96 protein-coding genes and 5 pseudogenes are annotated in these 115,343 nt (G+C 45.1%); 62 read left to right on the forward strand and 39 right to left on the reverse strand.

The window, feature by feature from the left end; all coding sequences use genetic code 11:
• Both QD47_RS00005 and QD47_RS00010 read left to right on the forward strand, forming a co-directional pair.
• The coding region (locus QD47_RS00005) for an S-layer homology domain-containing protein (RefSeq protein WP_044644180.1) at positions 1-1,442 on the forward strand (1,442 nt) is incomplete at its 5' end.
• 222 nt (positions 1,443-1,664) lie between these two features.
• Positions 1,665-2,687, forward strand: a complete 1,023-nt coding sequence (locus QD47_RS00010; protein WP_044644181.1) for an asparaginase — start codon at positions 1,665-1,667, stop codon at positions 2,685-2,687.
• Positions 2,688-2,749: 62 nt separating this feature from the next.
• On the opposite strand, the gene QD47_RS00015 is transcribed toward QD47_RS00010, so the two are convergent.
• Positions 2,750-3,697, reverse strand: a complete 948-nt coding sequence (locus QD47_RS00015; RefSeq protein WP_044644182.1) for a Gfo/Idh/MocA family protein — start codon at positions 3,695-3,697, stop codon at positions 2,750-2,752.
• A gap of 112 nt (positions 3,698-3,809) precedes the next feature.
• Here QD47_RS00015 and QD47_RS00020 point away from each other — a divergent pair, with 112 nt between their 5' ends.
• A complete protein-coding gene (locus QD47_RS00020) occupies positions 3,810-4,775 on the forward strand; it encodes a helix-turn-helix transcriptional regulator (RefSeq protein ID WP_082067079.1) in 966 nt (321 codons plus the stop codon).
• A 42-nt stretch (positions 4,776-4,817) separates the two neighbouring features.
• Here QD47_RS00020 and QD47_RS00025 read toward each other — a convergent pair whose 3' ends face one another.
• Positions 4,818-5,072, reverse strand: coding sequence for a DUF6953 family protein (locus QD47_RS00025; RefSeq protein WP_044644183.1), 255 nt, complete (start codon positions 5,070-5,072; stop codon positions 4,818-4,820).
• A gap of 402 nt (positions 5,073-5,474) precedes the next feature.
• On the opposite strand from QD47_RS00025, the gene QD47_RS00030 reads away from it, so the two are divergent.
• Positions 5,475-6,875, forward strand: coding sequence for a DNA-binding protein (locus QD47_RS00030; protein ID WP_044644184.1), 1,401 nt, complete (start codon positions 5,475-5,477; stop codon positions 6,873-6,875).
• Positions 6,876-7,081: 206 nt separating this feature from the next.
• Here QD47_RS00030 and QD47_RS00035 read toward each other — a convergent pair whose 3' ends face one another.
• On the reverse strand, positions 7,082-8,821 hold the full coding sequence (locus tag QD47_RS00035) for an ABC transporter substrate-binding protein (RefSeq protein ID WP_044644185.1): 1,740 nt from the start codon (positions 8,819-8,821) through the stop codon (positions 7,082-7,084).
• Positions 8,822-8,967: 146 nt separating this feature from the next.
• Between QD47_RS00035 and QD47_RS00040 the strand changes: the two genes are divergently transcribed.
• Genes QD47_RS00040 through QD47_RS00050 form a run of 3 tightly spaced genes read left to right on the forward strand, consistent with a single transcriptional unit; the run spans position 8,968 to position 11,323 of the window.
• Positions 8,968-10,554 (forward strand): DUF4153 domain-containing protein, encoded by a 1,587-nt coding sequence (locus QD47_RS00040; RefSeq protein ID WP_044644186.1) that lies wholly within the window; start codon positions 8,968-8,970, stop codon positions 10,552-10,554.
• A gap of 13 nt (positions 10,555-10,567) precedes the next feature.
• Complete coding sequence (locus tag QD47_RS00045) at positions 10,568-11,134, forward strand: hypothetical protein (protein ID WP_044644187.1); 567 nt, start codon at positions 10,568-10,570, stop codon at positions 11,132-11,134.
• Positions 11,135-11,143: 9 nt separating this feature from the next.
• On the forward strand, positions 11,144-11,323 hold the full coding sequence (locus QD47_RS00050) for a hypothetical protein (RefSeq protein WP_044644188.1): 180 nt from the start codon (positions 11,144-11,146) through the stop codon (positions 11,321-11,323).
• A gap of 16 nt (positions 11,324-11,339) precedes the next feature.
• Here QD47_RS00050 and QD47_RS00055 read toward each other — a convergent pair whose 3' ends face one another.
• Positions 11,340-12,284, reverse strand: coding sequence for a helix-turn-helix transcriptional regulator (locus tag QD47_RS00055; protein WP_044644189.1), 945 nt, complete (start codon positions 12,282-12,284; stop codon positions 11,340-11,342).
• 100 nt (positions 12,285-12,384) lie between these two features.
• Between QD47_RS00055 and QD47_RS00060 the strand changes: the two genes are divergently transcribed.
• Positions 12,385-12,813, forward strand: a complete 429-nt coding sequence (locus QD47_RS00060; RefSeq protein WP_044644190.1) for a pyridoxamine 5'-phosphate oxidase family protein — start codon at positions 12,385-12,387, stop codon at positions 12,811-12,813.
• 501 nt (positions 12,814-13,314) lie between these two features.
• On the opposite strand, the gene QD47_RS00070 is transcribed toward QD47_RS00060, so the two are convergent.
• Together QD47_RS00070 and QD47_RS00075 are read right to left on the reverse strand one after the other, a co-directional pair.
• A complete protein-coding gene (locus tag QD47_RS00070; RefSeq protein WP_044644191.1) occupies positions 13,315-13,494 on the reverse strand; it encodes an aspartyl-phosphate phosphatase Spo0E family protein in 180 nt (59 codons plus the stop codon).
• Between the two features lie 235 nt (positions 13,495-13,729).
• On the reverse strand, positions 13,730-15,109 hold the full coding sequence (locus QD47_RS00075) for a helix-turn-helix domain-containing protein (RefSeq protein WP_052646694.1): 1,380 nt from the start codon (positions 15,107-15,109) through the stop codon (positions 13,730-13,732).
• Between the two features lie 775 nt (positions 15,110-15,884).
• Between QD47_RS00075 and QD47_RS00080 the strand changes: the two genes are divergently transcribed.
• The 5 genes from QD47_RS00080 to QD47_RS00105 all read left to right on the forward strand — a co-directional run bounded on the left by QD47_RS00080 (position 15,885) and on the right by QD47_RS00105 (position 20,366).
• Positions 15,885-16,412 carry a matrixin family metalloprotease gene (locus QD47_RS00080; protein WP_044644192.1) on the forward strand — a complete coding sequence of 176 codons (528 nt, stop codon included), beginning with the start codon at positions 15,885-15,887 and terminating at the stop codon, positions 16,410-16,412.
• 17 nt (positions 16,413-16,429) lie between these two features.
• Complete coding sequence (locus QD47_RS00085) at positions 16,430-17,107, forward strand: hypothetical protein (RefSeq protein WP_052646695.1); 678 nt, start codon at positions 16,430-16,432, stop codon at positions 17,105-17,107.
• Between the two features lie 405 nt (positions 17,108-17,512).
• Positions 17,513-18,391, forward strand: coding sequence for a copper amine oxidase N-terminal domain-containing protein (locus QD47_RS00090; RefSeq protein ID WP_235332148.1), 879 nt, complete (start codon positions 17,513-17,515; stop codon positions 18,389-18,391).
• A 491-nt stretch (positions 18,392-18,882) separates the two neighbouring features.
• Positions 18,883-19,446 (forward strand): hypothetical protein, encoded by a 564-nt coding sequence (locus QD47_RS00100; RefSeq protein ID WP_152643749.1) that lies wholly within the window; start codon positions 18,883-18,885, stop codon positions 19,444-19,446.
• A 242-nt stretch (positions 19,447-19,688) separates the two neighbouring features.
• Positions 19,689-20,366 carry a hypothetical protein gene (locus QD47_RS00105; protein ID WP_052646696.1) on the forward strand — a complete coding sequence of 226 codons (678 nt, stop codon included), beginning with the start codon at positions 19,689-19,691 and terminating at the stop codon, positions 20,364-20,366.
• Positions 20,367-20,705: 339 nt separating this feature from the next.
• Here the strand turns inward: QD47_RS00105 and QD47_RS00110 are convergent, their stop codons facing one another.
• The 3 genes from QD47_RS00110 to QD47_RS00120 all read right to left on the reverse strand — a co-directional run bounded on the left by QD47_RS00110 (position 20,706) and on the right by QD47_RS00120 (position 24,790).
• On the reverse strand, positions 20,706-22,076 hold the full coding sequence (locus QD47_RS00110; protein ID WP_152643750.1) for a tetratricopeptide repeat protein: 1,371 nt from the start codon (positions 22,074-22,076) through the stop codon (positions 20,706-20,708).
• 277 nt (positions 22,077-22,353) lie between these two features.
• Entirely contained in the window at positions 22,354-23,325 is a 972-nt protein-coding gene (locus QD47_RS00115; RefSeq protein ID WP_044644195.1) for an alpha/beta hydrolase, read from the reverse strand.
• 502 nt (positions 23,326-23,827) lie between these two features.
• Positions 23,828-24,790, reverse strand: coding sequence for a tyrosine-type recombinase/integrase (locus QD47_RS00120; protein ID WP_044644196.1), 963 nt, complete (start codon positions 24,788-24,790; stop codon positions 23,828-23,830).
• 101 nt (positions 24,791-24,891) lie between these two features.
• On the opposite strand from QD47_RS00120, the gene QD47_RS00125 reads away from it, so the two are divergent.
• Positions 24,892-25,464 (forward strand): HD-GYP domain-containing protein, encoded by a 573-nt coding sequence (locus QD47_RS00125; protein WP_044644197.1) that lies wholly within the window; start codon positions 24,892-24,894, stop codon positions 25,462-25,464.
• Between the two features lie 20 nt (positions 25,465-25,484).
• Positions 25,485-26,033 (forward strand): PilZ domain-containing protein, encoded by a 549-nt coding sequence (locus QD47_RS00130; protein WP_044644198.1) that lies wholly within the window; start codon positions 25,485-25,487, stop codon positions 26,031-26,033.
• Positions 26,034-26,125: 92 nt separating this feature from the next.
• On the opposite strand, the gene QD47_RS00135 is transcribed toward QD47_RS00130, so the two are convergent.
• Positions 26,126-27,208, reverse strand: a complete 1,083-nt coding sequence (locus QD47_RS00135) for a hypothetical protein (protein ID WP_044644199.1) — start codon at positions 27,206-27,208, stop codon at positions 26,126-26,128.
• 497 nt (positions 27,209-27,705) lie between these two features.
• Here QD47_RS00135 and QD47_RS00140 point away from each other — a divergent pair, with 497 nt between their 5' ends.
• From QD47_RS00140 to gtfA, 4 genes are all read left to right on the forward strand, one after another.
• Positions 27,706-28,689 carry a LacI family DNA-binding transcriptional regulator gene (locus QD47_RS00140; protein WP_044644200.1) on the forward strand — a complete coding sequence of 328 codons (984 nt, stop codon included), beginning with the start codon at positions 27,706-27,708 and terminating at the stop codon, positions 28,687-28,689.
• A 174-nt stretch (positions 28,690-28,863) separates the two neighbouring features.
• Complete coding sequence (locus QD47_RS00145; RefSeq protein ID WP_044644201.1) at positions 28,864-30,207, forward strand: MFS transporter; 1,344 nt, start codon at positions 28,864-28,866, stop codon at positions 30,205-30,207.
• Positions 30,208-30,252: 45 nt separating this feature from the next.
• The gene (locus tag QD47_RS00150) at positions 30,253-31,035 is read left to right on the forward strand and encodes an alpha/beta hydrolase family protein (RefSeq protein WP_044644202.1); all 783 of its coding nucleotides are present in this window, start codon (positions 30,253-30,255) and stop codon (positions 31,033-31,035) included.
• A 59-nt stretch (positions 31,036-31,094) separates the two neighbouring features.
• Positions 31,095-32,528, forward strand: a complete 1,434-nt coding sequence (gene gtfA, locus QD47_RS00155) for a sucrose phosphorylase (RefSeq protein WP_459542280.1) — start codon at positions 31,095-31,097, stop codon at positions 32,526-32,528.
• Here gtfA and QD47_RS32340 read toward each other — a convergent pair.
• Complete coding sequence (locus QD47_RS32340) at positions 32,525-32,767, reverse strand: hypothetical protein (RefSeq protein ID WP_044644204.1); 243 nt, start codon at positions 32,765-32,767, stop codon at positions 32,525-32,527. The genes gtfA and QD47_RS32340 overlap by 4 nt on opposite strands.
• 56 nt (positions 32,768-32,823) lie before the next feature.
• Complete coding sequence (locus tag QD47_RS00165) at positions 32,824-33,507, reverse strand: hypothetical protein (protein WP_044644205.1); 684 nt, start codon at positions 33,505-33,507, stop codon at positions 32,824-32,826.
• Between the two features lie 343 nt (positions 33,508-33,850).
• On the opposite strand from QD47_RS00165, the gene QD47_RS00170 reads away from it, so the two are divergent.
• The 5 genes from QD47_RS00170 to QD47_RS00190 all read left to right on the forward strand — a co-directional run bounded on the left by QD47_RS00170 (position 33,851) and on the right by QD47_RS00190 (position 38,303).
• Complete coding sequence (locus QD47_RS00170) at positions 33,851-34,168, forward strand: PTS sugar transporter subunit IIB (RefSeq protein ID WP_044644206.1); 318 nt, start codon at positions 33,851-33,853, stop codon at positions 34,166-34,168.
• Positions 34,161-34,493, forward strand: a complete 333-nt coding sequence (locus QD47_RS00175) for a PTS lactose/cellobiose transporter subunit IIA (RefSeq protein WP_025684654.1) — start codon at positions 34,161-34,163, stop codon at positions 34,491-34,493. Before QD47_RS00170 ends, QD47_RS00175 begins: the two co-directional genes overlap by 8 nt.
• Before the next feature lie 85 nt (positions 34,494-34,578).
• Positions 34,579-35,907, forward strand: coding sequence for a PTS cellobiose transporter subunit IIC (gene celB / locus QD47_RS00180; RefSeq protein ID WP_044644207.1), 1,329 nt, complete (start codon positions 34,579-34,581; stop codon positions 35,905-35,907).
• A gap of 73 nt (positions 35,908-35,980) precedes the next feature.
• A complete protein-coding gene (locus tag QD47_RS00185) occupies positions 35,981-37,390 on the forward strand; it encodes a glycoside hydrolase family 1 protein (protein ID WP_044644418.1) in 1,410 nt (469 codons plus the stop codon).
• 202 nt (positions 37,391-37,592) lie between these two features.
• Complete coding sequence (locus QD47_RS00190) at positions 37,593-38,303, forward strand: GntR family transcriptional regulator (RefSeq protein WP_044644208.1); 711 nt, start codon at positions 37,593-37,595, stop codon at positions 38,301-38,303.
• Positions 38,304-38,402: 99 nt separating this feature from the next.
• On the opposite strand, the pseudogene QD47_RS00195 reads toward QD47_RS00190, so the two are convergent.
• Positions 38,403-38,672: pseudogene (locus QD47_RS00195) on the reverse strand (discoidin domain-containing protein); the annotation flags it as partial.
• Positions 38,673-39,004: 332 nt separating this feature from the next.
• Between QD47_RS00195 and QD47_RS00200 the strand changes: the two are divergent.
• Positions 39,005-39,694 carry a hypothetical protein gene (locus QD47_RS00200; RefSeq protein ID WP_044644210.1) on the forward strand — a complete coding sequence of 230 codons (690 nt, stop codon included), beginning with the start codon at positions 39,005-39,007 and terminating at the stop codon, positions 39,692-39,694.
• Between the two features lie 507 nt (positions 39,695-40,201).
• Positions 40,202-40,477: pseudogene (locus QD47_RS00210) on the forward strand (UTRA domain-containing protein); the annotation flags it as partial.
• 98 nt (positions 40,478-40,575) lie between these two features.
• Here QD47_RS00210 and QD47_RS00215 read toward each other — a convergent pair.
• Positions 40,576-41,112 (reverse strand): PadR family transcriptional regulator, encoded by a 537-nt coding sequence (locus QD47_RS00215; protein WP_044644212.1) that lies wholly within the window; start codon positions 41,110-41,112, stop codon positions 40,576-40,578.
• Between the two features lie 340 nt (positions 41,113-41,452).
• Between QD47_RS00215 and QD47_RS00220 the strand changes: the two genes are divergently transcribed.
• Positions 41,453-42,709, forward strand: a complete 1,257-nt coding sequence (locus tag QD47_RS00220; protein WP_044644213.1) for an L-lactate MFS transporter — start codon at positions 41,453-41,455, stop codon at positions 42,707-42,709.
• Between the two features lie 56 nt (positions 42,710-42,765).
• Entirely contained in the window at positions 42,766-44,715 is a 1,950-nt protein-coding gene (locus tag QD47_RS00225; RefSeq protein ID WP_044644214.1) for an oxidoreductase, read from the forward strand.
• Between the two features lie 171 nt (positions 44,716-44,886).
• On the opposite strand, the gene QD47_RS00230 is transcribed toward QD47_RS00225, so the two are convergent.
• Positions 44,887-46,425 carry a family 43 glycosylhydrolase gene (locus tag QD47_RS00230; protein ID WP_044644215.1) on the reverse strand — a complete coding sequence of 513 codons (1,539 nt, stop codon included), beginning with the start codon at positions 46,423-46,425 and terminating at the stop codon, positions 44,887-44,889.
• Positions 46,426-46,823: 398 nt separating this feature from the next.
• On the opposite strand from QD47_RS00230, the gene hmpA reads away from it, so the two are divergent.
• On the forward strand, positions 46,824-48,053 hold the full coding sequence (hmpA, locus tag QD47_RS00235) for an NO-inducible flavohemoprotein (protein WP_044644216.1): 1,230 nt from the start codon (positions 46,824-46,826) through the stop codon (positions 48,051-48,053).
• Between the two features lie 99 nt (positions 48,054-48,152).
• Here hmpA and serS read toward each other — a convergent pair whose 3' ends face one another.
• The 3 genes from serS to QD47_RS32345 form a co-directional block, all read right to left on the reverse strand.
• Complete coding sequence (gene serS / locus QD47_RS00240) at positions 48,153-49,454, reverse strand: serine--tRNA ligase (protein WP_044644217.1); 1,302 nt, start codon at positions 49,452-49,454, stop codon at positions 48,153-48,155.
• A 298-nt stretch (positions 49,455-49,752) separates the two neighbouring features.
• On the reverse strand, positions 49,753-50,199 hold the full coding sequence (locus tag QD47_RS00245) for an AbrB/MazE/SpoVT family DNA-binding domain-containing protein (protein ID WP_044644218.1): 447 nt from the start codon (positions 50,197-50,199) through the stop codon (positions 49,753-49,755).
• 35 nt (positions 50,200-50,234) lie between these two features.
• Positions 50,235-50,666 carry an AbrB/MazE/SpoVT family DNA-binding domain-containing protein gene (locus QD47_RS32345; protein ID WP_200893371.1) on the reverse strand — a complete coding sequence of 144 codons (432 nt, stop codon included), beginning with the start codon at positions 50,664-50,666 and terminating at the stop codon, positions 50,235-50,237.
• 179 nt (positions 50,667-50,845) lie between these two features.
• On the opposite strand from QD47_RS32345, the pseudogene QD47_RS00255 reads away from it, so the two are divergent.
• The 7 genes and pseudogenes from QD47_RS00255 to QD47_RS00290 all read left to right on the forward strand — a co-directional run bounded on the left by QD47_RS00255 (position 50,846) and on the right by QD47_RS00290 (position 58,123).
• A pseudogene (locus QD47_RS00255) lies at positions 50,846-52,240 on the forward strand (helix-turn-helix domain-containing protein).
• 229 nt (positions 52,241-52,469) lie between these two features.
• On the forward strand, positions 52,470-52,649 hold the full coding sequence (locus tag QD47_RS00260; protein ID WP_044644219.1) for an aspartyl-phosphate phosphatase Spo0E family protein: 180 nt from the start codon (positions 52,470-52,472) through the stop codon (positions 52,647-52,649).
• Between the two features lie 933 nt (positions 52,650-53,582).
• The gene (locus QD47_RS00265; RefSeq protein WP_044644220.1) at positions 53,583-54,731 is read left to right on the forward strand and encodes a YrpD family protein; all 1,149 of its coding nucleotides are present in this window, start codon (positions 53,583-53,585) and stop codon (positions 54,729-54,731) included.
• A 75-nt stretch (positions 54,732-54,806) separates the two neighbouring features.
• Entirely contained in the window at positions 54,807-55,265 is a 459-nt protein-coding gene (locus QD47_RS00270; protein WP_044644221.1) for a copper amine oxidase N-terminal domain-containing protein, read from the forward strand.
• 468 nt (positions 55,266-55,733) lie between these two features.
• Positions 55,734-56,243 (forward strand): hypothetical protein, encoded by a 510-nt coding sequence (locus QD47_RS30375; protein WP_044644223.1) that lies wholly within the window; start codon positions 55,734-55,736, stop codon positions 56,241-56,243.
• A gap of 143 nt (positions 56,244-56,386) precedes the next feature.
• Positions 56,387-56,899, forward strand: coding sequence for a hypothetical protein (locus QD47_RS00285; protein WP_044644224.1), 513 nt, complete (start codon positions 56,387-56,389; stop codon positions 56,897-56,899).
• Between the two features lie 492 nt (positions 56,900-57,391).
• On the forward strand, positions 57,392-58,123 hold the full coding sequence (locus tag QD47_RS00290; protein ID WP_044644225.1) for a hypothetical protein: 732 nt from the start codon (positions 57,392-57,394) through the stop codon (positions 58,121-58,123).
• A 31-nt stretch (positions 58,124-58,154) separates the two neighbouring features.
• Here the strand turns inward: QD47_RS00290 and QD47_RS00295 are convergent, their stop codons facing one another.
• Complete coding sequence (locus tag QD47_RS00295) at positions 58,155-58,373, reverse strand: hypothetical protein (RefSeq protein WP_044644226.1); 219 nt, start codon at positions 58,371-58,373, stop codon at positions 58,155-58,157.
• Positions 58,374-59,020: 647 nt separating this feature from the next.
• Between QD47_RS00295 and QD47_RS00300 the strand changes: the two genes are divergently transcribed.
• The 6 genes from QD47_RS00300 (at position 59,021) to QD47_RS00325 (ending at position 67,419) form a co-directional block, all read left to right on the forward strand.
• Positions 59,021-61,573, forward strand: a complete 2,553-nt coding sequence (locus QD47_RS00300) for a DUF2339 domain-containing protein (protein WP_044644227.1) — start codon at positions 59,021-59,023, stop codon at positions 61,571-61,573.
• Between the two features lie 162 nt (positions 61,574-61,735).
• Positions 61,736-63,085: a sodium-dependent transporter gene (locus QD47_RS00305; protein ID WP_044644228.1), complete on the forward strand. Its 1,350-nt coding sequence runs from the start codon at positions 61,736-61,738 to the stop codon at positions 63,083-63,085.
• A 272-nt stretch (positions 63,086-63,357) separates the two neighbouring features.
• Positions 63,358-65,313, forward strand: a complete 1,956-nt coding sequence (locus QD47_RS00310) for an acyltransferase family protein (protein WP_044644229.1) — start codon at positions 63,358-63,360, stop codon at positions 65,311-65,313.
• A gap of 353 nt (positions 65,314-65,666) precedes the next feature.
• Complete coding sequence (locus QD47_RS00315) at positions 65,667-66,623, forward strand: polysaccharide deacetylase family protein (protein ID WP_044644230.1); 957 nt, start codon at positions 65,667-65,669, stop codon at positions 66,621-66,623.
• A gap of 115 nt (positions 66,624-66,738) precedes the next feature.
• Positions 66,739-67,122 carry an AbrB/MazE/SpoVT family DNA-binding domain-containing protein gene (locus QD47_RS00320; RefSeq protein WP_044644231.1) on the forward strand — a complete coding sequence of 128 codons (384 nt, stop codon included), beginning with the start codon at positions 66,739-66,741 and terminating at the stop codon, positions 67,120-67,122.
• Entirely contained in the window at positions 67,123-67,419 is a 297-nt protein-coding gene (locus tag QD47_RS00325) for a type II toxin-antitoxin system RelE/ParE family toxin (RefSeq protein ID WP_044644232.1), read from the forward strand.
• Between the two features lie 99 nt (positions 67,420-67,518).
• On the opposite strand, the gene QD47_RS00330 is transcribed toward QD47_RS00325, so the two are convergent.
• From QD47_RS00330 to QD47_RS00340, 3 genes are all read right to left on the reverse strand, one after another.
• On the reverse strand, positions 67,519-68,646 hold the full coding sequence (locus QD47_RS00330; protein ID WP_044644233.1) for a glycoside hydrolase family 88/105 protein: 1,128 nt from the start codon (positions 68,644-68,646) through the stop codon (positions 67,519-67,521).
• Positions 68,647-68,696: 50 nt separating this feature from the next.
• Positions 68,697-70,229, reverse strand: coding sequence for an MFS transporter (locus QD47_RS00335; protein ID WP_044644234.1), 1,533 nt, complete (start codon positions 70,227-70,229; stop codon positions 68,697-68,699).
• A gap of 110 nt (positions 70,230-70,339) precedes the next feature.
• On the reverse strand, positions 70,340-71,689 hold the full coding sequence (locus QD47_RS00340; RefSeq protein ID WP_044644235.1) for a right-handed parallel beta-helix repeat-containing protein: 1,350 nt from the start codon (positions 71,687-71,689) through the stop codon (positions 70,340-70,342).
• A 329-nt stretch (positions 71,690-72,018) separates the two neighbouring features.
• On the opposite strand from QD47_RS00340, the gene lepB reads away from it, so the two are divergent.
• The gene (gene lepB / locus QD47_RS00345) at positions 72,019-72,642 is read left to right on the forward strand and encodes a signal peptidase I (RefSeq protein WP_044644236.1); all 624 of its coding nucleotides are present in this window, start codon (positions 72,019-72,021) and stop codon (positions 72,640-72,642) included.
• A 97-nt stretch (positions 72,643-72,739) separates the two neighbouring features.
• Here lepB and QD47_RS00350 read toward each other — a convergent pair whose 3' ends face one another.
• Positions 72,740-73,906 carry a GTP-binding protein gene (locus tag QD47_RS00350; RefSeq protein ID WP_052646703.1) on the reverse strand — a complete coding sequence of 389 codons (1,167 nt, stop codon included), beginning with the start codon at positions 73,904-73,906 and terminating at the stop codon, positions 72,740-72,742.
• A gap of 361 nt (positions 73,907-74,267) precedes the next feature.
• On the opposite strand from QD47_RS00350, the gene QD47_RS00355 reads away from it, so the two are divergent.
• Positions 74,268-76,088, forward strand: coding sequence for a methyl-accepting chemotaxis protein (locus QD47_RS00355; RefSeq protein WP_044644237.1), 1,821 nt, complete (start codon positions 74,268-74,270; stop codon positions 76,086-76,088).
• 152 nt (positions 76,089-76,240) lie between these two features.
• Here the strand turns inward: QD47_RS00355 and QD47_RS00360 are convergent, their stop codons facing one another.
• Both QD47_RS00360 and QD47_RS00365 read right to left on the reverse strand, forming a co-directional pair.
• Positions 76,241-77,071: a carbohydrate ABC transporter permease gene (locus tag QD47_RS00360; protein ID WP_044644238.1), complete on the reverse strand. Its 831-nt coding sequence runs from the start codon at positions 77,069-77,071 to the stop codon at positions 76,241-76,243.
• Complete coding sequence (locus QD47_RS00365) at positions 77,071-77,967, reverse strand: carbohydrate ABC transporter permease (RefSeq protein WP_082067081.1); 897 nt, start codon at positions 77,965-77,967, stop codon at positions 77,071-77,073. Before QD47_RS00365 ends, QD47_RS00360 begins: the two co-directional genes overlap by 1 nt.
• 190 nt (positions 77,968-78,157) lie before the next feature.
• Here QD47_RS00365 and QD47_RS00370 point away from each other — a divergent pair, with 190 nt between their 5' ends.
• The 5 genes and pseudogenes from QD47_RS00370 to QD47_RS32835 all read left to right on the forward strand — a co-directional run bounded on the left by QD47_RS00370 (position 78,158) and on the right by QD47_RS32835 (position 85,343).
• A complete protein-coding gene (locus QD47_RS00370) occupies positions 78,158-79,951 on the forward strand; it encodes a sensor histidine kinase (protein WP_044644239.1) in 1,794 nt (597 codons plus the stop codon).
• Complete coding sequence (locus QD47_RS00375) at positions 79,944-81,605, forward strand: response regulator transcription factor (RefSeq protein ID WP_044644240.1); 1,662 nt, start codon at positions 79,944-79,946, stop codon at positions 81,603-81,605. The genes QD47_RS00370 and QD47_RS00375 overlap by 8 nt, the downstream gene beginning before the upstream one ends.
• A 106-nt stretch (positions 81,606-81,711) precedes the next feature.
• The gene (locus QD47_RS00380) at positions 81,712-83,016 is read left to right on the forward strand and encodes an ABC transporter substrate-binding protein (RefSeq protein WP_044644241.1); all 1,305 of its coding nucleotides are present in this window, start codon (positions 81,712-81,714) and stop codon (positions 83,014-83,016) included.
• Positions 83,017-83,333: 317 nt separating this feature from the next.
• Positions 83,334-84,362 carry an NADH:flavin oxidoreductase/NADH oxidase gene (locus QD47_RS00385; protein WP_152643751.1) on the forward strand — a complete coding sequence of 343 codons (1,029 nt, stop codon included), beginning with the start codon at positions 83,334-83,336 and terminating at the stop codon, positions 84,360-84,362.
• An 866-nt stretch (positions 84,363-85,228) separates the two neighbouring features.
• Positions 85,229-85,343, forward strand: a pseudogene (locus QD47_RS32835) (putative holin-like toxin).
• Between the two features lie 166 nt (positions 85,344-85,509).
• Here the strand turns inward: QD47_RS32835 and QD47_RS00395 are convergent.
• From QD47_RS00395 to QD47_RS00405, 3 genes are all read right to left on the reverse strand, one after another.
• Complete coding sequence (locus QD47_RS00395; protein ID WP_044644243.1) at positions 85,510-89,103, reverse strand: family 14 glycosylhydrolase; 3,594 nt, start codon at positions 89,101-89,103, stop codon at positions 85,510-85,512.
• Positions 89,104-89,451: 348 nt separating this feature from the next.
• Positions 89,452-91,665 (reverse strand): alpha-glucuronidase family glycosyl hydrolase, encoded by a 2,214-nt coding sequence (locus QD47_RS00400; protein ID WP_044644244.1) that lies wholly within the window; start codon positions 91,663-91,665, stop codon positions 89,452-89,454.
• A gap of 33 nt (positions 91,666-91,698) precedes the next feature.
• A complete protein-coding gene (locus QD47_RS00405; protein WP_044644245.1) occupies positions 91,699-93,894 on the reverse strand; it encodes a glycoside hydrolase family 52 protein in 2,196 nt (731 codons plus the stop codon).
• A gap of 181 nt (positions 93,895-94,075) precedes the next feature.
• On the opposite strand from QD47_RS00405, the gene QD47_RS00410 reads away from it, so the two are divergent.
• The 3 genes from QD47_RS00410 (at position 94,076) to QD47_RS00420 (ending at position 96,482) form a co-directional block, all read left to right on the forward strand.
• Entirely contained in the window at positions 94,076-95,017 is a 942-nt protein-coding gene (locus tag QD47_RS00410) for a helix-turn-helix domain-containing protein (RefSeq protein WP_044644246.1), read from the forward strand.
• A 59-nt stretch (positions 95,018-95,076) separates the two neighbouring features.
• The gene (locus QD47_RS00415) at positions 95,077-95,784 is read left to right on the forward strand and encodes an SDR family oxidoreductase (protein WP_044644247.1); all 708 of its coding nucleotides are present in this window, start codon (positions 95,077-95,079) and stop codon (positions 95,782-95,784) included.
• Between the two features lie 254 nt (positions 95,785-96,038).
• A complete protein-coding gene (locus tag QD47_RS00420; protein WP_044644248.1) occupies positions 96,039-96,482 on the forward strand; it encodes an Lrp/AsnC family transcriptional regulator in 444 nt (147 codons plus the stop codon).
• On the opposite strand, the gene QD47_RS00425 is transcribed toward QD47_RS00420, so the two are convergent.
• Both QD47_RS00425 and QD47_RS32840 read right to left on the reverse strand, forming a co-directional pair.
• Complete coding sequence (locus QD47_RS00425) at positions 96,468-97,649, reverse strand: serine hydrolase domain-containing protein (RefSeq protein WP_044644249.1); 1,182 nt, start codon at positions 97,647-97,649, stop codon at positions 96,468-96,470. The two genes, QD47_RS00420 and QD47_RS00425, sit on opposite strands and share 15 nt — an antisense overlap.
• Before the next feature lie 185 nt (positions 97,650-97,834).
• A pseudogene (locus QD47_RS32840) lies at positions 97,835-97,945 on the reverse strand (AbrB/MazE/SpoVT family DNA-binding domain-containing protein); the annotation flags it as partial.
• A 60-nt stretch (positions 97,946-98,005) separates the two neighbouring features.
• Here QD47_RS32840 and QD47_RS32845 point away from each other — a divergent pair.
• Positions 98,006-98,215, forward strand: a complete 210-nt coding sequence (locus QD47_RS32845) for a hypothetical protein (protein ID WP_152643752.1) — start codon at positions 98,006-98,008, stop codon at positions 98,213-98,215.
• Positions 98,216-98,720: 505 nt separating this feature from the next.
• Here the strand turns inward: QD47_RS32845 and QD47_RS00440 are convergent.
• Positions 98,721-99,464: a copper amine oxidase N-terminal domain-containing protein gene (locus QD47_RS00440; protein WP_235332150.1), complete on the reverse strand. Its 744-nt coding sequence runs from the start codon at positions 99,462-99,464 to the stop codon at positions 98,721-98,723.
• 267 nt (positions 99,465-99,731) lie between these two features.
• Between QD47_RS00440 and QD47_RS32355 the strand changes: the two genes are divergently transcribed.
• Entirely contained in the window at positions 99,732-99,908 is a 177-nt protein-coding gene (locus QD47_RS32355) for a hypothetical protein (RefSeq protein ID WP_200893372.1), read from the forward strand.
• On the forward strand, positions 99,901-100,506 hold the full coding sequence (locus QD47_RS00445; RefSeq protein ID WP_044644251.1) for a zeta toxin family protein: 606 nt from the start codon (positions 99,901-99,903) through the stop codon (positions 100,504-100,506). Before QD47_RS32355 ends, QD47_RS00445 begins: the two co-directional genes overlap by 8 nt.
• Before the next feature lie 191 nt (positions 100,507-100,697).
• Here QD47_RS00445 and QD47_RS00450 read toward each other — a convergent pair whose 3' ends face one another.
• The 4 genes from QD47_RS00450 to QD47_RS00465 all read right to left on the reverse strand — a co-directional run bounded on the left by QD47_RS00450 (position 100,698) and on the right by QD47_RS00465 (position 104,913).
• Complete coding sequence (locus QD47_RS00450) at positions 100,698-101,600, reverse strand: helix-turn-helix domain-containing protein (protein ID WP_044644252.1); 903 nt, start codon at positions 101,598-101,600, stop codon at positions 100,698-100,700.
• An 82-nt stretch (positions 101,601-101,682) separates the two neighbouring features.
• Positions 101,683-103,044: an amidohydrolase family protein gene (locus QD47_RS00455; protein WP_044644253.1), complete on the reverse strand. Its 1,362-nt coding sequence runs from the start codon at positions 103,042-103,044 to the stop codon at positions 101,683-101,685.
• 370 nt (positions 103,045-103,414) lie between these two features.
• Positions 103,415-104,176 (reverse strand): ABC transporter permease, encoded by a 762-nt coding sequence (locus tag QD47_RS00460; protein WP_044644254.1) that lies wholly within the window; start codon positions 104,174-104,176, stop codon positions 103,415-103,417.
• Positions 104,173-104,913 carry an ABC transporter ATP-binding protein gene (locus tag QD47_RS00465; protein ID WP_044644255.1) on the reverse strand — a complete coding sequence of 247 codons (741 nt, stop codon included), beginning with the start codon at positions 104,911-104,913 and terminating at the stop codon, positions 104,173-104,175. Before QD47_RS00465 ends, QD47_RS00460 begins: the two co-directional genes overlap by 4 nt.
• A 270-nt stretch (positions 104,914-105,183) precedes the next feature.
• On the opposite strand from QD47_RS00465, the gene QD47_RS00470 reads away from it, so the two are divergent.
• The 5 genes from QD47_RS00470 to QD47_RS00485 all read left to right on the forward strand — a co-directional run bounded on the left by QD47_RS00470 (position 105,184) and on the right by QD47_RS00485 (position 110,253).
• Positions 105,184-105,762, forward strand: a complete 579-nt coding sequence (locus QD47_RS00470; RefSeq protein ID WP_044644256.1) for a TetR/AcrR family transcriptional regulator — start codon at positions 105,184-105,186, stop codon at positions 105,760-105,762.
• Positions 105,763-105,935: 173 nt separating this feature from the next.
• Positions 105,936-107,342, forward strand: coding sequence for an alanine/glycine:cation symporter family protein (locus QD47_RS00475; protein ID WP_044644257.1), 1,407 nt, complete (start codon positions 105,936-105,938; stop codon positions 107,340-107,342).
• Positions 107,343-107,451: 109 nt separating this feature from the next.
• Positions 107,452-108,096 carry an SDR family oxidoreductase gene (locus tag QD47_RS00480; protein WP_044644258.1) on the forward strand — a complete coding sequence of 215 codons (645 nt, stop codon included), beginning with the start codon at positions 107,452-107,454 and terminating at the stop codon, positions 108,094-108,096.
• Between the two features lie 26 nt (positions 108,097-108,122).
• Positions 108,123-108,281, forward strand: coding sequence for a hypothetical protein (locus tag QD47_RS31395; protein WP_200893373.1), 159 nt, complete (start codon positions 108,123-108,125; stop codon positions 108,279-108,281).
• A gap of 274 nt (positions 108,282-108,555) precedes the next feature.
• Positions 108,556-110,253 carry a glycosyltransferase 87 family protein gene (locus QD47_RS00485; protein ID WP_044644259.1) on the forward strand — a complete coding sequence of 566 codons (1,698 nt, stop codon included), beginning with the start codon at positions 108,556-108,558 and terminating at the stop codon, positions 110,251-110,253.
• Positions 110,254-110,387: 134 nt separating this feature from the next.
• Here the strand turns inward: QD47_RS00485 and QD47_RS00490 are convergent, their stop codons facing one another.
• The 4 genes from QD47_RS00490 to QD47_RS00505 all read right to left on the reverse strand — a co-directional run bounded on the left by QD47_RS00490 (position 110,388) and on the right by QD47_RS00505 (position 113,792).
• On the reverse strand, positions 110,388-111,092 hold the full coding sequence (locus QD47_RS00490) for a Crp/Fnr family transcriptional regulator (RefSeq protein WP_044644423.1): 705 nt from the start codon (positions 111,090-111,092) through the stop codon (positions 110,388-110,390).
• Between the two features lie 61 nt (positions 111,093-111,153).
• Complete coding sequence (rd, locus tag QD47_RS00495) at positions 111,154-111,324, reverse strand: rubredoxin (protein ID WP_044644260.1); 171 nt, start codon at positions 111,322-111,324, stop codon at positions 111,154-111,156.
• A gap of 2 nt (positions 111,325-111,326) precedes the next feature.
• A complete protein-coding gene (locus QD47_RS00500; protein ID WP_044644261.1) occupies positions 111,327-112,520 on the reverse strand; it encodes an NAD(P)/FAD-dependent oxidoreductase in 1,194 nt (397 codons plus the stop codon).
• A 36-nt stretch (positions 112,521-112,556) separates the two neighbouring features.
• Positions 112,557-113,792, reverse strand: a complete 1,236-nt coding sequence (locus QD47_RS00505; protein WP_044644262.1) for an FprA family A-type flavoprotein — start codon at positions 113,790-113,792, stop codon at positions 112,557-112,559.
• A gap of 259 nt (positions 113,793-114,051) precedes the next feature.
• Here QD47_RS00505 and QD47_RS00510 point away from each other — a divergent pair, with 259 nt between their 5' ends.
• Positions 114,052-114,393 carry a cupin domain-containing protein gene (locus QD47_RS00510; RefSeq protein WP_044644263.1) on the forward strand — a complete coding sequence of 114 codons (342 nt, stop codon included), beginning with the start codon at positions 114,052-114,054 and terminating at the stop codon, positions 114,391-114,393.
• 117 nt (positions 114,394-114,510) lie between these two features.
• Positions 114,511-115,284 carry a class I SAM-dependent methyltransferase gene (locus tag QD47_RS00515; protein WP_044644264.1) on the forward strand — a complete coding sequence of 258 codons (774 nt, stop codon included), beginning with the start codon at positions 114,511-114,513 and terminating at the stop codon, positions 115,282-115,284.
• Positions 115,285-115,343: the final 59 nt, after the last annotated feature.

Raw genomic sequence — 115,343 nt, forward strand, 5'->3', positions numbered from 1 at the left:
TTAATGGGGCTCCAGTTAACAATCCGATTAATCTAAGTGTGGGTTCTAATGTCATTAGCTTTGTAGTGACTGCACAGGATGGAACGGCGAAAAGCTATACGGTAACTGTTACACGAGCTGGTTCAAATCATGCTGACTTAAGCTCGCTGAATTTAAGCGGCATTACGCTCGATCAAACGGTAAGTGAAAGTGTGTACGCCTACACCGCAACTGTGCCTAACGATATTTCTGTCACGACAGCTACGTATACAACTACTGATAGCCACGCGACGGCTGCTTTACAGCTCAATGGGACTCCAGTTAACAATCCGATTAATCTAAGTGTGGGGTCAAATATCATTAGCTTTGTAGTGACTGCACTGGATGGAACGACGAAAAGCTATACGGTCAATGTCACACGGGCTCCCCGGTTGGTTACTGCTATCACAGTGTCGGGCGCTAGTGGAACAATGTCCGTTGGAGACTCTCTTCAATTTAGCGCAAATGTAACTCCTGACAATGCAACGGATAAAACCTTTAGCTGGTCGGTAATTCCTGGTACAGGGGAAGCAACGATCAATGCTGATGGTGTACTCGTTGCAACTCAAGCTGGTACTATTACAATTCAGGCAGTTGCTCATGATGGATCGGGTGTTGTGGGAACGAAAGTCATTACGATCGACAAACGTTCTTCTAGCCGTGGTGGTAGTTCTACTACAACTGACACTAATCTGACTCCTGCACCTGTACCGACTCCTGTACCAGCTCCTGCACCTGTACCGGCTCCGACACCTGATCCTGCAAAGGATGTGTTCAAGTCAGATGTAGTGAAGGGCGATGTCAATGTTATTAAGAACATTGAGACTCGGATTCAGGAAGCTAAAAAAACTCCGGTTACAGTAACTCTTTCGGACACTAAAGGGCACTGGGCTGAAAAGACTATCGATACTTTCGTAAAGCTGCATGTGATTGAAGGTTACAACGATGGTAAGTTCAAGCCGGATGGTAAGATCACACGCGCTGAATTTGCAGTGATTCTGAGTAGCGTGTTCGATATTAAAGGTGGCAACAATACGAGTGTTGCATTGAAGGACGTTGGCAGCCACTGGGCAAAAGACGCAATCAAGAAACTTGTAGAGGCAGGGGTAATCAGTGGATATGAGGACGGTACGTTCAAGCCGGATAACACGATCACCCGGGAGGAAATGGTTGTCCTTTTATCCCGCATCATAAACCTTAACAACGTATCGAAGGACACCACCAAAGGCAATTTTGATGACGTGAAGGGTTCTTATGCAGCAAACGAGATCAAAGCTGAAGCACAGGCAGGTATCATCAGCGGCAGAGCAGATGGAAAGTTTGATGCCAAGAGCAACTCCACACGTGCAGAAGCTCTGCAGATCATCCTGAATGCGCTAAAGCTCAACCCGCAATTGAAGACGCTGTTGGATTCACTTAACTAATACCGTTTCTCCGAATAAAAGGGACAAGTGTATTTTGCACTTGGCTCTTTTGTTTTTTATCGAAAAAGATTAGTCAAAATATAGCCCTATAATCTATTTCCCCTTTTCGGATCAAAGTTAGTTCATTCATTCTTTTCCTTAGCAAAGTAGCTTCTCACACTTATTCATGATAAATTCTAAGAACAATAAAGTGAAGATGTAATCGGGAAGGAACAAGGGTACATGAAAAAGGTTTTATTCATTAATACCGGAGGGACGATCTCTTCCTCCTATCAGGAAAATGGTCTGACGCCAACCCAATCGGCTGAAAATATTTTGGCGGAAATTCCAGAGTTGAAGGAAATCTGTGAAATTGATGCCCATAATCTGATGAGCATTGATAGCACGAACACACAACCGGAGGATTGGGCCTCCATCGCCCGAATGGTACATCGTTCCCTTGATCAGTACGACGGCATCGTCATTGCCCATGGCACGGATACGATGGCTTATACGGCTTCGGCTTTGAGCTTCATGTTGGGAACCGTAGACAAGCCAGTCGTGGTGACGGGGTCGCAGGTGTCCATTCTGGCTGAGCACAGTGATTCCAAAAAAAATGTAATCGACTCGTTCCTGACCGCATGTGGCGAGGTTGCGGGAGTTTTTGTCGTATTTAATGGCAAAATCATCAACGGCAGCCGCAGCTCCAAAATCAGAACGCGCAGCTATAACGCTTTTGAGAGTATTAACTATCCGTATATCGGCCTCGTGGAAGACGGGAAGGTGATCTACACAGAGGGCGTATTTGCGAACCGCAGTACAGTTCGCCATCCGTACAATGACGGGTATGCTTCGGAGGTATTTCTGCTCAGACTGATTCCGGGTACGAATCCGGCGATTTTCGATGCCATTCAGGGTTTGGGCTATAAAGGGATCGTGATTGAGGGCTTTGGCATGGGTGGCGTGCCCTTCAAGGAAAGAAGCCTGATCAGCAAAATTGAGGAATTAATGAAGGATGGCATGAGTATCGTCGTGACCACCCAATGTCCTTATGAGGGCGGCGATCTGACGATTTACGAGGTGGGGCAGAAGGTACTGGAAAAGGGTGTTATTCCGGGTTATGACATGACGACGGAGGCACTTGTGACTAAAATGATGTGGGCGTTGGGTCAGACCACTGACCCTGCGGGAGTAGCAAAAATTATGGCCACGAACTATGCGGACGAGGTTTCCTTGCCTACGGATACAGCCACAGCCTCCCTGTAAGGAAGGGAGGCTGATTTCCGCAACAGGAACAGGCAATCAGAACAGGTAAAAGGGGCAACTGGCTAACGCTGAGTCTGCCCCAGTCTATTTTGAATCTGAATAGCCAGTTCCAACGATTGTACTGCTGACTCCAGTGGAATCTGGCATTCTGAATGTCCGCCAAAGCATTCAAGTGCATGTTCTAAACTTTTTTCGTATGGATTGACAGATTCGAGGTTGATTTTTTGCTGCCCTGACGCGGTATACTCATATAATGCAGTGGGTATAAGATCGTTTTCGTCGCTTTCATGAAATACCAGCTTGGCCTTTTCAAAATAAGCTTCATAGGCCACCGTGAACGGGTAACCTCCCGGCATATGGGAAGAAGCGATGACTTCTGTGAACGTATCCTGATGCTGAAAATAGGCCCGAACCTGCGCCTGCTCAGGATTGACCACCTCTGTACCCCAGACCGTACACAGGTCACTGGGTCCCAACAGCCATGTGAGTAAATCCAGCTCATGAATCATGAACTGAGTAGGGATGGAGCTTAGCCCAAGGTTCCCCCATAGGGGAGGCGTTTCTCTTTTCAAGGACAAGGAAATGAGCTTCCCGTATTTTTGTTGACGGTGAGCCTCATATAGAAAGGTATAGGCAGGATCAAACTTAATGAACTGGTTGACGAGAACCTTTTTGCCATATTGCTGCTCAGCCTGTTGTATAAGGAGAGCGTCTTCGAGATTAAGGCAAACCGGTGTTTCACAAAATACATGCTTTCCGTGCTTCAACGCATCAACGGCATGTGACCTGTGTGCATGAGAGGGCAGGCATATATCGACGATGTCTATGAATGGATCAAGCAGAATATCCTCTATATTTTGTGTAACCTCTACGTTTAGCTCCTTTTTCAGCTTGTGCAGTTTGGTTTCATTTCTTCCGTATACGACGATTCTGTTCACCTGGGCATGGTTGTTTAAAAGTGACGCATGATACGAACCGAATCCCGTCCCCAATATTCCAATATTCATCATCTATTACACCCCTTTACTTCTATGATACGCTCCTATTTTTGCCAACAGGGTGTCAACAATCTATGTACTATCTGTTCAATTCGGATTAACCATCTATGGTGGAGGTATAATTGTGAGACTGCATCGTTTGATCGCGATTTTATTATGTATCGAATCCAGAGGAAGAATGAAGGCCAAGGAATTGGCATCCGCACTGGAAACCTCTGTACGCTCTATCTACAGGGATATCGACCTTTTGGCTGAAGCCGGGGTTCCGATTGTTACTGCAACGGGCCCGAAGGGCGGAATTTACTTGATGGAGGGCTATACGGCGAACCTTAAACAATTAAATGGCGGTGATGTCATTCAGTTGTACTTAACGGGTATGGGCATTTATACAGGCGGGCCAACGGAATCGGGCTTGAAGCTAAAAAATGCACTGCTCAAGCTGGAACAGACAATGCCGGACTCTTATCAGTCAGATATTCGGAAGGCCAAAGCGCGGTTTTATTTTGATGATACACCCTGGTGGACGGAGCGCGTAGCGATTCCCTGCCTTGAGGTCGTGAGAGCTGCGGTATGGGGGTCTTATAAAATAACCATTCAGTACCGTAGAGCGGACGGAGTCTGTTCTTCACGGCATGTACATCCCTATGGACTTGTGGTGAAAAAGGGGGATTGGTATCTCATTGCCTTTTGTGAAGCTGGGCAGGAGATTCGGACCTTTAAGTGCGGGCGAATCATGGCGGTTAAGGTTAAGCCGTCTGCGGAATTCTTTGAGGTTCCTGTGGATTTTTCGCTGGAAAATCACTGGACGAAGCAAGAAACAACATTTAAGGAGTTGTGCAGAGAGAAAGAATACTACCCGGTTGTGATCCGGACGAATGAGGCGCAAGCTGGAATCGTAGCGAAAAGACTGGAAATTCTCCAGTCCGCACAGGAAGGAAGCCATTGGCTTCTGACCGTAAACATGTACAGTTATGAAGCGGCCTGTCGTGATGCAATGGATTGGATTGGCCGGGTTGAAATCGTAGAGCCTGCAACCCTTCGGCATTTTGTGAAGGGGCAAATCAGCCAACTCCAGAAAAAATATATATAAATTATCAAAAAAACACCTGCCTATGGCAGATGCTTTTGCTTGTTACGTCCAGGCCCAGAGGAATCCGTCACGATCCCAGGCGATTTTACCGCCATGAAGCTTGCGAAACGCTTTTTTGATTTCCTTTTCGAGAGATACATGACCGTGCTCACTTATAAACACATACTGCTCTCCATACTCAGAGCGTACATATGCAATCGCGTCCTCTTGTTTCAAGGTTCCCACTTCACGGATTTGTGCGACCATCCATGCTGCAATTTGCTGTTCTGTTGTAGGGGAATTGTCTGTTTTGTCCATTTGTCATATCCTTTCCTTAATTCCATAATACACCATATTATAGCTATATTGACCAATGGTAAGATAAGTGTTTTTCAATTCACTCTTTATATAGTATACGCAAACTAGGAAATTACCAAATCTGTCGGTAGTAGTCCCTATTGGGAATTGGTTTTGAGTAGTTTGTAAATACGAAACTTATTATTCATATTTATACATCTATGAAATAAATAATATGACTATATGTTTTTAGTTTGATTCATGTGAGTTCAAGAAACGGTTGACTCTGTCCAAATAAATTTTAAGTAAACGAATTTATACAGTTGGCGAAGTGGGTTTTGTTTTGTATAATAAAGGGAATATTCACGGGAATTTTCTTTTTTTGAATTGAAAACATACAAGTAATCCCTGGGGGTGCCTGATTTGAAGGAAACAACCACGATTCGCGCAGAGCTGGAGCAGTATATCAGACGTGAAGGAATCACGATTAGTAAGTTTGGGGAGAACACGGGTATTAATGCGGGCACGATCAGTGCCATTATCAACGGTAATCGGCCGATTGCGATGTTGCTATTGGATCGGATTGCGGCAGGCATGGGGCTTGAAGAGGGAAGTCTCTATGAGCTGTACATTGAAGAATTTATACGGAATTCAGCACCAAATTGGCGGCGGGTTCGCCCATTTTTGTACCGTTGTGCAGAGCTGAATAAGCTGGACTGTATTGAACAAGTCGTGGAATTTATGATGGACTATCTGATTTACGCTCCGGCCTTGTTTGAGACGGCAGAAGAATTGTTCAGAAAAGGCAAGTTTGCAGCAGCGGCTATCATCTATAAAAATGTCTCGGAAAGTGAGAAGTATCAGCATTCCGAGCGTCTGGCTCTCTGCCAGTATCGGTTATTTACAATCGCTGTCGGTGATGATCAGGACGAAAATTTATGGGCCGCCACACACTTTGAAAGCTTTGTAGGTCGATTGGGTGAAGTAGATCAACTGGATGCATTAAAAGATTTGGCTAATACTTATGTTTCGCTGCGGCGTTGGGATAAAGTAGAAGCATTAGCTGATAAAATGTGTCGCAGGGCTAAAGTGCAGTATGAACAAAAATATGGAAAAACCAGAAAAAAAGAGCGTGAAAAGCAAACAAAGGGTCCTTTGTTTATGTATATTGTATATTCTTACGTGCTGCGTGCCGGTATTTGTGACGAACGAGGGGATTACGAAAAGGCTTTGGAATATGTCTCCCTATACGCTGATCTAAGCTGGGTGCAGGAGGATACGGAAGAAGCACGCCGCTTGAAGGAACAGTGTAGCAACTGGGCTGAGGCTAACGGATATCTGTATCGGCTTATGTCCGGTAAACTGGACGTCATTCCACAGTATGTGGCCTATCTGGAAAGAAACGAAGGCGAGATTCTGATGGGATTGTTCAAAATCATGCTGGCCGCAAACCGTTATGAATTTAATGTGGACGATGTATTGCAACGTTTCGAGAAACAAATTGCCGCATTTGCGGATCACCATACCAAGGTAGGCACCTATACGGAGCAAGTGTCAGCGGATCTCTATGCACGATTCCTGGCAGAGCTGGCTTGCTACGATCTCGATAATAAGCGCTATGCGAAAGGTATGAAATTTCTGTTGGAAAGCCTGTCCTATTCCGTGGTGCTGAATGGTAATCCTGTAACGATTAAATGTGTAGGTTTATTTGAGAAATTCCGGCATACTGCCTCGCCTGAGGAGACGGAGGAATATAAAAATTTACTTAGAGAGGTAGATCACTTTAATGATAAAAAAGATCACTTTTTTTCTGCTCGCGTTTAATTTTTTTATCATACTGAATTCTTCACCCATTGCTCCCCCTGTAGAGGATCCTAGCGGAGCTCACAGTCACGGGATGGGTGGCTGGTCATTTTCATCCCGGGATACTTCTGATTAAATTAGGCTGGGTAGCACATGAAAGGTATTCTCTTGTAAAAGAGGATACCTTTTTTATTGTGGCGGAACACTCGCGAATGAAGTCTTTTCCATTAAGGCTTGGATATTTGCGGTTGAGCAGGCGGGAACCAGACATGACGCAGATCCACCCACCCCTGGCTGTTGAAGGAAACGCCGCGCACAGAAGGGAGGTATGCTGTCTGGACGGGCTTTTCATATAAAATATGGAGCTGGTGCTCATGAATAAGCCGGGTTTCGATATGCTCGAATTGACGCGCCCTGACCGTATGATCGGCTTCCCGTGTAATATCACGTAGCAGTCTTTCGATATCAACGCGGCTATGCGGCTCGACATGCCCGGATACATTGAGATACAGATCGAACAGGCGCAATTGCTCATCACGGTCACGAAACAAAGAAAAGATGATCAGGTCTGATTCCATACGGATGGAGGAGCTTTTGAATTCATTCATGGATGCAGCCACGATGTTACAGGTATACCCGCACGATTCCAGCTGGGCCGCGACCCGGTCCGCATCGGCTCTATACTCGGGAATGGTCGCAATTTGCAACGTTGCCGGGGGTTCATACGAGTCGTCGGATGCATTCACCATCGGATGGAGGCTGCGATGATCCAGACACGCCACGATACGGGCACGTACTTCCGGGTTACGTAACGGCCCGTCCTTGTGTGTATTGCATGTAATAAATTTACGCACCGAAGCTGCCGAGTGAATCTGACTCCATGCCGTATCCGTGTTCCCGGCCAATACGGGATTGTGGATGATATGAAAAGGCGAAGCTGTATCTGCGGTATCCGTCGCCGATTCCGGCTTGGTCGCCCACGGGAGCTGAACAATTTCCACCCGGTCGAGATGGGCGCGGCCTTGAAAATAAGGAGCGAATGCCTCCAGTATGCATAAGCTCTCGTTCATCTCCGTGACCTTGAAAGCCCCTGTGCCCACAGGGCGGATGCCAAAGGCCGCTTCACCCGCCTGATTTAGCTCACGAGGCACGATCGCGGCACGACTGGTACACAGGAAGGACAGAAACAGCTCATTCGGCTCCTTCAGCTCGAAGCGTACCATCGTCGGACTTAGCGCCTGTACGTGCTCGATTTGCCGAACGATAAAATGGTACAGCCTCCGTCCCGGCGCACGGCTCAGCCGCTCAAAGGTATAAACCACATCCTCGGCGGTCAGTATTTTGCCGTTATGGAACAGTACTTCCTTACGTAAGAAAAAGGTCCATTGGGTGCGGGTGGCGTCCACCTCCCAAGCGTGCGCCAGTCCTGGCAAAATCTCACCGCTCTCGTTCGCCCGGCGGGCCAGTCCGTCAAAGACGTGGCTGGATACGAAGGACTCCGCGAGCCAGTTCATATATAGCGGGTCCAGCGTGTATAGCTGCTGGCGAATGGGCAGACGCAACGTATCAATCTGCTGCTGATCGCTGCGAACCTCTGCGTGATGCCCGAAGTAGTTCAGCAGCCAGCCTTGCAAATGCTCCTGCATCGTGGATGAACGCGAATGGGTCCGGATTTCATCCAGTGCGCGTTTGATGTCGTGACGGTCGATGGCCTGCATCATGGACTGCACCGCAATGTCCTCCGGCTGAATCAGGAAGTGCAGGCTGGAGCGGCGGCCCCTGCCTCGGCGGGGAGTCCACTGTATCCAGTCATGCTTTTCCATTTTCTGAATGATCATCAAGGCATTGCGGTGGGTGCAGTCAAAAATAGCCGCCAACTCATCCAGCGTAGTCTCTATCGTATGGTTCTCATCCCTGTCGTCAGCGGTGTGCGAGTGAAGCCGTAAAAATTGGGCATGAAGTTTCATAAATGGTTGCTCCGTTTCCCCTATGGATGATTAAAGTGCAGTCGTTTATATAAAATAGGAAATTTTACGTCGATTAATTTCTCTTTATCTTCTTATTTTATCATCTACAATAAGGGTTATAAAGCATATTTGTGGAGGTATTTACCATGCATGACAAGTTGAGTGGAACGTCTTTGCCGAAACCGTCGTTCCTGTCCGCCTTTGCTGCTGCGATTGTGTTGGCGCTGGTTCATCAATATCTGTTTTATGGGCATGCGTTGGGCGTGTCTCTGCCGATTTTTGTCATTCTGTTCTACACCTATATGTATGTCTATAACCGGGATCGTATCCGGCTTGACTCATGGATGGGGAAATTGCTGTTTGTCGTGATTGTGCTGCTGTCGCTGACGTATGCGCTGTTCGATAATCCGGTTCTATATGTGTTAAATGCATTGGCTATACCTGCTCTGATTAGTGTACATATGGTGATGCTGCTCGGGGAGAAGAGGCATAGCTGGTCGGAACCCAGTATCATTGGTCAGGCGTTAAGCCATTTGTTTTATCAAAATCTGCGGCATGTCGTGACTCCGTTTCGGATGTTCAAGACAGCAGCCTTTCGGAATGTAAAGGATGAGCGCAAGCGTGTATTGGGGAAAGTGATGGTCGGTTTGCTGATCGCCCTGCCACTGCTGTTCATCATTATATCTCTGCTGGCATCAGCGGACGGGATGTTCGAGGAACTGTTATCGGGTATACCTTCATGGATCGGCACGCTGTCATTTGGTAGCGGAATGCTGCGGCTGATCTGGACCTGCTTCTTTACCTTCTGTTTTTTCTGCTATTTGTGGGGATTCGTACAGCCTGCTCCGCGTAATACGGAGAGAGAAGTTCAGTCATGGCATGGGTTAGACGAGCGCACGAATGGTCAAACCACCGAGTATGGTGGTCACTCTTCAGTGATGATTAACAAATCAGCAGTGCCTTACCACGAGCCGGTCGCGATCAAGTTTGATCCTGTGATTACCGCTACGGTGCTGATTGTTATGAATCTGGTGTATGTTGTGTTCGTCGTATTGCAGTTCGGATATCTGTTTGGTGCATGGGAAGGTGCCTTGCCAGAAGGAACCTCGTATGCAGAATATGCGAGAAGGGGCTTCGGGGAGCTGGTTATGGTGACAGGTATCAACTTTGTCCTGATGATCAGTGTGCTAAAGTGGACTGAATTCAGCTCAAATATATTGCAAAAAATGAACAACGGCCTGCTGTATGTACTCGTGGGCTGCTCGGGTGTGATGCTGTATTCAGGCTATACCCGGCTGGTCATGTACGAAGAGGCCTATGGATATACGTACACCCGTTATCTGGTACACGCGTTTATGATTTTTCTGGGCTTGCTGCTACTCATTGCAGCAGTGCGCATTCATGTCCGTCAGCTTCCGCTGGCGAAATATTATGTTGTACTCGCTTTGGTGGCGTATCTCGTCGTGAATTATGTGGGCATTGATGTACGGATTGCTGAAAATAATCTCGAACGGTATCGCACTACCTCGGTGATCGATAAGGAATATTTGAGTGGGCTATCGGCGGATGCTATTCCGCTGCTGATTGAATTTAGCCGTAAGGAACACGGAGCGATGGATGAGTTTCTACAAGGTCGTCTGATGAGCATGACGAGGGAGGAAACGGCATGGCCAGCGTTCAATTGGGCTGAATATAGGGCACAGCGCAAGCTGCACGACTATATTTTGGAATGAGAGGTGCTTGGGAATGATCGGAACAGATGCAGTACAGGGTATGATTTTGGAGCTACAAAATGAAATGTCACAGTATCAGCATCAGTTTGTTGGAAGACGGAACGCTTTTCTCGCGGAGGCTATGTATCTCGGCTTGGGTGAGGGGGAGGCCCGCTCTTATGCTATCCAGAGCATCGGTCCGATCGTTCCCGTCACGTGTATGCCCACACTGGCTCCCGGCAAAACCCGGCCGCTCAGTCCGATGCTGGAAGCACGCTACCGTTATGCCGGGTACTGGCAGGACATGGGAGAGCATATGCTCCTGCCGGATGACTTGCTACGGATCTCAAGCACAGAGCGGTTTCGCAGCTGGATCAGCGATATGCGGAATTATTGGGTGGAATCGGCCCCATACCGATTTGGGGATGATCGTCTTTCGCTGCTGTCGGTCGCCAATGAGGAGGAAGGCCACTTTTCCATGTTGGTCTGGAAGGAACCTGGTGAGGAGCCAGAGGTGTGGACTTACGCTTCGCAGCATGAATACCGTTTCAGCCATCTGCTGCACTGGTTCAAGTGGCTGAACGGGCGGAGTGAAGAATGAGAGGTAACCATGATTAAAAAAAATCGTAATTGGATTATCCTGTTCATCGGCATCGCTCTGATGGTGGGAGTTGCGGACTATTTTACACAAGCTAGACAGGCTACTTCTGAGCTTATCGTTCCAACCATAATCAGTAAAGAAAGCCTTCATTTATTTGATGATACGTTAGTGAATGATGCAGACAAGTGATGTTGAACAAGAAGAACTATTGCTCTTTCCTCTGCTTATATCGTTGGGACATTCTCTCAATTCTACGGATTATTTCTGCTCTTATGTCCGGTGGCTCCAGACATTCACATTGGTCACCGAAGCTGAGTAGAAGATGATAGCCGAAATCATCAGCGATAAATGGAAAATGGACAATGAAGTGGTGATCTCCATATGGCGTTATATGTTCGTTGCTACAATAATCCAGCATCCGATCTCTGAGCGTTTCGTGAATCAGTAATTGGATGGGTCTCTGTCTTTGAGACATGATACTGGTAAATTCGGAGACTGATTCAGGTAATTCCCTGCGTGTAAAAGTCTTATCCAGAACTTCCAGATGGGACATTCGGGATAATTTGAATAAACGGAAGTCCTGCTTATGAAGGCAAAAACCTTGAACGTACCAATGATTCTCCTTTAACGCGAGCTTGTACGGTTCAATCTTGCGGGTACTCATTTGGCCTTTTCGGTCGGAATATTGGAAGGATAGCAGGGAATGTTTTTGAAAAGCAGTTTTAATCATTTCTAAAAACATCTGCAAGTTTGCGTTGCCCATCCAAGGCTTGAGGTCGATCATAATTTGACTTGATTTCAGTTCTATTTCGTGAGCCTGCTCTGTTGGCATGAGGCTTTTGACTTTGGCAAGTGTACCTAGCATCTGTTCACGGGTCAGCATGGGTGAGATGCTTCCAAGCCCCATCAGAAGTGCTGTAATATCGGCAGGTGTGAATACCTTTTTATCCACTTTATATTCGTCCATGATACAGAATCCACCGTTAACGCCGGGAGCCGATACGATAGGTATACCCGCCATGTTGATAGTCTCCATATCTCTATAAATGGTTCTAAGTGAAACCTCAAACATGTCGGATAGAGACTTTGCACTCATTCTTTTACGTTCAAGCAGAACCATAATAATAGAAATCAGTCGGTCAATTTTCATGTAGCATCAGCCTTTTTATTTTCATTCTGAATTGTTGCCATATAGCTGTCAATGGTCAGTGATAGAATTATGTCGTAAAGCAATTTAGGAGGCTGATCATATGAGCAACATGCAAGGGTATTACGAGATTTTAGAAGAGACGAACAGGATCGCTTTGGCAACATCGGTTGACAACATTCCCAACGTTAGAAATGTCAATTTTGCTTATGACGCCAACAGGCCGGGAGTTATTTATTTCACGTCAGATCGGAGAAATCAGAAGGTGGCCGAGTTTGGAAAAAATAACAAGGTTGCCTTTACAACGATTCCGACAGAAGGTATCCCTCATGTCCGTTCTCACCATGCTATTGTTGAAAAAAGTAAGTATTCGATAGACGAGGTGAAGGAGCTATTTTTGGCGAAGGTTCCGGGGTATGATGAAATCCTATCGGCTATCCGTGAGACGCTGGAGGTTTTTGAAATCCAAATGAAAGAAGTCACTATCATTTTGGGATACGATCAACAACCGGTTCAGATCAAGTTCGAGTAACTAACGCGCTTTGCTGGGAGCTTCTTTTCCGGCAAGGCGTTTTATATTTTTCCAGATTGAACACATCTTTTTTCCAGTTCGCGCCATGTCACCATAAATATTTCCTCATTCCAGGCATGTATGCTTATTTTTGATCTACTAATATTTTTGAAATAAGGAGGTTTTTTCTTGGATCGCGTAGGAATGGTCAGGGACCTGGATAGCTTAGGTCGGATTGTCATCCCCGTAGACATAAGGAGGCGTCTTGGGATTGGCAAGCATACAGCCATGGAATTTTGGATGACGGAGAGTGGTTTGATCATGCGACAATGCGTGGGGGAAGTCTGTATCTTATGTGGCGATCTTCAACATCTTACATATTTTAAGAATGCCTGGATCTGTATCTTCTGTATGAATGAACTGAAAAATATACGATAAAGCTGGCAATCCGATGATTCGGCATGTATGTTACAATAAAAGGGCGAGCGACCCACCACAAGTTTCTCGCCCAGTCGATTGCCTTCAAGCGATCGGCTTTTTTAATTTTGTATAGTACATCCGATGATATTGATTAATCAGCTCGTCCAAAACCATAGATTGCCGGAGTACATCCATATGACCTAGTCCGTATTTCGCTTGCAAATCATAGAGCCGTTGTCGATTGTTCTCTAGTCGCTGCTGCAAAGTCTCTTCATTTCCCATCATACATCCCTCCTTAGGTGATACTTATTTTAGGATGCCATGTGTATTTTTGGGAAAAGTGAAAGTGCATGATGCCTCATCCTTTAAAAGAAAAAACCAGCTCAAAAAGCTGGCTGTAAGTGAAATTAATATCTACAAGTGGCTATAGCTCGATCTCGATAGCGACTATTTGGCTTGTAAATAGTCCTATGGAAATGGTATGGAGTGCAGTTGCTCTCTAAAAAGGCTATTAGAATTAGAGATAGAATAATCTCTCTTTTCTCACTTCGTTAATTAAATTGTAGTATTCTGAACCTGTTTGGTCGCTTGCAAAATTCTTGAATTGCTCAAACAACCCCGAACATTTGATGAAGAATACTTCATTATTTAATGAAGTGGATTTTCTTAAACAGTCAATCAGGTATTTAAAACCGTGAGGATACATAGCTCTATTTAAACAGTAGTAAGCCAATTCGTATAATAAACGCACGATTTGATCAGATATATTTTGTGGGGCATATAAGCTTTCTGGTTGCTGTTTAATATACTCGACGATCTCTAATTTAAAGCGCTGGATTACATTATCAACATTAATATGATATCGGTTAGCGGCTTCAATGATGTTGCATAGGGATACAAGAGTTTCATCTTTTTTTGATTCAATATATGCTACATAATCTGAAATCACGCTTGCATCCCCAGACAAGAGCTTAATGGCATAAAAGTTTGCCTGTGCCCATTCCTGAAACAGTCGCATCCAATCTTGAGCATCCTCGCTCGTATCCTTTACCCAACTCACATCTCCATAAGTACGAATATATTGTAGTGTTTTTTCATAGTCACCTTTCGCCTCACAAACACATGCATGGAGCAAATTTGAATAGGCTATGTAGAAAAATAGCGGTCTGCTGGGTCTCTTTGGAGTTCTCTTTTTCTTTCGCTCTTGATGGTAAGCCAAACGATACTGAATTTGAGCCTTATAGTCCATTACAGATGCCCATCTATCTAGCTTGTCCCATTGGCGTAGCGAAAGATATGTATTTGCTAGATTTCTTAACGCCTCCAACTGGTCCCCTTCATTTAGCCGCTCAATATAAGGCTCGAACTGATTAGCAGCTTCAAGATTTTGTGTTTGATTGTCCCCTTGCTTCGCCATAAAAATGCGGTACTGACAAAGGGCTAGTCGCTCAGAGTGCTGCTTTTTCTCACCGACGGCTATGCTCTCATACAGGATGATGGACGCTGCAAACTTCTCTTGTTGGAAAAAGTCCTCAGCTATGGTAAACAGGGCATCGGCGTATGCCAGCTTTTCCATGAGCAAGCTGACGACCTGCTCAATACAATCCAGCATGTCCAACTCCGCGCAATTGTACAAAAGGGGTCTGACTCTACGGATGTTAGGGGTTGTTGAACTCAAAAATTCCTCAATATAATTCTTGTAAAAATGCCCTTTGGAGTGGCTTAACGTAGCTGTAATGCGATCTAACTGATGAACGGAGAGTGCACGGTTGCCTGTGACGATCCCGCTTATTGTGCCTGGATTGATGCCTGCCACCAGACCGAATTGGGTAATGTTTAACCCATTCTGTTTCATGAAGTTTTCCAGTTCTGCGCGTATCGTGGTTGTAGGTTCCAAATGTAACAACCCCTTTAACGTAACGTTTTATGTAGTCCGTTAGATACCGATCTATAGTGGTATTTCTGGAAAACATTATATCATATTTTAGGTCTATGATATATCCTTTTCAATGAATTACTTATCTCTATAAGGGTCGCCTATGATGAATTGAATATACGGGAGTTTTTTCCTATTTGATCATGAAAATATCTAGTTGGAACCGATGATTTGGGCTACCAATCCCACGAATCACTAAAGAAACATTCAGATTTTTTTGAATTAATATTTTTAAAGATTACTGACTATCGCCCAAAATCTGAATACTGCTTTAAATTCAAATTATTATAAATGCCTGTTGCATCAAGCTTGGATGGAGGTACCTGAATTCGTTTAGACGGATGATAGAGCATAAAAAGGGGTACCTAAACATGTCATAAATTTTGAAATTTTCATAGTTTTATAGTCAATGACATAAAGAGGGTTTGTTGCTATAGTTTGGGACATGGAGACGATTTAGTTCTCTCCTCTCACCTTAGAACTGCAACAGTGAGTGGCTAATGAGTAGAGGGACTCAAGACCAGTGTGAAAACCTCAGCATCTTAATGGGGAGTGCATCATAAAAGGAGGTATTCGTGTATGGAAAATTAGAGGCATGGGGTCTAGCTATAAACCTCAACATTTTTAAAAATATACAGTTCAAATTTAATCTATGAAATCATTTTGTGAAAAAAAAGATAATGTACATTGTATTATATTTTTTATACATTATATTAAAATTTAGGGAGGATATAGAATGAATAAGGGGAATATCCATAAAGTTACTAAAAAAATTGTTACAATTGCTGCACTTACTATTTTATCATTACACAGTTCATTGTTTTTTTCTTTGCAAGCCTCTGCTGCTACCACATCCTTATTGTCGTGGGATTTAGTTGATTCTACTAAGCACCTAGAATGGGGAGGAAGTACAGCTTATCAAAATTCATTTAACGCCGGGGTAAATACATGGGAAAATTATAAGTTTGGTATTATTAGACCGGACTATGTATCAACTATTGAAGATGTTACATTATCCGATTATTACGAAGTCAGTACTACTGCTGGTGTAACTTCTTCAGCAGGTACATTGAAGTTTAATGAATATCGAATGAACACCTATAGCTCTAATCAAAAACAAAATGTTGCCACTCATGAGCTTGGTCATGCTCTTGGGTTGGGTCATAATACAAGTAGTGATGTAATGTATATGTATGTTACGTCTATAACAACGCTCAGTGCTAATGATAAAGCTTCATACGATCTTGCTTATAAAAAATACTAATTAAGGAGGTACAACAAATGATAATGAACATGAAGAAAAATTTTATTTTCTTGTCCCTTTTCACTATGATTGCAATGCTGGCTTCTGGTTGTTCAAATAATACTGTAGACAAGAATATAACGAAGTCTGGTGAGATTCCAACCAGTTATTTACATGCTTCATTCGATATAAATGTAGATAACCCTAAAGAGATTGTAGGTTTTGCAGACTATGTATTTGTAGGATTTGTAGAAGAAATGACGGGAACCGACTATAAATTTCCTGTAACGAAAGAAACGGAAGATGGGCTAAAAGAGTTGAAAAGTCCCTATACGAATTATTCCATTAAAGTGCTTGATAATATAAAAGGTAATCTAAAGAAAGATGTTTCCATTCCTATTCAAAAGTCCGGGGGACTGAGTGAAGATAAGAGCACATATCTTTTATATGAAGATGACTCTCTCCCACAAAAAGGAAAGGCATACGTATTTACTGCTGCGACTCAGCCCGATGGTTCGTTGTTAGTATCAGGGCCAAATTCTAATATAGAAGTAAAAACAGATTTCTTTTCGAAAAACAGTATCCAGGCGCTTAGTGAAAAGAGCATTGCTAATGAACTAACCAAAACAGATGAGTATAAAAAGTATCAAGATGCCTATAAAAACGAAATTGATAAAGATCGCAAAAGATTTACTTCCAAGTATGAGGCTTCTTAATACGAGCATCTTTCATAAATTTCCGGTGCAATCCCATTAGAATGAGATCAAACTCTGAATACCAATTTCTGATATAAATTTTTGTAAAGCAGTCTAAAGCTCAAATATAAGGGATTTAGACTGCTTTTAATCTAAAGACCTAACTCAGCTATCCACCTTGAATCATCATCAAAAGTAACTAAGGCATCAGTTTTACTATCGTGTATGTTCCACTCCCCCTTAGCCCACGAGTATACGATAATAATGAGAGTGCCCGCGGAACCTATGGATAAAGCAATTATGCATATCTTTTAGTTGAAAATGAATTATACGGTAACTTATTAAAGGAGAACTCATTTGATTTTTATATCGTATCTTTAGTCAATTGGTAGCAGCGATTAAGCGATTAAAAGAAGGAGGTTAAACTTGAACCCTCTATTTATGTGTATGTTTAGGACATCTCAGCTATCCTTCACTTTACTTGCATTTGCTCTGTTCAGTGCATCTCCTGTAGTTAATGCAGCTCAAACCGATCATTCTTTGAACTTTAGCGGAACATCCTTACTTAAAGTAAACGATTATGATGTCCTGTACAGCGCTCCCGTAGGCCCATATACAAATAAAGAAAATCGTTTAATGGCTCCCCTTCGTTCGGTGTCTGAACTTCTTGGTGCTAAAGTTGAATACAATTTGAAGTCACAGGAAGCTATTATCAACTGGAAAAAAGACAAGATTATGTTTTACAAAGGTAAGGATATGTATGAGTTGAACGGTGAGACTGTACAAATGGATAGCTATCCTGAAGTGAAGCAGAATTCTTTTATCATTCCACTTGGTGTATTACTAAGAGCTATGGATATTCCATTTGAATATAAAAATAATAAGGTTGTTTTGCAAAATGAATCTTTTAACCAAAGTAAGGTTCTTCAACATGTCACCGAATTGGATTGGGGTAGGAACAATATATTAGATAACAATTCTATTTTAGACGTTCGTGATTTTAAATTAATAGCCAAGACAAATTCCTCAGGAGAACTAGAGGGTAATTTAACTGTAAGTGCTTTGAACCGTTCAGGTTCTGCGATTAAAGAAGGCAAGGAGGATTTACACGAAATATTTGTCTTTAATCAAACGCTTAACATGGATGCTGATCAAGCTTCCGTAGATATTCCCGATAGAAAGCGTCCAAAGATTGAAAAGGGAAGCTCGGTTTCTCGAAGCATTTCATTTCTCACTATAAAAGATCCTCTTCAATATGTATTAGTTGCTGGTAGAACGATAAAAACAAAAGATGAGCTTAAGTGAAAAAGATAAAAAATAGTCCTTCACGCCTTGTTGGATTTCGGCTTCTGATTTACCATGGAGAAGGTAAAAACCTCTCCTTTTGGGGATGCGAAAAGCAGGATTCAAATGTATATCTTACACTTTGAATTTTGATCTTAGGGAGGCTTAAAACTGAAAAAGTTATGTATATTTTTGTTATTTATCTTGTTTATAGGCTGTAGCAACGATACAAATTCAAGTATCGAGCAGAACATAGTACCCAATGAAAAGAGGGTGCAGGGCTACTCCTTAGGACTTTACAATAGCAATTCCACCATAGAAGCCAAGCGTTCATTTCATATAAAAGATGAAATTTTTGAAAAAAGTATTATATTTGCGAATAAGACTAATCAGGAGAAGACATTTATATTACTTGTTTTTGATAATGGAAAGCAAAGAAACTTTAAAATAATGATAATGATATGCAGTACTTTCGCTTTACTTTAGCTAAAAATCAAAGTGAGACGATTCCTGTGAAAATAGAAGGTATCGCAGACGGATTCCATGCGACAAATTTTATAATTCTCAAAAATCCAGATGAAGTTGTGACAGATAGCAATACATTAGCAAAGGTCGATTCTCTATCTCAAACATATAATATTCGATTGAATTTGTTTAAGAACTTGGGGGATATCCCTATGGAGCGGCCTCAACAAGTGAATAGTGAAAAATTAAAAGAAGCGCGTATAGATGGTATTTTTGTAGGTAAGCAAGGTGATGCTTATAAAGCCTTGTTACAAACGGAGGATGATAATCTAAGATTCAACGTTCTATACGGCAACTTATCGGAGGAGTCAATTGATTTTTATATTGTATCGCTAGTCGATTGGGAGCAAGTAAATATAAATGGAAATCAAAATATTTATGATGAACTCTCTAAAGGAGAGAACAAAAAAATCACTGTATCTATAGACAATAAGAAGAATGGAAAAGTCATGATTTTATTCATGCTGACTAATCCATTTTCGCCCTTGCCTGATGATAATCCTTATACAGCAAGTCCTAATGCAAGTTTTAAAGTTAAGCTGATAGATTAATTTTTTGAAGCTACAGCATTTTTTTGTTTTCGCCCAGTCGATTGCTTGAAGGCAATCGGCCTTTTTAATTTTGCATAGTACACCCGATTATATTGACTGATCGCTCATGCTCTTGGGTTGGATCATAATACAAGTAATGATTTAATGTATGCGTATGTTACGTCCATAACAACGCTCAGCGCTAATGATAAAGCTTCATACGATCTTGCTTATAAAAGATACTAATTAAGGAGGTACGACCAATGAGAACTAGCATGAAGAAAGCATTTATGTTCTTGTCCATTTTCACTACGGTTGCAATACTGGCTTCTGGTTGTTCAAATCCTAAAATAGACAAGAATATAACGAAGTCTGGCGAGATTCCGACCAGTTATTTACAAGCATCATTTGTTATAGATATAAATAACCCCAAAGAGGTTGTAGGTTATGCTGACTATGCGTTTGTAGGCCTCGTAGAAGAAATGACGGGAACCGACTATAAATTTCCTGTAACGAAAGAAACGGAAGATGGACCCAAAGTATTGACAAGTCCCTATACAAATTACTCCGTTAAAGTGCTTAGTAATATAAAAGGTAATTTAAAGAAGGATGTTTCCATTCCTATTCAAAAATTTGGGGGACTGAATGATGATAAGAGCACATATTTCTTATTTGAAGATGATTCCCTACCACAAAAAGGAAAGGTATATGTGTTCACTGCGACCGCAGAGCAGGATGGTTCCTTGCTCGTATCAGGCCCTAATTCTAACATAGAGGTAAAAACAGATTTCTTTTCGAAAAAAAGTATTCAGCCAATTAGTGAAGAGAGCATTGCTAATGAACTAGCCAAGACAGAGGAGTATAAAGCGTATCAAGATGCCTATAAAAATGAGATTGTTAAAGATCGAGAAAGATTTACTTCCAATTATGAAGCTCCTTAATATGAGCATTCTGCATAGATTCCCAGAGGAAATCGGATGAGGAGAAACTCTAAATACCAATTTTTGATATAGATTTTTGTAAAGCAGTCTAAACCTCTACTATAAGGGGTGTAGACTGTTTTTAATCTAAAGTTGTATATTCTCTTACTTTGCAAATCCTCAAAATAAAAAACCAGCTCGAAGAGCTGGCTCCACGGTATAAAATGCTTTAACAAAAATCATCAAACCCCACCATGTTGTTCAAATGGTTTGTAAGTAGATCCATTTTCTAGATGCTGTATTGGAATGATCACTATTGCCACTAACAGAAGAATAGTCACCAAAAGGAGTAGCCTTAACTTATTCTTCATCATCACGCACCTCATTAATTAAAGTTTGGTAGGATGTTATTATATCGGAAGATGCACTTACTCTATAAAGCTCAAGCAATTTCACACATTTGATTATACATCGCTTGTTGTTAGTAGTAGAGGATATTTCCAAACTGTTGATTAAATATTTAAATCCCTCTTGATATTCACCTCTACGTAAGTTGTAATTAGCTAATTCCTGTAAAAAATGAGCGATGCGCTCTGACATGAATTGTTGGGTGTACACGCCTACACTTTTTTGTTGTTTAACTAGAGACTGGATCTCTGTTTCAAACCGCTTGAGTACATCATCTACATTAAAATCATATTGGTTAGCCGCTTCAATTATGTTAACCAGTGCGGTGAGAACCTCGTTTTTCTTGGAAGTAACGTAAGTTAAATAGTCTGGAAGGACACTTATATCTCCAGCCAACAGCTTATTCACGTAAGTGTTAGCCTGCGCCCATTCTGTAAACCGCCCCTTCCATAGCAAGGTCTGTTCATCCGTTTCCTTTACCCAACTTAAATCAGCGTAAGTGTACGTATACTTCAATGCCTGATTGTAGTCTTTCTGGGCCTCACAGACACCTGCATGAAGTAAATAGGAGTAGGCCCAATACACAAATGGGGGATTGACTGGATTCTTCTTTTTCCGTCTTTTCAACTTAACCTGTTGATTGATCCCGCACTGAATGGCAGCCTTGTCTCCCATGATCTTAGCGAATATGTTTACCTTACCCCATTTTCGTAATGAGCGATATGTATTCACTAAATCTTTTAACGCGTCGAGCTGGTCAGCATCATCAAGTCGTTCAACGTAATCCTCGAAATGGATCGCAGCCTGGTAATTTATTTCCTGGTCGTCCCCTTGCTTCGCCATAAAAATGCGGTACTGACAAAGGGCTAGTCGCTCAGAGTGCTGCTTTTTCTCACCGACGGCTATGCTTTCATATAGGATGATGGATGCTGTGAATTTCCCTTGTTGGAAAAAGTCCTCAGCTATGGTAAACAGGGCATCGGCGTATGCCAGCTTTTCCATGAGCAAGCTGACGACCTGCTCAATACAATCCAACTTGTCCAACTCCGCGCAATTGTACAAAAGGGGTCTGACTCTACGGATGTTAGGGGTTGTTGAACTCAAAAATTCCTCAATATAATTCTTGTAAAAATGCCCTTTGGAGTGGCCTAACGTATCTGTAATGCGATCTAACTGATGAACGGAGAGTGTACGGTTGCCTGTGACGATCCCGCTTATTGTGCCTGGATTGATGTCTGCCACCAGACCGAATTGGGTAATGTTTAACCCATTCTGTTTCATGAAGTTTTCCAGTTCTGCGCGTATCGTGGTTGTAGGTTCCAAATGTAACAACCCCTTTAACGTAACGTTTTATGTAGTCCGTTAGATACCGATCTATAAGGATATTTCTTGGGACAATCCGATGCTAAAATATAAAGCTATTCTGGGAGATATTATACCATCTTATGGATGTATTATATATACTTTTCAAGTAATTACTTTTTGTGAATTATGGATGTGTAAAGCTGGAGAGATATCGAAGTTTCAAAGCACAAACAACCCTGTATATCTTGAGAAAACCAAGACACGCAGGGTCGTTCTATGTGAAAAATTTTCCAAACTACCGCTTGGCCAAGGCCAATATTTCATCTGCAACGAGATCAGGGCGATATTGATGAATATAATGCTCGGTATCCTTAACCACCAATTGCTTCGATTGCAGGGACCAAGAAGTAAATTCCTTTTCGTACTTGTTCCAGACGTCATCGGGAACCCCTAAGTAATCGGATGTCAGCACGGTAAGTGGGAAATAGAAGGGCTGTTTGTTATCCAATACGACCTTTGCATTCGTTCGCGATTGACGCAGCTCGTCCTCTATATTGGCATTTTCAAGCTTAAGCAATGAGGCTGTCAGATCAATCTTCTTCAGTTCATCCGGCACGAACTTCAAGCCGTTGCGAGCTGCACGTGAGGCTTCGATAAAACTGTCAGAGTGAAAAAGTATCCGAATTACGCCTGTTTTAATGAGCAACTGATTGATCAAGCCACCGCGTACTGGCTCCTCAGCATCAGCATAGTAATATTCCGGGCTTCCGCTATCCAACATCACGATGCCTTGTACCTCGTCCGGGTATTTCTGTGCAAACCGGAGCGTTTCGAGGGATCCTAGCGAATGTGCTACAAGCAGGTAAGGTGGCTTTTGACCAGACACCTGCAGCAATTCGTGTATTTCATTCGTTATTGTATCAATGTCACGCTTCTTGTCCGTCGTATCACTATACCCATAGCCGAACCGGTCATAAACTGCAAATTTAACATGTGGTGCAAGCTTATCGTACAGTGGGGAAAAATCAACATACGGATTGGCCGTGCCCCACCCGGAAGCGAATACAACCGTTACTTTCCCTTGTCCTCCGGTATATAAATGCATATTATGCCCATTCACATTGTATAGCTTTCCGCTGGGGGTATAAGATTTCAGATCCTGCCGGGTGCTTACCTGTTCATATATCACACCTGATGCCAGAAGAACCATAATGGCCAGCAACCCGAACATAACCGTCTTCCCTAATCTTTTAAGCCATTTTTTCACTTCTCGCACTCCCCTTTATCTCAACAGCTACTCTTCTTGTGTTCCCTTCATTATAAATGCTCAATCTTATCCAATAGAAAACAGCAGCTTAATTTTAACTTAATTATTATTTTGTTTCGTCAGCAGCCATAGTCTCTCTACATCTTTCGGATGCTCAGCAGCGAATGGGCGCATAGAGTAAATGAAAGAGGGAAGCTGCTATTCACAGCTTCCCTCTTATAGATTTTACAAGTAATCATTGTATTGTTATCACAGATATATGAGTACCGACAAATCAGTATGATTATGGTATCGACTAATGTTCTGCTCAAAGGGCATAATTGTAAAGAGAAATCCTATATCTCAAGAACTATCTAGACACTATTTTTATTGGTAAATATTAGAAGTTAATAGCGTACAATATTCATTGTGCGATATGTAAAACGAACTAAAAAAAGAATCTTTCTTATTTCATTTTAGTTATTTAAGACTATTTTTTCAACTCCTTTTTGTAACTAAATACCTATAATATATCTTTTAAGCAGTCTTCCACATAGTCGGGGGCTGCTTTTTGCATTTGGCTAACCGTATGAAGGTATCGTTGCGTCGTATTGATGTGGGAGTGTCCGAGATTTTCCTGCACCTGCTGTAACGATGCACCATGAATCAAGGCTAATGTAGCATTCGTGTGGCGAAACCAGTGGGGGGTTATCTTTTTCGTGATCCCAGCTTTTTCCCTGGCCAGCTTAATAATCGTCTCCACTTGCCTTACTGACAACGGAAACAACCTCTCTCGCATATTTAATGGTTCCTCTTGCTGGAAAGCGTCTCTGTACTGCTTGTACATCTCCCAAAGTCTTGCGGGTACTTTAACCTCGCGCTGTTTGCCTCCTTTTCCGTTAAACACGGTCAGCCACATGAACATTTCCGTCGGATCGGTATGGAAGTGATCCCACTGTATAGACACCATCTCAGACACCCGAAGCCCCAATAAAACCAGCGTGAGCGCGATCAGATAATTTCGTGCCCCCTGTGTTTTTAAATAGGCTAAAAGCTGACGCAGCTCATTTTTGGTTAAGAAATGATTTTTACTGTTCACTGGAATCCTGGGGGTTCGCACACTTGTGGTGGGATTGTGCTGAAAAATATGAATGCTCGGATCACTCCCCCACTTGTATAGCGATTTTAATGGGGCCAAGAAGCTGGCAATGGTCGCTGGTGCAGGTGTTTGCTTGGTAGGACTGCAAGCACCCTCTAATAAGCCGATTTTATAGACCTCTATATCCTGCCATGTCACTTTCCTTAACGGTTTACCAGATGTGAAATTTCGAAACTGCTGAATGGCCCTCTTGTAGTTGCGCAGGGTATACGGGGAGTTAGTGCAAGTACTTAAAAATAATCCTGTAATTTCGTCATCCGTGTACGTTTCCAGGTTATGCATGGAAGGGGCATGTAGCTGAGAAGATGTCGTTTTAGACGTATACATAAAAATATTCCTCCTGTTCGTTCGCACAATGAATATTGTGCGATATCTATTCTCAATATTAAGGCAAATCGCTGACTGCGCGTCAAACTGGAGGAATATTTATGGAAAATGTTTTAGTGAGCTGTCTAACTCGTCTGCTATCCAAAGATAAACAATTGTATGAACACTGCCTGCGGGTTGGCAATATGGCTAAGCGAATAGCTCCTTACCTGGATTTTGATGACCAGCAGACACGGAAATTCGTCATAGGTTGTTGCATTCACGATGTTGGGAAAATGCTGCTGCCGGATGACATTTTGAATAAATCAGCTCCTTTAAATGAAGAAGAGTGGAAAGTCATGAGGCTCCACCCCCTGTTGGGTACCCAGCTTATTTTAAGAGAGGGCATGCTGGAGCAGGATATTGTAGATATCGTCCGATTTCACCATGAACGCTGGGATGGACAGGGCTATCCGTTTGGCATAAGTGGTGACAAAATTCCACCTATGGCTCGAATGTGTTCCATCATGGATGCATTTGATAGTATGATTTCCGATCGACCGTATCGCCAGGGCATGTCCATTCAGGAGGCCAAAGAGGAGCTTTGGCGTCACATTGGAACACAATTTGATCTGCTATATGTTGAACGGTTTTTGCATCTGCCTGAGGACCTGTCGAGTGCCCTTGGACAATAATTCAGAGGGAGGCATGTTCCATGGTATTCACCATCGCAGGTCTTATCATTTTGATGATCGTTGTATGCTTGGTCAATGGAATTATTCATTTCATAGATTTAAAAAAACAATTGGGTATTAAAGAGCTGGAGAAAAAGGAAATTAAGAAGTTACTGGAGGAGGCCAACAGCAAGTTGAATCGGCGGGAAGCCTTTCGCTTGGGTATTCCGGATGAGGGCTGTGCATTTGAGTTTTTACATTTTGGAGATGAGGCTCTGGCAAGGCTTACTCATAGAAAAGGGATCGGTAAAATACAAGACATTAGCGTGAAGGGGCTAAAGCTGATTTGCGATTATGATCTGCCTTTGAAAAAACCAGTTCTCATTCAGGTTGAATTTGAGCTAAATAAAGAGCCTTTTGTCTTGCAGGCACATTTAATCCGAAAAGAGGCGCATATCAGCCAGCCTTTTATAACCTATGGGCTTGTGTTTGATGAAATGAGTTCCAGCGATCAGGAAAGGTTGATGTACTGCATTAATCAGCGCGTTTTAAAAACCGCAGCTCCCACCACACCTACACCTGTGGTATAAAAAAGCCACGATCGCTTTTCTGTATCTGTTCCCGTTATGCAATGACCTGAGCCGTCGGGGAAAGGATCACAAGACGATCGTGGCTATTATATCTATTGTCCGCTGTACGGATTGGTGCGGTAGGTCAACGAAAATTCACCCAATCCGTCAAAGAGCTTGTCCACCAGGTAGGCAGGGTCATACAGCATCCGACCTGATCCCAGATCGCGATAGTTCTCGAAGCTCCAGCCCCATGGCGCATTAGCGGCATTGGCACGGCCGTTGTCGCCCTTGAACGTGCCGTAGCTGCTCCACAGGTCCAGCGTAAAATCGTTCCGCAGCGGCCACAGCGAGGTTTCCAGCGGGATCAGCTCGTACCCCATACGCTTGCTATCGTCAAAATTACCGATTTTGGAGTCCCATAGCTGTCCACCGGAGGCGTTGAGATTCACCGGAGTTCCGGCCTGAAAGACGTAGCCGGATTTGCCTTTGGCGCCTTTACCGTTGTAAGGCTTGAGCGCGTGTCCGAAATCACCGTCCGATTCGAGGAAGGACTCGTCATTTTGCGCACTGTATACCAAGGGATGGGTGCCGGAGGCGTTCGTTTCAGTGGTGAAGTTGCTGTCATAGTAAACTGAGCTCATTCCTGGATCATATTGAACCGCCTTGTTGGCAGGGCCATACATGCCCAGCTTGGCGTGTCTCGGCATCAAAGCCAATTCCAGCTCGCCGTTCGGATTGGTCACCTTGGTGCCGTCTTTTTTGGCTGTGCCTGGCTTGCGGATCGTGAACATCATGCCTTCCATATCATTTTCATGATCTCCCAATGTCCCTCGTGGATCATGTGTAGCGTAGAACAGATCATAGCCGATGAAATAGTGGGTATCTGATTCCACGACCGACCAGTATACGCTTGGTTTCAAGGGTAAGCTGCTGCCTTTGGCATACTTGCCGATATTGTCCCAGTTGTTTAGCCCTGACCAGTCGCCGTCAAAGTTTACGGGAATCGGAATATCCCCTTCGGGGTTGTTACCTACATCCTGATACAGCACAGGCGACCAGTATTCCGCAAGTCTGGATTGCTCGGATGCGCTCAGACCCGCTGCTGCTGCCTTGGATGGAGCCACAGCGGGTGCGACCAATGTCGCCCCCAGAATGATAACCGCTGCTAATGCTTTGCTTCCTTTTTTCCACATGCTAAACACACTCCTTCGTTTCGTGAGATTTTTAATTCCAGTGGAGCAGATTGACGATACCGTAGTGCGTGGCAAACACCTGATAGACGATGCCGTCAATAATAACCCAGGAAATAAAATGGTTTGCGATATCTTCTGAATGTGGGAGGAGGTCAGCTCATGGAGCATCACCGCCAGCAGCGCATATAGCTGCCAGTCTATTTTCATTTTTTTCCAAACCTGACGATATACAGTTCTCTCTTTCTTCGAAGAATACCTGCCTGTCCGCACAGTTTCCGCGTTTGTATTCATACAGCGGCCTTTGATGAATCCCTCCCGTGTGGATCGTAGGTAATAAGATGCGTTTCACAATTCGGTTATACCCCGGCTGTGGACCTCGGGATATAAAAATAATTAAGTGGAGACATTTTCAAACTTTCGTTAGAATTATGGCATGTGAATATTTGAGAACAATAAAATAACCCTAGAATTTTCTTATGCTTACGGAGGCTAATCCATTGAAACCAAAAATAGAAGATGTAGCAAAGCGTGCGGGTGTTTCTCCAACGACGGTTTCCAGAGTCATGAATAACAGGGGATATATCAGTGAAAAGACACGTTCGTTAGTATACAACGCTATGGAAGAGCTGAATTATGTACCGAACGAAATGGCCAGATCGCTGTTATCCAAACAAAGCAACATTATAGGGTTGATTTTTCCAACCGTGAGTAATCCCTTTTATGCGGAACTGATATTTCATATTGAACTCGCTTGCGAGGAGCTGGGGTATAAGGTTTTTTTGTGCAACAGTTTGAAAAGTGCAGAGAAGGAAGCCAATTATTTGAGCATGCTGCTGCGGAACCAAGTGGATGGAATTATTGTCGGTAGTCATAACAGGGGTGTATTTGAGCGAGTAAACTCTTCATTCCCGATTGTCTCCATTGACCAGTATATTTCTGAAGAGGCGGTTGTCGTTTCTTCGGATAATTATTTGGGTGGGAAGCTGGCAACGGAACATTTAATTCATAAAGGCTGTAAGAAAATCATTCATATCAATGGGCCGTACATGCTGCAAACCGATACACATTTGCGTTTGGAGGCCTACCAAAAAACGATGGAGAATCACGGCTTGGAGTCCGTTTTTTACGAAGTCCCAAGATCTTTTGATCAAGAATTATATAAACAAATCATTCATCAGATTTTTAGTGAGCATCCAGATGTGGATGGTATTTTTGCGAGTGATGATATCTTGGCGGCAAACGTTTATTTTGAAGCCTTGAAGACAGGTAGACGTGTGCCGGAAACGTTGAAAGTTGTTGGATATGATGGGACAGAGACGGCCCAAGCCTTTATGCCACAGTTAACCACCATTCGTCAGCCCATTCAGCAAATGGCCCGGCAAGCCGTAGAAATTTTGAACAAACGAATTAATGGACAGGACTACAAAGGGGACTTAAATCCGCTGCTCCCGGTCCATTTGATCCTTGGGCACACAACCTAGAATGATGGCCGTTCCCCTATTCTTTTGTTGGGTAACGGTCATATATTTTTTTTTGAAAATTTCATGTCAATCGTTTGACATGTCAATCCTTTAGTATATAATATAAATCATTATAGAACGTTTTCTGAAAACGCTTTACTTGCAACGTGAATCTCACATAAGGGGACGAAGAAGATGAGCAATAAGTTAAGCCTCAAAGAGAAGTTAAGCTATGGACTAAGTGATACCGCTTACAATTTGGTATTCACTGTTGTTTCAACATATCTCATGTTTTACTACACCGATGTTGCAGGACTAAGCCTCGAATCTGTCGGTCTGTTATTTTTAATTGTCCGTGTACTCGATGCCTTTGCCAGTCCGATCTTCGGGATTCTCATTGATAGAACCAATTCCAAGTATGGTAAAGCACGGCCCTGGTTTCTATGGTTGGCAATTCCATTCGGGATTATCACGGTGCTGTCTTTTGCTGTAGGTTATTTCGATGATTCTTATAAACTGGCTTATGCCTATATTACCTACATTTTACTGAACATTATCTTTGCAGGTATCAATGTACCTATTTCGGCGATGCTACCGAGTCTCACTGCGAATCCACTGGAAAGAAGCTCGGCCAATATGTTTCGTAATATCGGCGGACAGATTGGTGTGTTGGTATCAGGTGTGGTTGTTCTTCCATTGGTCATTTTTTTTGGAGGGGGAACGAACCAAAAGGGATTTATATTCACCATGGGGATATTCTCCGTGTTATCCGTAATTATGTTTCTTTTAACGTTTAGGAATACGAGAGAGCGTGTTCAATATGATCAGGGTAAACCGGTTCCTTTCCGAGACAGCATTAAGGCGCTCTTGCCCAATTTTCCATGGTGGATGCTTGCACTGACTAATTTTGTGATCTTTATCGGAGTAGTGGCCAAAGGGTCTACCATGATATTCTTCTTTAAATATAATATGGGAAACGAGGGAATGAGCTCGCTTGCCAATGGGATTAATGCAGGTGCCATGATCATCGGTATGTTGCTAGTTCCATTTATTGTGAAGAAAATGAAGAACCGAAATCTGGTTTTGATCGGGTTACTGGTCAGTATTCTGGGACAGATTGTGATGTGGATGGGTTCGATGGAGCCTTCTCTTGCTCTTACACTGTTTGGTGTTGCTCTGGGATCGTTTGGTTTGGGGGCTGCGCAAAGTACGGTTTTTGTTATGTTTGCCGATACCGTCGATTTTGGAGAATGGAAGTTTGGTGTCAGAGCTCAAGGTCTGTTAACGGCAGCCGGAACGATCGGAATTCAGTTTGGCGCAGGGATTGCAGGAGCTTTAACATCCAAAATTCTGGCTAAGGGAGGGTTTGTAGCTAACATGGTGCAGACAGAGTCTGCATTGCAGGCCATTACAACTAATTTTGTCTGGATTCCTGCGATTGCATTTGCGATATGTATGCTCTTCATTTATATGTACCGGATTGACTTTGTCCAAAGCCAAATGCGTGCAGAGCTGACTGAAAGAAGAGCGGCTCAGTAACTTAACATATTCATATTCAAAAAATTTGAGATTGAGGTGGCTGTCATGTCATTACAATATATTGAAACTTCTGTTCATGGGTTGACGCTAAGAGGAACAGCTCATATTCCTGAGACACTCAAGGGCGGTAAATATCCTACTGTCATTATGTTTCATGGATTCGGGGCTAACCGGATCGAATATTTTTACTCATTTGTCCAAATTTCACGCCTGCTTGAGAAGCAAGGGATTGCAGCTGTGCGGTTTGATTTTGGAGGGCATGGCGAAAGCGAGGGAGATTTTTACGACGTGACCATTTCCGGAGAGGTGGAAGAGGGAAAGGCCATCGTTAACTTTGTCCGGCAGCTGGAATTCGTAGACCCGTCCCGAGTCAGTCTAATGGGTATGAGCCTAGGGAGCGTGGTTGCCAGTATAGTAGCTGGTGATTTGTCTGAAGACATTCACTCTTTATGTATGTGGTCCCCTGCGGCAACCGTAACCGACGAAATCAATAACAACAAAACGATTCAGGGACAACCAATTTCGTCCATGGATCAACAGGGGTACTTTGATTTCAACAGTTTGCGTCTTGGACCAGGATTCATTGAGGATGTAGCCAGCTTGGATATTTACACCAGAGCCTCAAGTTTTAAAGGAAATGTCGCCATTATACATGGAGATCAGGACTTTATAGCGCCTATCCAATATGCCTATCAATATGAACAAACCTATTCACAGCCCATTGGCATTCAGATCATTGAAGGTGCCGACCATTCATGGGGAAATGTACCTCATCGGGAACAGCTATTCAGAAATACGTTAGATTTTTTTGAAAAGAACGCTAAATAATAGATATCCCACAGCGGGAGAACAGGGGAGAAACCATCGTGTCCATTAAAAATGAAATTATGCTTATCACTTATGCAGACAGCATGGGGAAGAATTTGAAAGAGCTGGGGGAACTGCTAAACGGCCATTTTAGACAGGTTATCGGTGGCGTTCATTTGCTTCCTTTTTATCCGTCTTCGGCAGACCGTGGCTTTGCTCCGATGACCTATGAGAACGTTGACGCACCCTTTGGTGACTGGGAAGATATTAAACGGCTGTCTCAGGATTTTTACCTCATGTTTGATTTTATGATTAATCATATCTCTCGCAGCTCGGCGTATTTTCAGGACTTTGTTCAACATAAAGACGCTTCGCCGTACGCCGACTTGTTTATCCGGTACAAAGATTTTTGGCCGAATGGAGAGCCCACTCAGGAAGAAGTGGATTTGATTTATAAAAGAAAGCCACGTGCGCCTTATATTGATGTCGAATTTAAGGATGGTACGACGGAAAAGGTATGGTGTACCTTTGATGAGGAACAGGTGGATCTTAATCTGCACTCCGATGTGACCCAGCAATTTGTCAGAGAAAACCTGATTCGTCTGGCTGAAATGGGTGCTTCGATCATCCGACTTGATGCTTTTGCATATGCTACCAAAAAAAGAGGAACCAATTGTTTTTTCGTGGAGCCTGAAATTTGGGACATGCTTGGTGAAGCACAGGAGATGTTGAAGCCTTACGGCGTCGATGTTCTGCCGGAGATTCATGAACATTACTCCATTCAGTTGAAGCTTGCTGAGAAGGATCATTGGGTTTACGATTTTGCCCTGCCTATGCTGGTGCTGCACACACTGTATAGCGGTAATAGTGAGCGTCTCACTCACTGGCTGAACATCTGTCCGAGAAAGCAGTTTACTACGCTGGATACTCATGATGGAATTGGAGTAGTGGATGCCAAGGGCTTAATGACGGATGAAGAGATCGAAGAGACCAAAAATAATTTGTTCTCCAAGGGAGCTAACATTAAAAGGGTATACAATACGGCCGCCTATAATAACCTGGATATCTATCAACTCAACTGTACGTACTATTCAGCACTCGGCAACAACGATGATGCCTATGTACTGGCAAGAGCCATTCAGTTTTTTGCACCGGGCATTCCCCAAGTCTATTATGTAGGGCTGCTGGCAGGTGAAAATGACATCGCGCTATTGGAAGAAACGAAGGTAGGCCGTAACATTAATCGGCATTACTATTCCCAAGAGGAAGTCATTGAAAACCTGGAAAGACCAGTTATGAAGCGATTGTTTCAGTTGATGAAATTCCGCAATTCCTATCCTGCTTTTGATGGTGAAATCAAAATCGTAGAAGCTGGAAATTCCGATCAGTTGGAAATCCAATGGAAAAAAGGGACCTATCGTGCCCTTCTGAAAGCCAACGTGCGGACCCACGCATTTACAGTTGATTATGTAGATCTGGAAAAAGGGTCCCTTGTACGTCTGACAGGCGTTTAACTGATAGGACGCATCGGATCCCAAGAGCATAACAGAATATAATTTCCTGCACGGTATTCAGCCGCCCGCCCACAGTCTATTCCCTGTTGCGGGCGGATTTTCATTTTACGGTAATCACCGGGCGTGATGCCCTCCAGCTTTTTCAGGGAACGGTTCACCGCCAGCTCACGCAGCACGGATACTTCGATTTCCTCCACTATTGATTCCAGTGTATCCGCGAACCTTTTTTCTCGACCCATTCATCCGCCGCCGCTTTACGCCTGCCCGCTGTTCTCACCTTTACTCTGCCGTACCCCTACAAATATTGACGCTTCAGCTCCTGTACACGGGCTTCAATTCGTTCCGGTATGATGCGAAATAGTGAAGACCACGGCATGAACAGCTCCGGCGCGAAGTAATATTCCTCAAATTCCATGGCTGGTACGAAGGACAACGATTGGAGATGGCGCCGTACAAGCCCATCAATTTCATCATTCGTGGCAATCAGGCCGTGGAACAGCTCGTTCGTTAGCAGCCCGTCCACCCCGGCGCGTTCGTTCGCATTGGTGTACAGGTCAGGCAACAATTCGAAAATGTCCGTGATCGGCGAGAAAGCGTGCTTTCCCGGTTGAGAGTACAGACGCACATGCGTACCATCTAGTAGATTACTGCGGTCCTTGAGCAGCCCTTTGAACACTCTGCCGTGGAAGCTAGCTTCGCAGTCTACGACCTCACCATCATGCCCGACATAGACCCACACATGCTCCAGCTCATAGAGGTGACCGATTTCGTAGTCCCACCAGATGGCATACTCCACAATATGCTTCACCCGTTCGTCCGAAAATTCCAATGTGCGACGAAAGGAGGGGGAAGGACCCGGTTGATCCAGCACCGTCACACCAACAAAATCCGGGTAAAACGGCTCCTTGTGATCAAACATCAGGTAAGGCGCATATCGCTGCCAAAGAGCGGTATTGTTGTCGTTATCGGTTACATTCATGGGCGGAACCTCCGTATCGTGTAATGTAGTGAAGCTATGAATACCTGTTATTTTTGCTAATCATACAACTGCTTGTATTCCTCGTCTATATGACCCCCGGTTCGCACTTCGAGGGACGAATTATGCACTATTCTAATATTCTGAGCCTCAAATGTTATTGAGAGATGAAAGAGAAGAGATGAAAGCGTTAATGTTGAGGAAAAAAATAAAATGCGTCATTTTAAAAAAAGTCTATACATATAAATTAAATGTATAGACAAATTTAAAAAGCGGATTTATAATTACGCTGTAAACGTTTTCTAGTAGTTAGCATCCAATCAGACCTTGAAGGGAAGGAACAATCATGAAGAAAATTTTACTGGCGTGTAGCTCAGGTATGTCTACAAGTTTGCTGGTTACCAAAATGCAGGATTATGCCAAATCTATTGGAGACGAGGCTGAAATTTGGGCAGTAGGTCAAGATCAGGCGACAGAGGACATGGCTAATGCTGACGCGGTATTGATTGGCCCGCAAATGAGTTTTCTTAAAGGACAGCTGCAAAAGGAAGCTGCCCAATACGGTATCCATGTAGAAGTGATCGACATGATGGCGTACGGACTGGTGGACGGCAAAAAAGTCTATGAACAGGCTTTGAAGCTGGTGGAGCGTAAAAATGGATAAAGTCAACATAGCCGATCTGACGGAAGAGCAAATTAGTTTCCAACTCATTCTTCATAGTGGAAGCGCTCGCAGTAAAGTGATTCAAGCACTGAGCGAATACCGGAATGAGAACACGGAAGGTGCAGACGATCTCATTAAGCAGGCGAAGCAGGATTTGCGGGCTGCGCATGATATCCATTTTCAAATGGTGAAGAATGAAGCCGGAGGAACCCCAACTCCTTTGTCGCTCCTTCTGATGCATGCGGAAGATCATCTCATGTCCACGGTCACTATGAAGGATCTGGTTCAAGAGCTGCTAGAGCTTTTCAAATCCAGAAATTTATAATCTGTACACAAGAGTTTGTGAAATTAGGCATATGAAAATTTCACAACAAACCTGATGCAAGTTACTTCGCGGGGAGGAATAGGCTTTGTTTGAAAAATTAAGCCAAATTTTAATACCTATTGCCGGTAAACTGAACAATAACCGCTATCTTACTGTACTGCGTGATGCATTTATGTTGTCATTTCCATTAACGGTTTTTGGCTCCATAATTGTCGTTATTATTAATCTGCCGTTTCTAAAAGGGTGGATGGGCGAGAGCAATTTGACTGCTTTTCAAAATCTGCTGAATATTGCGCCTAATGCAACACTGAATATCATGACCATGTTCGTGGTCGTCGGGATCGGGTATTATCTATCCCGAAGTTATAAGGTAGAGCCGATATTTGGCGGCATGATCGCTTTGGCCAGCTTCCTGATGCTGACTCCGTTCGTGCTGACTCAAGAGAGTGGCGCTACGATTGCAGGTGTTATTCCGGTCGACCGGATTGGGGCCAAAGGCATGTTCCTCGGGATGATCGTCGCTTTTATCGCGGCTGAGATTTACCGAAAGGTGACGCAGAAGAAGATTGTTATTAAAATGCCACCAGGGGTTCCGCCAGCGGTTGCCAAGTCTTTTGCTGCGTTGCTTCCTGCGTGTATTACGCTGGGCATATTTTTAATCATCAACGTAGTGGTCACTTTGACGCTTCACAATAATCTGCATGACTTGATTTATCATGCCGTTCAGGCACCGCTGGTGCATTTGGGCAGTGGCATTATCCCTACATTGATTGCAGTTTTCTTTGTTCAGCTTTTATGGTTCTTCGGGCTACATGGTCAAATTATTATCAACTCGGTCATGGACCCGATCTGGAATACGCTGGCACTGGAAAACTATGAAGCGTACTCCAAAGGTTTGGAGCTGCCGCATATTATCACTAAGCAGTTTGTGGATATTTATACAGTAGGTATCGGTGGTACAGGTATGACCCTGGCCGTGGTACTTTCGATTCTGTTCTTCCTTAAGAGCAAGCAAATGAAGCAGGTCAGTAAGCTGGCCCTTGGACCGGGCTTGTTCAATGTTAACGAACCCGTCATATTCGGTCTACCGATTGTGATGAATCCGCTGATTTTTGTTCCTTGGGTGATTTCACCCATGATCGTTACGCTGATTACTTACTTTGCCATGTCTACCGGAATTGTGCCTCCACCTAATGGGATACAGGTTCCTTGGACGATGCCATTGTTCTTTAGCGGAATGATGGGTACGGGTTCCCTGGCGGGTGGACTGCTGCAACTGTTTAATATGGCTGTCGTCTTTGTCATCTGGTTCCCATTCCTGAAAATTATCGACCGGGTGAACGTTCGTAAAGAGCAGGAAGAGGAGCTTAGCCAAGCAGCCATTGCAGGTAAGGATCAAACTGTTGGAATGTAACGTGAATGAGCTGCTGGATTAGCAGCTTGTTCATTGGAAAAGAGAGAGGAGTAGAGCTGTGAATCATACCGAAATGAAAGATACAGAGAAGCAAACCGTTTCATACCTTTTTCCATCCGACTTCTGGTGGGGTTCCTCAGCTTCGGCTACCCAGACAGAAGGAACCGTGGAGGGAGACGGCAAAGGACCGAACATATGGGATTATTGGTTTGAGCAGGAGCCGAACCGTTTCTATGACGGGGTCGGTCCTGCGGATACGTCCCGTTTCTATACCCGTTACAAAGAAGATATTGCACTCATGAAAGAGCTTGGTCACAACTCTTTCCGGTTCTCCATTTCCTGGTCGCGTCTGTTTCCGGCGGGAAGAGGTGCGATAAACCAGCAGGCGGTTCAATTCTATAATGCCGTCATTGAAGAATTGCGTCAGGCCGATATTGAGCCGTTCGTGAATCTGTATCATTTTGATTTGCCGATGGCTTTACAGGAAAAGGGGGGCTGGGTGAACCGGGATACGGTCGAAGCATATGTGGATTATGCCAATACCTGCTTCGAGCTGTTCGGGGATCGTGTAGCCAAATGGTTTACGCATAACGAGCCAATTGTCCCGGTGGAAGGCGGCTATCTGTACGATTTCCACTATCCGAATGAAGTGGATTTCGGCAAAGCTGTACAGGTGGGATATCATACCCTGTTATCGAGCGCCAGTGCCATTCAGGCATACAGAAAGGGAGGCTACAAGGGAAAAATCGGCATTATTTTGAACCTGACGCCAACCTATCCGCGTAGTCAGCATCCGGCAGACGTGCGGGCCGCTGAGATATGCGATGCGTTCTTTAACCGTTCCTTTTTAGACCCATCTGTGACGGGAGAATTTAATCCTTTGCTCGTGGAGCTGCTGCGCCAAGAGGAATTTTTACCAATGACGGAAGAAGGGGATCGGGAGATTATACGTCAGGGCACTGTGGACCTGCTGGGCATTAACTATTATCAGCCACGCAGAGTCAAGGCCCGCGAAAGTCTGCCGAACCCGGACGCGCCTTTTGTGCCAGAACGTTACTTTGATTATTATGTGATGCCAGGTCGCAAGATGAATGAGATGCGGGGCTGGGAGATCTATGAGAAGGGCATTTACGATATCTTGACCAATGTCAGACAGAATTACGGAAATATTGAATGCTTTATCTCGGAAAACGGGATGGGCGTTCAGGGTGAGGAAAAATTCAGGGATGAACAGGGTATGATCCGCGATGACTATCGCATTGATTTTATCCGTGAGCATCTAAAATGGGTTCAACGGGCGATCTCGGAGGGCTCCAATGTGAAAGGCTATCACCTGTGGACGTTTATGGACAACTGGTCCTGGTCGAACGCCTATAAAAACCGCTATGGCTTTGTATCTGTCGACCTGCAGGACGGAGGTAAACGATCCGTTAAACAAAGTGGGCACTGGTTCAAGCAGGTGATCGAAAATAACGGATTTTAAGGTGGTCCTCTGGACCGCCTTTTTTTCTTCATCACCGAAAATGGACTATGCCGTATGCCGCTGGTGAGAAAGTGTAATGTTCGGTATACTTACTTATACCGTAATACCTTAACGTCCCGCCTGCAGAACAAAATGAACCAGCGATACCGATGTTTTGGTAAAATGCTGACATAAAACAATTTTTAGTACAGGTGGTAGACTGATGAATAAATACGAGCGGATTGCGCAAGAAGTCAAACAGCGGATTATGGATAAAACCTATAGCGGTGATGATCCGATCCCCGATGAAATCTCGCTGGCAAATGAGTTTCAGGTGAGTCGGATGACGATTAAGAGGGCATTGGATACGTTGGTGATGGAAGGACTGTTGAATCGTAAAAGAGGGCACGGGACCTTTATCGTCAAATCGGTTCACAATGGTCCTGTTAACGTCGTCGTGAATGAAATGCTGGGCTTAACCAACGTCCTGCGCGGGAAAGAAATCAAAAATAAAATCGTAGCCTTTGACGTTCAATTTCCATCCGAGGAAGTAGCGGCTCATCTATTTATTGATGCCAATTCTCCTGTATATCACCTCATCCGTCTGCGTGTTGTAGAGGGCGAGCCCTATGTTATCGAGCGCACGTACATGCCCACGAAGCTGATTAGCGGTATTACCGAGCAGGTGCTGTATGGCTCGGTGTACAAACATATTAAGGAGGAGCTGGGCCTTAATATTGTCGGTTCACATCGTACAATCCGTGCGTCCAAGTCGACAGAACTGGATCGGGAGCATTTGGACTGTGCAGCGGATGATCCAATCTTGGAAATTGAGCAGGTGGGATATCTGGATACGGGTATTCCGTTTGAATACTCTTTCTCACGACATCGGTACGACAAATTTGTGTTTACCACGGTGAACCGGATGCGTTGAGCGAGTGAGTATGAAGCGGATGGTAAAGCAAACATGGCAGTAGAAGCCTCCTTTATGTGGGTGCTTCCTGCCATGTTCTTTTTAATGAAGTGAATTAAATTAATTACCAAGCAATCTTACTTCATGCACGGTCGGTGTATACCAGTTGTTCGGGTTATTAAACAGCACCGCATTGACGAGATTAATCCGGACGTAGCGTGCTTGAAAGTTAACCTTATCACTGGTAAATCCATACGTAGTATTACTGGTACGGTCAATCGTGGAATAGTTAGTTCCATCGGTGCTATATTCAATTTTATACTTATAATACGCCTCAGACCCTTTGTACATAAACCAGGAAGTATCCACTTCGCTGATGGTCCGGGCAGCCTTCCATGTGATCGCCGTACTTATAGTAGGTGGAGCCTGCTTCAAAATATTGCCGTTGGTCCCCTGAATCCAAATAGTAAATAAAATCAGGAATATTTAATAGATGGAACGTATCACTGATCATTGGCTTAGACCGCAAACAATAACGTTCATTAATTATTGAGGTTGAAAGGTTTTACTGGAGAAGTGATTAAAAAACCTTGTTCAGGCTTTGTCCCTACTTAACAGAACCCGTTCTTATATCATTATAGTATGCAAAAAATATATATATTGAATAAAAACAAGGAAGAGGTATATTAAGGACGTAATTATAAAAAAATGGGAGGTTTCACATGAGTAAAAAATTGGTTAGAAAAATTGCGTTAGGTACAGCAGGAGCTATTTTGGCCACAACAGTTTTACCGTCGCTCTCCTTTGCTTCTCAGTCTCCAAGCAGTTCCGCTATTGAAGCAAACGTAATTTCCAATGCTAATGAAGTTCCTGTAAAGCAGTACGTTGACGTATTACAGCCTTATGTCCATACTAACAAACAGGATGGTACTCTCTACATAGACCCCACTTATAAGCAAAACGTACAAGTCCCTGAAGCGGTAATTGAATCCATTAATGCATGGTTTAATGTTGTGAATGAGGACATTAAATCGGGAGATGCAATAGTTAATAGTAACTTGGAGGTAGTTTACACAGGCAATAATCCTTCCAATGTAAAACCACAAGTTGTAAAAGGAGGGGTAAATGACTTTCGGACTTTTTGGTGGGGGTATGAATTGTGGATGGACCATGGCACGGTTCAGGAAGTTTCAAATGCTATGGCGATCGGTGCATCTATTACCAAACTAGTGGAAATTATTTTGAAGAGAGTGCCTGGTATTCCGGGTAAATTATTGCCTATATTGGTTGAAATTTCAACTTGGATACAAGGAACTGGTTATGTGTTTCTTAGAACAACCGACAATGGAAATGGAGTTTATATTACATTTGCTTATCCCGTTCATCCAACAAGAATTGACCCTCAGTATTAAAAAAATTAAAGGAGCTTGTATTAATACAAGCTCCTTTTTTTATTTATTTTTTAAAAAATAAAAAAAGAGAAATAATGGGTTGAAGAAGAATTACGCCGAATAATATGGTTGGAATTGAAGTATCGGCTGATAAAATATCAAACATGTACATAACGAAAACAATAAAAATATAAGCTATGGAAACTAAATAGGAGAAATAACCAGCTTTGAATATATCATCATTAAATTCCTTGCTTTTTAAAAACAAGTTTATTAAATCCGTTATAACTCCTAAAAAGAAGAGCAGGCTTAGAAAAATTAGATTTTGAAAGTAGAAGAGCACAGCAAATGATCCCGAGATGACAAGAATGATGAAGTGTAGTACATTTTTTTTAATCAATTCATCCCTCCTTTCGGAATTTCAAACCATTATATCCCAACAATAGACTATATGAATGATAAAATCAATAATTTCATGTTTTTTCAATAAATTAATTATTAAAACCATATATTTCAAATTTACATTATAAGCTGATTAGCGGTATTACCGAGCAGGTGCTGTATGGCTCGGTGTACAAACATATTAAGGAGGAGCTGGGCCTTAATATTGTCGGTTCACATCGTACAATCCGTGCGTCCAAGTCGACAGAACTGGATCGGGAGCATTTGGACTGTGCAGCGGATGATCCAATCTTGGAAATTGAGCAGGTGGGATATCTGGATACGGGTATTCCGTTTGAATACTCTTTCTCACGACATCGGTACGACAAATTTGTGTTTACCACAGTGAACCGGATGCGTTGATAAGTAAAGAATAAAAGAATAAGCATAAGGATTCGAGCTACAGATCTCGGATCCTTATGCTTTCTTTTGGTTAACTATTTAGGGGAAAAGGAGACGTTCTATTTTTTACAATAAGAAATAAAATTTTCTAACCATTGTATGATTCCAGTCTCGCGTAAAATAGCACCATCTAATACAAGATAATCGCCAAAGTTATCACTATCAAGAGGAGGAATAGTTTCATAGCGTTCTTTATTTTTGCGTAAATGTTCCAGCCTATCTTGATGTTGAAGCAGCTGATGTTCCAACAGATCTAATCGGGTTGTTACATCCAGATGATTAGAAAAATACATTCTCAGCCTAAACACATCTTTGGGAGTCGGTTCAATAGGCTCTGCTTTTTTTAACCATTGTAAAAAATCTTCTTTGCCTTCCTCCGTAATCGAATACAATTTTTTTTCTAAAATCTCTCCGCTAATTTGGATTTCGTAGACGATAAGTCCCTCATTAAGCAGCTTTTTTAATTCTGGATAGATCTGACTGTGCTTTGCAGTCCAAAATTCGCCTAAATCTCTACTGAATTCTTTACCGATATCATAACCAGTCATAGGTTCTTTATTTAACAAGCCTAGGATGGCATATTTTAAAGTTCTCATAAGGCTCTCTTCCTTATACATATTCGTCGTTTATTGGTTAAAAGGATTTTGCAAAATTCGATTCCAATCGCTCCAAGGTACAATATATAGACGAATAAAATCATTTCGATCTATATATTCCTGATTACACAACGCTTTGTGGATTTTTGCAAAATCCTCGGTTAAGTATAACATATTTGGCGAGTCCAGAATAAGATTGATACATATATTCAAAAACACGTTCGACAAATCATATAAATACATACATGTTTCTGTTGATATATTCGAAAGTGCGTGTTAATATTAATTCGAAATATGTGAATGATTTCACAATACAACAACGAGGGAGAAGAAGATCTTAGTGGAACTTACAAAAAAGAGATGGATTATTCTGATTGCAAGCTGCTTTATTAATCTGTGTATTGGATCAATTTACGCGTGGAGTGTATTTTCTGCCCCAATGGCAGAATATTTGAGTAGCGTAACAGGACTTAGTTTAACACCGGGGAATTTGGCTATAGCATTTACGATTACAAATTCGGTAGGTCCTATCACGATGATTTCAGGTGGCTGGATTAATGATCGGTTCGGGCCCAAGAAAGTGATCTTTGTAGGGGGCTTGCTGTTTGGAGGCGGTATGATTTTATCAGGATTTGCAACATCTGTAGGTTACCTGGTATTGGCTTACGGTATCGTACTCGGCCTAGGAACGGGAATGGTTTACGGATGTACAATTAGCAACTCTATTAAGTTTTTCCCTGACAAAAGAGGATTAGTTGGCGGTATAACAACGGCTGCTTATGGAATAAGCTCAGTTATTATACCTCCTATTGCCAATAGTTTAATCAGTAGGTCTGGTGTGACATCAGCATTCATTATCATCGGTATAGCATTTCTTATTATTGTATGTGCTGCTTCTTTCTTCATTGAGAAATGTCCATCTGATTTTGTCCCTGCAGGATGGACACCCAAGACTGTAAATGTTGGCCGTTCTATTCAGAACGACAAAGACTGGAAAGGCATGCTCTCAAGCCCTCTGTTTTATATCATGATCTTGTTATTAATGTGTGGTGCTTTTGCCGGACTCATGTGTACATCACAAGCTTCTCCTATAGCTCAGAAAATGATTGGTATGTCTGCGGCAGCCGCTACGACAGTTGTTTCCGTATTGGCATTGTTTAACACGGGCGGACGAATCGTTGCAGGCTATATTTCGGACAAAATCGGTCGAATCAATACCCTGGCATTTTCTTCTGTCTTTTCGGTCATAGGACTCACATTGCTTTATTTTTCAGGCGAAGGTAGTGTGTTGACATTCTATATTGGTATTTCAGTTATTGGTTTATGCTTTGGTGCACTGATGGGGGTATTTCCTGGATTTACTGCCGATCAGTTTGGTGTGAGAAATAATAGTGTGAATTATGGAATTATGTTTATTGGATTTGCAACAGCAGGATACTTTGGCCCATCCATTATGAGTCATGTTTACAGCACAGACAGTAGCTATCAGAGAGCTTTTGTCATTGCGGCCGTACTTGGCATAACAGGACTTGTTCTAACATTTGTATATAAGTTGGCTGCCCGAAAAAATCAGAAGATGGCTGTGGATAAGAATTAGAAAGCTATCCATTAAACGTAAGAAAGCAAATAAATACAGATAAGGAGAATGAAATCATGCAAAGAAAATATCCAAACCTATGTAAACCAATCACGATTGGAAATGTGACTTTCAGAAATAGAATGTTTGGCTCTCCTATGGGAGGTACAGATATTACAGCTGACTGCACTATTGGACCGAAATCTACAGCTTTTTATGAATTAAGAGCCAAAGGCGGTGCTGCGTCAGTCACGGTCAGTGAAGTTGTAGTTCATCCCGAAACGGAAGCTTCCCATATGTACCATCTGGATCTGGGGACAGTAGATTCTCTTGCTAGTTTTACCTATACTGCAGACGCTATTCGCCGTCACGGGGCAATTGCCAGTGTGGAATTGTCTCATTCTGGACAGTATGCAGGAACTTATTTGACTGACAAAAATAAGAAACAAGGACTTGCTCAGTGGGGACCCAGCCCCGGAGTACGCCCGGACGGCAGAGAAGTAAAGGAACTTTCGCAAGAACTAATTGATGATATCGTAGCAGCTTATGGTAGATGTGCTGGACTTGCCAAGAGAGCAGGTTATGAAATGATTATGGTTCATGGCGGACATGGATGGTTGATTAATCAGTTTTTTTCTCCTTATTTCAACCGCAGAACAGACAAGTATGGCGGATCTTTGGAAAACAGGGTGCGTTTTGCACAGGAGGTTTTGGACAGTGTCCGTGAAGCGGTGGGTTCTGGCTTCCCAATCGAGTTTAGAATGAGTGGTTCGGAGTTATTTGAAGGCGGCTATGACCTGACAGAAGGTATAGAAATTGCTAAATTAATCGAATCAAGAGTCGATTTGCTCCATGTATCTGCTGGAACTTATCAGACAGGCTTTGGTATCACACATCCTTCGATGTTCTTGCCTCATGGAAGTAACGTTTATCTTGCAGCAGAGATTAAGAAGCATGTAAGTGTTCCGGTTGCGACGGTCGGCGGATTAAATGACCCAGCTCAAATGGAAGAAATCATTGCCAGCGGCCAGGCGGATGTTGTTGAAATGGCTCGCGCACTGCTGGCTGATCCAGAGCTTCCAAAAAAGGTGATGAGTAACCGCGACGAGGACATTATTAAATGTCTGAGATGCTTCACCTGTATGGCTGAACGTGCAGAAACCTCCACAAGACGCTGTACGGTTAACCCATTAATTGGTCGTGAAATGGATGGAACAGAAATATATCCTTCCCCTAATCCACGTAAGGTTCTAGTAGCCGGCGGAGGCCCAGGCGGACTTTATGCAGCTCTTACTGCAGCTAAACGGGGACATAAAGTCATTCTATGTGAGAAGTCTGACGAGATAGGTGGTATCTTGAGGGGAGAACAGGCGATTCCTTTTAAATATGAGATGTATGAGTTAGGTGTTACTCTCGGAAAACTGGCCAAAGACGCTGGCGTTGAGATTCGCTTGAATACACCTGTTACTAAAGAGTATGCGGAGAAAGAAAATGTGGATGCGTTAATTATAGCGGTTGGTTCCGCACCGCTTGTTCCTCCGATTCCTGGATTGAATGGTGATAACGTAGTTATTGTGAATAACTACTACCTGGAGAAGGACAAAGTCAGCGATAGCGTAGTCGTATTGGGAGGCGGTCTGGCAGGCTGTGAAGCAGCCATTCACTTTGCCCAGGAAGGTAAGACTGTTCATCTGGTAGAGATGAGAGCAGAGCTGGCTCCAGATGCTAATATTAGACATCGTCCCATTATGCTAAAAGAAATCGAAAAGAATAACATTCAAGTTCATTTAGGATTTAAAGGGCTATGTGTTACAAAAGAAGGTGTTGTTTGCGCTGATTCAAATGGTGAAGAACATCTTGTTCCAGGTACTTCAGTCATTTGTGCGCTTGGACAACGAGCAAGAAGAAACGTAGTAGATGAGTTAATGGATTGTGCACCTTATGTTTCACAAATCGGAGATTGTGTGAAGGCATCTACGATTACGACTGCAATCTATCAAGGATATCATGCAGCGCTTGATATCTAATGATCTGCGACTCACTATCACCACCTGGCCTGGGACGCTTCTGGAAGTTTAAGAGAAGCACTCGAACATAGCGGTTCAACACAAATCGCACAACTCCTGCAAATGAGTACAACATTGTGCAAGAGTTGTGCGATATTTTTTTAGGTTTAAGCAATATTCCAGATGCGAAAGTTAGTTACCAAGCAGTCTGACTTCATGCACCGTCGGGGTATACCAGTTGTTCGGGTTATTAAATAACACCGCATTGACGAGATTCATTCGTACATAGCGTGCCTGGAAGTTAACCTTGTCGCTGGTAAAACCATACGAAGTATTACCAGTGCGGTCAATCGTGGAATAGTTAACTCCATCCACGCTGTATTCAATTTTATATTTATAATACGCCTCAGATCCTTTGTACATAAACCAGGAAATATCCACTTCGCTGATTGTCTTCGTGCTGCCCAGATCAACCTGCCACCAAGCGGGCCAGGATGCAGATGCAGCCTTCCACGAGGTTTGGGCGTTGCCGTCATTCGCCAGCGAAGCCGGAGAGCCGGATGCGACTGAGTTAGCAGTCGCCGTTTTGCCTTGCGCGTGATTCACAAGCGAAGGCAGAATCACGTTGCCTGTCGCGGCATCCAGATCCCAACTGCTGTACCAGTTCAGCGTTGCCGTTTTGCTGGAGTCATTCAGGATCAGCGGTAGCCATATAAACTTGTGGTCGCTCAGATTGAGCGGATTCCAACGGTCGCCCATATAGATGTAGCTGGTTCCTGCGCTGCCTGTAATGGTGGCGATGGAGTGAATCTGCGAGCCGTAGGCTGCCGGGTCACCGAAGGGCGAAAGCGCAGACCAGCTTCCCGTCATGGAGCTGGCGGTTGCATAAGCACCCTGATTCGGATACCAGCCGGATGCCTGCGAGGTAAACAGGTAGTAGGTGTTGTTCTTTTTCACAACAGCAGGGGCTTCACGGTAGCCATTCTCGAAAATCCAACCCACAAACGATTGCACGCCCGTATAATCGTCGGTCAGCTTGAAGATTGCCATCGTATCGTTGGCGCCGCCATTTTTACGGGAAGCTGTAATGAGGTAGCCACTACCGTCGGTATCCGTGAATACGGTCATATCGCGGGATTCATAATTCAGCGGGCGGAAGCTGCCTTGGTAGGCAAAAGTCCCGTCTGGTGTATCGCTGGTAGCGACAGCTACGCGACCCAGCGAATAATCGGTGCCATTTTCATAATGCGCCCATAGCACATATTTCCCGGTTGTTTGGTTGTAAATGACTTTGGGACGCTCGATTTTGCTGGAATTCAGCTCAGGGGCGGAATCTTTGGTGAGAATACTGCTGCGGAAGGACCAATTTTTCAGATCGGTTGAGGTATATACGTTCACTTTTTCAAATTTCCAGTTCTCGGCATGCTCGCCGTACCAATAATAAGTGGCGCCTACTTTTAGAATATTGCCGCTGTTGGCCTGAATCGGATTACCTGCGGTATCCTTCCAATCCGTTCCGTTTGTAATAGCTGTGCTTGCTGCTGCGTTCAGCGATAGTGCTGCATCAGCATGAATGGTATCCAAACCATTCAGCGCTTCGACTCCATAGGTTGCATGGGTCACACCTGTCGTATCGGCATGCACTGCATTCGGTTGAAGCCCTGTACCGACCACTGCAAGTATGATGCATATCCATGCGCCCAGCCATTTGCTGTTGTTGATCCACTTCACGATATCATCTGCCTCCCTTAATACGGATAGAATGGGCCAGTATGGCTTGTCCGGCACCTCACCTTAGATTTTATCTTAATTGGAAGCGTTTACAAGTGGAATAAATTGAAGTTTTTAGAATGGTGAAACCTTAAAGGGGAACATCGGCCAGCTCAGGCCGAAAGGCGTTCTCCTTTTGTCTACTTGCGGAAAGGTCATTGCTTATATTCTGAAACGTTTATGATTGTGCGTTTTGTCATTGACACGTTCGCAAATTATTTCAAATTTAAAGTGACTGCAATCACATAAACAGTTACTTTATGTGGGTATACTGGGCTGTAAATGGAGGGTTAACAATGGGGTATATATGTTGGAACACCCTTTGTTCATCTTATTTTGGAGAGAAGAGGGATACAAAGATGCTGAGTGAGCAAACCATTGCAACGATAAAATCGACTGTACCTGTTTTGGAGGTTCATGGAACTACGATCACCAAGCGCTTTTACCAAATGATGTTCGAGGCTCATCCCGAGCTGCTGAATATATTCAATCACGCTAACCAGAAGCAAGGACGTCAGCAAGGGGCGCTGGCCAATGCTGTATATGCGGCTGCACAGCACATTGATCGTCTGGAGGAAATCCTTCCGGTGGTGCGGCAGATTGCACACAAGCATCGCAGTTTGGGAATTAAGCCTGAGCATTATCCTATCGTCGGAAAATATCTGCTCGCTGCGATCAAGGACGTGTTGGGGGATGCGGCTACAGACGAGATCATCGCCGCATGGGCCGAGGCCTATGGTGTGATCGCTAATGCATTTATAGACGTGGAAGCTGAAATGTACAAGGAGGCGGAACAGCAGCAGGGAGGCTGGTCAGACTTTAAGAGCTTTCTTGTGCAGAAAAAGGTCAAGGAAAGCGATCAAATTACGTCCTTTTATCTGGTGCCGCAGGATGGACAGGTGCTGCCTGCATTCGAGCCTGGGCAATACATCGGCCTACAGATGCGGATTCCGGGTGAACATAATACCCACATCCGTCAATACAGCCTTTCGGATGCACCGGGCCAACCTCACTACCGGATATCCGTAAAGCGCGAGGATGCCGTAGGGTCCCGTCCGTCGGGTAAAGTATCCGTGTATCTGCATGAGCAGGTGCAGGCGGGAGATGTACTACAGGTATCTGCACCGGCTGGCGATTTTACGCTGGATCGAACAGATCGCAGACCTGTCGTGCTGATCAGCGGTGGGGTCGGGCTAACCCCGATGGTCAGCATGCTGGCTTCCTTGGTGGAGTCTGCTCCGGATCGGCCCATCACCTTTGTCCACGCAGCAGTCAACGGGGATAACCATGCTCTGCGTAATGAGGTGGAAAAGCTGGTCGCCACACATGCACAGGCCGCAGTTCGGTGGTGTTATAGCAGACCAACCGAGCAGGATCGGCTGGCACAGGCTTTTCACAAGGAAGGCCGTTTGGATCTGGCCTGGTTGCAATCCGTGATACCGGAACGCAATGCGCAGTATTACTTTTGCGGCCCTGAGGGATTCATGCAATCGGTGTATGCTCTTTTGAAGGAGTGGAATATCCCTGCTTCGGATATCCACTATGAATTTTTTGGCCCTGCCAGAGCGTGGGAAGCCGAAGCGCAGTGAGAAGTTTAAAAAGGCGAAGGATAGTTTCCTTCGCCTTTGTTGATCATCACGTTTGGAGTTTATTTAATGCTGCTCGTGTTACATAAATGTCGGTAATCCTCAGATTGTTCCGTCCTGACCGGGAGGTCGCAGAAATGCTGCACGATGTGGCATATACTGGCGTAAAGCCTCCGGAATACGGATCGATCCGTCCTCTTGCTGATGATTCTCTAGCAGCGGAATCAAAATACGGGGTGAAGCAACTGCCGTATTGTTGAGCGTGTAGGCATATTGCAGCTTGCCGTTCGCATCCCGGTAGCGGATGTTGGAACGCCGCGCCTGAAAATCAAGCAATTGGGACGACGAATGCGTCTCGCCATAAGCCTGTCGGCTGGGCATCCATGTCTCAATATCCACCTGCTTGTAGGTTTTTTGCGACATGTCGCCTGTGCAGACGGCCATTTTGCGATAAGGCAGCTCCAGTTGTTGAAGCAGGTCTTCCGCATTGCGCGTAATTTCCTGAAACATCTGCTCCGAAGCGTCCAGACTGGCTTCGCAAATCACTACCTGCTCGACCTTGGCGAACTGGTGCACACGATACAGTCCGTGCACATCTCTTCCGGCCGAGCCGACCTCATTACGGAAGCATACCGATACGGCCGCCAACCGGATGGGGTCCGTAACGTCCACGATTTCACCGCTGTAATACGAGACAAGCGGAACCTCCGAGGTACCGACGAGCCATTGATCCTCTCCTGCGATACGGTACGTCTGATCCACCCCGAGCGGGAAGAAGCCAGTGCTGTGCATCGCCTCGGCGCGTACCATCAGCGGAACGTCCAGCAGTTGAAAGCCCCGTTCAGTCAGCAGGTCCACAGCAAGTTGCTGTACTGCCCGGTGCAACGTGACTCCGGCTCCTGTCAGGTAGTAGTTCCGGGTTCCGGCTGTTTTGACGCCGCGGGGAACGTCGATCAGGCTGTGAAGCTGACCGAGCGCCATATGATCGCGTGGCTCAAATCCCAAATCGGGAACCGTACCGACCCGCTCCAGTTCTACATTATCCTCATCCGATCTGCCCCGTGGTGTATCTGGCGAAACGATATTAGGAACCAGAAGCATGAGCTGTTGAAACTGCTCCTCCACTTCTCGCTGCGGGGCTTCCAGACGGTCTAACTGTCTGTTAATTTCTTTGACCCGCCGCTTGTTTTCTTCCACCTGATCGCTCTTCCCGGCATGAATCAGTGCACCAATATCCTGACTACATTGATTCCGCGTTTGACGGAGTTGCTCCACTTCCTGAAGCAACTGCTTTCTCCGGTTATCCAGGGTGAGCAGCTCTGCAACCGAGACCTGTATTCCTTTTCCATTTGCTGCTGCCTGAACCTGTTCCTGATGTTCTCTGATCCACTTGATATCCAACATGACACCGCACTCCTTTTCGGATAGAAATACAAAAAGCGCCCTCATCCACATGGGACGAGGAGCGCTCTGATCTCGCGGTGCCACCCAAATTGACCGGACAGCATGACAGATGTCATGACTCTCCAATCCACTTTGCTCCGCTATAACGGGCGGGTGTCCGGTTTACTTAGGAATACAAGTTCATATCGTACACTCATGTATGTTCCTTGGCGTAAACGCCTCCGAGTTGGATGCTCTTCACGGGCGTAATGTCGTTTGCTTTTTTGTTAGTATACGGATTTTTGGCAGGTTAATCAAGCTACAACAGCTTTTTAAGCTGCGATATACGGCCTTGTGACACGCCAAGCCATTGTGCATATTCGCCCTGCTTGGCATGGGGATGTTCATGTACCATTTTTCTTAGACGCTCGACTAATCGTTGTGATGATTGGTTGACTCTCTTTCCTTTGTACGCAGGTTTCTTAACCATCGGAGCAGGAGTGCGACTAACGCCTATATTGCCTTTTAGCTCTTGTATACATTTTTTACATAAAAGTGAATTTCTAAAATAGGTCAGATCTTCGACAGCATTACATAGGTTACAGGCGACCCCGATATACTTTCGCATACTTAAAAAACCCGTTTCAATATCCATATAAAATTCTAAAGGATCGCCAACATCGATACCCATAGACATCCGCATTTCTTTAGGAATAACGATTCGGCCTAACTGATCTAAAGATCGAGTCATACCTGTATTCTTCATATGATATCCTCCTTCTTCATCTGTCTTGGCAAAGCTCATTCCTCCAGTTGGACACTTGCCTGATCGAACACTTGTTGTATGAGCTGGCTTATGCGAGCTTCTGAGATACCCAACATGCCAGCATATTGCTGTTGTGTAGCATGTGGATGGCTTTCATATAGATCTAAAAGAAGCTGGGCCATGATCTCTTTGGGCTGAAAGGCTTGTACACGCATAGATACGGTCTTGAGCATATAGTTGCAATTTTTACATATGAGAAAGCCTTTGAAACCACTTAATTCTTCAGTAGAGAGACAAAAATGACAAGACTGCCCGTAGTATCTTTGTAGTAATAGCGTACCCGTCTTTTCATCTGCAAAAAATTCAATAGAATGACCGTGAAAAATATCGCATGTATATAGGATTTCCTTGGGAATGACCAAGCGCCCTGTAGGGTCTAAGTTTTTTGTCATTTTTACATGAGGCATTGCCAAAAGACCTCCTATTACCAAGATAAAAAGCAATAAAATAGAAGTATTTATTGTTATTCCAAAATGTGGTACCATCAGGAGTAGGTAAAACTTTTATCATATTATAAGTTTCCAAAATATATTTTTTAAAAAAATGTGTATCCTATTAAAGTTCACGCTGAAAGGGTGGTTTATTTATGGAAATCACACCCAAGATTAGAGCAGAATTAGAAAGATACCTAAAACAAGCAGGCTTGAGCATGACCGGGTTTGGACACATTGCTGGCATGAATCCGGGTACGGTGAGCGGTATTATAACAGGTAATCGTACCATTTCGGTGCACCAATTGGATCGCATTACGTTAGGAATGAATTTACCAGCAGACCATTTCTATGAAAGATATATTGAAGAAAGTGTGATAGATGCACCGCTGAACTGGAAAAGAATTAGCCCGTTCTTGTACCGCTGTGTGCAGTTTCAGCGCGTAGACTGTTTGCAAAAAGTAGTAAGTGTGCTGCTGGATGATCTGGGCTATCTTCCTTATCTCTTTGCATTAGCAGAGGATTGTTATAAACAAGATTATCGGGAAGCAGCGGCTTACCTATACGAGAACATCGCCGAGGGCGAAAAACAGCAGCATTCGGAACGACTTGCGATCTGCCACTATCGCTTGTTCACCCTTGCGATCGGAAAGGATCAGAATCGCAATATGGACGCCGCCGCCAAATTTGAATCGTTTGTCCATCGCTTGCATGAAGTCGACCAACTGGATGCGTTGAAGGATTTAGCGAATGTGTACAGAGCATTGAGCCAGTGGGACAAGGTATATAAGTATGCAAAGCAGATGGGACAGCTAGGGAGAATATACTATGACATGGTTCATAACTCTGGGCGCAAGGAAAAAGAACCACAAAAGAAGCTAAGTAGGCCGCTTTTTGTATACATAGCTTACGCCGAATTGATGTGTGCTAATGCCTGTGATGCGAAGGGGGACCATGAGCCAGCATTAGTACACCTTCAAGGCTATGCTGATTTAAGCTGGGTAAAGGAAAGTGACCCGGACACGCTCCATTGGTTAGGTCTATTTCAGCATTAGGCGAAAATTAATACTTATGTGAACAAGCTGATGTCAGGAGATGTGAGTGTCCTGCCGAATTATGTAGAATATATGGCAGGCGAAAAATATATTTTCAACGAACTCTTAAACGTCATTGAAGCAGCCAATCGCTATCATATTGATGTGGATCATATCCTTCGGCGCTTTGAACCCCAAATTACGGCGTATCAGGAGCCGTCCCCTGCTGACATTAGGCAACAATATTTGCCACAGCAGTATGCACGGTTTTGGTACAAGATGGCCAAGTATAGCCTAAATAAAGGTAGATATTCATATGGTTTCAAATGTTTAATCGACGCTTTAGAAAAAGCTGGTACAATTAATCATGTACTACTTATTGCCAATTGTGCAGGTTTATTTGACTGCTTCAGGGTATATGCCGCTCCTGAAATATTGGCTCAGTTTCATTCTACTTACCAGGAGGTGTGGAAAGAAAATGATCAAAAAGATGGCTTTGCTCTTGGCAGCAGTTAGCTTTGTACTGGTACTGGTACTACCAGTTCAGGCTAAAGACCCTACCCTTGGCATATTCAAACCGCAAGAACACATTGGTTCAGCTTGACCGAGCACTATTTCATTACCATTGACCAGCCTAGCCGCTGGTCTTTTTTTTGTTATATTTTGTTGATTTTTGATTGCTAAAATAGCGATCCATATTTCCACATTCCAACCTAAAATGAGATACATTAGGAGGGAATGCGCTATGAATACAGATGAAACGTTAAATCAACAGTTGGAAGATGCCCGGCAACGATTGCATGATCTGTACAAACAGTATGGTTTCGGACATGCCTGTGTGCTTGAACAGTCTATGTTTTTGGATGAACTGATTAATCAGTACAACCGTATGTTTCAGACCAAGAAGCTGACCCAACTGATATAACCAAGCATCCTCATGCTTTCAGAGCCACATTACCTACACTGTTTTTCTTGCCTTAGCATGACGCCTGGTTTCGTTCAAGTAAATAAAACAGATGCTGTTTATGCAAAACTATCCCTCCTCTCATCTAACTAGTATAATCATTCTATATAATGGCTTTTTTAAAAGAAAAATACAATAACATGTCATAAAATGTAATTAATTTTGGAGTGATAAGGTAAGAGTTAATGCGCATATTAATTTCAAAAACCAACCAATGACCAATAAAACCTATCCTTTGACCTAAAGGAAATGGCAATGCAAGCTTGTTAAAAGCTTTGTAAGGTTAGCTATCTAGGAGAGGGGATTCATTTATAGGGGATTATTGAACATTTGCGTAGAAAAACAGAAATCGTGTGATATAATTATTATTGAAATAATTACCATTGATAAAAAATTTATGTATTTCGATAATGCAAGATGTATACACCTCCTATCTACTTCAATAGTGCATAGGAATTTGTATAAATATCATTTAACAAGGTATCTAAGCTACTTGTTTGGAGAGGAGTCTTGGCTGTGAAAATGTAGTAACATACGAAGCAAGATCAATCGAGAGAGTGACCGGGTCAAGGGCAGGGAAAATGCCACCTAAGACCGAATGTGGGCATCAACCGGTCAAGAAGGGAGGGGATATAAGTGCCTGGATAATGAGATGATGGATCACCTACTTTTTTTCATCATGATCCTTCCAATAAAAAAAATACAAAGGAAAATTAAGATCAGTGGGAATAAGTAAAAAGCATCATAAAAACCTATGAAATGGTTGGCTTATAAAAAATGTTTTTAAATGAAAAAAATAGTATATATTGAGTTTATATCAAAATATATGTTGTTTTTTTCATATGAAAAGCGTACATTTATGGATGTACTTAAAATAGAAAAGGAGGAATTTTTATGAAAATATTAAAGGCTTCAATGGTTTCGGCCTTGATAGTGAGTCTTGCAGCATTCCCTGTTTCTGCTCTTGCGAATCCCGTTACAGAATCTGCAGATTTGGTAAGCCAATCACTAAATGTGACCCATTTTGAAGGCAATAAGGTATCGAGTGACAGGATATCTTCAATTGTTCAAACTGCAAAAGGTGCCCTGCAACAGGAAAAAAACTCGAAAACAAGTCTAACAGTAACAAATACAACTTATGATAACACTACATACAATTATGTTACTTTTGATGAACAGCATATTTACTTTTATGAGGAATCAGCTAACTCAAAGCCTGAGCTTATTATTACAGATAATGATCAAAGTAAAAGCCTTATTAATGAGGTTGCTTCTGAATTGAAGGAAAAAGAACTAAGTTCTAGGGTGACGCCACAAGTTCAATCTGATTTCATCGATGACGGAGTAGGTGGTAAGATAACAATCTCCCAAACTGGTTCACCTGGAAGTTATCTTAGTACTAAGCTAGCTATACCGACGACTTCTCAAGTTAGTAGTGATTTAGCACGTTATTCTCCTTATAACTATGGAGGATTTGAGTACAGCTCGGGTGCTTCAGGTGGGGTCGGTTCATGGGCTGCTGATATGGGTTTATCTTATTATAACAATTTAGGACCTAATTCAAACCAATGGGGATGGAAGCCGATAATTATACTTAAAAAGAAGACACAGCCTACTAAGGACGGTTGGACTCAATATGCAAGCAATCTATTTCCAGATTCCAATAATTTAGAGGGACAATATAAAAATGGCTACAAGCCCGGAACTGACGCAATTTTGTATATTTGGTATAATAATGATGGTAAAGTAAGATTGAAAGTTGATGGTACGACTATTAGTCCAACTAGACAAGGTACTACTTTGTCGGATACACATAATATTACTATTATCGATTCTAATGCTAGTTGGAATATTCCACAAATATCAGCTTGGAAACTGTTATCAACAGTAGTTTCAAGTGATAATACAGGGAGAAACAAGGCAATTTATTCTAGTATTAAGATAAATGGTAATGATGTTGCTAATAGTTATTTTTCAACTCCACAAGAGGATCATGCAACTGTAAGTCGTAGTGGAAACACTGTAACAATTAATGTTCAGTAAGTGTTTTTAACTAATACATTTTGTGGCATTAGATACTCGCTAATGCCACAAAATTTTTTGGGAGGTTTGAGAGGAATGAGAATAAAAAAAATGTTACCTGTACTAACGCTCTTGATGACGTTAATGTTAGCGGGTACTAGTATGGTCCATGCATCATTGGAAAAACCTGATGTCTATGTAAATAATCAAAAGTTGGATATATCTGCTGGAATGGGATCAGCAGGAGTTACTTATGTTCCTTTTAGACCCATCTTTGAAAAATTCAATATGAAAGTAACTTGGGACAAAGACAAAAAGTCAGTAACTGCAACTAATGGAAGCACAACTATTGTATTAACGCACAATTCTTATGAGGCATACGTCAATGGAAAAAAAGAGAAGTTAATAGCTCCTCCGTTTCTTGATCCTACTGATGGACTTTTCAATGTAAATCTACGTTTTGTAGCTGAAACCTTGGGCGCAAAAGTCACTTGGGCAAAAAAGGGGAATGATGCTGCAATATATATTGAGGACTCAAATATAAATAAAAATTAATTGAGTATGCGATCACTATTAAATTTATCAAACGAACTGAAATCCTTTAAAATAAGGGTTTTTCTTTATTTGCGGTAATATGAAAAAGTATTAACTTTATGTAAGGAAGAATCCTGCAGGGTTCTTCCCTTTTTCTGTGAAAATCTAAACGCTCAGATGAATCTGAACTATACACTCTACTTTATCTCTCTGGATGATCTACTTTTCTCATCATGATCCTTCCAATAAAAATAAATACAAAGAAAAATTAAGATCAGTGGGAATAAGTAAAAAGCATCATTAAATCCTGCGGAATGGGTGACTCTTAAATAGTATAAAAGCCAAAACATAGACATGCTTGATATTAAAGCAATGGTACCGCTTAGGGAATACATGTATATCTCTCCTTTATGAAGTGTGATAAAACGCCTGTAAAACAGATGTTAATGTTATCATTATAATGTAAATATATGACGAGAAGGAAATATCATGAAAAAAATAGCGATTATTATTTCTGCTTTACTGCTTTTTGTTGTAGGTACACCTAACATTTACGCAGCACAAAATGATGCAGCAGTACCTCATCCTGATAAGATTTCGGCGAATATATCCACTACAGCGTCCCAAGATGCTGGTACAACAACTACTAATGACCATGTCATAACTCGGCAAAGATCAAGAGATGTTTTTAATGACACGTTCGACAGAAAGGATCCGGTATCACGTTTTGTATTAGATCGTGGATACGGGCATCTTGAAATTTATGTGAAAAACAAAGGTAATTCAACCATTACTTTTAGCCTGGTGCATACGGATAGTGGAAAACAATACATTACTAAGAGAGTGGGCGCTGGTGGTGAATTGTCCTGGAAAAGCTTAGATTCTTTTTCACAAGGGCTACGCTCAGGAAATTATGAAATACAATGGAGAGCTGGCGGCGACGTTGTGCGTGTCTCAACATGGGGTGTGTCAGGTCAATACCCGAAAGATATTAGCTAATAAAACAAAAAATTCGGTAGTTGTATAATACAAAGATTTATTGTTAAGTAAAACGCGACAAGCGAAGCAAAAAGGAAAGCTTCAGGCCATTCGGTCCAAAGCTTTCCTTGCTTAGTTTATCTAAATACAAGGAGAAATAATCTATGAAAAAGAACAAATTATTGATTGCATCAGCCTTATCTGTTAGTTTGCTGGGGGCTGTTGCCATACCAAGTGCAATTTTTGCGGATTCAGATGTAACTGATTCTGCAAATATCCCCACTACTGCGACCCAAGATGCTGGTACAACAACTACTAGTGACCATGTCATAACTCCTCAGAGCGTGGGGAATTCTTTTAACTTTACTGTAGGGGGAAGTGCAACTGCACCGGGTAGCTTCGAGGTTCCTAAGGGTTTTGGGCATGTTAAATTGCGCATTAGGAACTATGCTAATGCCCCGGTTGACTTTACTGTACAGCACAACGATTCTGGCAAAGTGTATGTTGACGGCCAGACAGTCAGAAAAAACAGTGAAACTGTTTGGAGAAGTACCGATGCAGGAATTTCGGACGGCTTGCGTTCTGGACGATATACAATTCAGTTCCGCGGTGGTACAAACAAAGTTAATGTGGAAATTTGGGGCGTAGCCGGTTCATTGCCTTCGGACGCAAAATAATAGCTGACCTAAACAAAGAAAGCTCTGGGCCTCAGGTCTGGAGCTTCTTTGCTAAAGTGAATGTTAAATGTCTGTTTAATAGAGAAAGTGTTCATACTGTCTATAATATATATTAATTTCAAAAACCAACCAATCACCAATAAAATCTATCCTTTGACCTAAAGGAAATGGCAATTCAAGCTTGTTAAAAGCTTTGGAGGGTTAGCTATCTAGGAGAGGGGATTCATTTATAGGGGATTATTGAACATTTGCGTAGAAAAACAGAAATCGTGTGATATAATTATTATTGAAATAATTACCATTTATAAAAGATTATAATAACAATGCAATATATTTATAATGTGGTTTCATATGCAATTTTCTTCACTCTACTTTTTGCTCGATTACATAAGATTACATACTCACATGTTTATTAGCGTTGTTAGTCGCTTTTTTTGTGATTTTCTATGCAAAAAAAGTTTCTATAAAATAATATTATTGGAGGAATAATCTATGAAAAAGAAAAGTATTGCAATGTTTGCTCTATCAGTAGCTCTATTTTCTGTTCCAGTTGTATCTGTTGCAAATGCTGAGGTAACTAATTCTAATATTGCTGTTAGTGAGTCAGCTACTTCACAGCCCGAAGTAGTTAAAGCCTACATAACTACAGAGAGTGGTTTGGAAGAAATCTCGTTAAATGAGTATCAAAAACTCCTTTCTCAAGAACAGCCACAGACAGTCACAGCTCAAGTTTATGATAGCGAAAATAGGATTAGCCCAATGGCTGATACTGGCCTTGACTTTGTTTCTAAGCGTAAATTAATTCAGTCCTTATATTATCCTAGCCAATTACAAGTAGATCAGAAAACCGATATAACTGACTATATTAAAAATTCAAGTAAAACTACCACATTAACGCAAATGGTAGGTTGGTCAAAAAGTTTTTCGTGGAGTGCGAATATGACCATTTCCACTAAATGGAATGACGCAGTAACTCAAGTTCTAGGAGGTGGCTGGTCGACTACTGAAACCCATCTTTATAATAGTTCTCTAACTGTTAAGCCTGGATATCAAGCGAAACTACAATTCACCCCTATTTATAAAGTACTTACAGGGGACCTAGTTGGTTATAATTATGTGGGCACGGTATTAGAGCGTATCAAAAATGTTACCATTAAATCACCTGTTAAACTTGCGGGTGGTAAAGTACAAGGTGTAGTCACAGTAGTAGAAAGAAGGCTCTAGTACTTTAAGTTATAATGTAAAAGAAGAAGGCCTAGGCCTTCTTCTTTTTTTTCAAATATCCATATTCACTTATAATTAAGTAAGCTACTCCAATAATCAAAGCCATTACGGCAAAAACTTTTAAAGAACCAAACGGAGCATAAAAAGGATTTAACTGCCCGGCTCCTATAATTGCTGCACAAAGATAATAAGAAGAATACAACATAGCAGATATAAAACAAAATATTGTTCCTGTCACAGCCCTATTCATTGTTTGTTCATCCTCCTTTATAATATTTTGAAATCTGTCCAAAAAATATAAACATGATTATTATAATCCAAAAAGTTACACACATCAACTTTTGGAGATTATCAGTAGTCCTCACACCTATTGACCCTCTCAATCATCCTGACAGAATCAAAACGAAGGATGGATTGTTTGTAAAAAAACTTCAGTCAAAATGAAGTAGTTTATGGTCAGTCAACAGATGAGGAAACGCAAGAGAGGATCATCTACAAGAAAAAAGATGGAACCTTGCTACTGTGTAAGGAAGAATCCTACGGGGTTCTTCCTTTCAGTGGGAATAAGTAAAAAGCATCATTATAGCCTACAGAATGGCTGACTCTCAAATCGTATAAAAGCCAAAACATGGACATGCTTGCGATCAAGGCTATAGTGCCACTTATTGAATATATGTATATTTCTCCTTTCAATTCCGATTTCATGTTTACGAAGAGAAGAGGTAGGCTTTATTTCTTATGTATATCCGTTCTACTTCATTTGCGATGATGAAACTGGAAGAATATTTAAGTAATAGCCTCAATTCAGCGTCCAAAATGGGCTATAGTCTCTATAATGCTTTTTTAATTTCATGTAAAATGTAATGATTACCAAATTGGACAGCGATGGAGGGAAACATGAAGGATTTGAAAGATCGTTTACATACGATCCGCCAAGAGCAGAGCAAGCTGCTTAAGGAATACCAGACGTTAATTGCGGACTATGAAGCCTCGGATGTCATTCTGGAGAATGAGGTGCTACGGAAGAAATTTGAGGATGTTCAGGCCCGCTGCCTTCGTCTGGAAGAACGGGTACAACATATTGAGCAGGAAAATGGAAAGCTGCGCACGGCGTTGACGGAGCAAATGCTGAGCGAGAAGGCCAATATGATCCGCATCTCGCGTGAAAAGCTGGAAACCTATTTTGCTTCCAGAACAGCAGAAGGGACGAACCGATTGACTGCCTTTGAGTACGGGGCTAAAAATCGTGTAGACCAGCTTATTCAGCAAAGCACTCATGAGCTTAAAGAGGATCAGGACGAGATCGTGGCCAGATTGCGGCAGTTCGCGGAGGAAATCCGTGATCGGATCATGGAGCAACGCCGACGCTTCCAAGAGGCTGAGCAAAACTTGCTTCATCATACGGCGAACGGGCTGGATCAGCTTCAAGAAGAAGAAATCAGCGAAGAAACGATGCAAAAGCGCATGAAGCAGAATCAGTTCGAAATGAAGCTGGGCTTGAACTGGATCAACAAGCTGGGGATTTTGCTCATTATTTTAGGCGTAGGAGCTGCCTTTAAATATTCATATTCCAACTGGTTTACAGGAAATATGAAGGGCGTAGCCTTCTTTCTGTTAGGAGCGCTGATGCTGGGCGGCGGCGAGTGGTTGTACCGCAAACAGAAGCAGACCTTTGCGCTCGGAATATTGGGCGGCGGTATTTCGGTGCTGTACGGGTCGATTTTTTACAGCTACTTCTTACTGGAAATTATAGGGATGTATACAGGCATTGGTCTATCCGTGCTGGTTACAGTGACTGCTGTGCTGCTGTCGTTAAGGTATGAATCCCGAACGATTTGTTCTTTTGGATTGGTAGGGGGATATCTCCCGTTGTTTTCCTACATGGCGGCGAACGGGCTGGAAGGGAACTCGGTTTACATCGCCATGGGCTACCTGTTCCTGCTGAACCTGCTGATTCTGCTTGTATCCTTCCGCAAACGCTGGGTCGTCGTGCAATATATCAGCTTTCTGCTGAATACACCCCTGATGATTGTACTGGTATGGTTGTCGGATAGCACGACTGCAAGCATGTTGTATGCAGTTATTACATTTGCAATGTACCTCGGGATGACGCTCTGGGTGCCGTTCCGATTAAAAGAAAAGCTATCCTGGCTGGATTTCTCCCTGCTGGCTCTGAACACAGTCGTAAGCTGTACCGTGCTGTACTCTCTGTTCGACGATGCGGGCCTGGATGATTACAAAGGCTTGCTGGCACTCGTCTTTTGCCTGGTGTATGGGGGCTTGGCGCAATGGGTCAGCAGATTTATTCCGGAAGAGAAACAGACAAAGGTATTGTTTTATGCCACCTCCTTGACCTTCGCCATTCTAATGGTTCCGTTCCAGTTTGGAGTCAAATGGCTGTCGATGGGCTGGCTAATCGAGTCCGTTCTCCTGACGTTGTATGGAAACCGTTATCGGTTGAAGGAATTGGAGCGGGCGGGCTGGGGCATTTTATTACTGTGTCTGGGTGCTTTCTTTTTCGTCGATTTTCCTATATATCTGCTGTCGGGATTTGAGACGGATTATTTTGGGCTCAAATACACGCTCATTACGCTGGGGATGCTGATCGTTACCGTCTTTTATGCGATTCAATTCGGCCGTCCAGATGCATTCAAAAACATTCGTCTGTACGAGATGCGTATCATGCAGGGTTTTAAATATGTGACGCTGGTGAACGTGTATGGTTATTTGCTGTATGAAGCCGGGCACTGGTATAACATCATCGTACCCGAAGGATTCACACACTATTCCTTTTACAAAGCGCTGTTGTACACCTGTGTATCGCTGGTTTTGGCTTACTCCTTGCCTAAAGTGAAGCTGCTGTATGATCAAGTGATTAAATACTACAGCTTGGTGCTGTATGTCATCGGCTATGCGTTGGGGCTGCTGGTTACCGTGGCCATTCCAACCTTGCATGACAATTATGCGCAAAATACGGCTGCCGATTATGTGGCGTTGGTGGTGCTGGCTGCCTTCAATGTCCTGGTATTTTTCAGCAGCAGGGATTTCCTGAACGCACTGATGACCCGACATTATCGAAGCACGGAGCTGTATCCCGTTATCATGGGCGTATATTTGCTGGGTGTGATTACCGCATTCCTCGGGGTTCAGTTCCGTCTGGGAGATGCCGGGCTTGTATTCAGTTTGATGTATCTGTTGCTGGCCATTTTGTATATTGTCTATGGTTTCCGTAAACGGGTGGTCTACATTCGCAGATTTGGTCTGGGACTAACTTTGTTATCGACAGGTAAGCTGCTGCTGTATGACCTGCATCTGTTAACGACGGGAAGCACCATCGTAGCTTACTTCTCTTTTGGTGTGATATTGTTGGCGATTTCGTATATTTATCAAAAAGTATCGAATCGCATGGGAGAGGCCATTATAAAGAAGGATGTTGAAGGAAAAATGTAGTTTTTTGTAGGATTATATAGATATCCGACAATATGAAAATAAATTCGATAATAGTGAGAAATTTTGTATGACCTTACATCCTACTTACGCTATAATGAGTAAAAATTATTTATGTACGCATGCTTATGTTTATGCGGAAGTAGAGAGAATGAGGGGGATACAATGAGTTTGAGCAAGGGGCAGAATAGCCTGAACGATAAAAATGAACGCTTCTCGTCAGCCGGGTTCATATTGGCAGCGATCGGGAGTGCGGCAGGACTCGGAAACATTTGGAAATTTCCATATATTACTGGACAGTATGGTGGGGCGGCATTTTTCATGCTGTTTATCGTCTGTCTGTTGCTTGTAGGTTTACCTGTATTGCTGGCTGAGCTGGCGCTTGGTCGAGCGGGCCGGGGTAGTGCTGCTTCTGCTATGGTCAAAGTAGGCGGTCATCCGATTTGGGGTAAGATGAGCATCATGTTTGTTATCGTGCCGTTTGTTATTTTATCGTTCTATGCCATTGTAGGAGGCTGGACACTGCATTATGCTGTAGAGGCATTTAGCGGAAATCTGTTTTCAAATAAGGATTTTGCTGGACAGTTCGCTTCTTTTTCTTCCGGCTACGCTCCGTTGGTTTGGCTGTTAGTCGTTTTTGCATTTACGGCAGTCGTGGTTACCCTTGGAGTATCGAACGGGATTGAAAAGTTCAATAAAATTTTGATTCCTGCCAAGGTTATTCTGTTGCTCGTGTTAATGATAAATGCTCTTATGCTGCCAGGCTCTGGTGCGGGTGTATCCTTCTTTCTGAATCCTGACTTTTCTAAGCTTAGTATAGAGTCTGCATTGGTTGCTTTGGGACATGCTTTCTTCTCGCTCTCACTGGGGATGGGGATTATGGTCACGTACGGTGCTTATGTGGATCGTCGCCAATCGCTGGGTGGAGCCATGCTGGCAGTTGGTGGCGGGGATTTAATTTATGCGTTTATCGCAGGTATGATTATTTTCCCTACAACCTTCTCCTTTGGTATTAACCCGGCTCAAGGGCCGTCTCTGGTCTTTATTGCTTTACCGGCTGCGTTCTCTGCCATGCCTTTCGGCGCTTTCTTCGGCGGTTTGTTCTTTGTACTGCTGGCGGTTGCTGCATTAGGTTCTATGGTATCCTTGCTGGAAGTACCCGTAGCCTATGTTATGGAACGGTTCCGTTGGAGCCGGGTTCGCTCGGTTATCGTCGTATCTGTCCTGTGCCTGTTGCTGGGTATCCCTTCTGCATTGTCCATGGGACTGGTTCCGGAATTAAAAGTTGGCGGCAAATCATTCTTCGATTTCGTTGACTTCACAGCATCCAACATCTTCTTGCCATTAGGCGGCTTGTTGATTGTTATATTCACAGGCTACTATTGGAAGACTGCGGGTGAGCAGGCGAATCTCAAACCCTTCTGGTTCCGCATATGGCTGTTCGGCCTTCGGTATATTGCGCCGATCCTGATGTTGCTGGTATTCCTGCATACCTCAGGCATCATCAAATTTTAAGCTAAAATCAACAAAAAGGCATTTTCTTCCCAAGGGAAGAGATGCCTTTTTTTGTATATCTATCAGTGGTTACCTAACTGTGGAAAGGAGTGATATAATAAAAACATTGTCATTAATTTTAACTCCATTGAAATCATTACGAATATGAAGTTCTATATAATGAACGAAAAGGCTACAGAGCATCGCACAAAACGATGTGCAGGAGAGGGAAAGGGCAGAAGAGCATTGAAACAGACAGGGAACTTGAATTTGCATGAAGGATGGCGGCTTAAATGAAGTCTAATCCGTTGCCATCACAACGTCGGTATATGCCGGGACTGGACGGGTTAAGAGCGCTGGCGGTCATCGCAGTCATTGTGTATCATCTGAATCCGGATTGGTTGCCGGGAGGCTTGTTGGGTGTAGGCGTTTTTTTTACGTTATCGGGGTATTTAATCACAGATATTCTGGTAAGTCAGTGGGATACATATCATAGTTTTAAAATGAAAGATTTCTGGTTGCGTCGGGCCAGAAGGCTGCTGCCTGCCATGCTGACGGTTGTAGCCGTCATTGTCCTGTGCTCGTTGTTTTTCGATCCGTCACGGCTTACGGCCTTGCGCGGAGATGTACCTGCTGCATTGGTATATATGAGTAACTGGTGGTTTATTTTTCATCAGGTATCGTATTTTGAAAGCTTTGGACCACCTTCGCCGCTCGGACATCTGTGGTCGCTGGCGGTGGAGGAACAATTCTATATCCTGTGGCCGTTAATGCTGGCGCTTGGGCTGAAATATATGCCCAAGCGTATTGTACTCGCAGGCTGGGTAACTTGCCTAGCGTTGATCTCTGCGTTGCTGATGGCAGTAATTTATGTGCCCGGAACTGATCCCAGCCGGGTGTATTATGGCACGGATACACGCGGATTCGCCCTGCTGATTGGTGCGGCGCTGGCTTTGGTATGGCCTAGCGGCAAGCTGAAAGGGCAAGCGTCTGCCAAGGCGCGCTTGTTCCTGGATGGTATTGGGGCTGTAAGCTTGCTGCTGCTGTGTCACTGGGCATGGGCCTCGAATGAATATGACCCGTCTTTGTATCGGGGGGGCTTGCTGGGCATAGCTTTGGTCACTGCTATTGTGGTCGCTGCGTTAGCGCATCCGGTGAGCCATCTCGGAAAGCTGCTTGGACTCAAGCCGCTGCGCTGGATCGGCGCACGTTCCTACGGGCTATACCTGTGGCATGTTCCGGTTATCACCCTGACGACACCGCAGGTGGATACCGATGGGGTGCATGTGCTGCGAATCATTTTACAACTGTTAGCAACCATATTACTTGCGTCTCTCTCATATAAATATATCGAGGAGCCGATCCGGCACGGAGGGTTTCGCCACTGGATCGCGGGCATCCGTACAGCGGTTCGCAGACAGGCACACTGGAGATGGATGCCTGCAACCGCAGCATCTGTGCTTTTTATAGGAGTTCTTATAGGCACCATTCATCTGTACGTGGCGTCTACTGACGCAATCACGCAGGCAGCGGGGAACGATGAGATTCTAAGCGGGAAGACAGTGCCACCGCTTCACGGAACCGTATCTGTGGCTTCGAAGGAGCCGAAAGCCAAGCCACAAGTATCCGGGGGCGGCAAGGTGCAGGACGCAGCTAAGGTCCAAGCTCTAGCCCAAACGCCAAAGAATGCGGAGACTAAGGCTGGCACTACGGATGGGGCTAAGGTTCAGTCGGATATTTCGACCCAACAGCAACAGGCAACGCCTAGTGCAGATGTTGGCGCAGGTGTGACCGCAATTGGCGATTCTGTCATGCTGGATGTGCAGGCGTACATTCAGCAAGCTTTTCCAGGCGCTGTTGTAGACGGGCGCATCGGACGACAGATGGCGGAAGCGCCTGCTGTGCTGGAGCAGTTGAGACAGAATGGACAGCTGGGGAAGACAGTCATTATTGAGCTGGGCACAAACGGCGCTTTTACCAAGGATCAATTGACCGATTTGCTCGCCAGTCTGAAGGATGCGAAGCGTATTATCCTCGTGAATACCCGTGTCCCGCGTCCGTGGGAGAGCATCGTGAACAAGCATCTTGCAGAAGCTGCGTCCCAGGATACACGGATTACGATGATCGACTGGTACGGAGCCAGCTCTGGCAAAAACTCGTATTTTGAACATGACGGAGTTCATTTGAAGCCCAAAGGCGCCAAAGCCTATGCATCTTTGTTGGCTCAGGTTTTGACAAAGCAATCTTAAATAGCAATCGTTGTCAGGTAGCTGTGATGCACAAATATCACGGCTCCTTTTTATTTTATTGAGCTATTTCAGTTGGTTTCCTCTATCTTAAATATGAATTGTTATTTATATTTTCGTCATAACTATTCTAATTTTAGAAATCGGGTAGTGAAGCGGGTTTTCGTTGGTGTGACAAGGATCGACGGAATATGACAATTTTCAGGGGATTCCACTTGTGATTTTTGAAGCCTAAAGGGTAACAATTCTTTGCTTATTTGGCTACAATTTTTCAATTTTCATTCTACTTATTTATGGTAAGGTTACGAATATGCCTAATTTCGGGAAATATTATTTTGGTGGGGGTACATAAGCTAATGGAAAAGAGTTACACACATAGCAGAACAAGAGAGCATCGCTTGAAGAGAAACAAAAGAAGATTGCTATTCGTTGCTATTTTATTATTCGTGATCGGTTGTATTACGCTCATTGTGCTAAAGGTGTCAGATAGCAAACCACCAGCCCAAACAATGGAGCAAGCTAAAAAAACAGATACCGTATCCAATGCCAAACCAACAGGTAAACCGACTGCCGAATCGAATGGTAAAGTTGCTTCACAAAAAGACGATGCCGGAGTTGAAGATGGTGCCTTTGTTGAGAAATATTTAAACCAACAAATGCTGGGGCAGAAGCCTGATGGAGCCGATGGTAAAAAAGTAGCTTATTTATCTTTTGATGATGGGCCATCCGTGACGGTAACACCTGAAATATTAGATATTCTGAAAAAACAGAAGGTAAAGGCAACCTTTTTTGTCGTAGGAAAGGAAGCCGATGAAAATGAACATACGAAGAATATCATCAAAAGAATTGTTGCAGAAGGTCACGCTATAGGAAACCATACGTATTCACATAACTATAAGTATCTATATCCCCACAAGGCTGTAAGTACGGACAACGTTATGAAGGATATTGAAAAGAACAATCAGGTATTAAAAAGCATTCTGGGACCGGACTTCTCGACAAGAATGATCCGATTCCCGGGAGGCCACATGACGTGGAAGAAAAAAGATCCAAAGGGTATGGCCGCATTAGATGCAGCTTTACTAAAAAAGGATTACCACCAAGTGGATTGGAATGTATTAACTAAAGATGCAGAGGGACGACACAAGAAAGCGGCTGGACTCATAAACCAATTCATGAAGTCTGTAAAGGGTCGAGAAAAAGCCGTGATCTTAATGCATGATACCTATGGCAAGGAAGAAACTGCAAAGGCTTTACCAGTCATCATAGAATATTTAAAAAAACAGGGATATGAATTTAAGATTATGAAGTGAATATATGTTTAGGTTGCTTCCTTTTCGAAAACTACTTATACTATAATTAGAGAAGTAAAGAAACAAAGAAAATTTGTTTCTCGGAATAGAATGGGTGGAAAAGGGGGAGTATACTATGGTAATAGCTAATGAGGCGGTGGAACGAGTGGAATGGAAACGTGCGCGTGTCTCGCAAAAACGCCAAGTCACAATACCTCAAAAACTGTATGAACAGGCTGGAATTAAGGATGAAGTGGAATTCGGGATCAAAGGAAATAACATCATTATTCGTCCTGTACGTGAAAATACTGCGAATGACAATTTTTCTGATCTTATCTTAGCTGATCTCATTAAGGAAGGGTACAAGGATCAGGAACTGCTTCAAAAATTCCGTGAAAGACAGGCTGAGCTTCACGGGGCTGTAAAGTCATTAATTGCTGAATCCGGAGAGGCTGCCCGTAATTTTAAATCTGGCGATGATGATACGGATGAACTATTTGGCGATGTGGTGGAGGATTAAATGCTTCCAGTCACATACTTAGGTCCTGCAAAACGATATTTTAAAAAGCTTTCTGAAAGACCGTTAAAGTCAGCCTACCTGGATGCTATTACAGCCATACGACTTGATCCCTCCATTGGAGAGCACAAAACAGGTGATCTAAGCGGAACTCTTGGCTACAATGTATTTTATAAAGGTACCAATTATGAAATTGCGTATCGGCTAGAAGAAAATGAGGAAGGCGAACTCATTGTAGTCATATTGGCCGGTTCCAGAGAAAATTTCTATGAAGAACTCAAGCGTTACTTGAAAAGCTGAAAACTTTAGATTTCAAAGAAAAAATGATAGATAACAAGAAAAGGACGAGGGCCATTGGCCCCGTCCTTTTCTATTGTAGAAGATTACATTTCGTCCGCTTTAGAGCCGTTCCGCTTCAGCCATCGCCTGAATGAAGGCTCCGATACCTTTGGGATCGTTCGTCACAATCGGCTCGCTGATATAGTAAGTGAAGGTGCCGTCCCGACGATCTTTACCGCCCAAACCGCTTACTTGCACCGTTTTGTTCAGATTCACGAGTCCTTCTTCGGTAATCGTGATAAATTCATCAATAATACCTTTACGGATGATTTCTGCCTCTTGACGATAATGCTCTGGCAGATAACCTTTGCGAACGCCTTTGGCGATCGCATAGAGAATCATGCAGGAAGCGGAGGCTTCCAAATAGTTGCCTTTCACATGGCCCAGGTTGAGCACCTGATAAAAGACTCCACTTTCTTTATCACGTACTTTCAGCAGAGCTTCCAGTGTTTCCGTCAGCATATCGAGCAAGGCAGGGCGATCTGCGTGATCTTCTGGAATATAGTCCAGCACGTCAACGAGTGCCATAACGAACCAGCCGATAGAGCGTCCCCAAAAGTTCTTGGAGCAGCCTGTTTGCGGGTTGCACCATGGCTGTTCAAGCTTCTCATCCCAAGCGTGGTAGAGCAGGCCCGTTTGAGGATCACGCGTATGTTCGTAGCAGAGCTTGAATTGCAAGGTAACATCGTCAAACTCTGACGGATCTCCAAATTCGCGGATAAATTCAGCGTAGAACGGGGCACCCATGTACAAGCCGTCCAGCCAAATTTGATACGGATAAATTTGCTTATGCCAGAATGCGCCCTCGCTTGTGCGAGGGTGTTTTTCCAACTGACTGCGTAATTGGTAAGCTGCCTTTTTATATCGTTCGTCTCCTGTGGCACGATACAGAGAGAAGAGCAGCTTTCCGTTATTCACGTGGTCAATATTGTACTCATCTGCTTTATAGCGCTGAATCACGCCATTTTCGTCAACAAAATGATCCATATGTTTTTTTACAAATTCCATATACTTGGGATCGCCTGTCAGTTCGCCAACCCATTCCAGACCTCTGTAAATAACGCCGTGGTCATATTCCCATTTTTCGTAAAACTCCGGACTCCGCTGTAGAACAGAATCGCTCATACGTACAGCCCAAGAATCTGTTTTTGTAGGATTGGTTGTCGGTTGTGATGTTGGATTTGCCATGATACAGTCACCTCTATGGAAAATATTTGATTGGTAATCGTTGTTTGTGCTTACATGGAAGGCGTATGTGATTTAGGGTCAGCAGGTTTGTTCTTGAAACCTACATTATTGTTGCCCCAGCACCGATCGTAAGTAAAACCTGTCAGATCCTCGAATACCTTTCGAGCTTCCGGTTTGGCTGACTTCATGGAGCCGCCGTTTTTGAGACGATCAATTTCGGTAATCAGCTTCTTGTGACTGTCAATGTCCAGCTTCATGACGACAGACGCAATCATACCGATAATCGCCAAAACGATGGTTCCAACGACGAGCACGTAAAATATAGCATGCTGAGCGGCAATCGGCTGACTATCAGCCCCGGATACGAATCCGAAATGCTGTAACACCCAGCCAAGTATGAAGACGACGACGGCTCGAACCATTTTACCTGCGAAAGTCATCATACCTGCATAAATTCCTTCCCGGCGACGTCCAGTCAGTGCCTCATCTACATCAGCAAGGAACGTATATTGATTCCAGGGAATATAGTAGACCCCGCCTGTACCAAGACCCATAAACAGTGTGATGACATATAGCCATACCATCGTATTGGAGGCTCCCGTTATATAGAGCAGGCCGTAACCCGCTACGCTAAAGCAAACGACGACGAGTGCGGCGATAAAAGGCATACGGAACCCTTTGCGCACACAGAACTGGATGAAGAAATAGGTGGAAATTAATTGAATGACAGAGTTAAAGCTATTCAGATTAGATACCATCTCCGAGCTTTGGAACAGGGAAAACACAATAAAGTACGTAAAGGCAGAAGTGAACAGCCACTCGGCTGAAAAGCCGCCCAGATACATGCCCAGATGATGACGGAACGTCTTCACCCGGAAGGTAGAGGAAATGTCAATAAACAGCTTTTTCATGGAATCTATAAAGGAAAGCGGAGCTTCACCTTCCAGTTCCTTTTGCAGTTCCTCCGTAGGGCGTTCCCAAGAGTTTTTGTACAAAAATGCCATCGCAATGAGCAAGATACCTGCAAACACGAGTCCGGTATAAAAGAAGGGCAATGGAGAGTCTTTGCCATACTCAGCGATAAAGCGACCTGGGATAAAAGCGGCGGCAAAATTGGCAATTTTACCAAACATGGCCTTCCATCCGGTCAATCTGGAGCGCGCGCCGAAGTCCCGGGTCATCTCTGAGGCGAGTGCTTCATAGGGCACCATGACAGAGGTATACACCAGTTCAAACAGCACGTACGTACTTAGGTAATACCAGAAACCCAACCCATCTACCCAAAGCAACGGATACACGAGCATCAGTGGAATACCCATCATAATGAAAAAACGGCGTCTGCCGAATTTACGGCCCAGGCGGGTTCGATGAAAGTTGTCGCTAATAAAGCCCATGATCGGATTGCTGACTGCATCGATGATGCTGGCAACGGAGAAAATGGCTGCGGCCTGAACGGGAGACAGTCCGCAAAAGGTTGTATAAAAGTACATTAACCATGCGCCACTAATAGCAAGTGCACCGCTTCCCAGCATGTTGCCGCTTCCATAGGCGAGTGTATGTTTCATTGTGATTTTTTGTTCCATGATCTGTTCACCTCATATTTTGTCTGGTTATGAGGACTATCACCGGTCGCTATATTATGCTGAATGTCTATGTTGGTAGATGGGCCAGGCGTCCTGATTGGGTTGGGCTTTTAACGTGCCCCTATATTGTTGCCGCTCGGAGTGCCCGAGCCGATCAGATCGCTTCCTGAAGCCAGCTTGAGGAAGTTACCTAGCTGGATGGAACCGTCTGCACTTCTAGTAACGGAAGGAACGAGACTGACAAAGTCAGCGGCGCTGGCGAGAAGACCTTTCGCATTGGTGCTTTTTTTGCTTTTCCACCAGACGTTAGAATTGTCTTGATCGGTTCCACTGGTCTTATCACTGGCTGTTCCTTCAAAGGAAAGATTGTTAATAAATACGTGTTCACCCTTGTCAAAAGCAAAATTGCTTTCGCCATTGCTCCATGAGGTATTATTAGTCAGGGTAATGGAGCCGGGGTTGCTATTGTAGGTAAAGCCATGCTTTTTGTTCTGAAAGGCAATACTGTTTTTGACGATATGGTCGACCTTGATTTTGTCCCCGCCCAGCTTAAAACCATTGCCGTCACTGCTAGCGGTGGACGTTCCGTCAGAAGTCTGTCCGTTGTGGTGGGCGACACTGTTCAAGATCGTTACCGCTCCGATAGGTCCGGTTGCTGCTTTGGTAAACAAATCCCAACCGTCGTCAACGTTGTACGCAGCCAGGCAGTTATCGAACACATTGCCCGGTCCTACGGTCAGCTTGGCGGCAAATCCGTCGGCATCCTCACCGTTATCAGGATCAGCATTATCATGAGAGTAGGAGTTCAAGATAAGGTTGTTCGAAGGCCATTCACTGTTAGCTGCTGTGGTGGAGTAGCGTCCGAGCTGAAGACCGGTATCCCGATTATGGTGAGTTTCCACGTTTTCAATCCGGTTGTTGCTGCCGCCGATATAGATACCGTTATCCCCGGCACCCTTTACTTCAAGACCTTTTACCAGCCAATAGTCTCCGAAAAGCTGGAGTCCACGGTTAGCGGAGCCAAAGGCTTGACCCGAAAAATCAAGTACAGGCTTTTCACTGCCGTAAGCAACCAACCCTTTGAGGGAGCCATTGCTGCCATTATTTCCACGCTGAACGGTAATCGTTGAGGAATAGGCGTAGTTGCCTCCGCGCAGATAGATGGTTTTACCAGGAGCAATTTGTGTAAGTGCGGCTTCAAGAGTAGTAGGGCTGGATATGGTGCCTGGATTGGACACGTTACCATTTGGCGCTACATACAAGTCGCCTGCCGCCAGTGTGGTGGAGATAGCAGATGAATCCGTTGCACTGGCAGCCTCTTCTGAAAGGGAAGAAGAAGGAGCATTGGATGACGTATCTGCGTAAGCGGTTCCAATAAGAAAAGAAGAAGCGAAAACAAAAGAAACACCGAGCCTCAGAGCGTTAAACCCGTTTTTTGGACGTTCATTGCGTTTAAACATGTAAATTCCTCCTTATTTCATCTTTTATTTAAAAGAAGATAGCACTATAAAAGCGACTTATGCTGTCTTTCATGTGAAACGAGGACACCTCCTCGGGTGACGGCTTAACTGGCATAATGTCTAAAACGCTCTAAGAAGTATAAGCTCAGTTTAATATATGTTAACGTTTGCATCAACTGTTTTTTGATGATAATTTAATATTGTGAAAAAAAGTTCACACTTTTGTTTCAACTTTAAACACGGTTTTGCCAAGCTGGGAAAAATTGATTACACTTATACAATATACACATATTAGGAATAGAATCTATGAGAAAAGGCGGTTCTGACGCATGGATAACGGAAATCATTTGACGAGTCCAGCTACACGGAAAGTTTCGGACAAGCAGTCGCAAGTTAAAAATGAGATCGTGGGTTGGCTTAAAGCGATTACGGTGGGTGTTGTTCTCGTGTTCATTATGCACGGGTTGCTGTTTGCGCCATCTGTCGTTGAGGGAGCATCCATGGAGCCGAATTTCAAAACAAATGAACGGGTTGTCTTGAATAAACTGATTTACGATTTTCGTGATCCCAAGCCCAGTGAGGTCGTTGTATTCCATGTGAGAAAGGAAGGAAGAGACTTCATTAAGCGTGTTATTGGGGTTGCGGGAGACACGATTAAATATCAAGGCGACAATCTTTACGTGAATGGTAAGAAGGTGGAAGAGTCATACATTCAGGGAGCTGTCCAAGAAGCACATGCCAAGGGCGAGCTGTACAACAATGTGGACTTTCCAAATGCAACAATAACCGAGTCCAAGGTTCCCGAAGGTACTATTTTTGTCATGGGCGATCATCGTAATAATAGTAGAGACAGTCGTGCGATTGGCTTTGTTTCGATTAAAGATATTGTTGGACGTGCGGATGTGATTTTTTGGCCGCTGGGCAGCGCGCAGTGGGTAAAGCATGAAGAATAGAAGAGCGCCTAAGACGGAATGCTGTTCCCCGTTTTAGGCGCTTTGCGTGTCTCTGAAGCTGTTATATTTTTGGGGTAAAAGGGTCAGGCAGCTTGCGTCAGTCCTGCTTCATCTCTTCAGGAGTCAGCAGCGTCTGGTCCAGCGTACGCTCGATTTCTTCCCGATTCATGTCTATGCCGATAAATACGAGCTTGGTCACCCGGTCGCCGTATTTTTCGTCCCAATCCGGTGTTTTTTCAAAATCTTCTCCGAGATAGTATTGGTGTTCTTCCTCGGTCAAAGCAGATACCCACAGTCCTGCGCGTGCAAATTGCTTGGAGCTGCCCGCCTGACTGAATGTGAAGGCGGTGCGGTTCTGCGTGGCGAACCACACCAATCCCTTGGAACGGACAACCTCGGCAGGCCATTTGGCCAGCCATTTTAACAAACGTTCCGGGTGAAACGGGATTTTGCGCTTGTACACAAACGAAGCAATACCGTATTCCTCTGTCTCCGGTACGTGTTCTTCCTTGTTCATCTCCTGGATCCAGCCTGCCGCTTGGCTGGCTGTTTCAAAGTCGAAGCGATGCGTGTTCAAAATCTCCTTCGGGTCCACTTTACCGTACTCGGAACGAATGATTTTGGCGTTCGGTTGAATACCGCGCAGCGCTTTTTCCAGTCGCTCCAGCTCCTCGGGGGATACCAGATCGCATTTGTTAATAATCAGCACATCACAAAATTCCACCTGCTCTACCAGCAGATCAACAATGCCGCGCGCATCTTCGTCTGCAACCTCCTGCCCGCGATCCTTGAGGGAATCTCCGGAGTAGAAGTCCTTCCAAAATTCCGGCGCATTCACAACAGTAACCATCGTATCCAGTCGGGTCAGCTTGGTCAGGTCGATGTCGTTTTCTTCATCTACATAACTGAACGTTTGGGCTACCGGGATGGGTTCGCCGATGCCTGTGGACTCAATAAGGATATAGTCGAACTTTTTATCCAGCGCCAGCCGCTCTACCTCTTTTAAGAGGTCTTCTCGCAGGGTGCAGCAGATGCAGCCGTTGGACATTTCTACCAGCTTCTCATTAACGCGGGATAATCCTCCGCCGTCCCGAACGAGATCGGCATCAATGTTCACCTCGCTCATGTCATTGACAATGACAGCTACCCGCAAGCCATCCCGATTATTCAGCACATGATTGAGCAGCGTAGTTTTGCCTGAACCGAGGTACCCGCTAAGTACCGTCACCGGTATTTTCTTTTCCAATTCCATAGTGTTTGCCAACATAATCACTCATCCCTTCGAAAGTGTTCATGAAATGCTGAATGTGTTGTAGTGGCTACAATGTCAGATAGGGAAGCTGCAATGCTCCCCTTGTCGGTTTCTTTTAATCGTAATAATTACGAATAGTAAAATCAGTAAATCATTAATGAAGGGAAATGTCAAGGGAGGCTGTAAGGAAAGGAGGGGGAATCAACAAAAAGAAGTGATCTATTTATTATTCAGCGCCGTTTCATATCTGGAATGTTTTACATTCAATAATTGAAACTTACGAATTATATTTAACTGTTTCAAATGACAAATAGGCGTATAATAACCCCATTAGACCTAAGAAAATTGTCCCATACAAAGGAGATATTTTAGAATGAAGATTGGTAAAAAACTATCCATTAGTTTTGCAGCCGTATTATTGCTTACATTGGTTGTGGGCGTTATTGGTGAGTATGCTACTTCGTCTTTACATACATCTTATCAAAGTATGATTGATGACAGAGTCGATAAAATTTTGATTATTAAAGAATTGCAGTATGATGCTGCGAGCCAGACCAAGTATTTTCGCGGGTATCTAGTGACTGGCGATCAGGATGAAATGAACAGTTATCTGAAAGCACGCGAAACCTTTGCAACGACCATGAAGAAGCTGCAATCAACGCCAGCACTGGACAAGCCCAAGCAAATGGCAGCAAAGCTCCAGCAGATGGAGGCTGAATATGCAGATATCGTGAAGGAAATTACCTCATATAAGCAGCAGGGGGATGTCGCGACCTACACGAGATTAGTGGAGGAAAAATGTAAGCCGATGGCACTTGCACTGGAGCAGCAGTCACAGGTCATGGAGCAATACCAGATGGATCTACTGAATCAATCCCAAGTCGAGCAGGGTGAGAAGCTTCAATATGTACAGACGATGATTATCATTGCGATGGCGCTTGCGCTGGTAATCGGGATCGTATTGGCGTATGTAATCACCCGTATGATTGCCCGTCCGGTGGTTCAGGTGGCTCAAGCCGCGCGGCGTATTGCAGAAGGGGATCTGACACAGGAGGATATTCAAATTCGGCAGAAGGATGAGATTGGTGAATTGGCACAGAGCTTTAACGATATGAAACGCCAGCTTCGTTCGCTGCTGCAAGTGATTTATCAGAATGCGCAAGGAGTTACACTGGCTTCGGGTGAGCTGTCCAATGGCTCCGGGCAAGTGGCGGAAGGTACGCGGCAGATGGCGGAGACGGTACGGGGAATCCACGAGTCGGCAGGCAATCAGGTTGAGCGAAATCGTGAAAACCAGCAGGCGGTCAAGGAAAGCGCAGAAGGCGTTCAAAAGATTGCCCAATCCGCATCCATTACCGCAGAGCTGTCCGAGCGGGCGATTCACGAGACAGAGCGCGGCAATGCAGACCTGGAGGAAACGGTTATGCAAATGCGCCATATTCAGGATACGATGGAGGACTCGGTCAAGGTCATTCAGGACTTGGGCGAGCAATCGAAGAGAATCCAAAGTGTAACGCAGTTCATTCGCGATATCGCCAAGCAAACCAATTTGCTGTCATTGAACGCCTCCATTGAAGCGGCCAGAGCCGGGGAATCGGGCAAGGGCTTTGCTGTCGTGGCGGGTGAAGTGAAGAAGCTGGCGGAACAGACAGGTCAAGCATCCCAACAGATTGCTGTCTTTATGGATGCCATGGCGGATACAGTGAACCAGGCCGTAGACTCGATCCAGAAAGGCTCCAGCGAGGTTGAGGCTGGAACAGATCTGATTCATCGCACCGGGCAGACGTTTAGCAAAGTACATGAAGCAGTACAAACGGTCGCTGAGCATACGCAGGAGGTGTCGGCTGCGACCGAAGAATTGTCTGCCATTACCGGGCAACTGCTGGACTCGGAGCAAAAGCTGGTAGGCTTGTCCCGTGAGATTGCAGAGGAATCGGAGTCGGCTGCGGCTGTGTGCGAGGAGCAGCTCGCTTCTATGGAGGTCATCGCAGATTCTGCCGATTCGCTGCGTCATATGGCTGCCGAGCTAATGTCGGAAATACAGCATTTCCGCATTACAAACGATGCAGACGAGAACAACACCTCGGCTTCGACTCATCCAAAGGATACGAATGGCGGGCGCGGCACGTCCACCAGACGTACATCTATGGATAGAATTTCAATTTCGGATACACCGATTCATCCCGCTTCCTGAGCGGGAAGTGTTAGATAACAGAGTCTTCCGGGCATCTAAGCTACAACCAAGAGGACTTGCGCAAATAACACGCAAGTCCTCTTTTTGCTATCTGGCTTCGTATACTCATATACGCTGACTCTTTAAATTCGCCTGGAATCACCATTTTGAACTTAGCCTTTGACCGCTCCAGCGACAACGCCTTTGACGATGTATTTTTGCAGGAAAATAAATACGACGATGGAAGGCAGCACAGCCATCACCATGGCTGTCATGGCATACTGCCAGTCAGACGTATACTGTCCGACGAAGGTATAGGCCGCCAGCGTAAGCGTTTTGGTGCTGGGTGAACCGTTAACCATGAGCAGGGGCAGCAGAAAATCGTTCCAAATCCACATCACGTCGATGATCACAATAGTGGCGGTGACCGATTTCAGCAAGGGGAAAATCACCGAAAAGAAAAGCCGGAAGCCTGAGGCTCCGTCGATTTTGGCGCTTTCGTCAATCTCGTTGGGAATCCCTTTGACAAACCCGTGATAGATAAACACCGCCAGCGGTGCGCCGAAGCCCCAATACAACAGGCCAAGTCCCCAGGTACTGTCCGCCAGATGCAGGTCTTTCGCGAGTCGCAAGACAGTCAGCATAATGGACTGAAACGGGATCAACATTGGCATAATGCACAGCATGTAGATGGCGGAACTCCATTTGCTCTTCGTCCGTGCCAGCTTATAGGCGGCAATGGAGGATACCAGTACGATACCTGCCAGCCCGACCACGGTAATGATCGTGTTATTCAGAAATAAGCGTGGATAGTTAATGAATTTCCATACATATACGTAGTTATCCAGCGAAAGATGCTTGGGCAGCGCAATGACGTCGGTCATGACCTCAGCGAAGCTTTTGAACGAATTGTTAATGGCGAGAAACAGCGGATACAAAAATAACAGCGATAATACAATCATGCCCGCTTCCAGCAAAATACGTCCCATACGTCTGCGTTGCATCAGGCTTCAACCTCCCTGCGTTTGAAAATAGACAATTGGATGATCGTAATGATCAGCACTGCGACGAATAATAACAACGCTTTGGCTGTTCCATAGCCGTACAGATTGTTCTGAAACGTGTCCCGATAAATATCATACGCAATACTGTATGTTGTACCTCCCGGCCCGCCGCCAGTCAGGGATAGAATGACGTCGAACACCTTGATCGAGTTGGTCAGTGCCATGAAGACCGAGATCGTAATGGAAGGTGCCAGCAAGGGTAACGTAATACTAAAGAATCTCCGAATCGGCCCCGCTCCGTCCACAATAGCGGCTTCCTTCAGATCCTCCGGTACGGACTGCAAGCCTGCAATGTAAATGACCATATAAAAGCCAATGGATTGCCAGATAGATACCGCCAAAATGGAAATAAACGCGAGCCCTTCTTGCCCTAGCCAACTGAGCTGGAAGATGCCCCAGCCTGTGCTGTTTCCCAGTGACTCAAAGCCCTGCATAAAGATAAACTTCCAGATAAATCCGACAATCACGAGACTGAGGATATAAGGGATAAAGAAAGCCGCCCGCAGCCACGCCGAGCTTTTCAGCTTCATGTCGAGGACGAGTGCCAGCAAGATAGCCAGCACGTTCACCAGCACAATGTACAGAATGGCATATTTGACCGTAAACCAGGCCGCATGTGCAAAGTTGGCGTCTCCGAGCAGGATTTGTTTGAAATTATCCAGGCCTACAAATTTCGGATGCTTGGATATTCCATTCCACTTGGTCAGGGAATAGCGTATTGTCATCAAAAACGGAATATAAAATGCAATCGTAATGCACAGGATGACGGGCAGTGTGAACAAGCCAAACTCCAATTTACTGCCCTTATCGCCCCGGCTTCCCCTTTTTTTCAGCATAACGCACCTCTTTTTCTCAACATTTTCCGATCTTTCGTTCCAAGCCGTTTGAGATATAATGAAAGTATAGGATAGCCCCTGGGGCCGGACCAATGGATTTAAGAAAACAGTTGAGGGTAAAAATGTGTACGCTTTCAAAAGGGGCGATTTTATCGTGATACCAGAGCGAGCAGGTGTAGTTCTCAGATCCATGTGGAGACGAATAACGCAAAAATTGGTGAACAAGCTTATTTTGCTTTTTACCTCGGTGATCATTCTGGTGGTAGGCTCGCTGACGATTATCTCCTATCAGATGATTGAAAGGGAGTCGGTGAATCATAGCATTGCCAGCACAACGAATAATCTGCTGCTGGTTAATCAGAACCTGGAGGATTATCTGGTTGGGATGCAGCAGTTGGCCCTGCCGCAGCTTCGTTATAACGATATTATGAACGCGATTGCGAATGAAAATCGGGACTATGCTTCCCGAATGGTCATTGAAAATTACTTGCGCAGCATGTTTTATTCCCGCAGTGATCTGGAAGCTATTTATCTGTACGTGGCAGATCGCCATCAATATTATGTGGTGACCCGGGAGACGTACAATATTACGGTGCGCCAAGGGATGAACACGGATATTCCCAAGCTGCCCTGGTATAAGGAGGCGCTGGCGAGCACGGCCAACGAATCGTTCCAATCCTTTGTGGGTTCCCGCTCGGATATGGGGTATGTGGCGCCACAGGCCAGCTTTATGGCGTACCATCGGGTGCTGAGGTCGATTGCATCTCGTCACCCGCAGGCGGTGTTGTCCTTTTATTACAATACGAGCGCTGTGGACGATATCATGAAGAACATTCCACTCGGCAAAGGGGATCATCTCATGCTGCTAAGTCCTAAACGTATTCCCTTTTACGTGGACAGCCTTCCGTTATACGAGCGAATGCGGGACTCGGGGGTGCTGGAACAGATTGGACAGGGAGGGAGCGGACGAGTAACATGGTCGGACAGTAGCGGCAGCCAGGAGTATCTGGTCGTGTATGATGCCGGGAAAAAAGAAGGCTGGCGGCTCGTCAAGCCGATCCCATACCGTCAAATTTACGAAGCGGCTACGACGACACGAAATTGGAGCTACGTGATCGGGATATTGTTTTTAGGGGTGTCTATTATTTTGGTAACGCTGACCTCGAATGCCATTACCAGTCCCTTACACAAGCTGTCCACCCAGATGAAGCGGTTTAGTACCGGGGACTTCGGGGCAACGGCCCTTGTGAAGGGCCATGACGAGATTGCGTATTTGTCGCTGCATTTTAACGAAATGGTCCAAAGAACCGAAGAATTAATTAATGAGCGTTATCGAATGAAGCTGGTCGAGAAAAACGCCATACTCAAGGCGCTGGAGGCTGAAATTAACCCCCATTTTCTGTACAATGCGCTGCAAGCCATATCCACACAGGCATTAAAGCGTGAGATGTTCGATATGGCGGATATGGTCGATGCGTTGGCCCAAACCCTGCGGTATTCCATCAACGGCAAGGATATCGTGGTTGCCCGCGAAGAACTCCAGCATATTGAACGTTATATGGGATTGCAAAAAGCAAGATTCGGGACGAGACTGCGAATCGAGCTGGAGTGGGAGGACACGCTGATGGAGCTGCTAATCCCCAGGTTGTCCGTGCAGACGTTGGTGGAAAATTCGATCAAGCATGCGCTGGAAAAGGTCTCAAGCGATATTCTGATAGTCATTTCAGCCGAATCCAGCTCTACAGATGCCACGATTACTGTACGGGACAACGGCCCGGGGATCTCGGAGGATAAGCTGAGACAGGTGCTGGATTCGTTCGAAGAGAAGTGGGAGGAACGGGAGAGTGAGCATATCGGCCTAAAAAATCTGAATACACGATTGAAGCTACTGTATGGAGATCAGGCGGGACTATCCATACATACGGATGATACGGGAACAGAAATCCAAATGCGCATCCCCCAGGGAGGAAGTAGTCATGTATAACGTATTGATCATTGACGATGAGGAGCCGCTACGCGAAGCTATTCGTATTGTCGGAGACTGGAATAACCTCGGTATCGGGCAGGTGTTTGAGGCGACGAATGGCAGACTTGGACTGGAGCTGCTGGAACGTTACCCAATAGACGTGGTCATGGTGGATATGAAAATGCCGGAGTTGAACGGTATCGAATTTCTTCGTGCCATCGAGAAGGTGTATCCTAATCTGCTGACGATTGTCATTAGTGGCTATGACGATTTTGAATTTACACGGCAAGCGATTCAATCCCGGGTAGTGGATTATTTGCTCAAGCCGATTAATCGGCAGGAATTGAATCAGGCGCTGCGCAAGGCGGTAGATATATTGGAGAGCCGCAAGCAGAGCGAAAGCAAATTCATTAGCCAGAACATTACGCTGAATATGTCACTGCCGAAGCTGAAAGAGAAGCTATATTTGTCCATTCTGGACGGTAGCTTTAAAAGACAGGCAAATGCGGCGTTACTCCCCTTGATCGGTGCAGATCAACCGGGGAACCGCTTTGGGGTGATCGTGCTGCGGTTGCTGAACAGGGACGAGGTCCGCATGACACGTTTTCACGGGGAGACGGATCTGATGGATTTTGCCGTGACGAACGTGTTGGCTCAGACTTCGGATGAACGATTGAGCTGTTTTAGTTTTCCTCATCCGAGACGGGAGCGCGAGGTCGTTTCGATTTGCACATTGTCTCCGGGGCAGGAACAACATATGCCTCTTCTGCTGGCACAAGTGACACAGAAGGCGGTGACGAATCTGCATGGATTGTTTGGCATGGTGGTAGCTGCCGGTGTGGGTAAGCCTTGTACGGACATACTGGAACTGGCATCTGTTTATACGGATGTCAAGGCGCATATCCACAGCACGGACGTATTGAAGCTGACAGGAACATCGGTCATACATGTCGCGCCCCGGCAGGGAATGATGCCAGAAGAAGTGTCGTGGACGGATCGGCTGCTGTTGATCCAGAAGGATGCCCAGACAGGCCAGGCAAATCGAGCAAAGGTACTACTAAACGACCTGCTGAAGCAGTTGGCATCTGGCCCTGCTTTTCGTTTACAGGATGCAGATCGGATGATGGGCGAGCTTCATTTTTTACTGAGAGAAGCGGCTACGGAGCCGGGTGCTTTCCTATCTGTATCTGCATCTGTGTCTGAGCCGGAGGGGGCTTCGGGGGAACAGAGAAAAAGCGTGGCTGAGGGCGATATTGCTGCGGACTTTACGGACTATGCCCAGTATGGACAGCGGCTGCATCGGATGCTGGAGCTTTACATTGCCGGGGTTCAGCATGCTCAAGGGGGGAGTCAGCCCTTTGATATTACGGAGATCAAACGGCATATTGACCGATATTACTTTGAAGATATCAAAATTTCATTTTTTGCCGAAACGTATTTTTTAAGTCGGGAATACTTGATGAAGCTGTTCAAGCAGCAGTTTGGTTACGGCATTCACGAATATGTGCAGAAGGTCAGAATGGACAAGGCGAAGGAGCTGCTGGGAGATTCCAGTCTGAAAATTCAGGAGATTTCCGATATGCTGGGCTACAAGGATAAGAATTATTTCAGCAAGGCTTTTCGTAATTATTATCAGGTGTCACCGTCGGAGTATCGCGTGAGCCTGCAATAAACCACTTTTTTACCCTTAACGCTTCACTAATCTGCCTTTTTAAATCGGACTATATTTTTTAGAATGAGCGCATGGACGTTGATCACGAATAAATGGGGGAGTATCCATGTTAAAGAAGATGATGGCGTTATCCGGCAGTTTGCTTTTGACAGTCGGTTTGTTGAGCGGATGCGGAAGCAGCGGTGACACGGACGCGGCGAAAGGAAATGCTGGCGGCAAAGAAGATTTGAAACCGGTTACAATAAATATGTTCACAGCCTCACCGGAGTATACGGATGCTTTTAACGCGTATATCGAGGAGTATAAGAAGGTCAAGCCTAACGTAAAGATCAATCTGGAAATCATGCAGGCAGACTATAACACGATTCTCAAGTCGAAAATTGCTTCAGGCAGTACACCGGATGTATTCCAGACCACGGCCGGAGGCGATATCGACACGTATGCTGATTATAGCGCCGATCTGACGAATGAGCCGCTGGCGGCAGCCATGACGGATGCCGTTCGAGCGAATATGAGCTCCAGTGACGGTAAAGTGTTGGGCTTCCCGGTGAAGGGCAATCTGTTTGCGCTGATTTACAACAAGGATTTACTCACCAAGGCCGGTGTAACCTCCCCGCCGAAGACGATTGCAGAGATGCAGGACGCAGTCACCAAGCTTGAGGCGAAGGGCATTACACCATTTGCAAATGCATATAAAGAGTGGTGGGTATGGAAGCATATCTTCCAGCACTATGTAGATGCCGCCGCGCAGGATGCAGGTGTAGAGCCGAAGCAGCTCGTCAATGATTTTATTGCAGGCAAAGCGAAAATCAAGGACTATCCGGTGCTGTACAACAACTTCTTTAGCTTTATTGATTTGACGGTGAAGCATGGCACGGATAAGCCGCTGGAACGGGACAGCAATGCGGAAGTGAGTGATTTTGCATCCGGTAAAGCTGCGTTTATGACAGGTAAAGGCGCATGGGATGAGGAAGCGATCAAGAAGATTAATCCTGACCTCAAGATTGGCATCATGGGCTATCCGGTAAGTGACAAGGCTGATCAATCCGTCATCATTACTGGTGCTGACCAAGCGCTGCGTATTAACAAGGATTCGGAAGTAGCCAAGGAGACGATTGAATTTTTTAACTGGCTATACACTTCGGAATACGGTAAGAACTGGTTCTCCCAGGTAGCGAAGGTGATTCCTCCAATTAAGGATGCACCGCTTCCTGATCTGGAAATGCCTAAGGAAATGGGAAGCATTTTGAAAACGTCGAAGTCCGGTGATCTGTCTGTCAACTACTCACTGGATACGTTTCATCAAAAGTTTGGCGAGCTGATGCAGGCTTATATCAGCGGCAACATGAACAAGGATCAGGCAGTTGCTGAGATTGAGAAGGCATGGGTGCAATTAGGTTCAGCACAATAAGATTGGTCTCGCAGAGGCGTCCGTAAGGGCGTCTTTTTGTGTTATAGCTAGGAGGCTGAGAGGGTGTAGACAAAAAAATATTTAATAATATTTAAATATTTACTTGCAAAAAGTTATTGAGTTGTGGATAATAGGTTGTGTGCAATATATCTACGACATACGACATACATAATGACTGCAAGTTGCAAATGTGAGAGATACCCCGTTTGGGGAATCTCTTTATTCCGTTTGGACTATGCCGAATATGATTATAATAGACCGTGTAATTTGGGACGTATTTCCATTTATGTGGCAAGAATAAAAAGGAGATGAACGTTTTGACGAATTCGTTGTTTACACCGTATACACTGAAAGATTTGGAATTAAAAAATCGGGTGGTCATGGCACCGATGTGCCAATACTCGGTGACAGCCAAGGATGGCATTCCAAATGATTGGCATCATGTTCATTACCTGAGCCGTGCTATTGGTGGCACAGGCCTGATTATTATAGAAATGACAGATGTGGAGCCGGATGGACGGATTACAGATTATGATCTGGGCCTTTGGTCAGATGAGCATATCCCGGCTTATAAGAAGCTGGTGGACGGCATTCATGCGCACGGGTCCAAGGTAGGTATCCAGATTGCTCATGCGGGCCGTAAAGCTGAGGATGCAGCAGAGCCAGTGGCTCCTTCGGCAATTGCATACCCGGATGCGAATTATAAACAGCCACGCGAACTTACCACGGAGGAAGTACGTGGCATGGTGCAAAAATTCGCAGACGCTGCCCGGCGTGCGGTTCAAGCGGGCGTGGATACGATCGAACTTCACGGGGCACATGGTTACTTGATTCACCAATTCCATTCGCCAGTCACGAACAAGCGTAACGACGAGTACGGTCAGGAGCTATCCCGTTTTGGCGTTGAAGTCATTCAGGCTGTACGCAAGGAAATGCCTGAAGGCATGCCGTTATTTTTCCGCATCAGCGCGGTCGAATACGTAGATGGCGGATACGATGTGGGTCATACGATTGAGCTGAGCCGGGCGTATCAGGCTGCGGGCGTAGACGTGATCCATGTGAGCACGGGCGGAGAAGGCCCTGCGGGAGCCAGAAAGCCGGGCAACTATCCGGGCTATCAAGTGCCATTTGCACGCCAAATTCGCGAGGCGCTGAACATCCCGGTAGTCGCCGTCGGCGCACTGGATGATCCAGCCTTGGCGCAGTCCGTTATCGGCAATGAGGATGCCGATCTGGTCGCCGTGGGGCGCGGATTGCTGCGCGATCCATATTGGGCGACTCATGCAGCGGTGACATTGCGCGGCGAGAAGCCTTCCATACCTGAACAATATCAACGTGGCTACTGAGGCCTAAGTAATCCCACGTTGTTTATATATAAACAGGGCACCTGCAACGAAGTGTACGCTTCGTCGCAGGTGCCTGTTTTGTTTTATGGACAGATGGTACAGTGTAAGCAATCTTACACGTAGTAGCGGTTATATTTTGTATACTTGTATTATTTAGTGATTAGGAGGTTCAAAAGTGGAATATATTATTGAAACAAAAAAGCTCCGTAAGCAGTTTTATGAAGCAGCTACAATCTAAAGTGATATCCCCACAACAACTAAGAATTCATAGTCCGATTGAGAATACAGCTGCATTAAATAAACATATATATTATTTTTTCTTTATTTTCCATCCTGCTTTTGTCTGCATTATTAGGGATGCTGATTACTGATCGTCCCTTAACAACGGCTATTTGGGTATACCAGATTCAAGTATTTGCTAAGATGTGTGTGATGCATGCGATGTTAATTCCGATTGCCTCTTTTTTCGCTATACGTTGGAAAAGCCTTATGGGGGTCGTGCTCGTAGTTTGTGTTGCTGTATTTTTAAATTTCATTTACAAAAGTGAATGGTATCCGTGGACCGTTCCTATCTTGTTTTCTCCGCATGGTACACTGGGAAGAACGTTCACGAATGTTCCAGGAGGGATCATAAGTATTTGCTTCATTTTTGTGCTTGGGCTTTTTTTGGCATTGAGAAGTTATACTCATATAGAGAAAAAGTAGAATGTGTAAGCAGAAAAAGACGATGAGTGTCCGCATGAGGTGGTTGAATGAAGCTGTAAAATACAGTCGCCGAAGGACGTTTTTACGTGCTATAATTCTATTAATAACAGAATGGCTTAGGTGGGCGGTCGGCTAAGTCTCCCGGAAGGGAGGTGATGCCTGTGGAGGTTAAAGATGCTCTGACATTAATGATGATGTTCGGCACGCTAATTAGTAGCGTTGATCGGGTTAATCGTTACGATTGTTATTGCGTTGAACCAAAACAAAAAGAAATAGACCGCTCTCGAGAAGGGGCTCGGTCTATTTCTAATAGCTAACCTTTTTCAGCCGACCGCTCTTCAAAGCGGCTGTTGCCAAGAGTAGGGATGTTACCAGCATCCTTGCTCTTTTTTAGTATATCCTTCTATCATTTATTTTAGCACAATTGAATAATCGATGTAACTCATTTGGTGAAAACTTTAACTTCCTTTGGAGCGAGGGTCACGGTGATTGAACCGTTGTTAATCTGAATGGAGTCGTTGCTTAATTGGTTGGTCAGGCGAGTGCCGTTGGACAGATTGTCGAAGTTGCCAATCGTGCGGGTTTGACTGTTCCAAGAATTGTTGATAAGTACAATGGCCTCGTCGCCATTTTTAGAGCGCTGGAAGCTGTAAAAGGAGTCGTCCGCCCATTTTTCCTTTTGGCTGCCGTTTTGCAGAGCGGGGTGGCTGTTGCGCACACGGTTCAGCTTAGCGATGTACTGATACAGATCATGATTGGCGTTAAACACAACGTTTTCCCGGTTGGCAGGATCATCTCCGCCACTAAAGCCTTGCTCGGTGCCTTGATAGATGATAGGAATCCCGCGTGAGGTCAAAGTAAAGCCCAAGGCTGCCTTGAGCTGAGGCCATTTGTCATAGTTAACACCCGGTTTGCCAGAGGCGTCATTCAGGAAACGTTTTACATCATGATTGTCGATAAATACGCCGTTGGTCTGAGCATCGCGATAGTGACGATCATCTGAGTAGCGTTCCTTGATTTTCCTCATAGATTGATCGTGTCCGAACACATCCTTGATTGTATAATACATCGGAAAATCCAGTGCGGCATCGAGATACCGGGTGTAATCACCCACATAAGCAGGATCGCCACTGTAAATTTCACCGAGGGTGAAGGTATTGGCGGCCTGGTCAAAATCCTTCAAAAAGCCTTTTGGTACATGCTTGGCGGTGTCCACTCGCAGTCCGTCGATGCCCGACTCGTTCAGCAGCCATTTGATCCAGTTTTTGAGTTCATTCGCTGTATCTGGGTTGTCCTGATTCAGGTCGTCCAATCCGGCAACGTCACCATTTTCGATTTTCCACTGATTGTTTGAGTTGTAATCCGCACCTGTAATGTCGCCATTGTGATGATACCAATTTGCTTTATCAAAAGGAGCCTTGGCGAAGCCGTTCCCCGGTTGGAAATCACCTGTGTGATTCACGACTACGTCCAGCATCACAGCGATATTTTTGTCGTGTGCCTTACCGACCAGCTCTTTGAACTTGTCCATTGTACCGAGATGCCCGTCTACCGCATAAAAATCATACGTATGATAGCCGTGATAAGCGAATTCGCTCTTTTGCATCGTTACCGGAGTAATCCAGATGGCGGTAAACCCCATATTTTTAATGTAGTCGAGTTGGTTAATAATACCTTGAAAATCGCCACCATGCCACTTGCGCTGATCGCTGTTGTTGGAATTGAAGCCACCGTAATTATCGTTGGATGGATCTCCGTTGCTGAATCGGTCTGTCATGATAAAATAAATGCTCTGTTTGCTCCAGTCTGTGTTGAGGGGAGTGGGCTTGGAGAGGGTACCCAGATCTATAGGAGTGAAGGCGCCCGAAGGCGCCTCCGTTTGAATAGTTACTTCAACTCCGTTAGAGTTGGGTGTGTAGGTAGAAGTCCCTACGTTTAAGGATACACCCGAAAGTGCCCCTGTTTGGATAAGTCCTGCAAATTCGTTGAGGTTGGTTGTGTAGGTAGAAGTCCCTACGCTGAGGACGCCCCCCGAAGGCGCCCCCGTTCGGATAGATCCTGCAGCCCCGTTAGAGCCGGGTGTGTAGGTAGAAATTCCAGTGCTGAAAAGGTAGTTTTTCGTGTTGTTGCTGTCCCAGCTGTTATTGCCGTCGTTAAAAGCGGCTTCCAATTGGGAGGCAGAACCGATATCGACGGTAATTTTGGCATAGCCGCTAATCTCGACGTCCTGCATTTTCACACCAGGCACAGCAGTCCAGCTTCCGCCGGCAGGGCGATAGTGAATGTAAGGCGAGTTAAAGCCTTTTTTGTAGTATACCGTTACCTTGTTAGTTGTACCGCCGCCATCCCCGGGAATCGTGCCCGATGGAGCGCCTGATGTGATAGTTCCCGCATTGCCGCTGTTACCGGGCGTGTAAGTAGAAGTGCCCGTGCTAAAGGAGTAGTTTTTGGTGTTGTTACTGTCCCAGTTGTTATTGCCGTCGTTAAAAGCAGCTTCCAATTGGGAGGCAGAACCGATATCGACGGTAATTTTGGCATAGCCGCTAATTTCGGCATCCTGCATTTTCACACCAGGCGCAGCAGTCCAGCTTCCGCCAGCCGGACGGTAGTGAATGTAAGGTGAGTTGAAGCCTTTTTTGTAGTATATAGTTACTTTGTTGCCTGTACCCCCGTCATTATCGCCAGGCTTGGCCTTGCTGATAATATACTGTTTGAATCCATTCATTTCACCAGTTGGTGAGCCGTCGCTGTTGACGAGATTGTTGAGGCGTAAAAGTGTAAAGCCGTGATAACCGAACTTCGTGATTTTCTCCTTGATTTTTTGGAAGCCGCTGCCGCCAGTCGGGAGTGCATTCTCACCATTCAGGCGAACACCCTTGGCATTAGCGATCGAGGAGACGGTATCTACTAATGTGGACGGCAAGGAATAATTCGGTGCTGTGCCACTGTCGTTCATCTCCAGTGCAGTAAAGGTCAAATCCAGATCCGCATCTTTGAACTTCTCGATGAGACGGTTGTAATCATAATATCCACCTGCTTGCTCTGTGCTGTGAGGCATGGCAGGATTGTTCATCTGCCAGTGCAGACCGGAAATCTTGGCTCCGATACGGACACCGAACACGGAATCGAAGTTTTTGTGTGCAGCAGCTCCGATGACGCCCAGATGCTTCTCAAGCACGCTTTGGTACCACGACAGGAAATCCTTCCCATACGCGGAATTATACCCATCGTTCGTGTAAAATCCGCCCCCGTCGGTTGGAGGATTAATTTGGCTAAGGCTGCTTAGCTTGGTACCCCAAGCCGCATTAATCTTGTCCAATGATCCATACTTTTCATTCATGGCCGTGCGGAACGCATTTTTGGCTGTTTCGGTGTAGGCTTGGAATTTGCCCCGTGCAGGATAGCTCCATCCCGCTGCCGGATAGTATGAAGGATACCGCAATTCTCCTGAGGGCCCACCGCTTAAATAAATTTTGGGGATAATGCTTTTGTAGCTAGCAAATGTTTGAGCAAATGAGGCATACAGCTCGTCATATTGTTTGCCAGTTCCGCTCCATAATGGGGAAAGGGCTTCGTTATTCACATAGCCGCTTTCGTCCTTGAACTGCATTTCATCTGCACTGCCCTTGCTCGACAGCCAGCTTGGCAGCGGGATGTTGCAATCATCGCCCACATTTCCGCCGCACTTGTGCGTAGAAATGATGGGAACCCACTTCAGACCTACCTCTTTTACAGCGTCTGCATAGGTCTTGTAATAGCTCCAATCGAACTGGTTATCTCCTGCACTCTCCACATAGCCCCACCAGACATCGGTGGTGATGGCATACACGCCGTTACTTTTCAGCGTTTGCAGTTGCTTTTTGAATGCGCCCCAGTCATTGATTTTCGCCAGCGGTCCCATAACGGAAGCCTGAAAATCATCAGCAACCGCGGCGCTTGCCGTATTGGAGGGTGAGCCAATGAAGGCGGTCAAAGACAGCACAAGGCTTAATAGAATCAGGCACCCTTTGTTCCATATACTTCGATACAAGGTCAAAGCGATCATCCTCCCCAAAGCATAGTCTATTTCGACAACATTCTGTAAACGTTTACAAAATAATTATAAAGCAATCGGTTGCCCAAAAAGAAGAATTTATTGCACTCTCGAAGGGGAGAAATATGACTAATTCGCTAGTGACACCTTGTTATAGACAGACAAATGAATGCTCCTGTATATGATTCCAAACGTGTTTAAGTCAAAAAAAGCATAGGTCTAAAAATCAGACGTATGCCTTTTAGGATTGTGCAAGATAAGCTGGAGACGACATTCCATACAGAAGTAGGTGAATTTGAGAGCTTGGGAGCCTCATTTATGCATGTATGCAGTGTTACACGGAGGACTATTTTAATAAATAGGGCGATTCTTCTGGTCAGCAATGCCGCTTTTACGGTAAAAATACGTATTGATCCGATCCCGCCACTCCTGAGCGTGCTCAGTTTGATGCTCCAGACGCTCTAGCACCTGTGCATAGATCGCCTCATCCAGATGATCCCTCAAACTAACCCATGTGTCTCTAAGGTTGGCCGCACGTTCCGCACCCTCAAAATGTGTATCATAAATGTGCTGAATGACAGTTTGACCAGAGTGGAGTACGTGCGTATAAGGGACATGATGAAAGAACAATAGCAGCTCATCCGGGCAGGTTTCGGTAGATTCATAGATATCCGCTTGGGGAGAACAATATTGCCCGACATAGCCCGTTCCAGTCGTGGTAGTGCGATCCACCCCGATACCACGGCAATCGGCAAAATGGTAGGTGCCCCACATCGAATATTCGTAGCCATCCACATCCGGCCCATAGTGGTGATCAGGACTGACCATCCAGCCGACCCCGAGAGGGGCGGTGTAGGACTCGTAGATATTCCACGAATCGAGCAGCATTTTTTTAATGGCAGGAACTAGATGTTTGCTATTGCCCGTATGGGAACGATTCCTATATCCGCCAAACGTCAGCCGAACCCACTCATCTGCGATTTCGTCTGCGGACAGCTCCGGGTCCCATGCCAACCGTCCGTAGCCGTACAGATTGGACTGGGCGAGCAAATGTCCGGTCCAGTTGGTGTCTGCCCCAATATTGGTTACAGCAGCGATCCCATAGTTAGTGTACTTGGTGGAGGAAGGGGAAGCAGGACTGCCATTGCTACCCAAAGAGCCGCTCACGATTCGCTTGATGGTGGAGCCTTTTCCCTGAGTATAAGTGTCAAAATCCAGAACCTCCTTCCACTGCGGAACAAGGTAGCATAAATGCCGTTGCTGTCCTGTGTATTCTTGGGTAATCTGAAATTCCAGCAGTACCTGAGTGGCTTGCAGCGCCCCGAACAGGGGGGAGACAGGCTCCCGCACCTGAAAATCCATGGGACCGTTTTTGATCTGTAAAATGACATTATCGCGGAACAGCCCATCCAGCGGTTTAAAATAGTCAAAGGCCGCGCGAGCCCGATCCGTCTTGCGGTCGCGCCAATCCTGCTTGCAGTCGTAGACAAAGCAGCGCCAAATAATCCGTCCACCATAAGGCTGCAACGCATCTGCCAGCATGTTGGCTCCATCGGCGTGATGGCGTCCGTAGCTGAATGGACCGGGCCGATTCTCGGAATCGGCTTTGACCACGAAGCCACCCAGATCGGGAACGGCGGCGTAAACCTCCCGGGCTTTGGCCCGCCACCATTCCGCTACACCGGGGTCTAGAGGATCGGCTGTGGTTAGTCCGCCGAGCTGCATAGGGCTGGCATAGTTAATGCTCAAGTAGATTTGGATGCCATAGGCTCGAAATATTGCAGCTAGCCTGGCTACGTCCGATAAATATTTGTCCGTAATCAGCTCGGTTTCTACTTGATGGACATTCACATTGTTAATGGATAACGACTGAATGCCGACAGATGCGAGCAGACGGGCATAGTCCCTAAGGCGGTCCATATTTTTAGTTAAGGCATTATTTTCGTAAAAAATGGATGCCCCCGCATATCCCCGTTCAACACTGCCATCCATGTTATCCCAGTGATTGATCATGCGGATGGGATTAACCGGATTGGACAATACATCCAGAAACGGACCATCCGATGATTCGGATGATTTGCTGGTGGCTTGTAACGGTAGTTCGCCATCCAGTCTTCCTTGTAGCCAGCGCAGCAGATGAAAAACACCGTACAGCACGCCTGGGGCGGTCTGACCGGCGACCGTGACGTACGGCCCTTTTATAGCATCATACGAAGCTGATTGTGCCGGGTTTATCATCTCAGTTCCACGAATTCGGTAGCCTTCTGCGTTCACATCAGCCTGTTCCTCTGCACTAAATCGTTCTGCCACCAGTGGATGGTCTTTAAATGTACCGAGTGCAATAAATGGCACATCTACAGGAACGTCGTTGATCTTCGGCTGCTGTCCGAACATGGAGGTCAATCCGCGTTGTAGCTCATTTGCAGCGGTTTGGAGCACTTCATCCCCTCCGGTGACCACGATAACATTGCACCATGCGGGCCGATTCTCTGCATGACTGCTGCGTGGATAATGGAGCCAAGCGTCATAGCCGTTCTCTTTTTGCACATCCATATGATTGCTCATATTCGATCCTCCTTGTGCAGATGAAGGTCCGTCTCAGGCATGCTGCTCCTGCTCCATATGCTGCGGTAAGGTTAGGCAATTGCTCTTGCCTTCATACAGCCATAAAATAGCGGTGACTCCGCGTGGGTAATATTTGCTGCCGTGGGCAACGCCTGAGAGCATTTGGTCGCTCCAGCACCAATAGGATTCCTCAGGGTGAAGGAGCCAAGAGACATGGGCAGCATCCGCGGCTTGCCCTGCTTCATCCCAAGGGAACTCCAGCAGCTCGCGGGCAATGAACTGGGACAGGTAGATTTTACTCAGCCAAGAGTTGTTACTGGTCGAGGACAGCTTCCAGCCTCCATCTTCGAACAGGCAAACTCCCGGTGCCAGCACCGTTTCCAACTGGCGTCGAAGGGCCTGTATATATCCGCCAAACCGCCCATTGAGTTGAAGGGCCTCCTCGCATCCTGTGAAGTAAGGGAAGATCAGCCCCTCAATAGCGGGGATAATCTGTGAATCATTCCCCTCTTGAATGACCGCAGGGATATATCCCTTATCTGTCATCTGCACCGTGATCGCTACTGCGCATTTGTCCGCCTGTGAGCCAGCTTCCCGTGAAAGGGTATTGAGTCCTTCCGAGGCAAAAAGCTTCTCCAGCGCAATATATACCGCCCAGCATTTGCTGCCCAAATAGATGTTGTTGCGGGACTGCCCCAAAGAAACGTCCAGACTATCGTAGGTCGTAATTTCCGCGCCGCCCTGCGTTCTGGTGCTGTCCAAGCCCATTAAGCCGTTTCGGTGCGACGGATCAGGGTGATCCCGTTGTAACATGCTGGCGAAGCATTCACGCAAAACGGGCAGCATACGTGTCGTAAACGCCCGATCCTGTGTCTGTTCGATATATACCGTGGCGCAGCATAGCCAGTTTACCAGCTCCTCGTGGCTCATGTAGGAGAAGCAGTCGTCAATCCCTGCCAGCTCATACGCGGAGTACCCCGGACGGGAAAATACATTAGCTACGCCCATATCATGCGTAAACGTGATGCCGCCTGGATAGGTCTGTTCCTCGGTCGGGAATCGTACCTCATCGCGGTAGCTGTACCGTTTTACAAACCACTCCAGTTCGTTGCGTACCGTCCACGGGTTCAAAATCAACTCAAAGTAAAGCTGATCTGCCGTTAAATCCAGCGTATTCATCATCCGATATTCGCCTTCATTGACAATCCAGATCGGTTCTCCATCCGCTTGCTGGCTGAGCAATTGGGTACTGCCGTAGTAGCTGTGGATCGCCTGTGCGAGCATAAATTCCTGATCCTTGCTCAAGCCTGCCGACTCGATCCAGTGATTCGCCTGGATACAGGATGCCTTCAGGGCTGTAAAATGCTCCAAGGCATAGCCCGCCACGTCTTCAATATCCGTGAACAGCCGGGTGTAATAATACGCTGTGTCGATACCTGTAGTGACGATGCCGCCCCGGTAAAAACAGACGGCAAAGGAATACGTGCGCTTCTCGCCTGCGGGAACGTCCATCAGGAGCGCAGCCGTTCCACCCAGGCCGAAGGATAAGTTCTCGGCAATCGACTCCCCAAGCAGCTTCTCCAGCGTAAATCCACAGGCAGGTACCGCTTCACTGCTGTTAGTCACAATGGCCGTGCTGCGCCCTTGTCCGACGCCCGTGATTTTTCCCAACGTCCCGACATTCAACCCCGCAGCTTCCCCGCGCGGGTCTTCGCCAACAATGCGCATGCCGCTGTACGGATCACTGCCCTGATAGCCGAAAAAGGCTTTCCGCGCAGCCGTTCCCTGCGTGTTATCAATCGTAAGCTCGGCAAATACCGCCGGAACCAGCGCAGCCCGCAGCTCATCTACATCCGCTTTCCCCGGTTCTGGAACCGGACGGACAGGAGAATACAGCCGGAACGTCAAATCTCCGGCGCTCCATGTATCTGTGCCAGCTTTTAGCTCACGGGTAATGGCTTGATCGGCAAAGGGAACAAGCTGTGGCTCCGTTCGTTTATCCTTTTTCTCCACATCGTATCGGGCGCTTTCGTCCTGTGCGGCTGCAAAAAAGGGGAGCGCCTCATAGACCTCGCCGTCTCTGGATTGCAGCCCGATATATACATTTTCATCCGCGGGCTTGCCTAGCTCCAAGCCGAGTCCACCCCGATTACCCTTGAACCCGAGTGTAAAGCTGGAAAAGGCACCGACAGGTGAGTGTTGCGTGTTATAAAATATATTTTTCGTCATATAATGAAACCCCTTTCAATATAAAGAGTGACTTTCAGATACAAAAGTATTTTGCAGCATCCTCATATAGAGCCTAGCATGCTAAGGTTCAGGGAACCATTGTCAAATCGCGCCATCATTTATCCAAATCGCGCTAAAAACGATATACTGGAGTAAAACCATCAACGTCAGGAGGGGAAGCATGTCGTCACCACGTTTACCGAACCGCCCAGAGCCTACAGACCTTACGGCTACTGGAGAGGAGTACTTTTTTCCCGATGTACGAACGACGGTCAATCTGTTTGCCATCCATACGCGAAGAGTCGGAAGGGAATGGAGCTACCCGCCACATACGCATCCTCAATATGAAATTAATATCGTGCTTGCAGGAGAGCAGGTGATGGTGGTGGATGGCCGCAGCTATACACAACGGCAAGGTGATCTGGTGCTGCTGCGACCGGGAATTGTTCACTCCAGCTACAGCAGCGGGGAGGGCTTTACGTATTTTTGCATGCATTTCGACATTGATGACAAGCTGTTCCTCTCGTTACTGAGCCGACTGGAGCAGGTATTGTTTCCAGCTGAAGGTGCGGTGGCGAGGCAGATAGGACCCGCGCTGGATAAGTTGCTCGAACTTTCCACACCCAATGCAGAACAAGCAGGGGATTCGGTGGCCAAGCGTATGCGGATTCAATCTGCCGTATTTGAGCTGTTCGCTACGTTATGGGAGGCGGTATCCAGCGAAGCGGCGCATCTGCCGGGGCGCGGATACGTGCAGGCTGAGCTTGCCCATCAGATTGCCAGCCGACTTCAAGGCAGGGTGAATCAGCATTTTGGACAAATCGACTCTGTAGAAAAGCATGATGGGATTGAAGGCATTTCATCGGAATTAGGGATTAGCGTTTCCCATTGTAATCGTGTATTTCGTAGTGTTTTTGGTGTATCTCCCCGTGTGTATCTGTCTGGTCTTGTCCTGCACGAGGCTAAGTTGCTATTGGCTGATCCGCAATGGACGGTGCAGCAAATTACCGATATGCTCGGCTATGGAAACATTGCCCATTTTAGCAGGCAGTTCAAACGATGGTCCGGTCAGTCGCCGACATCCTACCGTAAAAGCACTGTGCAGGAAAGCCCATCCGATTAAAAATATGTATACTAATAAAATAGTTATGATATAATCCTCACAAAGGAGCTGAGAATTGTATGATTTTACATCAAAAACGTGTCGTCGTCATTGGCGGCAGTGCAGGTATAGGACTGGCAACAGCAATAGAAGCAGCAAAGCAGGGAGCGAGTATCGTAATTGCTGGGCGTTCTGCGGAGAAATTGGAGCAGGCGAAGAAAGTTATCCCTGCGGAATCGGTGGAAACCTTCCAACTGAATAATCAGAAGGAAGAGGAAGTGCAGGCATTTTTTGAAAAGGTCGGCGCATTCGACCATCTGTTTACACCAGGCGCGAGCTACACACGTGGTCCGATCACGATTGATACGGAAATGGCGAAGACTCCGTTTGAAGGGAAATTCTGGCCGCAATATTTCGCTGCCAAGCATGCGGTTCCGCATATTTCCAAGGAAGGCTCCATCGTCCTCATGTCTGGAGCATTCAGCCAGCGGCCGATGGGCTTTGGCGCTACATACGGGGCGGCTAACGGCGCAATCGAAAGCTTGGGTAAAGCTTTGGCGGTAGAATTGGCTCCGGTACGGGTCAATGTTGTATCTCCCGGCACCATCTGGAGAGATGGCCCCGAGGGCGAACAGCGGGCGCAAGCTTTTGAGGAATACAAGGAAGTAACCTTGCTCCATCGGGTGGGTTATAACGAGGAAATCGCGCATACCGTGTTGTATCTGATGACGAACAAGTTCACCACCGGAAGCGTGCTGTTCCCGGATGGCGGCTACACGCTGATCTAATTCCAAGCCACACGCAATCAACAGGTAGGAAACCTGTTTTCTAAACAAAAACCGGTCTAACACGTAGCATCGTGTTAGCCGGTTTTCTTTGGCTTTAGGGTATCAAGTCCTTCTGTATAGCAGTTCTCTTTACCGTCATAGTTTTACATGGTAATATTCGATTGTTGGATATAATTCAAAGTCATTGTCTGAATAGATGATAAAAAATAAAGTATATATGCAATATAACCTTGTATTTAAGGAGTAGATTACCTATGGACCAAGTGGATCATAAAATTTTGTTATGTCTACAAAACCAGGCACGCATCTCCATGACCGAGCTGGGCAAGGAGGTTGGACTTTCCCAGCCCGCTGTCACGGAAAGAGTAAGGCGCATGGAGGATAAAGGCATTATCACTGGATATCGGGCCATGGTTTCACATGAAAAAGTCGGAAAGCCGATCATGGCCCATGTGCTCGTGCATACGAATCAATGCAATTCATTTGTTGAGTTTTGTCAATCTGCACCTGAGGTCATTGAGTGCCATCGAATTAGCGGTGAGCAAAATTATTTACTTAAGGTTATGGTCGAATCCATGCTTAAGCTGGAGCAATTCGGGGATGAGTGCGGAAAGCACGGTCACTCTACCACGTTAATTGTCTTATCCTCGCCTGTAGAGCTTAAACATGTAACTCCCGCTTTATTAGACCCTTTTTGAGCTGCCGTAAATGGCTTGGCAAAGCTCGGTTGTAAACGGACCCGACATACCTTCAAATGCTGTATTGGTAAAGGCAACAACGCTGAGTCTTTGCGCGGGATCAACGAACCATGAATGACCATAAGCTCCTCCGAGACGCCACGTTCCGGGGGATTCTGCTGTTTCGCCTTCGTCGGGATTTTGGAGTACGGTGAATCCCAGTCCGAAGCCCCGTCCCGGCCAGCCTGCCAAGGAGAGATTCCCGGTCTGGATGGTGCCCATTTCACGTACCCATTCCTCAGAAAGTAATGGATTGCCACCGTTTCGCAGTGTTTCCAGTAGTCGCATAAAGTCTTTTGCGCTGCCAATCATACCCGAGCCGCCAGAGTGGAAAGCCGTCGGATCAAAGGCGCGTGCAGGCTGAAAACGAAGTCCCGCTGTGCCTTCAAACACCTGCGCAACCTCAAGCTCACGCATCCGGCGGGGTTCCAGAGTATCGTTGACATAAGCGGCGGCAAGTCGTTCGGGATCAGCAACCGTGAAGCTAGTGTCTTGCATACCGAGGGGGTCTGTAACGAGCTTTTTAACAGCCTGCTCAAGGGTTGTGCCGCATACGCGACTAATGATAGCGCCGAGTACATCGGTGGCAATGGAATAGCCCCATGCTTTACCCGGTGTATACAACAGAGGCACAGAAGCCAAACGTTGCAAGTTCTCTTCAAGGGTAAGATTTGAAAAATCCATGCCATCTGATACGCCTGCACGTTGATAGGGGCCGCCGCCTTCTTCCTCTAAAAAGCCATAGGTCAGCCCGGCAGTATGTGTGAGCAATTGCCGTACCGTAATGGATGGTTGCTCGCCGCTGATCAAGCGGGGGCGAAAGTCCGGCAACCAGCGTTCAATGGATTCATCGAGTCCAATCTGTCCTTGGGCTGCCAAAACCAAGGCCGCTGTAGATACAATTGGCTTGGATATAGAAGAGAGCCGAAATAAAGCATCCTCGCGCATAAGACGATGTTCTTCTCGATCAGCCAGCCCCGCCGCACGGACGTACACAGGTGAACCATCCATATATATCATGACGACTGCGCCAACCAGGCGCTTCTCGGCAAGGGTTTGATCTATGACTGCATTCACACGTCCGTCCAGACCATCTTGTATCGCTAAAACTCTATTTTCTACACTCATGAATATCTCATCCTCTCTATGATCCAGCGGTTATCGCTTGATGGAACTTAGTTTACAGGATGGAAAGACGACATTACATAAGGTAACAAAGGTATTCAGTGAGTATTCACGTTAAAATAAAATTATTTTAAAAGGATGGCCTTGGATTTAAATGAAAGGGGTTTTACAAGAAGTTATGCTGCATTTTACAGTAACTTTTTAAGTTGAGATACACGTCCTTGTGACACGCCAAGCCATTTTGCATAGTCATATTGTCTGGCATCGGGATGTTTCTGTATGAGCTCCTTCAGGCTTAGCGTGAAGGAGCATGCAAAAAGTTGGCTTGCTTGGTTGTCTTGGGAGGGATTTTGACTGTAATGGCTACAGGTTTTGGAGGGAATAAAGAACCTTATAAACTTCCCGATAAGCCCAAAGAAGCTGCTGTCTCGACATTTTCAGAATATATGAACGCTTCTATGAGTCGCGATTACGATAAGATGCTTTCACTGTCTGATGATTATCGTTTCGTTGATAACGAAGTATGCGGATATGGAGTTACCTCCTATCAAGCATATTCTTGCTTTTGAGGAAGGGAAGTACAAGTTAAAGATGAGGAATGTTGTGGTAAATATGATTCCTTCATCCCCTGACTATAAAACGGTCGAGTATGAGGCTGAGAAGGTAGACGATAATTTAGACGATAATTTTAATTTTTCAATCTTCTAATCAAACGATCCAAAATGTATCCAATAAAAAACCAGAAAACTAGTGTAGTGAAGTAAACAACGGCTATGGGGATGTCTTCTTTTCGCACAAATCGAAATGACTCGTACATCCAGACCAGCGGGCTAATGATAGCCAATAGTATATTATAGTCGTCGTACCCCGTAATATTTACAGTAATCACTAGACATGAGATTAGGACTAACCAAAAACGAAACGATTTCATTGCCTATACCTCCAAACCAATATTGTAACAACGTATTACCACGGACTAGCATAGATGCTTGTCTTTATGAATGTAGCTATCCGCATGCGGGCATCATGAAAGCATTAGGCTATTATAGAGCACGCATGCAAAGTCAATTCGATTTATTTTTGTTCATCAGGGATATCAAAAAAGAAATTTGTTGGATCAACTGGTTTTTGCCCTGGGTTTATTTCTTTCCCATTATTGTCAATGAGATTGTAACTGATTTCTCCAATGGCGGCCATGAAATTAAAATGGTTGATTCGACCTTGGATTGTAGGTTTCTGGCCGTCTTGTTCCAGCAATTTATAAGGCAAAAAGGATAGACCGCTGCTTTCTTTTTTTGTTGAGTCAAAACGTGCTGTCCATATTAATTCACTACGATCGTTGCTAATTTTATAGTATGAAATTACATCCATCTCCTGAATAAAAAACGAATCTGATTTGCCTTCAGGAAAATAATAGTCTGTATTCAGATTTTCATACCCTTTGGGTGTAAATTCTTTTAAATTGCTAACTTTAGGAAGTTTGATTGCTGCTCCTCTGGATACATTAAGCTTATCCGATGTATATTTGCTTTTTATTTCATTGTTTGCTTTCGCTACATAGGCCGTCTGAGATTTTGGATTCCAGGAGACATACGCACCGGATGAATCAGCAATGAATCGGAGAGGGACCATAACCCGTCCGTTTTTCAAAGTAGTGGCAACGGGCAAGCTTATATTTTTTGAACCAAGCGTTGCATTTTTTTGTCCAACTTTCAATAGCGTTTTTTCACCGCTACGGTCTATTGTCACTGTCTTGGTGTTATTATTCCATGTGATGGATACACCAGGTAAACTTTGAACAGCATTTAATGGGACCATGTAAAGTAAGGCTTAAAATAGATATGCAAGCCATTTTCGAGATGGAGTTCATTTTCTATACCTCCGTAATTGTATTTGTTGTTATAGACGAATAAAAAAGCTGAAAGTAGAGGAAAAGCTATAAGATTTGGATAGTGTGTTTTTTGGTCCCACTAATTTGCATAGTCATATTGTCTGGTATCGGTATGCTTTTGAATGAGTTCTCTATGGCCTTCCGATTTATGATATACTCTCGATATATAATTTGAATTGGATGGTGATGGCTGAATGAATCGTACACATGACCTAGGCAAGTTAATCAAACTAACTGGAGATAGAGCTAAACTAGACGCTAAAGCAAATGGCACCTATATTGTCTATAAAACGCCGGATGGTCAGTTTGTTAAAGAGTACAGTAATGGTCAAGTTGAACGAATCAATGAACAGGATATTTATCATGAGTGATCCGTTTGCTACTATGTTTGTATTCGCAGGAAACAACGGAAGTGGTAAGAGTACAATACGTAATCTAATCGTTGATAAACTTGGTGTAAGTGTTAATATCGATCCCGATGCATTAGCACGAGGGATTGATCGTGAAAACCCTGATCGACGCAAAGTATCGGCAGGAAAGGAAGCGATTAAACTAGCGCGGGATTGTATAAGAAATAAACGGGATTTTACCGTAGAGACGACACTTGCTGGTGGCAATGTGATTCGACAAATGCGTGTGGCAAAAGAAAATGGCTTTGAAGTCATCATGTTTTATGTGGGTCTAGGTGATTATCGTCTTAATATCGAGCGAGTTGCTGCACGAGTTCGAAATGGGGGTCACCATATTGATACCGCTGATATTATAAGACGGCATCAGACCTCACTTGGTAATCTACTATCACATCTGAAGCTTATCGATCATTTAATTGTCATTGACAACAGCAGCTCAGATGGCGTGATTGTATTGGAATCAGATAGTGAAACGATAAAACATCATGTGGCATTTTTACCGGATTGGGTTAAAATCATTGATATTCACTTGCAAAATAAAAATACTGATCAAGAATAAACCGACAACTGTATGATTCAGTGATCGGTTTATTCTATATTTACATCGTATTGTGTCCACAATGTCAATGCGATGTGTATTGCACCTCAAAACGGAACCCGTTAGTAATAAACCGTTTTTATTTTTCAATAGACTTTAGCAAGACGATTAACAGCATCCTGATCGTAGCTGCTTCTTGGGATTCTTTTTCTCTACACTTTTTTCACTGGACGTAGCACTGCGTAGCCATATCCTTCCGGGAAATGCCGCTGATAATCCTGCTTCGTTTCCTCATCCCATTCATATCCCATGCTGGTAGGGTCAAAGTTCCAAGCTTTTTCCTCCACAATTCTCATAACCTCTCCATTGTTTTTTAGATAATTGAAGGGCGGGTGAAAAAAAATCAGGTAATCTGATTCGGGGATGTTCTGGCACTCCATACCTGCTGGAATCTCTCCGGCGTAGTCAGCGGCAACCGGTATTCCATAGAGATAGCCCTTTTGACCATCCTGATAGAACCAGCCTGCGGTTTGACCCAATTGTTCGGGCAGTTTGAGATGAGACATGCTTTCCAGTGTTCCGCAAATTTCATCACAATTATGACCGTTTCTCCAGAAATCACCGTAGTTTCGAGAAGAGGTATCCCAGATTCCAATAAATTTGTGTGCTGGTATACGCTCAATTTTGACTTCGGCTTCTTGCAAATGTTCCTTAACCATCTGATCCCGCTCCTTCAAATGATAATGATAAGGAGAGAACACTTCAACACGAATCGCTAACGGAATAGGTCTCGGCCCTCTTTGATATACAGCCGGGGTTACCTCAAAGGCTTTTACAAATGCTCGTGTAAAAGCTTCCTGTGAAGAAAACCCATACTTTATGGCAACGTCGAGGATGCGGGCATTGCTATCCCGGAGTTCAAGGGCTGCACTGCTAATCCTGCGCATCCACACATAATCCCTTAACGTCATTCCTGTAAGAGAATGAAACTGTTTTGTGCAGTAATAAGGGGAGTAGCCTAGCTGATTGGACATTCTCAACAACGATGGTGCTGAAGTATGGTTATCATCAATCCAATCAATCATGAGCTGGACCATTTCGTTCCATTCGTACATGATGGTTCCCTCCTTTCAATTCCATCTTAACAAGCGGAATGCAGGAATATTTGACTTGAGTTGTATGGTATCCTACAGCAAATCAGATTGGCCATGCTTCTTCAGGCACCCCGTATTGTACGAAAATATAATCTCTGGACTCATTGGCTAACTTGCGCAAGCGTTGGATGTCTACATGCAGCATTTTTCCGTTCCGTTTGACAGCTTTCCCAGCCACAAACACTGAATCGACATTGCTCGTGTTTGCGCATTGCACAACAGCACCGATTGGATGATTTACCGGAAACATATTCAGGTCGTTGGTTCGAATCATAATCAGATCGGCTTCTTTTCCCGGAGTTAACGTGCCGATCTTATGATCCAGTCCCAATGCTCGGGCGCCATCAATCGTCGCAAATTCTAAAATGTCCCGTGCTGAAATGGTGAATTTCACCGGCATTTCTCCTGTGGATAAAATCTTTCCATTGATTCTGGAGCGTTCTGCTTGCAAGGCGAACTTCATTTGTGCAAACATGTCTCCACCGGTCGATACTACGACATCGACTCCTAATGAGGGTCTTCCTCCGTTCTCCATAAATAGCCCTGTAGCCGGATAGCCATGTCCCATCATCATTTCGATTTCCGGAGTAACGGAAATGGAGGCGCCCGAATCTGCGATTAGCTTATATTCCTCATAGCTGAGTGTATTGGCATGGGCAAAGTTAAGATCCGATCCGAGCAGTCCAGCCTTATGCAATTTTTCAATCGATCGATCCACCGCACCCCATGTCCCGAACCCTAAATGCATTGTACACAGCACCCCAAGCTCCCGAGCGAATCGAATCTCATCGACTGCTGTTTCCCATGCGCTAAATTCTGGTCCTCTTATGGCTAACCCCATGGTAAGCAACTGGTCATCTGATGAGAAATACTGCTTCTTCACCCGTCTGCTGTCATCGGATTGTCGTATCTGGCTTTCTCTGGACCAATATTCGCCATCACCAGGAACTCCGTGGGCAAAGACCGCTCGTGTTCCCGATTCTTGCAAGCCCCGGATCAGCTCATCCGTATGCTCGGGTGAATTAATCATCGACCAATCTAGTAGCGTGGTAACCCCTGCATCCAACGCTTCCAGCGCGCCCAGCAGATTCGCTATATACCCATCCTGCGGACGTAATTTAGCTCCAATATTGCCATAGTACATACGCCCCAGGTACTTTTCGAGAGACCAATCAGCACCTACATTCCGAACGACAGACTCCCAGGTGTGACGATGTGTATCCACGAATCCCGGCATAACAATCATGTTTGTAGCGTCAACAACTTCACAATCGGATGCTTCCAGCTCCGGTTGAACAGCGATAATTTTTTTCCCCTCGATGAGAATATCCGCTTTTTTAAAATCACCCATTGTCTTATCGAGCGTGAGTACACAGCCGTTTTGGATTAATAAACGATGGTTCATCTCTATATCTCCTTTGTATGTTGTTAGATGACTTATTTCTATGACCTCTCTTAGATCGACATTTAACCTCAGCATGTCATCATTCGATACCCAACGCTCGAAAGTACAATAGATAGACGAACTAAACCGTTTCGATCTCTATACTGCTGATTTGAAATCGCTCTTGGGATTTATGCAAAATGCTCAATCTATATATGTATATTGTAAGCCTGATGATATAAAATCACAGTATATCTTTTCGTGCAGGGACAAGAATATACACCAAAAAGCCTACCTGCCGATCATCTGGCAGATAGACTTTTACACAATAAAACGATATAAACTCCATGTCTTTGGATTTCAATGCCTTTGCGTCGGAGTTTGATAGGGATTAGCGCTCCCATGCTTCTGTGCGAAGCTGCTGCTGGCGGGTAAATAATGCCGGATAAATGAACAGGCTGAGCAGTACGCTGGTCAAAATCGCAGAGGTCATGGTGGTAAATACGATCAGCAGCTGCAAACGGACGGCGGCAATTGGATTGGCACCTGCGATGATCTGTCCGGTCATCATGCCGGGAAGCTGGACCAGCCCCAGCGTTTTCTGACCCTCAATGGTTGGAATCATACTGGAGCGTATGCAATCCTTGAGTATCGGGAAAATAGCTTGTCTCGGCGTGCCGCCTAGTGCCAGAATGAGCATAATTTCAGGCTTGCGCAGCAGCACTTCCGACTTGAGCCGGGATACCAGTAGGCTAGACAAAATCATGGAGCTGCCAATGATCATGCCGCTAATCGTAATCATATATCGGGCTGTCGCCGGAATGATGTGCAGGCCAATCAGAAATGCCTGTGTAACGATTTCCACACAAAGCAGCGTCAGGAACGACTTCCACATCAGGCCGGGAATGAATCTTCCTTTGCGCGCGACATTTTGGGAGGCCACAGTGATCATGAGCAGAATGAATAATACGATAAATCCGTAGCTTTGCATTCCAAAAATCAGATGCAGCACATATCCGATGGCCAGCAACTGAACCGATGCTCTGATCGTGGCGATGATAATATCTCGATCCAGACCGAGCTTGAAGGATTTGGACATGACGATGGCGATGAACACAAAACCGAGAGAAAGAATCAGGGCAACAATCGTCATACCCATTCTCCTGCTATAAACTTGCGGGTTTCATTGTGCTGTGGTGCATGGAAAAAAGTCTCGGTATCCGCTTGCTCCACGAGCTTTCCGTCGATCATCAGCCATGTTTCATGGCCCACTCTGCGGGCTTGTTCCATATGATGCGTAATCCAGATCATTGTCGTTCCCTCTTCTTTGTTCATTTGAAGCAGCAGCTCCTCTACCTCTTTGACAGAGGCCGGATCCAGTGCGGAGGTAATCTCATCCAGCAGTAAAATATCCGGGCGGTTCGCAAGCGTTCGCGCCAAGGCCAAGCGCTGTCTTTGGCCTCCGGATAGCTCCTGCGCCTTTTGCTCCAGTAGATCGCGGGTAAGCCCTACACGCTCTAACAGGTCGCCTGGGTCATGCAGCACCGTGCCATGCAACCGTTCTACGGTCTGAAGATTATATAGAACGGTTCCTTGCAGCATGGGGGCATCCTGAAAAACCAGTGCGACCTTTCGTCTCAGCTCAGGGATTTCCCATTCGGAAAGGGGCTTGCCGAATACGCTGATTTCCCCTTCATCCGGCGTCAGTAGAAGATTACACAGTGAAAGCAGCGTGCTTTTGCCAGACCCGGACGGGCCGACCAGCGTGGTGATTTTGCCGGGAGAGACTCTTGCCGTAATTCCGTTCAGGACAGCACGTTGCTGTTCAGACCCGGTAAAATATTTGGTGATGTTCTTAAATTCAATGGCTGGAAGTGACTTGGACTCCATAGATATAGCTATCTCCTTTGCATGGGATTGAAAAAGTGGTCAGACCCGCTCTATGATCTTGTTTCGTTCATTATATCAGTAAAAGCTGATATGCTTGCAAACCATAACTTCTTTGTATAAACTAACAGAATTAGTTAAAATAGAAATGAGATTCATTATGTATATTTATACGTCAGCATTTTGCATCATTCGATTCCCAACGGTCGAAAGTACAATAGATAGACGAACGTAAATGCCTTACATAGAAATTCGATTAAAGGAGAAATGCTGATGTCACCCAGAAACGGAGTGAAGCTGCACGATATTCTACAGGCTGCCGAGGAGATTGCCAATGAACGGGGGATGGGCGATGTTACGCTCACCACGCTGGCGCAGAAGCTGCACATTCGCCCCCCGTCTTTGTATAACCACGTGGACGGGTTGAACGGACTGCGCCAAGTGCTGGCTCTACACAGCCTGGGACAGTTGGAGGAAGCTTTGATGAGTGCGGCGGTTGGCAGAGCGGGTGACGATGCAATGACCGCTATGGGGAAAGCCTATATGCGATATGCCCGCGAGCGACCCGGTTTGTATGAAGCGATGCTGTATGCAACAGATCGAAATAATCCCGAAGTGAGGCAGGCTGCGGATCGTGTGGCGGAGCTTGTTATTTCTGTTCTGTCCAGCGGTTACGGATTTAAGGAAGAGGATTGTGTTCATGCGGCGAGGGGATTCCGCAGTCTGCTTCACGGTTTTGCCTCGCTCGAACAAAATGGCGGTTTTGGTTTACCCGTGGAAGTGGATCGGAGTATTGAAGTCATGATGAACACTTTTTTGACAGGTCTGCATGTGCAGCAGAAACGGGGATAACATGAGAAGCGAACACGGTTCTCTTTCCTGGTAATGGCTTCTATTCAGTAAAATGTATAATTATCTGTTCTGTGCGGCAAAAAATTGATATACTCGAAAAATACTGCTTAACAGCCGGATGTGGAACCGGTTTTACAGAGGAAATGATTCAAAGGATATTAGGGGGATTGTGGATGCAACAGGTTTTACAGGATGTGATCGGTGTAATTAACGACTTTTTCTGGTCCAAGTTGTTAATTGTCATGCTGATCGCATTGGGACTATTTTTTACGTTCCGCACTAAGGGTCTGCAAGTACGAATGATCGGAGACATGTTCCGGGTCCTCAAAGAATCAAAACGCGGCTCCCGAGACAGCATTTCGCCTTTTCAGGCATTTTGTATCAGCATGGCGGCACGCGTGGGTACGGGTAACATTACGGGGATTGCTCTTGCCATTGCGCTGGGTGGGCCGGGTGCAGTGTTCTGGATGTGGATCATTGCGATCATCGGCTCGGCCTCCAGCTTCGTCGAAAGTACATTAGCCCAAGTATATAAAGTGAAGGACAAAGACGGATTCCGTGGCGGTCCGGCGTATTATATGGAGATCGGATTGAGAAAGCGGTGGATGGGTATCGTCTTTGCGATACTGATTACACTGAGCTTTGGTCTGGTCTTTAACGCGGTGCAGTCCAATACGATTACGCTGGCTTTTGAAAATGCCTTCGGCACGAGTCGGCTGGTTGTGGGTCTGCTGATGGCGGCTGTGTTTGCGGTCATTATTTTTGGGGGTATCAAGCGGATTGCCAAAATGTCGGAATATATCGTCATTGTACTGGCAGTGCTGTATATCGGAATTGCGCTGTTTATTGTAATCATTAATATTCAGCAATTGCCGCAGGTGTTGTCCCTGATCGTACGCAGTGCGTTCGGTTTCGAGCAGGTTGCGGGAGGCTCCCTCGGGGCAGCCTTGATGCACGGCATCAAGCGTGGTTTATTTTCCAATGAAGCAGGGATGGGGAGCGCACCGAATGCGGCAGCTACCGCAGACACCAGCCATCCGGTCAAGCAAGGCTTGATTCAGGCTTTTGGAGTGTTAACGGATACGCTTATTATTTGTACAAGCACGGCAATGATTATTTTGTTATCCGGGGCGTATACGAAGCCGGGACTTAGCGGGATTGAGCTGACCCAGGCGGCTCTTAGTGTGCACATCGGCCCGTGGGCGTCCGGTTTTCTTGCTATCATGGTATTCCTGTTCGCTTTCAGCACATTGATCGGTAACTACTATTACGGTGAAACGAACATCGAGTTTATGAAATCCAAGAAAATCTGGGTATGGCTGTATCGCGCTGCTGTAATTGGCATGGTGATTTTCGGAGCGGTGGCCAAGGTGCAACTGGTGTGGGATTTGGCTGATTTATTTATGGGCATGATGGTTGTCGTCAATCTGATTGCCATTGCCCTTTTATCCCGAGTCGCTTTTGCAGCCTTAAAGGATTATTCACGGCAGAAAAAGGCGGGTCACGACCCTGTGTTCTACAAAGATAGCATTCCGGGGCTGGAGCAAGTGGAGTGCTGGGAGCGGGAAGCCAAGCTGTAAGACAACCTGATCACAAACTCGACATACCAATCTGATTGCGACTTGAACCATACGGGTAAAATACTTCTGTATAATGTAGATGAGAGACTGCGAATACAGGAGGGATATTGTGAACGTACTGGTGATTGGCGCAAATGGAAAAGTAGGAAGACATCTTGTTCGTCTGCTGGGTGAAAATGACTCGCATCGCGTAAAGGCGTTGATCCGCAATCAGGATCAGGCTGAAGCGCTTGAACGTTTGGGTGCGGAAACGGTGATCGCTGATCTCGAAGGAACGGTTGACGAAATTGCCGCAGCCGTAAAGGGTAGCGATGCTATCGTATTCACGGCAGGTTCCGGTGGCAAAACAGGCGCGGACAAAACCCTGCTTATCGACCTCGATGGAGCAGTCAAGGCTATGGAGGCTGCCAAGCAGGCAGGCATTCGCCGCTTCATTATGGTCAGCGCAAGGCATGCGGAGAATCGGGAGCAATGGCCTGAGTCGATTAAGCCGTATTACGTGGCAAAGCATTATGCAGATCGCTTGCTGGAAGCGAGTAATCTGGATTACACGATCCTTCGTCCGGGTGGATTGACAGATGATCCCGGTATCGGAAAGGTCGCTACGGGAGATGATTCTTCCGTTAGCACCATTTCCCGTGAGGATGTAGCGGCAGTAGTGGTAGCGGCACTGGATGAACGGCAGACGTATCACCGTGCGATTAATCTGGCGTCAGGCAGCACGCCCATTGCTGAGGCTATCCAGCAGGGTTGATGGATTTAGGAGCATTCACATCATAGTTGGAGAGAGGCAGACCAGGGATGTTATTCCGGGTCTGCCTTTTGGCGCGATTCAAACCATCTCTGCTGGCTGTCGGACATGGCAACCTGCTTGAACATCCACAGGACTCACTCGAACGGGCCATTCAGGAGATGGAGCGGCAATTTGTGAAGAAATGATTCTGTATTCAGCCAACTTTCAGCCAGAACTCACGATGCCCTCAGCTATGACAGATACAATATGAGGAAAATAGATACAGAGAGAGGTGCATCGGATTTGAACGTGTGGAAAGAGAACCGCCTAAAATATATACTTCTGTTCAGTCTCATATTGTGTGCAGTGGTTAGTGTGGTTTCGTTATGGAGTTATTCTGGCAGCTCGGCATCCCAGTCTGCTGCTATTAGACAGGGCCCGTCCGGCGGATTTGGAGGAGGAGGCGGACCCGGTAGAGGCATGGGAGCGCCGGGGCAACGCCCCTCGAACGGACAGAGCGCTGGAAATCGTGGAGCAGGAAATGTAGGGCAGGATACCAGCTCCAATTCGACATCGACGGATACCATGAACAGCTCTGACGGTAAGAGTCAAGGTACGACAGGCCAATCTGCCGATTCATCCACCCAAGGTACATCGACATCGGGTGATAAAGGTACAATGGCCGGGAAAGACACGTCTACCTCCGGGGGCGGCAGTGCTGTCAGAGACGGGCAACAGCGAGGTCCGGGCGGTATGTCCGGTAACGGCGGCCCTGGTATGGGCGGTGGAAGAGGCGGACATTCTTCATCTGCTTATGCGACTCCGCTGGCGATCTTTGCCGCTTTGTTCTTCGGTGCGTTTGTATTCATTGTGTATCGTTTTCGGGCCAGTGTATGGAAGATCGGGGAACGTAACCGGGGGCTGATGTTATGGACCGTGCTTGGTGTGGGATTCTTTTTAAGAATGGCGATAGCGCCGTGGATATCGGGGCACATGGATTTAATGCTATTCCGGAACTGGGCTACAACAGCAGCGGATAGCTTAACGGGATTTTACACGAACGGATCAAGTGACTATCCGCCGTTCTATATTTATATTTTATATGTGATCGGTAAAATCGGCTCTACGGACGCTTTCAGTCCCTATATGTCCGTGCTGCTACGGCTTCCGAATATATTAGCCGATATCGCGACAGCGTACATGCTGTATCGGTTGGCGAGCAAACGAGTCGGTTTCGGAATCAGCATCGGGCTGGTATTGTTCTATGTATTTAACCCGGCGGTATTTATCAATTCGACCTTCTGGGGACAAGTAGATTCATTCTTTACATTGCTGATTGTGGGTATGGTTGTGTTGTTGGTGGAAAACAGAGTAGGCTGGTCCACCGTATTGTTTACGATAGCGGTGTTGATGAAGCCACAGGGAATTATTTATGGCCCGATTCTGTTCTTCGAGCTGCTGAGACAACGCAAAGTACAACCTTGGCTGCTAGCAATAAGTGGAGCGGTTGTGACGACAATTCTGGTGGTACTGCCATTTTCGTGGGGGCAGGAGCCATTATGGCTGCTTGATTTATACAAAGGAATGGTTGGTGAGTATCCGTATGCTTCTGTGAACGCATATAATTTCTTCGCACTGATCGGTGGCAACTACACGCAGGACACAACGACGTTGTTCCTGTTCAGCTACCACACATGGGGCATGATCGGCATTGTGTTGGTGACTTTGTTTACGTGGTGGATGTATGCACGCAGTGGCAAACCAGAGTTTGTGGCCGCGGCTGCACTGGTGCAGATTGCGGGTGTGTTCACCTTCGCTTCCAGCATGCATGAACGGTATCTGTTCCCGGCCGCGGCGTTGGCAGTGCTGGCGTATCTGTATTTGCGGGACCGGAGATTTTTATGGCTTGCGGGTGGATTCAGTCTCACGATTTTCCTGAACACCTTCGATATTTTCTATAGCTCGAACTCTCAGGACAGCTATGGAGTTATTCTATGTATGACCTCGTTGTTGAACGTGCTGCTGTTTGGGTATCTGGTCAAAGTGGTATGGGATTGCTCCAAGTCCGCCACGATTCAGGCCAAGTCCGCCGAGGACACGGTTGCACCGGAGCTTCCTTCCGGGAAGCACGTATGGGGAGCGTCTCCCCAAGGTGTGAACACAACGATTGAAAGATAGCCCATTATATAGGGTAAAAAAAAGGAAACCGCCCTTTGGCGAAATGGAAGTGGCAGGTATACCAGCTATAAACCATTAAGCCAAAGAAGCGGCTTTTTTGTTGCTCTTCATGCCAGAACAACATTGGATGTGCCTCAATCCATATATTCGTTCAGTTTCTGTACATCGCAAATGGTAATCTCTCGTGTACCCTTAATATGAATAATCCCCAGCTGTTCAAATTTTGCGAATTTGCGACTGATGGTTTCGCGTGTGACACCCACATAATTAGCCATTTCTTCGCGTGAAAGGGGGAGATTTATTTTAATGTAGGAGCCGTCCGGTTTTCCGTATTTATGCCCAAGCTCAAGAATCATATAAGCGATACGGATTTCCGGGTCTTTGGTAGCCAGGCTTTGAGCCAGCTTTTCGGTATGTGCCAAGCGTTTAGTAATGGTTTTGAGCAGCTTCAAAGAGATATCGGGATTGTTGTGAATCAACTGCTCCATATCATCCTTGGTGAGCATACAAATATCAGTATCTTTTAAGGCATACGCACTAAAGTTACTCAGCTCATCGCTGTTAAATATGTTCAACTCGCCAAAAAAATCGCCAGTTGTCAGAATGTGCAGAATTTGTTCTTTGCCCTGAGGTGTCATTTTCAGAAGCTTGACATGCCCGCTTTTAATAATGTACAGCGTATCGGATGCTTGTTCCTCGATAATCAAGGCCTCGCCTTTCTGATATTTCCGGTGTCGGATCATGGAGCTGACCTTACACAAATCTTCGCAGGACAAAGAGGAAAAGATAGGCACTTTGCGGGCACAGGGCTCCTTTTCGCACTGGCAGGGGCAGGACATCTCATTCACATTCATTCACTCCATTCATAAACCGGAAACTAAAAAGTATAGTGCGTTCTTGTTATTCTGTATCATCTATTGGGGCAAAATGGCTTTGATCCTCACCGCAGACTGGACAAACCCAGTCTTCCGGAAGGTCCCCAAACGCTGTACCGGGCATCACGTCTTCATCGGGGTCACCCAAAGCAGGATCATAAATGTATCCACAGGGTTGACATACATATTTTTTCATCTTTAGCTCTCCTTGTCACCCAAAATTTTTGTAAGCTCTGGCGCGTCCGGCTTGAGTCCCTGAATGATGGCTGTTTTGTATGGAAGTGAAGCGAGGGCATCCCCAAAACCGATCACGCCGCAGATAGAGCCGTTTTGTATGAACATTCGTGTATAAGAAGCTTGATTTTCACTGGTCAGGCTGGTGTCGCATTCCTGTTCATCTACTAGGCCAATGGAAAAGAGAGGGGATTCATAGCTGTTCGATAGAGTTACAGGGATGGGACGCTGATAGCTGACGGATGCACCCGCCATATTAGCGCCTGCTATTTTTCCTTGCTCTATAGCACTTTCCCATAATCCATCCACTCTATTCTGAAACTCGGCTACATCACCTGCCGCATATATATTGGCGAAGCTGGTTTCCATCTGTGCATTCACCAGAATGCCGTGTCCAATATCAAGTCCGGTTTGGCGAGCAAGCTCAGTATTAGGTACAATTCCGATAGAATACACGACATGCTCGCAGGGAATAACAGAGCCGTCCTGAAGTTCTACACCTTCTACGTGATCTGTGCCTGTAATACGCTTTACGCCTTGTCCAAGCCTTACCACGGTACCTTGATCGGTAATCCGACGGTTCAAAATAGAAGCGGCCTTCTCATCTAGCTGGCGGGGCATAAGCCGATGCGAGGCTTCCAGAATGGTTACAGCATACCCGGCTTGCTGGAAGGACCAGGCGGTTTCTACCCCTTGAATACCGCCGCCGATAATACATATCCGTTCTCCCTGTCGCAATTCTGTTTTAAGCCTGTCTGCATCTTGTCGAAACCGGATATTGTGAACGTTCCTTAGTGAAGCTCCGTCCAGCAAAAGCTTACGGTTGTGAGCTCCTGTACACAGCAGCAGCTTGTCATAAGCAACGGTTTGTCCGTTTGCTGTTTCGATGGTGCAGTCCTCTGCATGTATCGCGGTGACCTTTATACCGGAATAAACATGAATTCGTTGATTGGCAAACCATTTTTCCTTTTTGATCAGAATTTTGTCGCTGTGCAAGTCAGTGAATAGTCCCTTGGAAAGCTTGACTCTGTTATACGGAAGGGATGCTTCTTCCCCGTAAATAGAAATTTCGGCTAGCTCATCACGATCTCTAATCGCTTTCGCTGCGTTGACGGCGGCAACGCTGCCTCCGATAATAACGTAATGTTTGTTCCCCATTCAGTATCTCTCCTATTCCCTATACGCTACCTTTGTTCAAATGACGCTAAGCAGCAGATCTGAGACAAATTCAGCGGCATTTTTAATTTTCTTCACTTTTTCATCTTCTGTAGGAGAGAAGCGAATGCGTACCGGGAATTCCACATGCGTCATACCAGTCGACTTGATGACATCAGAAGTGCTTTGGACCTTCATATGGGTACCGATTAAGTAATCCTGTACGACTTCAATGGCTTCCCCGCTCCAGCCGTAGGAACCAAAGGCAGCAGCAAGCTTGCCTTCCAGATTCATCTTTTGCATTTTTTGCAGCAGGTCCTCCAGCTTGCCCGTCATGTCGGCATATTTGGTAGAGCTACCGACGAAAACAGCATCCGCTGAGGCAATACTGTTCAATATCTCCGTTTCATCCGCCTTATCTACGTCCCATAGCTCCACCCTGATTTGGTTCTCCAAAAAGCAGTCTTTCAGGATGTTTGCCATTTTTTTAGTATTATTTTTTAATGTGGCATAGACAATCGCTACTTTTTTATCATCCTTGGTTTCGGTACTCATAGAGGCGTACAAATCAATAAACTTGGCAATGTCATGTCGGATCGCGAAGCCGTGGGAAGGAGCAATCATCTCAATATCCAGGTCAGAAACAGCTTCGATTAATGTACGCACATATCTGCGATGCGGATGAATAATAGCCTGATAGTATCCGATAAAGTCTTCGGTAATATCAAAACCGGCCTCATCGGCAAATAGATGCTCTACAGCCACGTGTGTACTGAAAATATCACAAGGGAACAAGATTTTATCTTCTATGCAGTACGTAATCATGGTTTCTTCTGTATGGAGGTAAGGTGTTTCCTTGAACAGCAGCGTCTTGCCTCCAATATCCAGTTGATCCCCGTCCTTGATCACTAGGAAGTTGCGATGCTGAAGCTTGTACATTTGTTGAATTTCCGGAACGGCAATCTCAGTGCAGACAATAGTAGCGTTCGTTGCTTTGGAAGCAAGTGCCGCCAATCCGCCTGAGTGATCTGGTTCCGTGTGATTGACGATAATATATTGAATGTCCAGCGGATCGATCAATTCGGTTACAGCTTCTGCAAATTCTCTGCCGAACGCCATATCTACGGTATCCACAATGGTTGGTTTTCCAGTTTTCAATAGATATGCATTATAGGTTGTACCCTTAGATAGTAGAAGACGATGAAAGGGAACCTCACGATTATCAATTTTTCCTACCCAATAAATATCCTTTGCCAGTTGAAATCCGGGCTTCATAGGAACAACCTCCTGCTTGTTTTTGTTTGTTGTCTAACACAATTCGATTCTAGTTGGATGTGTCGATGAAAAAGAGGATTGAAATCAAATTTTTGAATATTTAAAAATATTTTTTACTTAAATTTATATTTGTGATTGCAATCACAAGGCGAGCGTAATAATCAAATACAATAAGACCATATAGATTGAAACCTGAGAACATGCCAGGTATCTAATCCATCATAGGCAAATCCAATTTCAAACAGGAGAGTGAACCTACATGAAAAAATCTAACCTCATTCAGTTTCAGGAATATAAAGAAGCTGCGTTTACAAAACGAATTGTGCATAAGGAAGCCGACAATGTAATTTTTATTCTCAACTTTACTCCTAATGCTGAGTTGCCAACACATAATCATCCAGGAGCAAATGTATATTTGCTTGTTCTTGAGGGTAACGGTACTGTTACTGTGAATGGTGAAGCAACGGAAATTGTCCAAGGGGACATGATCCATGTTACAGGAGATGAGCGCTTTTCCTATCGCGGTGGTGCGGAGGCGAATTCCAGCCTGCATGTGGTGTTGACCAAAACGCCAAGTGAAAGCTACGCGCAAAATATATAAAGAGGGTACATCACCGTAGCTATATAAATTATAAAAATAAAAAGTGTTAAATTTTTTTACGCATATATTGATAATGAATATCATTATCAAATTAGTTGGAAGAGGTGTTTGTGGCCGATGCAGACAGTAGATTACACACAGGTGCCAGGGCACTGGATATTGGCAAGTCTCGGTAAGCGCGTGCTCAGGCCCGGAGGGTTGAAAACGACACGTTGGATGATAGAAGGGCTTGACGTAACCGGGAAGGATGAGGTTATTGAGTTTGCTCCCGGATTGGGCATAACTGCCCAAATGACACTGCAACTGAATCCCCGCCGTTATATTGCGATTGAACAGAATGAGAAGGCGGCTTCTATCGTGAAAACGTATGTAAGCGGAGCAAACCGGGAAGTGATTATTGCCGATGCTGAACAGGTTCCGTTGCCGGATGCCTCTGCGACGGTGGTATATGGGGAAGCTATGCTGACTATGCAGACAAGGGCCAAGAAAGCACAGATTATTTCGGAAGCCAAGCGACTTCTGAAACCGGGCGGGAAGTATGCTATCCATGAGATGTGTTTTGCTTCAAATCATATTGAGCCTGAGCTCAAAAAGCAGATTAACAAGGATTTGGCTGTAGCCCTGAGAGTTAATGCGACACCGTTGACGGTATCGGAATGGGAACAGCTGCTGAAAGAGGAAGGTTTTAAGGTTCTTAAAATCTATACGGCTCCCATGCATTTACTGCATCTGCCGCGTATCATTCAGGATGAGGGTTGGTTGAGATTTGGCAAAATTGCCATTAACCTTATGCGAAACCGCGCTGCCCGAGCTAGAGTTATGGGTATGCGCAAACAATTTGTAAAGCACGCCGACCATCTGCAAGCGGTCAGTATAATCGCTGAGCGATAGTCTGAAGTCCCGAATAGGAGAATAATGAAGCTTTTTTGGGCAAACAGGAATAAAGGAGA

Source organism: Paenibacillus terrae (assembly GCF_000943545.1).
Lineage (GTDB): Bacteria > Bacillota > Bacilli > Paenibacillales > Paenibacillaceae > Paenibacillus > Paenibacillus terrae_A.

What these genes read in the sequence shown, in the direction of transcription:
- QD47_RS00300 (WP_044644227.1), top strand. Translation starts at nt 59,021, where the DNA reads ATGAAGGATTTGAAAGATCGTTTACATACGATCCGCCAAGAGCAGAGC.
- QD47_RS00470 (WP_044644256.1), top strand. Translation starts at nt 105,184, where the DNA reads ATGTCACCCAGAAACGGAGTGAAGCTGCACGATATTCTACAGGCTGCC.
- QD47_RS00055 (WP_044644189.1), bottom strand. Translation starts at nt 12,284, where the DNA reads ATGAAAATTGACCGACTGATTTCTATTATTATGGTTCTGCTTGAACGT.
- QD47_RS00125 (WP_044644197.1), top strand. Translation starts at nt 24,892, where the DNA reads ATGGAAAATGTTTTAGTGAGCTGTCTAACTCGTCTGCTATCCAAAGAT.
- QD47_RS32340 (WP_044644204.1), bottom strand. Translation starts at nt 32,767, where the DNA reads ATGGGTCGAGAAAAAAGGTTCGCGGATACACTGGAATCAATAGTGGAG.
- QD47_RS00325 (WP_044644232.1), top strand. Translation starts at nt 67,123, where the DNA reads ATGCTTCCAGTCACATACTTAGGTCCTGCAAAACGATATTTTAAAAAG.
- QD47_RS00190 (WP_044644208.1), top strand. Translation starts at nt 37,593, where the DNA reads ATGAATAAATACGAGCGGATTGCGCAAGAAGTCAAACAGCGGATTATG.
- QD47_RS00490 (WP_044644423.1), bottom strand. Translation starts at nt 111,092, where the DNA reads ATGTCCTGCCCCTGCCAGTGCGAAAAGGAGCCCTGTGCCCGCAAAGTG.
- QD47_RS00245 (WP_044644218.1), bottom strand. Translation starts at nt 50,199, where the DNA reads ATGAAGAATACAGGTATGACTCGATCTTTAGATCAGTTAGGCCGAATC.
- QD47_RS00060 (WP_044644190.1), top strand. Translation starts at nt 12,385, where the DNA reads ATGAGCAACATGCAAGGGTATTACGAGATTTTAGAAGAGACGAACAGG.
- gtfA (WP_459542280.1), top strand. Translation starts at nt 31,095, where the DNA reads ATGCTTATCACTTATGCAGACAGCATGGGGAAGAATTTGAAAGAGCTG.
- QD47_RS00310 (WP_044644229.1), top strand. Translation starts at nt 63,358, where the DNA reads ATGAAGTCTAATCCGTTGCCATCACAACGTCGGTATATGCCGGGACTG.
- QD47_RS00135 (WP_044644199.1), bottom strand. Translation starts at nt 27,208, where the DNA reads ATGTGGAAAAAAGGAAGCAAAGCATTAGCAGCGGTTATCATTCTGGGG.
- QD47_RS00475 (WP_044644257.1), top strand. Translation starts at nt 105,936, where the DNA reads ATGCAACAGGTTTTACAGGATGTGATCGGTGTAATTAACGACTTTTTC.
- QD47_RS00455 (WP_044644253.1), bottom strand. Translation starts at nt 103,044, where the DNA reads ATGAACCATCGTTTATTAATCCAAAACGGCTGTGTACTCACGCTCGAT.
- QD47_RS00145 (WP_044644201.1), top strand. Translation starts at nt 28,864, where the DNA reads ATGAGCAATAAGTTAAGCCTCAAAGAGAAGTTAAGCTATGGACTAAGT.
- QD47_RS00410 (WP_044644246.1), top strand. Translation starts at nt 94,076, where the DNA reads ATGTCGTCACCACGTTTACCGAACCGCCCAGAGCCTACAGACCTTACG.
- QD47_RS00215 (WP_044644212.1), bottom strand. Translation starts at nt 41,112, where the DNA reads ATGAGAACTTTAAAATATGCCATCCTAGGCTTGTTAAATAAAGAACCT.
- rd (WP_044644260.1), bottom strand. Translation starts at nt 111,324, where the DNA reads ATGAAAAAATATGTATGTCAACCCTGTGGATACATTTATGATCCTGCT.
- QD47_RS00265 (WP_044644220.1), top strand. Translation starts at nt 53,583, where the DNA reads ATGAAAATATTAAAGGCTTCAATGGTTTCGGCCTTGATAGTGAGTCTT.
- QD47_RS00225 (WP_044644214.1), top strand. Translation starts at nt 42,766, where the DNA reads ATGCAAAGAAAATATCCAAACCTATGTAAACCAATCACGATTGGAAAT.
- QD47_RS00505 (WP_044644262.1), bottom strand. Translation starts at nt 113,792, where the DNA reads ATGAAGCCCGGATTTCAACTGGCAAAGGATATTTATTGGGTAGGAAAA.
- QD47_RS00295 (WP_044644226.1), bottom strand. Translation starts at nt 58,373, where the DNA reads ATGAATAGGGCTGTGACAGGAACAATATTTTGTTTTATATCTGCTATG.
- QD47_RS00050 (WP_044644188.1), top strand. Translation starts at nt 11,144, where the DNA reads ATGATTAAAAAAAATCGTAATTGGATTATCCTGTTCATCGGCATCGCT.
- QD47_RS00290 (WP_044644225.1), top strand. Translation starts at nt 57,392, where the DNA reads ATGAAAAAGAAAAGTATTGCAATGTTTGCTCTATCAGTAGCTCTATTT.
- QD47_RS00380 (WP_044644241.1), top strand. Translation starts at nt 81,712, where the DNA reads ATGTTAAAGAAGATGATGGCGTTATCCGGCAGTTTGCTTTTGACAGTC.
- QD47_RS00460 (WP_044644254.1), bottom strand. Translation starts at nt 104,176, where the DNA reads ATGACGATTGTTGCCCTGATTCTTTCTCTCGGTTTTGTGTTCATCGCC.
- QD47_RS00185 (WP_044644418.1), top strand. Translation starts at nt 35,981, where the DNA reads ATGAAAGATACAGAGAAGCAAACCGTTTCATACCTTTTTCCATCCGAC.
- QD47_RS00130 (WP_044644198.1), top strand. Translation starts at nt 25,485, where the DNA reads ATGGTATTCACCATCGCAGGTCTTATCATTTTGATGATCGTTGTATGC.
- QD47_RS00365 (WP_082067081.1), bottom strand. Translation starts at nt 77,967, where the DNA reads ATGCTGAAAAAAAGGGGAAGCCGGGGCGATAAGGGCAGTAAATTGGAG.
- QD47_RS00425 (WP_044644249.1), bottom strand. Translation starts at nt 97,649, where the DNA reads ATGAGTGTAGAAAATAGAGTTTTAGCGATACAAGATGGTCTGGACGGA.
- QD47_RS00070 (WP_044644191.1), bottom strand. Translation starts at nt 13,494, where the DNA reads ATGGGAAATGAAGAGACTTTGCAGCAGCGACTAGAGAACAATCGACAA.
- QD47_RS00010 (WP_044644181.1), top strand. Translation starts at nt 1,665, where the DNA reads ATGAAAAAGGTTTTATTCATTAATACCGGAGGGACGATCTCTTCCTCC.
- QD47_RS30375 (WP_044644223.1), top strand. Translation starts at nt 55,734, where the DNA reads ATGAAAAAAATAGCGATTATTATTTCTGCTTTACTGCTTTTTGTTGTA.
- serS (WP_044644217.1), bottom strand. Translation starts at nt 49,454, where the DNA reads ATGTTGGATATCAAGTGGATCAGAGAACATCAGGAACAGGTTCAGGCA.
- QD47_RS00405 (WP_044644245.1), bottom strand. Translation starts at nt 93,894, where the DNA reads ATGACGAAAAATATATTTTATAACACGCAACACTCACCTGTCGGTGCC.
- QD47_RS00150 (WP_044644202.1), top strand. Translation starts at nt 30,253, where the DNA reads ATGTCATTACAATATATTGAAACTTCTGTTCATGGGTTGACGCTAAGA.
- QD47_RS00375 (WP_044644240.1), top strand. Translation starts at nt 79,944, where the DNA reads ATGTATAACGTATTGATCATTGACGATGAGGAGCCGCTACGCGAAGCT.
- QD47_RS00500 (WP_044644261.1), bottom strand. Translation starts at nt 112,520, where the DNA reads ATGGGGAACAAACATTACGTTATTATCGGAGGCAGCGTTGCCGCCGTC.
- QD47_RS00515 (WP_044644264.1), top strand. Translation starts at nt 114,511, where the DNA reads ATGCAGACAGTAGATTACACACAGGTGCCAGGGCACTGGATATTGGCA.
- QD47_RS00015 (WP_044644182.1), bottom strand. Translation starts at nt 3,697, where the DNA reads ATGATGAATATTGGAATATTGGGGACGGGATTCGGTTCGTATCATGCG.
- QD47_RS00105 (WP_052646696.1), top strand. Translation starts at nt 19,689, where the DNA reads ATGAGAACTAGCATGAAGAAAGCATTTATGTTCTTGTCCATTTTCACT.
- QD47_RS00510 (WP_044644263.1), top strand. Translation starts at nt 114,052, where the DNA reads ATGAAAAAATCTAACCTCATTCAGTTTCAGGAATATAAAGAAGCTGCG.
- QD47_RS32845 (WP_152643752.1), top strand. Translation starts at nt 98,006, where the DNA reads ATGGCTACAGGTTTTGGAGGGAATAAAGAACCTTATAAACTTCCCGAT.
- QD47_RS32355 (WP_200893372.1), top strand. Translation starts at nt 99,732, where the DNA reads ATGAATCGTACACATGACCTAGGCAAGTTAATCAAACTAACTGGAGAT.
- QD47_RS00270 (WP_044644221.1), top strand. Translation starts at nt 54,807, where the DNA reads ATGAGAATAAAAAAAATGTTACCTGTACTAACGCTCTTGATGACGTTA.
- QD47_RS00175 (WP_025684654.1), top strand. Translation starts at nt 34,161, where the DNA reads ATGGATAAAGTCAACATAGCCGATCTGACGGAAGAGCAAATTAGTTTC.
- QD47_RS00040 (WP_044644186.1), top strand. Translation starts at nt 8,968, where the DNA reads ATGCATGACAAGTTGAGTGGAACGTCTTTGCCGAAACCGTCGTTCCTG.
- QD47_RS00170 (WP_044644206.1), top strand. Translation starts at nt 33,851, where the DNA reads ATGAAGAAAATTTTACTGGCGTGTAGCTCAGGTATGTCTACAAGTTTG.
- lepB (WP_044644236.1), top strand. Translation starts at nt 72,019, where the DNA reads ATGGATAACGGAAATCATTTGACGAGTCCAGCTACACGGAAAGTTTCG.
- QD47_RS00260 (WP_044644219.1), top strand. Translation starts at nt 52,470, where the DNA reads ATGAATACAGATGAAACGTTAAATCAACAGTTGGAAGATGCCCGGCAA.
- QD47_RS00120 (WP_044644196.1), bottom strand. Translation starts at nt 24,790, where the DNA reads ATGTATACGTCTAAAACGACATCTTCTCAGCTACATGCCCCTTCCATG.
- QD47_RS00485 (WP_044644259.1), top strand. Translation starts at nt 108,556, where the DNA reads ATGGGAGCGCCGGGGCAACGCCCCTCGAACGGACAGAGCGCTGGAAAT.
- QD47_RS00085 (WP_052646695.1), top strand. Translation starts at nt 16,430, where the DNA reads ATGATAATGAACATGAAGAAAAATTTTATTTTCTTGTCCCTTTTCACT.
- QD47_RS00445 (WP_044644251.1), top strand. Translation starts at nt 99,901, where the DNA reads ATGAGTGATCCGTTTGCTACTATGTTTGTATTCGCAGGAAACAACGGA.
- hmpA (WP_044644216.1), top strand. Translation starts at nt 46,824, where the DNA reads ATGCTGAGTGAGCAAACCATTGCAACGATAAAATCGACTGTACCTGTT.
- QD47_RS00450 (WP_044644252.1), bottom strand. Translation starts at nt 101,600, where the DNA reads ATGTACGAATGGAACGAAATGGTCCAGCTCATGATTGATTGGATTGAT.
- QD47_RS00440 (WP_235332150.1), bottom strand. Translation starts at nt 99,464, where the DNA reads ATGGTCCCATTAAATGCTGTTCAAAGTTTACCTGGTGTATCCATCACA.
- QD47_RS00165 (WP_044644205.1), bottom strand. Translation starts at nt 33,507, where the DNA reads ATGAATGTAACCGATAACGACAACAATACCGCTCTTTGGCAGCGATAT.
- QD47_RS00200 (WP_044644210.1), top strand. Translation starts at nt 39,005, where the DNA reads ATGAGTAAAAAATTGGTTAGAAAAATTGCGTTAGGTACAGCAGGAGCT.
- QD47_RS32345 (WP_200893371.1), bottom strand. Translation starts at nt 50,666, where the DNA reads ATGCCTCATGTAAAAATGACAAAAAACTTAGACCCTACAGGGCGCTTG.
- QD47_RS00360 (WP_044644238.1), bottom strand. Translation starts at nt 77,071, where the DNA reads ATGCAACGCAGACGTATGGGACGTATTTTGCTGGAAGCGGGCATGATT.
- QD47_RS00035 (WP_044644185.1), bottom strand. Translation starts at nt 8,821, where the DNA reads ATGAAACTTCATGCCCAATTTTTACGGCTTCACTCGCACACCGCTGAC.
- QD47_RS00420 (WP_044644248.1), top strand. Translation starts at nt 96,039, where the DNA reads ATGGACCAAGTGGATCATAAAATTTTGTTATGTCTACAAAACCAGGCA.
- QD47_RS00330 (WP_044644233.1), bottom strand. Translation starts at nt 68,646, where the DNA reads ATGGCAAATCCAACATCACAACCGACAACCAATCCTACAAAAACAGAT.
- QD47_RS00320 (WP_044644231.1), top strand. Translation starts at nt 66,739, where the DNA reads ATGGTAATAGCTAATGAGGCGGTGGAACGAGTGGAATGGAAACGTGCG.
- QD47_RS00025 (WP_044644183.1), bottom strand. Translation starts at nt 5,072, where the DNA reads ATGGACAAAACAGACAATTCCCCTACAACAGAACAGCAAATTGCAGCA.
- QD47_RS00080 (WP_044644192.1), top strand. Translation starts at nt 15,885, where the DNA reads ATGAATAAGGGGAATATCCATAAAGTTACTAAAAAAATTGTTACAATT.
- QD47_RS00400 (WP_044644244.1), bottom strand. Translation starts at nt 91,665, where the DNA reads ATGAGCAATCATATGGATGTGCAAAAAGAGAACGGCTATGACGCTTGG.
- QD47_RS00315 (WP_044644230.1), top strand. Translation starts at nt 65,667, where the DNA reads ATGGAAAAGAGTTACACACATAGCAGAACAAGAGAGCATCGCTTGAAG.
- QD47_RS00415 (WP_044644247.1), top strand. Translation starts at nt 95,077, where the DNA reads ATGATTTTACATCAAAAACGTGTCGTCGTCATTGGCGGCAGTGCAGGT.
- QD47_RS00335 (WP_044644234.1), bottom strand. Translation starts at nt 70,229, where the DNA reads ATGGAACAAAAAATCACAATGAAACATACACTCGCCTATGGAAGCGGC.
- QD47_RS00305 (WP_044644228.1), top strand. Translation starts at nt 61,736, where the DNA reads ATGAGTTTGAGCAAGGGGCAGAATAGCCTGAACGATAAAAATGAACGC.
- QD47_RS00465 (WP_044644255.1), bottom strand. Translation starts at nt 104,913, where the DNA reads ATGGAGTCCAAGTCACTTCCAGCCATTGAATTTAAGAACATCACCAAA.
- QD47_RS00045 (WP_044644187.1), top strand. Translation starts at nt 10,568, where the DNA reads ATGATCGGAACAGATGCAGTACAGGGTATGATTTTGGAGCTACAAAAT.
- QD47_RS00285 (WP_044644224.1), top strand. Translation starts at nt 56,387, where the DNA reads ATGAAAAAGAACAAATTATTGATTGCATCAGCCTTATCTGTTAGTTTG.
- QD47_RS00370 (WP_044644239.1), top strand. Translation starts at nt 78,158, where the DNA reads ATGTGGAGACGAATAACGCAAAAATTGGTGAACAAGCTTATTTTGCTT.
- QD47_RS00355 (WP_044644237.1), top strand. Translation starts at nt 74,268, where the DNA reads ATGAAGATTGGTAAAAAACTATCCATTAGTTTTGCAGCCGTATTATTG.
- QD47_RS00340 (WP_044644235.1), bottom strand. Translation starts at nt 71,689, where the DNA reads ATGTTTAAACGCAATGAACGTCCAAAAAACGGGTTTAACGCTCTGAGG.